General features: G+C 72.6%; 103 protein-coding genes, 2 pseudogenes and 2 riboswitches (2 of these 107 cut by a window edge). Of the genes and pseudogenes, 69 read left to right on the top strand and 36 right to left on the bottom strand.

Annotated elements, in window-relative coordinates; all coding sequences use genetic code 11:
- The 4 genes in view from pelF to ACFY7H_RS09910 are tightly spaced (at most 48 nt apart) and all read left to right on the top strand, a layout consistent with a single transcriptional unit that may run on beyond the window.
- Positions 1–1326, top strand: the 3' portion of a protein-coding gene (gene pelF, locus ACFY7H_RS09925; RefSeq protein ID WP_388935691.1) for a GT4 family glycosyltransferase PelF. The gene continues 231 nt to the left of window position 1, outside the view; the window shows 1326 of its 1557 coding nt (coding positions 232–1557); its start codon lies off the left edge, out of view; its stop codon occupies positions 1324–1326.
- The gene (locus ACFY7H_RS09920; protein ID WP_388935688.1) at positions 1323–2906 is read left to right on the top strand and encodes a hypothetical protein; all 1584 of its coding nucleotides are present in this window, start codon (positions 1323–1325) and stop codon (positions 2904–2906) included. The genes pelF and ACFY7H_RS09920 overlap by 4 nt, the downstream gene beginning before the upstream one ends.
- A 48-nt stretch (positions 2907–2954) precedes the next feature.
- Positions 2955–3608 (top strand): spherulation-specific family 4 protein, encoded by a 654-nt coding sequence (locus ACFY7H_RS09915; RefSeq protein ID WP_388935684.1) that lies wholly within the window; start codon positions 2955–2957, stop codon positions 3606–3608.
- Positions 3605–4426: an endo alpha-1,4 polygalactosaminidase gene (locus tag ACFY7H_RS09910; protein ID WP_388935681.1), complete on the top strand. Its 822-nt coding sequence runs from the start codon at positions 3605–3607 to the stop codon at positions 4424–4426. The genes ACFY7H_RS09915 and ACFY7H_RS09910 overlap by 4 nt, the downstream gene beginning before the upstream one ends.
- Positions 4427–4556: 130 nt before the next feature.
- Here ACFY7H_RS09910 and ACFY7H_RS09905 read toward each other — a convergent pair whose 3' ends face one another.
- The 4 genes from ACFY7H_RS09905 to ACFY7H_RS09890 all read right to left on the bottom strand — a co-directional run bounded on the left by ACFY7H_RS09905 (position 4557) and on the right by ACFY7H_RS09890 (position 10249).
- Positions 4557–5732, bottom strand: coding sequence for a sensor histidine kinase (locus ACFY7H_RS09905; RefSeq protein WP_388936223.1), 1176 nt, complete (start codon positions 5730–5732; stop codon positions 4557–4559).
- Between the two features lie 210 nt (positions 5733–5942).
- Entirely contained in the window at positions 5943–7826 is a 1884-nt protein-coding gene (locus ACFY7H_RS09900; RefSeq protein WP_388935678.1) for a phosphatidylglycerol lysyltransferase domain-containing protein, read from the bottom strand.
- Positions 7827–7911: 85 nt separating this feature from the next.
- Positions 7912–8979, bottom strand: coding sequence for a nicotinate-nucleotide--dimethylbenzimidazole phosphoribosyltransferase (cobT, locus tag ACFY7H_RS09895; protein WP_388935675.1), 1068 nt, complete (start codon positions 8977–8979; stop codon positions 7912–7914).
- A gap of 55 nt (positions 8980–9034) precedes the next feature.
- The gene (locus ACFY7H_RS09890) at positions 9035–10249 is read right to left on the bottom strand and encodes a bifunctional adenosylcobinamide kinase/adenosylcobinamide-phosphate guanylyltransferase (RefSeq protein WP_388935672.1); all 1215 of its coding nucleotides are present in this window, start codon (positions 10247–10249) and stop codon (positions 9035–9037) included.
- 103 nt (positions 10250–10352) lie between these two features.
- Here ACFY7H_RS09890 and ACFY7H_RS09885 point away from each other — a divergent pair, with 103 nt between their 5' ends.
- On the top strand, positions 10353–10562 hold the full coding sequence (locus ACFY7H_RS09885; protein WP_388935669.1) for a hypothetical protein: 210 nt from the start codon (positions 10353–10355) through the stop codon (positions 10560–10562).
- A gap of 296 nt (positions 10563–10858) precedes the next feature.
- On the opposite strand, the gene ACFY7H_RS09880 is transcribed toward ACFY7H_RS09885, so the two are convergent.
- Both ACFY7H_RS09880 and ACFY7H_RS09875 read right to left on the bottom strand, forming a co-directional pair.
- Positions 10859–11617, bottom strand: coding sequence for a class I SAM-dependent methyltransferase (locus ACFY7H_RS09880; RefSeq protein WP_388936220.1), 759 nt, complete (start codon positions 11615–11617; stop codon positions 10859–10861).
- 62 nt (positions 11618–11679) lie between these two features.
- On the bottom strand, positions 11680–12288 hold the full coding sequence (locus ACFY7H_RS09875; RefSeq protein ID WP_388935665.1) for a DUF3043 domain-containing protein: 609 nt from the start codon (positions 12286–12288) through the stop codon (positions 11680–11682).
- Between the two features lie 267 nt (positions 12289–12555).
- On the opposite strand from ACFY7H_RS09875, the gene ACFY7H_RS09870 reads away from it, so the two are divergent.
- Positions 12556–13350 carry a PspA/IM30 family protein gene (locus ACFY7H_RS09870; RefSeq protein ID WP_388935662.1) on the top strand — a complete coding sequence of 265 codons (795 nt, stop codon included), beginning with the start codon at positions 12556–12558 and terminating at the stop codon, positions 13348–13350.
- Between the two features lie 14 nt (positions 13351–13364).
- Positions 13365–13643 (top strand): hypothetical protein, encoded by a 279-nt coding sequence (locus ACFY7H_RS09865; protein ID WP_388935659.1) that lies wholly within the window; start codon positions 13365–13367, stop codon positions 13641–13643.
- Between the two features lie 63 nt (positions 13644–13706).
- Here ACFY7H_RS09865 and ACFY7H_RS09860 read toward each other — a convergent pair whose 3' ends face one another.
- Positions 13707–14483: a hypothetical protein gene (locus ACFY7H_RS09860; protein WP_388935656.1), complete on the bottom strand. Its 777-nt coding sequence runs from the start codon at positions 14481–14483 to the stop codon at positions 13707–13709.
- 70 nt (positions 14484–14553) lie between these two features.
- Between ACFY7H_RS09860 and cobS the strand changes: the two genes are divergently transcribed.
- Both cobS and ACFY7H_RS09850 read left to right on the top strand, forming a co-directional pair.
- Entirely contained in the window at positions 14554–15375 is an 822-nt protein-coding gene (cobS, locus tag ACFY7H_RS09855; protein ID WP_388935654.1) for an adenosylcobinamide-GDP ribazoletransferase, read from the top strand.
- A gap of 59 nt (positions 15376–15434) precedes the next feature.
- The gene (locus tag ACFY7H_RS09850; protein ID WP_388935650.1) at positions 15435–16148 is read left to right on the top strand and encodes a response regulator; all 714 of its coding nucleotides are present in this window, start codon (positions 15435–15437) and stop codon (positions 16146–16148) included.
- A gap of 343 nt (positions 16149–16491) precedes the next feature.
- Here ACFY7H_RS09850 and nadA read toward each other — a convergent pair whose 3' ends face one another.
- A complete protein-coding gene (gene nadA, locus ACFY7H_RS09845) occupies positions 16492–17670 on the bottom strand; it encodes a quinolinate synthase NadA (protein WP_388935647.1) in 1179 nt (392 codons plus the stop codon).
- 340 nt (positions 17671–18010) lie between these two features.
- Here nadA and ACFY7H_RS09840 point away from each other — a divergent pair, with 340 nt between their 5' ends.
- Entirely contained in the window at positions 18011–18367 is a 357-nt protein-coding gene (locus tag ACFY7H_RS09840; RefSeq protein WP_030029080.1) for an iron-sulfur cluster assembly accessory protein, read from the top strand.
- Between the two features lie 99 nt (positions 18368–18466).
- On the opposite strand, the gene ACFY7H_RS09835 is transcribed toward ACFY7H_RS09840, so the two are convergent.
- Positions 18467–19909, bottom strand: a complete 1443-nt coding sequence (locus tag ACFY7H_RS09835) for a hypothetical protein (RefSeq protein ID WP_388935643.1) — start codon at positions 19907–19909, stop codon at positions 18467–18469.
- Positions 19910–19988: 79 nt separating this feature from the next.
- Positions 19989–20204: a hypothetical protein gene (locus ACFY7H_RS09830; protein WP_388935640.1), complete on the bottom strand. Its 216-nt coding sequence runs from the start codon at positions 20202–20204 to the stop codon at positions 19989–19991.
- A 131-nt stretch (positions 20205–20335) separates the two neighbouring features.
- On the opposite strand from ACFY7H_RS09830, the gene ACFY7H_RS09825 reads away from it, so the two are divergent.
- Positions 20336–21313: a carbohydrate kinase family protein gene (locus ACFY7H_RS09825; RefSeq protein ID WP_388935637.1), complete on the top strand. Its 978-nt coding sequence runs from the start codon at positions 20336–20338 to the stop codon at positions 21311–21313.
- Positions 21314–22433: 1120 nt separating this feature from the next.
- On the opposite strand, the gene ACFY7H_RS09820 is transcribed toward ACFY7H_RS09825, so the two are convergent.
- On the bottom strand, positions 22434–23813 hold the full coding sequence (locus ACFY7H_RS09820) for a cysteine desulfurase/sulfurtransferase TusA family protein (RefSeq protein ID WP_388935634.1): 1380 nt from the start codon (positions 23811–23813) through the stop codon (positions 22434–22436).
- A 306-nt stretch (positions 23814–24119) separates the two neighbouring features.
- Between ACFY7H_RS09820 and coxB the strand changes: the two genes are divergently transcribed.
- The 4 genes from coxB to ACFY7H_RS09800 all read left to right on the top strand — a co-directional run bounded on the left by coxB (position 24120) and on the right by ACFY7H_RS09800 (position 28604).
- Positions 24120–25094: a cytochrome c oxidase subunit II gene (gene coxB / locus ACFY7H_RS09815; protein ID WP_388935631.1), complete on the top strand. Its 975-nt coding sequence runs from the start codon at positions 24120–24122 to the stop codon at positions 25092–25094.
- Positions 25091–26827 carry a cytochrome c oxidase subunit I gene (gene ctaD, locus ACFY7H_RS09810; RefSeq protein ID WP_388935627.1) on the top strand — a complete coding sequence of 579 codons (1737 nt, stop codon included), beginning with the start codon at positions 25091–25093 and terminating at the stop codon, positions 26825–26827. The genes coxB and ctaD overlap by 4 nt, the downstream gene beginning before the upstream one ends.
- A complete protein-coding gene (locus tag ACFY7H_RS09805) occupies positions 26824–27222 on the top strand; it encodes a cytochrome c oxidase subunit 4 (protein ID WP_249765692.1) in 399 nt (132 codons plus the stop codon). Before ctaD ends, ACFY7H_RS09805 begins: the two co-directional genes overlap by 4 nt.
- A gap of 134 nt (positions 27223–27356) precedes the next feature.
- The gene (locus ACFY7H_RS09800) at positions 27357–28604 is read left to right on the top strand and encodes an Ig-like domain-containing protein (protein WP_388935623.1); all 1248 of its coding nucleotides are present in this window, start codon (positions 27357–27359) and stop codon (positions 28602–28604) included.
- A gap of 86 nt (positions 28605–28690) precedes the next feature.
- Here the strand turns inward: ACFY7H_RS09800 and ACFY7H_RS09795 are convergent, their stop codons facing one another.
- On the bottom strand, positions 28691–29092 hold the full coding sequence (locus tag ACFY7H_RS09795) for a hypothetical protein (protein ID WP_388935620.1): 402 nt from the start codon (positions 29090–29092) through the stop codon (positions 28691–28693).
- A gap of 186 nt (positions 29093–29278) precedes the next feature.
- Here ACFY7H_RS09795 and ACFY7H_RS09790 point away from each other — a divergent pair, with 186 nt between their 5' ends.
- The 6 genes from ACFY7H_RS09790 (at position 29279) to ACFY7H_RS09765 (ending at position 36581) form a co-directional block, all read left to right on the top strand.
- The gene (locus ACFY7H_RS09790) at positions 29279–29899 is read left to right on the top strand and encodes a heme-copper oxidase subunit III (protein WP_007263684.1); all 621 of its coding nucleotides are present in this window, start codon (positions 29279–29281) and stop codon (positions 29897–29899) included.
- Between the two features lie 74 nt (positions 29900–29973).
- Complete coding sequence (locus tag ACFY7H_RS09785; RefSeq protein WP_388935616.1) at positions 29974–30783, top strand: c-type cytochrome; 810 nt, start codon at positions 29974–29976, stop codon at positions 30781–30783.
- Entirely contained in the window at positions 30780–31838 is a 1059-nt protein-coding gene (locus tag ACFY7H_RS09780; protein ID WP_388935614.1) for a Rieske 2Fe-2S domain-containing protein, read from the top strand. Before ACFY7H_RS09785 ends, ACFY7H_RS09780 begins: the two co-directional genes overlap by 4 nt.
- Complete coding sequence (locus ACFY7H_RS09775) at positions 31835–33460, top strand: cytochrome bc complex cytochrome b subunit (RefSeq protein WP_388935611.1); 1626 nt, start codon at positions 31835–31837, stop codon at positions 33458–33460. Before ACFY7H_RS09780 ends, ACFY7H_RS09775 begins: the two co-directional genes overlap by 4 nt.
- A gap of 178 nt (positions 33461–33638) precedes the next feature.
- Positions 33639–34703, top strand: a complete 1065-nt coding sequence (gene trpD / locus ACFY7H_RS09770; protein WP_388935609.1) for an anthranilate phosphoribosyltransferase — start codon at positions 33639–33641, stop codon at positions 34701–34703.
- Between the two features lie 142 nt (positions 34704–34845).
- A riboswitch (SAM riboswitch) is annotated at positions 34846–34962 on the top strand.
- Positions 34963–35180: 218 nt separating this feature from the next.
- Positions 35181–36581 carry an aminotransferase class V-fold PLP-dependent enzyme gene (locus ACFY7H_RS09765; RefSeq protein ID WP_388935606.1) on the top strand — a complete coding sequence of 467 codons (1401 nt, stop codon included), beginning with the start codon at positions 35181–35183 and terminating at the stop codon, positions 36579–36581.
- Between the two features lie 79 nt (positions 36582–36660).
- Here ACFY7H_RS09765 and ACFY7H_RS09760 read toward each other — a convergent pair whose 3' ends face one another.
- Both ACFY7H_RS09760 and ACFY7H_RS09755 read right to left on the bottom strand, forming a co-directional pair.
- Positions 36661–36942 carry an Lrp/AsnC ligand binding domain-containing protein gene (locus ACFY7H_RS09760; protein WP_344153804.1) on the bottom strand — a complete coding sequence of 94 codons (282 nt, stop codon included), beginning with the start codon at positions 36940–36942 and terminating at the stop codon, positions 36661–36663.
- Positions 36939–37673, bottom strand: coding sequence for a rhomboid family intramembrane serine protease (locus ACFY7H_RS09755; RefSeq protein ID WP_388935601.1), 735 nt, complete (start codon positions 37671–37673; stop codon positions 36939–36941). Before ACFY7H_RS09755 ends, ACFY7H_RS09760 begins: the two co-directional genes overlap by 4 nt.
- Positions 37674–37786: 113 nt before the next feature.
- On the opposite strand from ACFY7H_RS09755, the gene ACFY7H_RS09750 reads away from it, so the two are divergent.
- From ACFY7H_RS09750 to ACFY7H_RS09720, 7 genes are all read left to right on the top strand, one after another.
- Positions 37787–38026 carry a hypothetical protein gene (locus ACFY7H_RS09750; protein ID WP_007263676.1) on the top strand — a complete coding sequence of 80 codons (240 nt, stop codon included), beginning with the start codon at positions 37787–37789 and terminating at the stop codon, positions 38024–38026.
- Positions 38027–38065: 39 nt separating this feature from the next.
- Positions 38066–39430, top strand: a complete 1365-nt coding sequence (locus ACFY7H_RS09745) for an NYN domain-containing protein (RefSeq protein WP_388936215.1) — start codon at positions 38066–38068, stop codon at positions 39428–39430.
- Positions 39431–39688: 258 nt separating this feature from the next.
- A complete protein-coding gene (locus ACFY7H_RS09740; RefSeq protein WP_388936213.1) occupies positions 39689–40720 on the top strand; it encodes an NlpC/P60 family protein in 1032 nt (343 codons plus the stop codon).
- Between the two features lie 236 nt (positions 40721–40956).
- A complete protein-coding gene (locus ACFY7H_RS09735; RefSeq protein WP_388935597.1) occupies positions 40957–42009 on the top strand; it encodes an NlpC/P60 family protein in 1053 nt (350 codons plus the stop codon).
- 25 nt (positions 42010–42034) lie between these two features.
- On the top strand, positions 42035–43156 hold the full coding sequence (locus tag ACFY7H_RS09730; protein ID WP_388935594.1) for a hypothetical protein: 1122 nt from the start codon (positions 42035–42037) through the stop codon (positions 43154–43156).
- A gap of 21 nt (positions 43157–43177) precedes the next feature.
- Positions 43178–44320, top strand: coding sequence for a glycosyltransferase family 4 protein (locus ACFY7H_RS09725; RefSeq protein ID WP_388935591.1), 1143 nt, complete (start codon positions 43178–43180; stop codon positions 44318–44320).
- Between the two features lie 239 nt (positions 44321–44559).
- Positions 44560–46167, top strand: coding sequence for a GMC oxidoreductase (locus tag ACFY7H_RS09720; RefSeq protein WP_388935588.1), 1608 nt, complete (start codon positions 44560–44562; stop codon positions 46165–46167).
- Between the two features lie 13 nt (positions 46168–46180).
- Here the strand turns inward: ACFY7H_RS09720 and ACFY7H_RS09715 are convergent, their stop codons facing one another.
- Complete coding sequence (locus ACFY7H_RS09715) at positions 46181–47977, bottom strand: AMP-dependent synthetase/ligase (protein ID WP_388935585.1); 1797 nt, start codon at positions 47975–47977, stop codon at positions 46181–46183.
- 254 nt (positions 47978–48231) lie between these two features.
- Here ACFY7H_RS09715 and ACFY7H_RS09710 point away from each other — a divergent pair, with 254 nt between their 5' ends.
- From ACFY7H_RS09710 to ACFY7H_RS09685, 6 genes are all read left to right on the top strand, one after another.
- Positions 48232–49014 carry a metallophosphoesterase gene (locus ACFY7H_RS09710; RefSeq protein WP_388935582.1) on the top strand — a complete coding sequence of 261 codons (783 nt, stop codon included), beginning with the start codon at positions 48232–48234 and terminating at the stop codon, positions 49012–49014.
- Between the two features lie 107 nt (positions 49015–49121).
- Positions 49122–49562, top strand: coding sequence for an SRPBCC family protein (locus ACFY7H_RS09705; protein ID WP_388935579.1), 441 nt, complete (start codon positions 49122–49124; stop codon positions 49560–49562).
- A gap of 335 nt (positions 49563–49897) precedes the next feature.
- Positions 49898–51055, top strand: coding sequence for an ArsA family ATPase (locus ACFY7H_RS09700; protein ID WP_388935576.1), 1158 nt, complete (start codon positions 49898–49900; stop codon positions 51053–51055).
- A 67-nt stretch (positions 51056–51122) separates the two neighbouring features.
- Complete coding sequence (locus ACFY7H_RS09695) at positions 51123–51581, top strand: DUF5304 domain-containing protein (RefSeq protein WP_388935574.1); 459 nt, start codon at positions 51123–51125, stop codon at positions 51579–51581.
- A gap of 61 nt (positions 51582–51642) precedes the next feature.
- Positions 51643–52584: an ROK family glucokinase gene (locus ACFY7H_RS09690; RefSeq protein WP_388935570.1), complete on the top strand. Its 942-nt coding sequence runs from the start codon at positions 51643–51645 to the stop codon at positions 52582–52584.
- Positions 52585–52662: 78 nt separating this feature from the next.
- The gene (locus ACFY7H_RS09685) at positions 52663–53439 is read left to right on the top strand and encodes an endonuclease/exonuclease/phosphatase family protein (protein ID WP_388935566.1); all 777 of its coding nucleotides are present in this window, start codon (positions 52663–52665) and stop codon (positions 53437–53439) included.
- 133 nt (positions 53440–53572) lie between these two features.
- Here ACFY7H_RS09685 and ACFY7H_RS09680 read toward each other — a convergent pair whose 3' ends face one another.
- Together ACFY7H_RS09680 and ACFY7H_RS09675 are read right to left on the bottom strand one after the other, a co-directional pair.
- A complete protein-coding gene (locus ACFY7H_RS09680) occupies positions 53573–54154 on the bottom strand; it encodes a hypothetical protein (RefSeq protein WP_388935563.1) in 582 nt (193 codons plus the stop codon).
- Positions 54147–54926, bottom strand: a complete 780-nt coding sequence (locus tag ACFY7H_RS09675; protein WP_388935560.1) for an alpha/beta hydrolase — start codon at positions 54924–54926, stop codon at positions 54147–54149. The genes ACFY7H_RS09680 and ACFY7H_RS09675 overlap by 8 nt, the downstream gene beginning before the upstream one ends.
- Before the next feature lie 160 nt (positions 54927–55086).
- Here ACFY7H_RS09675 and ACFY7H_RS09670 point away from each other — a divergent pair, with 160 nt between their 5' ends.
- The 5 genes from ACFY7H_RS09670 to ACFY7H_RS09650 all read left to right on the top strand — a co-directional run bounded on the left by ACFY7H_RS09670 (position 55087) and on the right by ACFY7H_RS09650 (position 60083).
- Complete coding sequence (locus tag ACFY7H_RS09670) at positions 55087–55854, top strand: lysophospholipid acyltransferase family protein (protein WP_388936210.1); 768 nt, start codon at positions 55087–55089, stop codon at positions 55852–55854.
- A 57-nt stretch (positions 55855–55911) separates the two neighbouring features.
- Positions 55912–57123, top strand: a complete 1212-nt coding sequence (gene macS / locus ACFY7H_RS09665; RefSeq protein ID WP_388935557.1) for a MacS family sensor histidine kinase — start codon at positions 55912–55914, stop codon at positions 57121–57123.
- Positions 57124–57158: 35 nt separating this feature from the next.
- A complete protein-coding gene (locus ACFY7H_RS09660; protein WP_388936207.1) occupies positions 57159–57803 on the top strand; it encodes a response regulator in 645 nt (214 codons plus the stop codon).
- Positions 57804–57958: 155 nt separating this feature from the next.
- Complete coding sequence (locus ACFY7H_RS09655) at positions 57959–58990, top strand: 6-phosphofructokinase (protein ID WP_388936203.1); 1032 nt, start codon at positions 57959–57961, stop codon at positions 58988–58990.
- Between the two features lie 82 nt (positions 58991–59072).
- Positions 59073–60083, top strand: a complete 1011-nt coding sequence (locus ACFY7H_RS09650) for a 2-hydroxyacid dehydrogenase (protein WP_388936201.1) — start codon at positions 59073–59075, stop codon at positions 60081–60083.
- Here the strand turns inward: ACFY7H_RS09650 and ACFY7H_RS09645 are convergent.
- Positions 60032–62032 (bottom strand): anthranilate synthase family protein, encoded by a 2001-nt coding sequence (locus ACFY7H_RS09645; protein WP_388935555.1) that lies wholly within the window; start codon positions 62030–62032, stop codon positions 60032–60034. The two genes, ACFY7H_RS09650 and ACFY7H_RS09645, sit on opposite strands and share 52 nt — an antisense overlap.
- A 321-nt stretch (positions 62033–62353) precedes the next feature.
- On the opposite strand from ACFY7H_RS09645, the gene ACFY7H_RS09640 reads away from it, so the two are divergent.
- Both ACFY7H_RS09640 and ACFY7H_RS09635 read left to right on the top strand, forming a co-directional pair.
- Positions 62354–63718 (top strand): class II 3-deoxy-7-phosphoheptulonate synthase, encoded by a 1365-nt coding sequence (locus ACFY7H_RS09640; protein ID WP_388935552.1) that lies wholly within the window; start codon positions 62354–62356, stop codon positions 63716–63718.
- A gap of 160 nt (positions 63719–63878) precedes the next feature.
- The gene (locus ACFY7H_RS09635; RefSeq protein WP_388935550.1) at positions 63879–64145 is read left to right on the top strand and encodes a bacterioferritin-associated ferredoxin; all 267 of its coding nucleotides are present in this window, start codon (positions 63879–63881) and stop codon (positions 64143–64145) included.
- A 25-nt stretch (positions 64146–64170) separates the two neighbouring features.
- Here the strand turns inward: ACFY7H_RS09635 and bfr are convergent, their stop codons facing one another.
- Positions 64171–64647, bottom strand: coding sequence for a bacterioferritin (gene bfr, locus ACFY7H_RS09630; protein ID WP_388935547.1), 477 nt, complete (start codon positions 64645–64647; stop codon positions 64171–64173).
- Between the two features lie 171 nt (positions 64648–64818).
- Between bfr and ACFY7H_RS09625 the strand changes: the two genes are divergently transcribed.
- Positions 64819–65451, top strand: coding sequence for a sulfite oxidase-like oxidoreductase (locus tag ACFY7H_RS09625; RefSeq protein WP_388935544.1), 633 nt, complete (start codon positions 64819–64821; stop codon positions 65449–65451).
- Positions 65452–65494: 43 nt separating this feature from the next.
- On the opposite strand, the gene ACFY7H_RS09620 is transcribed toward ACFY7H_RS09625, so the two are convergent.
- The 4 genes from ACFY7H_RS09620 to ACFY7H_RS09605 form a co-directional block, all read right to left on the bottom strand.
- A complete protein-coding gene (locus tag ACFY7H_RS09620) occupies positions 65495–66055 on the bottom strand; it encodes a DUF4396 domain-containing protein (RefSeq protein ID WP_388935541.1) in 561 nt (186 codons plus the stop codon).
- A gap of 101 nt (positions 66056–66156) precedes the next feature.
- Positions 66157–67014, bottom strand: a complete 858-nt coding sequence (locus tag ACFY7H_RS09615) for a deoxyribonuclease IV (RefSeq protein ID WP_388935538.1) — start codon at positions 67012–67014, stop codon at positions 66157–66159.
- Between the two features lie 10 nt (positions 67015–67024).
- Positions 67025–68932, bottom strand: a complete 1908-nt coding sequence (gene pknB, locus ACFY7H_RS09610) for a Stk1 family PASTA domain-containing Ser/Thr kinase (RefSeq protein WP_388935535.1) — start codon at positions 68930–68932, stop codon at positions 67025–67027.
- 652 nt (positions 68933–69584) lie between these two features.
- Positions 69585–69839, bottom strand: a complete 255-nt coding sequence (locus tag ACFY7H_RS09605; protein WP_388935532.1) for a hypothetical protein — start codon at positions 69837–69839, stop codon at positions 69585–69587.
- Between the two features lie 245 nt (positions 69840–70084).
- Here ACFY7H_RS09605 and ACFY7H_RS09600 point away from each other — a divergent pair, with 245 nt between their 5' ends.
- The 3 genes and pseudogenes from ACFY7H_RS09600 to ACFY7H_RS09590 all read left to right on the top strand — a co-directional run.
- Positions 70085–71332 (top strand): Twin-arginine translocation pathway signal, encoded by a 1248-nt coding sequence (locus ACFY7H_RS09600; RefSeq protein WP_388935530.1) that lies wholly within the window; start codon positions 70085–70087, stop codon positions 71330–71332.
- 1 nt (position 71333) lies between these two features.
- Positions 71334–71648 carry a 4a-hydroxytetrahydrobiopterin dehydratase gene (locus tag ACFY7H_RS09595; protein ID WP_388935528.1) on the top strand — a complete coding sequence of 105 codons (315 nt, stop codon included), beginning with the start codon at positions 71334–71336 and terminating at the stop codon, positions 71646–71648.
- A gap of 56 nt (positions 71649–71704) precedes the next feature.
- Positions 71705–72124: pseudogene (locus ACFY7H_RS09590) on the top strand (XRE family transcriptional regulator); the annotation flags it as partial.
- 570 nt (positions 72125–72694) lie between these two features.
- Here ACFY7H_RS09590 and ACFY7H_RS09585 read toward each other — a convergent pair.
- The 3 genes from ACFY7H_RS09585 to thiO all read right to left on the bottom strand — a co-directional run bounded on the left by ACFY7H_RS09585 (position 72695) and on the right by thiO (position 74873).
- Entirely contained in the window at positions 72695–73489 is a 795-nt protein-coding gene (locus ACFY7H_RS09585) for a thiazole synthase (protein WP_388935525.1), read from the bottom strand.
- A 5-nt stretch (positions 73490–73494) separates the two neighbouring features.
- Entirely contained in the window at positions 73495–73695 is a 201-nt protein-coding gene (thiS, locus tag ACFY7H_RS09580; RefSeq protein WP_388935523.1) for a sulfur carrier protein ThiS, read from the bottom strand.
- Entirely contained in the window at positions 73692–74873 is a 1182-nt protein-coding gene (gene thiO / locus ACFY7H_RS09575; protein ID WP_388935520.1) for a glycine oxidase ThiO, read from the bottom strand. The genes thiS and thiO overlap by 4 nt, the downstream gene beginning before the upstream one ends.
- Positions 74871–74983, bottom strand: a riboswitch (TPP riboswitch). (Overlaps the previous gene by 3 nt.)
- Before the next feature lie 114 nt (positions 74984–75097).
- Here thiO and ACFY7H_RS09570 point away from each other — a divergent pair.
- The 5 genes from ACFY7H_RS09570 (at position 75098) to ACFY7H_RS09550 (ending at position 79433) form a co-directional block, all read left to right on the top strand.
- Complete coding sequence (locus tag ACFY7H_RS09570) at positions 75098–76318, top strand: NAD(P)/FAD-dependent oxidoreductase (RefSeq protein ID WP_388935517.1); 1221 nt, start codon at positions 75098–75100, stop codon at positions 76316–76318.
- 112 nt (positions 76319–76430) lie between these two features.
- Positions 76431–76796, top strand: coding sequence for an Rv2175c family DNA-binding protein (locus tag ACFY7H_RS09565; protein ID WP_267035306.1), 366 nt, complete (start codon positions 76431–76433; stop codon positions 76794–76796).
- Between the two features lie 69 nt (positions 76797–76865).
- Positions 76866–77504 (top strand): thiamine phosphate synthase, encoded by a 639-nt coding sequence (gene thiE / locus ACFY7H_RS09560; RefSeq protein WP_388935513.1) that lies wholly within the window; start codon positions 76866–76868, stop codon positions 77502–77504.
- Positions 77505–77583: 79 nt separating this feature from the next.
- Positions 77584–78498 (top strand): methylenetetrahydrofolate reductase [NAD(P)H], encoded by a 915-nt coding sequence (gene metF / locus ACFY7H_RS09555; RefSeq protein WP_388935510.1) that lies wholly within the window; start codon positions 77584–77586, stop codon positions 78496–78498.
- Between the two features lie 50 nt (positions 78499–78548).
- Positions 78549–79433, top strand: coding sequence for a hypothetical protein (locus tag ACFY7H_RS09550; protein WP_388935507.1), 885 nt, complete (start codon positions 78549–78551; stop codon positions 79431–79433).
- A gap of 40 nt (positions 79434–79473) precedes the next feature.
- On the opposite strand, the gene ACFY7H_RS09545 is transcribed toward ACFY7H_RS09550, so the two are convergent.
- The 5 genes from ACFY7H_RS09545 to ACFY7H_RS09525 form a co-directional block, all read right to left on the bottom strand.
- Positions 79474–80907 (bottom strand): phytoene desaturase family protein, encoded by a 1434-nt coding sequence (locus ACFY7H_RS09545; RefSeq protein WP_388935504.1) that lies wholly within the window; start codon positions 80905–80907, stop codon positions 79474–79476.
- A gap of 31 nt (positions 80908–80938) precedes the next feature.
- Entirely contained in the window at positions 80939–81565 is a 627-nt protein-coding gene (locus tag ACFY7H_RS09540) for a DUF4126 domain-containing protein (RefSeq protein ID WP_388935502.1), read from the bottom strand.
- Between the two features lie 101 nt (positions 81566–81666).
- Positions 81667–82068 (bottom strand): DUF3040 domain-containing protein, encoded by a 402-nt coding sequence (locus ACFY7H_RS09535; protein WP_388935499.1) that lies wholly within the window; start codon positions 82066–82068, stop codon positions 81667–81669.
- A gap of 308 nt (positions 82069–82376) precedes the next feature.
- Positions 82377–83135, bottom strand: a complete 759-nt coding sequence (locus ACFY7H_RS09530) for a methyltransferase (RefSeq protein ID WP_388935496.1) — start codon at positions 83133–83135, stop codon at positions 82377–82379.
- 74 nt (positions 83136–83209) lie between these two features.
- Positions 83210–83692, bottom strand: coding sequence for an SAV_6107 family HEPN domain-containing protein (locus tag ACFY7H_RS09525; RefSeq protein ID WP_388935493.1), 483 nt, complete (start codon positions 83690–83692; stop codon positions 83210–83212).
- Between the two features lie 283 nt (positions 83693–83975).
- Here ACFY7H_RS09525 and ACFY7H_RS09520 point away from each other — a divergent pair, with 283 nt between their 5' ends.
- From ACFY7H_RS09520 to ACFY7H_RS09510, 3 genes are read left to right on the top strand one after another with little or no spacing between them, the layout of a single operon-like run.
- The gene (locus tag ACFY7H_RS09520; RefSeq protein ID WP_388935490.1) at positions 83976–85055 is read left to right on the top strand and encodes an ATP-binding cassette domain-containing protein; all 1080 of its coding nucleotides are present in this window, start codon (positions 83976–83978) and stop codon (positions 85053–85055) included.
- Complete coding sequence (locus ACFY7H_RS09515) at positions 85027–87120, top strand: YhgE/Pip family protein (protein WP_388935486.1); 2094 nt, start codon at positions 85027–85029, stop codon at positions 87118–87120. The genes ACFY7H_RS09520 and ACFY7H_RS09515 overlap by 29 nt, the downstream gene beginning before the upstream one ends.
- A gap of 28 nt (positions 87121–87148) precedes the next feature.
- A complete protein-coding gene (locus ACFY7H_RS09510; protein WP_388935483.1) occupies positions 87149–87775 on the top strand; it encodes a TetR/AcrR family transcriptional regulator in 627 nt (208 codons plus the stop codon).
- Between the two features lie 275 nt (positions 87776–88050).
- Here ACFY7H_RS09510 and ACFY7H_RS09505 read toward each other — a convergent pair whose 3' ends face one another.
- The 4 genes and pseudogenes from ACFY7H_RS09505 to ACFY7H_RS09490 all read right to left on the bottom strand — a co-directional run.
- Positions 88051–90537, bottom strand: coding sequence for a transglutaminaseTgpA domain-containing protein (locus ACFY7H_RS09505; RefSeq protein ID WP_388935479.1), 2487 nt, complete (start codon positions 90535–90537; stop codon positions 88051–88053).
- Positions 90534–91901 carry a DUF58 domain-containing protein gene (locus tag ACFY7H_RS09500; RefSeq protein ID WP_388935476.1) on the bottom strand — a complete coding sequence of 456 codons (1368 nt, stop codon included), beginning with the start codon at positions 91899–91901 and terminating at the stop codon, positions 90534–90536. Before ACFY7H_RS09500 ends, ACFY7H_RS09505 begins: the two co-directional genes overlap by 4 nt.
- Positions 91901–92911, bottom strand: a complete 1011-nt coding sequence (locus ACFY7H_RS09495; protein ID WP_388935473.1) for an AAA family ATPase — start codon at positions 92909–92911, stop codon at positions 91901–91903. Before ACFY7H_RS09495 ends, ACFY7H_RS09500 begins: the two co-directional genes overlap by 1 nt.
- Positions 92912–93048: 137 nt before the next feature.
- Positions 93049–93384, bottom strand: a pseudogene (locus ACFY7H_RS09490) (carbonic anhydrase); the annotation flags it as partial.
- A gap of 294 nt (positions 93385–93678) precedes the next feature.
- Here ACFY7H_RS09490 and rsmH point away from each other — a divergent pair.
- The 16 genes from rsmH to ACFY7H_RS09410 all read left to right on the top strand — a co-directional run bounded on the left by rsmH (position 93679) and on the right by ACFY7H_RS09410 (position 111778).
- The gene (gene rsmH, locus ACFY7H_RS09485) at positions 93679–94608 is read left to right on the top strand and encodes a 16S rRNA (cytosine(1402)-N(4))-methyltransferase RsmH (protein WP_388936198.1); all 930 of its coding nucleotides are present in this window, start codon (positions 93679–93681) and stop codon (positions 94606–94608) included.
- Positions 94605–95114 (top strand): hypothetical protein, encoded by a 510-nt coding sequence (locus ACFY7H_RS09480; protein WP_388935470.1) that lies wholly within the window; start codon positions 94605–94607, stop codon positions 95112–95114. The genes rsmH and ACFY7H_RS09480 overlap by 4 nt, the downstream gene beginning before the upstream one ends.
- A gap of 240 nt (positions 95115–95354) precedes the next feature.
- Complete coding sequence (locus ACFY7H_RS09475) at positions 95355–97346, top strand: peptidoglycan D,D-transpeptidase FtsI family protein (protein ID WP_388935468.1); 1992 nt, start codon at positions 95355–95357, stop codon at positions 97344–97346.
- A 37-nt stretch (positions 97347–97383) separates the two neighbouring features.
- On the top strand, positions 97384–99078 hold the full coding sequence (locus ACFY7H_RS09470; RefSeq protein WP_388935465.1) for a UDP-N-acetylmuramoyl-L-alanyl-D-glutamate--2,6-diaminopimelate ligase: 1695 nt from the start codon (positions 97384–97386) through the stop codon (positions 99076–99078).
- Positions 99075–100499 carry a UDP-N-acetylmuramoyl-tripeptide--D-alanyl-D-alanine ligase gene (murF, locus tag ACFY7H_RS09465; protein ID WP_388935462.1) on the top strand — a complete coding sequence of 475 codons (1425 nt, stop codon included), beginning with the start codon at positions 99075–99077 and terminating at the stop codon, positions 100497–100499. The genes ACFY7H_RS09470 and murF overlap by 4 nt, the downstream gene beginning before the upstream one ends.
- Positions 100496–101566 carry a phospho-N-acetylmuramoyl-pentapeptide-transferase gene (gene mraY, locus ACFY7H_RS09460; protein ID WP_388935460.1) on the top strand — a complete coding sequence of 357 codons (1071 nt, stop codon included), beginning with the start codon at positions 100496–100498 and terminating at the stop codon, positions 101564–101566. Before murF ends, mraY begins: the two co-directional genes overlap by 4 nt.
- Complete coding sequence (gene murD / locus ACFY7H_RS09455) at positions 101548–102993, top strand: UDP-N-acetylmuramoyl-L-alanine--D-glutamate ligase (RefSeq protein WP_388935457.1); 1446 nt, start codon at positions 101548–101550, stop codon at positions 102991–102993. Before mraY ends, murD begins: the two co-directional genes overlap by 19 nt.
- Before the next feature lie 69 nt (positions 102994–103062).
- Positions 103063–104424: a putative lipid II flippase FtsW gene (gene ftsW, locus ACFY7H_RS09450; RefSeq protein WP_388935453.1), complete on the top strand. Its 1362-nt coding sequence runs from the start codon at positions 103063–103065 to the stop codon at positions 104422–104424.
- Between the two features lie 6 nt (positions 104425–104430).
- On the top strand, positions 104431–105522 hold the full coding sequence (gene murG, locus ACFY7H_RS09445; RefSeq protein WP_388935451.1) for an undecaprenyldiphospho-muramoylpentapeptide beta-N-acetylglucosaminyltransferase: 1092 nt from the start codon (positions 104431–104433) through the stop codon (positions 105520–105522).
- Between the two features lie 23 nt (positions 105523–105545).
- A complete protein-coding gene (locus ACFY7H_RS09440; RefSeq protein WP_388935448.1) occupies positions 105546–106421 on the top strand; it encodes a cell division protein FtsQ/DivIB in 876 nt (291 codons plus the stop codon).
- Positions 106422–106701: 280 nt separating this feature from the next.
- Positions 106702–107904: a cell division protein FtsZ gene (ftsZ, locus tag ACFY7H_RS09435; protein ID WP_388935446.1), complete on the top strand. Its 1203-nt coding sequence runs from the start codon at positions 106702–106704 to the stop codon at positions 107902–107904.
- Complete coding sequence (gene pgeF, locus ACFY7H_RS09430) at positions 107901–108632, top strand: peptidoglycan editing factor PgeF (RefSeq protein ID WP_388935443.1); 732 nt, start codon at positions 107901–107903, stop codon at positions 108630–108632. Before ftsZ ends, pgeF begins: the two co-directional genes overlap by 4 nt.
- Positions 108633–108635: 3 nt before the next feature.
- The gene (locus tag ACFY7H_RS09425) at positions 108636–109355 is read left to right on the top strand and encodes a YggS family pyridoxal phosphate-dependent enzyme (RefSeq protein WP_388935440.1); all 720 of its coding nucleotides are present in this window, start codon (positions 108636–108638) and stop codon (positions 109353–109355) included.
- Positions 109356–109524: 169 nt separating this feature from the next.
- The gene (locus ACFY7H_RS09420; protein ID WP_388935436.1) at positions 109525–110142 is read left to right on the top strand and encodes a cell division protein SepF; all 618 of its coding nucleotides are present in this window, start codon (positions 109525–109527) and stop codon (positions 110140–110142) included.
- A 60-nt stretch (positions 110143–110202) separates the two neighbouring features.
- Positions 110203–110499: a YggT family protein gene (locus ACFY7H_RS09415; RefSeq protein WP_030155988.1), complete on the top strand. Its 297-nt coding sequence runs from the start codon at positions 110203–110205 to the stop codon at positions 110497–110499.
- 82 nt (positions 110500–110581) lie between these two features.
- The gene (locus ACFY7H_RS09410; RefSeq protein ID WP_388935432.1) at positions 110582–111778 is read left to right on the top strand and encodes a DivIVA domain-containing protein; all 1197 of its coding nucleotides are present in this window, start codon (positions 110582–110584) and stop codon (positions 111776–111778) included.
- Between the two features lie 179 nt (positions 111779–111957).
- Here ACFY7H_RS09410 and ileS read toward each other — a convergent pair whose 3' ends face one another.
- Positions 111958–112286: the 3' end of an isoleucine--tRNA ligase gene (ileS, locus tag ACFY7H_RS09405; RefSeq protein ID WP_388935429.1), read on the bottom strand. It continues 2818 nt past the right edge of the window; 329 of the gene's 3147 nt are visible here — the last part of the coding sequence; its start codon lies off the right edge, out of view; the stop codon is at positions 111958–111960.

Here is a 112286-nt window from a genome sequence, read left to right as displayed (position 1 = left end):
TCGGCCCTGCGGGGCAGGGCCCGCCGCCGCTTCACCGAAACCTACGAGAACCTCCTGCTCTCCCTGCTCGACCCTCCCCCAGCCACCGCCGGGGGTACCCCCGGGCACGGCGGCTTCTCCGAGGCCCTGGGCGAACTCGCCCGCCTCGCCCGCGCCGGCCAACTCGCCCCGGCCCTGCGCTCCGAATCGGTACTGCGCCTGCTGATGACCCTGTGGACCCGCCCCGGCCTGGTCACCGCCGCCGCCGGACCCACCATCCACGACGCGCTCACCGCCACCGACCTGCTGGAACACGCCCTGCGCCCGCTGTCGGTGCGGATCCCGCCCGACTCCGTCGCCCACGCCGTCAGCAGCGGCCTCGCCACCCTCCCCGCCCTCGCCGCCAAACGCCTGGACGGAGTCCCCTTCCTCCTCACCGAGCACGGCATCTACCTGCGCGAGCGCTACCTCGGCTACCGCAGCGCCGCCCAGCGCTGGCCCGTCAAGGCCCTGATGCTGGGCTTCTACCGCGAGCTGAACTCCGAGGGCTACCGGCAGGCCGACCTGATCACCCCGTGCAACCAGTACAACCGCCGCTGGGAGGAACGCGGAGGCGCCGACTCCGAGCGCATCCGCACCGTCTACAACGGCGTCGACCCGCACGCCTTCCCCGAGGCCGGCCCCGAACCGGAGGTGCCCACCCTCAGCTGGTGCGGCCGCATCGACCCGATCAAGGACCTCGAAACCCTGATCCGCGCCTACGCGTTCATGCGCGAGGAACTGCCCGCCCTGCGCCTGCGCCTCTTCGGCCCGGTCCCGGCCGGCTGCGAGGACTACCGGCTGCGCCTGGAGAAACTCGCCGCCGAACTCGGCGTCGGCGACGGCATCACGTACGAGGGCCGCATCGACCAGGTCGCCAAGGCCTACGCGGCCGGCTCCGTCGTCATGCTCTCCAGCATCAGCGAGGGCTTCCCCTTCAGCATCATCGAGGCCATGTCCTGCGGCCGCACCACCGTCTCCACCGACGTCGGAGGCGTCCGCGAGGCCGTCGGCGACACCGGACTGGTCGTCCCGCCCCGCGAGCCCGAGACGATGGCCCGCGCCACCCTCGCCCTGCTCCGAGACGACGAACGCCGCGCCGAACTGGGCCGGATGTCCCGCAAGAGGGTCGTCGAGAAGTTCACCCTCCACCAGTCCGTGGACGGCTTCCGGCACATCTACCGCGAGCTCGCGGGCCAGCCCGTGCCGCCCGTCCGCGCGGGCGACGACTGGACCCAGCGGCTCGCCGACCCCTGGTGCAACGACCCCTGGAACAAGGAGCTGGCAGCCGACGGGAGCACCTGGTGAGCGGATCCCTCTGGCTCAAGCCGCCCGGACCGGAAGGCTCCTGGGTCCACGTCGGCCGCCCGGCCCCCGCCGGCCGCACCGACACCCTGCCCGACCTGCCCCGGCCCCGCCCCGGCGGGCCCGGGCTGCCGGCCGCCGACCCCATGGACGAACTCGCCCGGCGCATCGACGCGTTCGTCGCCGCCGCCGTCCACCCCGACGAGATCGCCGCCATCCTCGAATCCGACGGGATGACCGACGAGTACATCCGGCTCACCTACGGCCGCCAGGACTCCTTCGCCCTCGCCGAGGAGCTCTACGCCCGCGTCCCCCGCTCCTTCCCCGAGCCCGACCGGCTCCGCGACCCCTGGAAGGTCCCCCTCACCGCCTGCCTGCTGCGCGGGCTGATCTTCGCCCTGCCCGGCCTCGCCTACGTCCTCGGCGCACCCCTGCTGGAAGGCCCGCCCGACCGGCTCGGTCTGCCCGCCGGCACCCTGACCCTGCTCGCCGGAGCCCTCATCGGCTGGGTCTGGGACCAGAGCCTGTCCCACCGCGCCTACTCCTGGCTCGGCCTCGGCGACCGCGCCGCCGCCGGCCGGACCCTCCTCGTCGGAGCCCCCGCCGGGGCGCTGCTCGGCACCGCCGCCGCCTTCGCCGTCCCCGGCGGGCCGCCGTTCTCGTACGCCTTCGCCGCCGGGCAGGCCGCGTACGTCGGCGCCGCCACCGTGCTGCTGGTGCTGGGCCGCGAGCGGGTCCTGCTGGCGGCGCTCGCCCCCATGGCCGCCGGGGCGGTCCTCGCGCTCTCCACCGGCCTGCCCGTACCAGTGCGCGTCACCCTGCTCGCGGTGTCCCTGCTGGCCGCGTGCACCCTCGCCCTGCGGGAACTGCCGCTGGCCCGGGGCGTACGGGCCGGCGTGCGCAGGATCCACCGCTGGGCGGAGCGCCGCCCGGGCGAACGCGGCCCCGTGCGCTGGCGGATGCTGCGCGGCGCCGAGGAGGACCACGCCCGCCGGGGGCCCCGCATCGGGGACTCGGTGCCCTACGGGGTCTTCGGCCTCGGCACCGGCCTGCTCGTGCTGTACGCCGCGCTGGGGGAGGTGCTCAGCGGAGGCCCCGCCGAGGCGGTCGCCGCCCCCTCCGCGGTGGCCCTCACCCTCAGCATGGGCCCCGCCGAATGGCTGCTCCACCGCTTCCGCAGCGGCAGCCTCGCCGGGCTGCGGGCGGCCCGCTCGCCCCGGGCGTTCCGGCGCCGCATGCTCCTCACCCTGGCCCGGTGCCTCGCCCTGTACCTGGCGGTGCTGCTCGCCCTGGGCGTCACCGGAACCCTGCTGTGGCCGCACGCCCCCGGCCTGACCGGGCTCCGCGTCGCCACCCTGCTGCTGCTCGGCGCCGTGATGTGGACCGGGCTGCTCCTGCAGTCGTTCGGCGCGGTCCGGCCCGCCGCCGTGGTCTGCGCCGGGGCGGCCTTCGCCCAGAGCCTGGCCCTGCTCGCGGGGACGGGACAGCCCCGCCTGGTCCAGGTCGTGGTCGCGGGCACCGCCGCGGCGGTCCTGGCCGTGCTGGTCTGCCTGCTCCTCGGCCGGGCGACGGCACACCGCTGAGCCCCGTCCATCCGCCCCGCCCGCCCGTACGAGAAGACGAAGGACCCCATGCTGCTGGTGCCGCTCTACGAGCACCCCGCCGACCGGCCCGAGGACTGGGAGCGGCTCATCCGCTCCGCCGGGCAGCTGCACTCGGTGGTGCTCAACCCCGACAGCGGGCCCGGCGAGGCCCCCGACGAACGGTTCGCCGCCGTGTCCGCCCGGCTCCGGGACGCCGGCGTGCCCGTCCTCGGCTACACCGACACCGACTACGGGAGGCGCCCGCACGCGGCCGTCGTCCGGGACCTGCTGCGCCACCGCGACTGGTACGGGGCCGACGGTGTCTTCCTCGACCAGGCCGCCTCGGACCCGGAATCGCTGCCGCACTACGGGCGGCTCGCCGTCGCGGCGAGGGCGGCGGGGGCCCGTACGCTCGTCCTGAACCACGGCGTCCACCCGCACCCCGGGTACGCCCGGCTCGCCGACCTGCTCGTCACCTTCGAGGGCCCCTGGGACGCCTACCGCGACCCGGCCGCGACCCCGCCGTCGTGGACCGCCGACCACCCCGCCCAGCGGTTCTGCCACCTCGTGTACGCGGTCCCGCCGGACGCGCCCGCCGCGCAGCTCGCGGCCGAGCGCCACGCGGGGGTGCACTGCGCGGTCCCCGGCACCGGAGCGCACCCGTGGGGCACCCTCCCGTACGCCCTGGAGGCCGCCGGATGAAGCGCTTCGGCACCGCCCTGGCCGCGGCCTGCACGGCCGGGCTGCTGCTGCTCACCGCCTGCACCGCCGAACCGGACGACGACCAGGGCCCCGGCCCCTGGCCCTCCCAGGCGCCCGGCGAGCGCTGGCAGCCCCGCCCCGGCACGCCCTGGCAGTGGCAGCTCAGCGGCGAGCTGGACACGTCGGTGGACGTGCCGGTGTACGACGTCGACGGGTTCAACACCACCAAGGAGCAGGTGGCGGCCCTGAAGGCCGAAGGCCGCCGCACCATCTGCTACATCTCCGCCGGGGCCTGGGAGGACTTCCGCCCGGACAAGGACGACTTCCCGGAATCCATGCTCGGCAAGGGCAACGGCTGGAAGGGCGAGCGCTGGCTCGACATCCGCCGCACCGCCGACCTGGAACCGCTGATGGCCAAGCGCTTCGACATGTGCCGCGACAAGGGCTTCGACGCCGTGGAACCCGACAACATGGACGCCTACCGCAACGACTCCGGCTTCCCCGTCACCGCCGGGGACCAACTGGAGTTCAACCGCCTCATCGCGCGGCTCGCCCACGACCGGGGCCTGGCGGTCGGCCTCAAGAACGACCTCGACCAGATCCCGGAGCTCGTCGGCGTCTACGACTTCGCGGTCAACGAACAGTGCGCCCAGTACGACGAGTGCGAGGAACTGACCCCCTTCATCGAAGCGGGCAAGGCCGTCTTCCACGCGGAGTACGAACTCCCCACCTCCCGCTTCTGCAAACAGTCCCGCCGCCTGAAGCTCAGCTCCGTACAGAAGAAGTACGAACTGGGCCCATGGCGCAAGTCGTGCTAGCGGTGGCGGCCGGGTCACGCCACCTCCCGCTCGCGGGGCGGGGGCGGCGGGGGCGGGGCGCTGACGGCCCTGAGACCGTCCAAGGGGGTACGGACAGTCGACCCGCGCCGTATCCCAGGCATCCACCCCCTCACACCGGCAGGGTCGCGTGGACGCGGAAGCCGCCGCCGTAGCGGGGGCCCGCGTCGCAGGAGCCGCCCAGGGCGCCGGCGCGTTCACGCATGCCGAGCAGGCCGTGGCCGCCGCCCGGGTCGCTCTGCCGAGGCGCCGAGTCCGCCGAGTCGCCCCCGTCGTCCAATACCGTCACCTCCACCGAGTTCCCGACCTGCACCACGCTGACCTCGGCCCGTGCGCCCGGGCCCGCGTGTTTGCGTACGTTGGTCAGCGCCTCCTGGATCACCCGGTACGCCGCCAGGTCCGCCGCCGCCGGCAGTGGCGCGGTGCCGGTCCCGAGCTGGACGGTCGCCGTCACCGGCAGCCCCGCGTGCCGGAAGGTGTCCAGCAGTTCGTCCAGTACGGCCAGCCCCGGCGCGGGTTCCGTCGGCGCCTCCGGGTCGCCGGACTGCCGCAGCAGCCCCACGGTGGCGCGGAGCTCGTTCAGCGCCGAGCGGCTGGCGTCCCGTACGTGGGCCAAGGCTTCCTTCGCCTGGTCGGGCCGCTTGTCCATGACGTGCGCGGCCACCCCCGCCTGGACGTTGACCAGGGCGATGTGGTGGGCCACCACGTCGTGCAGGTCCCGGGCGATCCGCAGCCGTTCCTCGGCGACCCGCCGCCGGGCCTCCTCCTCGCGGGTCCGCTCGGCCCGTTCGGCCCGCTCCCGGATGGCGTCGACGAAGGCCCGCCTGCTGCGCACCGCGTCCCCGGCGGCCGCGGCCATCCCGGTCCAGGCGAAGATCCCGATGTTCTCCTGCGCGTACCAGGGCATCGGCCCGGCCAGCATCGCCACCGCGGTGAGGCCGGTCATCGTCAGCAGCCCGATCCGCCAGGTGGTGGGCCGGTCGGTGAGCGCGGCGACCGTGTACAGGGCGATCACCGCGCTCATGGCGACGGGTGCCCGGGGGTCGCCGCTGGCCAGCTCCAGCAGCGACAGTCCGCAGGTGACGGCCAGTACCGTACGCGGCCGCCGGCGCCGCAGCACGAGGGCGGCCGCGCCGAGGAGCATCAGCAGCAGGGAGAACGGCTCGGGCGTGCGGGTGCCGAAGGTGGGCCCGTGCGGCCCGTGCGGGTCGGCGAAGGAGCCGACGACCATGGAGACCAGCGCCCCGAAGGCGAGCAGGCCGTCGGTGGCGAGCGGATACGCCCGCATCCACTGCCGGGTGGGGGCGAGGGGCCCGAGGTCTGTCGTCACCCGGACACGGTACGGGTTTGTGCCAGAGCCGCGCGGGTCCAGGGGGAGTGGGCGACGAGGGCGGCGACGGCGGTCAGGAGGTGTTCTGCACCATCCGGAAGACGGAGGTCCGCGGCAGGGGCCCCCACTCGCGGCGGGCGAACCGCCGGACCTCCGTCTTCCGCGACGTCAACGAATCGTCTCCAGGTGTTTGCGGTGCAGCCACTTGGGCAGACCGGGTGCCTCCAGGAAGCCCTCGGCCCGGCCCGCCGCGATACCGATCCGCAGGAGGTCCGAACTCTTCTCGAAGAGCATGAACCTCGGCTCCCAGATCGGGCGGTACTTCGCGTTGGCCCGGTAGAGGGACTCGATCTGCCACCAGCGGGAGAAGAAGCTCAGCAGCGAGCGCCACATGCGCAGCACCGGACCCGCGCCGAGCCGGGACCCCCGCTCGAAGACGGAACGGAACATCGCGAAGTTGAGCGAGACCTGTGCGACGCCGATCTCCTTCGAGCGTTCCAGCAGCTCGATGACCATGAACTCCATCAGGCCGTTCTCGGAGTCCCGGTCACGGCGCATCAGGTCCAGGGACAGGCCCTTGGGGCCCCACGGCACGAAGGACAGCACGGCGCGCAGGTCGCCGTTGCCGTCGGTGCACTCCAGCATCACGCACTGGCCGTCGTCCGGGTCGCCCAGCCGGCCGAGCGCCATGGAGAAGCCGCGTTCGGTCGCGCCGTCGCGCCAGTCGTCGGCCCGCTCCAGGAGCACGGCCATCTCATCGGCCGGGATGTCGGCGTGGCGGCGGATGCGGACGGTGTAGCCGGCCCGCTTGACCCGGTTGTAGGCCTGGCGGACGGTGCGCATGGCACGGCCCTCCAGCGTGAACTCGTCGGTCTCCACGATGGCCTCGTCGCCCAGTTCCAGGGCGTCCAGGCCGTGCCGGGCGTAGATCTGCCCGGCTTCCTCGCTGGCGCCCATCACGGCCGGCACCCAGCCGTGCTCGCGGGCCTCGGCCAGCCACGGCTCGATCGCGCCGGGCCAGGCCTCGGGGTCGCCGATGGGGTCGCCGGAGGCCAGCGAGACCCCGCCGACGACGCGGTAGGTGACGGCGGCTTTGCCGGTCGGGGACCAGATCACGGACTTCTCGCGGCGCAGGGCGAAGTAGCCGAGCGAGTCACGGTCGCCCTGCTTGGCGAGCAGTGCCCGCAGCCGCTCCTCGTCCTCGGGGGTGAGGGGGTCGACGGCGCGCCGCGAGCGGAAGGCCGCGAACAGCACGGCGAGCAGCAGCAGCATCGACATCACGTTGATGAAGACGTCCACCCAGGCGGGCGTGGTGATCGCGCGGTAGGCCTTGTCGTCGGGCGCCAGCGTGATCAGCCGCATCACGCCGTACCGCCAGCGCGCGAGGAAGGTGGCGTCGGCCCGTTCGGCGTCGGTGTTGGTGGCGCCGACCAGCAGGGCGGCGATCAGCGAGGTGACCAGCAGGCCGACGGCGGCCACGGCGGTGGCGAGCTTCGGGTTGGAGCGGTCGCCCTTCGCGTAGAACTCGTGGCGGCCCAGCAGCAGGGCGACGACGAAGGCCGCGGTGAGGGCGAGCGACACCCAGTTCTGCGCGTGCTGGCGGAACTCCGGGTAGCACATGTTCAGTTCGCCGCCCGTGCAGGGCGCGAAGGCGGCGACCGCGAAGGCCAGCAGCAGCATCCCGCTGACCACCAGGTTCAGGATCCACGCGGCCCGCTTGCGGCGGCCCATGGTGACCGCGAGCAGCAGGGAGAACAGGCCGGAGGCGAAGCCGGCCGTCAGCAGGTACGGGGTGTAGAAATCGGCGGTGTTGTGCCGGCGCAGGTCCTGGCCGAGCGAGAGCCACACCGCGCTGAGGAAGTTCACGAAGGTGACGGCCCGCAGGTACCAGACCGCGAAGGCGGCACCGCGCCGCGACCCGGGAGTGCCCCTGCGGCTCTCCGGCTTCGCGGCCGTTTCCCCTCCTTGCTCCTTCTTGTTGTTGGAACCCTTGCCGGAAGCCTGAAGCGGGCTCCGGTCGGTTTCTGCGCTGGTCAAGCGGACCTCTCCCATGAAAAGCGATGATATGGGGCGTCACCGGTCCGCAGTGCAGTGCGAGCACCGCGGACTGGTCAGGCCGCCCGTAGTGCCCGGTGTCTCAATCCGTCGGCTGTTCCGCAGCGGCCCTCTCCGGGAGTTCCGCCGCGAGCGCGGCGGCCGCCTGGACAAGGGGGAGCGCCAGCAGCGCCCCGGTTCCTTCCCCTACTGTGACGCCGTGGTCGAGCACCGGGTTGAGTGCCATCCGGTCCAGGGCCTTCGCCTGGCCCGGCTCCCCGCTGGACTGTCCCGCCAGCCACCAGTCGGGGGCGCGGAAGGCGGCCCGCTGGGCCACCAGCCCGCAGGCCGCCGAGACGACCCCGTCGAGGATGACCGGCGTACGCCGCACCGCGCTCTGGAGCAGGAAGCCGGTGATCGCGGCGACGTCCGCGCCGCCCACCGCGGCCAGCAGCGCCAGCTGGTCGCCGAGCACCGGGCGGGCCCGGCGCAGGGAGTCGCGGATGGCGGCGCACTTGCGCATCCAGGCCAGGTCGTCGATCGGCAGGCCGCCGCGGCCGGTGACCACGGACGCGTCCGTCCCGCACAGCGCGGCCACCAGGGTGGCCGCCACCGTCGTCCCGCCCACGCTCAGGTCGCCGAGGACGACGAGGTCCGTACCGGAGTCGGCCTCCTCGTCGGCGATCTGGATGCCGAGGCGCAGCGCGTCCTCGGCCTCCTCGGCCGTCAGCGCGTCCTCGACGTCGATGCGGCCGCTGCCGCGCCGTACGCGGTGCCGTACCACGTCCTCGGGCAGCAGCCCGGGGTCGCAGTCCAGCCCCGCGTCCACGACACGCACGCCCGCGCCGAACCGGCCGGCCAGCACGGACACCGGGCTGGTGCCGTCGAGGACCGCGCGCACCAGCTCGTGGGCGCTGCCCGCGGGCCGGGCGGAGACGCCCCGGGCGGCGATCCCGTGGTCGGCGGCGAACAGGACGACGCGCGGCCGCTCGATCGGCCTGACCGGTACCCGGCCCTGCGCGGCGGCCAGCCATTCCGCGAGCTCGTCGAGCCGGCCCAGGGCACCGGGCGGCACGGCCAGCCGCTCACGGCGCTCCTCGGCGTCACGCCGGACGCCCCCGTCGGGGCGTTCGATCAGATCGGAGAAGTCGTCGAGATTCAGCGTGGTCATCTGCCAGAGATTACAGCGGTCCAGACCCTCCCTCGGGGGGTGTACCGGCTCCTCTTCACCCCGGTTGTTCCTTGAGGACGAGCGCCTGCCCCGCGACCACCAGCAGGACGTGTTCGCACTCGCCCGCCACCGCGCTGTTGAGGCGGCCCAGCTCGTCGCGGAACCGCCGCCCCGACGCGGTCGCCGGGACCACTCCGGCCCCCACCTCGTTGCTCACCAGCACCACCGGCCGGCGGCTCGCGCGGAGGGCCGCCACGAGCTCGTCGGCCCGCGCGCGCAGCCGCTTGCGGCCCTCGGCGGCCCACACCGCGTCGTCCCACGCCCCGGCCCGGTCCATGGCGTCGGTGAGCCACAGCGCGAGGCAGTCGATCAGCAGGGGCGGGCCGGCCTGCTCCAGCAGCGGTACCAGTTCGCAGGTCTCCACCGTCCGCCAGGTGGCCGGGCGCCGTTCCCGGTGCAGGCCGACCCGCTGGGCCCACTCGGCGTCGCCGTCGCGGGTGCCGCCGGTGGCGACGTAGAGCACCTCGGGAAAGGCGGCCAGCCGCCGTTCCGCCTCGAGGGACTTGCCGGAGCGGGCCCCGCCCAGCACCAGGGTGCGGCGCGGCACGTCCGGTACCGCGCGGTACTCCCCGGCCACCACCGTGGTGCCGTCCGGCACGGCACGGGCCCCGGCCGCCGCGCACCGGCGCTCCAGCTCGGGGCCGGGCGGGGTGTCGTGGTCCAGGTGCACGGCGATCACGTCGGTGGCCGGGCCCACGGCGCCGTTCGCGCGCAGCCGGGCCAGGGCCTCCGGCCGGCCGAGCACGTCCGCGAGGACCACGTCGTACGGGCGGCGCGCGGCTCGCGCGTCGGTGCCGGCCGGGGCCCCGCCCGGCGGGAGGTACAGCAGCCGGCCGCCGTCGGGGCCCGTGACCTCGTACCCGGTGCCCGGCGCGTCCATCGGCACCGCCCGCACCCGGTGCCCGCTGATCACCGCGAGCTCCCGTCCGTCCGGGACCCGCCCGGCGGCGGGCAGCCCGGGCGGCAGCTCGACGGCCGGCCCGTCGTGCGGGTGCGTCAGCAGCACCTGCCGTACGCCGGCCAGCGAATGCCCCGCGCGGGCGCCGGCCAGCACCGCCCCGGGGACCAGGTCGAGCAGGAGCGCCCCGTCCACGAGGACGGAGGTCGCGCCGCGGGCCCGGGTGCCCACGGAGACCGCGCAGGCGGCGCAGGGACAGCCGGGGCGGGGCAGTCCTTCAGGGGTACCGGTGCCGAGCAGAGTGAGTTCCACACAGAGATCCTCCCGCGTCGCCGGTAGTGGTGCGCGCCCGGCTACTCTGCGGGCACACTCAAGGCGAGAAGCGTGAGATCGCGGACGAGCAACGGAGGCGGACATGGCGTGGACGTGGCGGTTCGAGGCGGCCGACGGCAGCGAGGTGGCCCCGGCGGTGGAGCCGGAGGAGTTCACCACGCAGGGGGACGCGGAGTCCTGGATCGGGGAGGTCTGGAAGGAGCTCCTGGACGGCGGGGCGGAACGGGTGACCCTGTTCGAGGACGGTACTGAGATCTACCCGATGAGCCTGCGGGCGGCCACCGAGGCCTGAGCTCCGGCCCGGCCCGCCTCGAAGAACGCCGGAACCCCGGTGAGGCCCGGGGTTCCGGCGTGCTCCTGGCGAAGGTACGGGCGCGCCGACGCGGGCGGCAGGGCTCAGGCCGTCTCTTCCGGATCTTTCTCCCCCAGCTACCGCTGGGAGGTGCCCCCAGACCCGCGTCGCCCGGCACCGCACCTCGCCGCGTTGTCGCGGCACCCGAGGACGTCCAGTAATCGGGAGCCGCTCCGCCTTGCGATGCACGGCGCCGGACGACGCGGGCTTGACCGGCAAGATCCGGAAGAGACGGCCTAGCCCCGGACCCCGCACAGGTGCAGCAGCGCGGCGACCGCGCGGTACGGGTCGGTGCGGCCGGCCCGCTCCTCGGCGGCCAGCAGGCGTTCCAGTTCCTCGTCCGGCGGGAGGTCCGTGGCGGCCTCGGTGCCGTCGGTGAAGACGCGCACCCCGTACCAGGTGTGCAGCGGCGCACCGATCCCCGACAGCGTGGCCGTGAGGTCGGCCAGCCGGTCGGCCCGTACCCGCAGGCCCAGCCGGTTCGTGTAGTCGACGGTGTCGAAGGCGGCCAGCGCCCCCGGCCAGTCGCCCGACAGTCCGGGCCGCAGCGCGAGCGCGTCGCCGTTGCGCACCAGCAGGGACAGCAGGCCGCCGGGGGCCAGCATCCGGGCCAGTCCGGCGAGCATCGGGTCGGGTTCCGACACGTACATCAGCACCCCGTGGCACAGCACCACGTCGAAGCTGCCCGGCTCGAAGTGCGCGCCGGTCTCCCGGCCGTCGCCCTCCACCAGCTCGACCCGGTCGCGGATCCCGGCGGGTTCCGCGGCCAGCGCCGCGTGCGCGACGGCCAGCATGGCGGCGTCCTGCTCCAGGCCGGTGACGCGGTGTCCCGCCCGGGCCAGGCGCAGCGCCTGGGTGCCCTGGCCCATGCCGACGTCGAGGACCCGCAGCCGCTGCCCCACCGGGAAGCGGTGCGTGATCTGTTCCTCGACCTGCCGGCCGACGAGTTCCTGGCGGACGGCGTTGCGCAGTCCGCCCAGGCCCTCCAGCCACAGCCGGGCTCCTTCGGAGAAGCCCTCCCCCGACGATGCCCCCGGTGCTCCGGGCGCCGCTCCGGTCAGGGCCGCTCTCCGCGCTTGACCTGCGGCTTGGGCAGGCGCAGGCGACGCATCTGGAGGGTGCGCATCAGGCCGTAGGCGACGGCGCCGCGGCGCGGCTCGTCCGGGAAGCGCTCGCCCAGCGCCTTGCGCAGCCGGAGCCACAGGCCGATGGAGTCGAGGACGATCAGGACGATCACGCCGAGCCACAGCATCAGCGCGATGTTCTGGATGGACGGGACCCGGATCATGCTCAGGACGAGGATGATCACGGCCAGCGGCAGGAACATCTCGGCGACCGAGAAACGGGAGTCCACGAAGTCGCGGACGAACCGGCGCACCGGCCCCTTGTCACGGACGGGCAGGTAGCGCTCGTCGCCGTTGGCCAGCGCCTCGCGCTGCCTGACCATCTCTTCCCGGCGGCGTTCGCGGGCTCGCTTGGCGTCCTCCTTGCGGTTGCCGGTCGAGGCCACCACGGCCTTGCGCTGCGACTGGGCCACAGCACGCTTCGGCGTAGGGCGGCCCTTCGGGGCCTGCGGGTCACGGGGCTGCGAAGGTCCGGCGCTCACCTTGTCGGTGGCGGAGGCCTTCTCTTCCTTGGAGGAGCGGCTACCAAACACAAAACCCAAGCGTACGTGGTCGGGGCCATCGTCCCCACCCCGTCGGGGAACGATCCGGCAACGGCGGGCGTCTACCGAGTGCGCACCTCTTGCGGTCCCGGGTGCCGGATCTCGGGGATCACCTACTCCTCACGCCTGACACGGCGGTGGGGGTACTCGTCCTGGAGGAGGAGCGCATCCGTACTCGAACAGTGCGGTAATGGAGACAGGGCCCGTACTGTGGGTCTTGTCGGTGACCTGGAGCACAGTCCGTCTAGAAGGGGGCGCGCGAAGCCCATGAGCGGTGTCATGAAGCGTATGGGGATGATCTTCCGCGCGAAGGCGAACAAGGCCCTGGACCGGGCCGAGGACCCGCGCGAGACCCTCGACTACTCGTACCAGAAGCAGCTGGAGCTGCTCCAGAAGGTGCGCCGCGGCGTCGCCGACGTGGCGACCTCCCGCAAGCGGCTGGAACTGCAGCTGAACCAGCTCCAGAGCCAGTCCGCCAAGCTGGAGGACCAGGGCCGCAAGGCCCTCGCCCTGGGCCGCGAGGACCTGGCCCGCGAGGCCCTGTCCCGCCGCGCCTCCCTCCAGCAGCAGGTCAGCGACCTGGAGGTGCAGCACCAGACCCTCCAGGGCGAGGAGGAGAAGCTGACGCTGGCCTCGCAGCGCCTCCAGGCCAAGGTGGACGCCTTCCGTACGAAGAAGGAGACCATCAAGGCCACCTACACGGCTGCCCAGGCGCAGACCCGCATCGCGGAGTCCTTCTCCGGCATCTCGGAGGAGATGAGCGACGTCGGTCTGGCCATCCAGCGGGCCGAGGACAAGACCGCGCAGCTCCAGGCCCGCGCCGGCGCGATCGACGAGCTGCTGGCCTCCGGCGCCCTGGACGACCAGAGCGGCCTCGGCTCCAAGGACGACATCCAGGCCGAGCTGGACCGCCTCTCCGGCGGGAGCGACGTCGAGCTGGAGCTCCAGCGGATGAAGGCCGAGCTGGCCGGCGGCCCGTCCGCCCAGCAGCAGGCCATCGAGGGCGGCGCCCCGGGCACCGCGCAGCCGCAGCAGGGCCAGCACCGGTTCGACAAGCAGTAGGACAGGGGCCCGTCATGATTGTCCGCATCATGGGGGAGGGCCAGGTCAGCCTGGCCGACAGTCACCTCGCCGAGCTGAACAAGCTGGACGACGAGCTCCTCAAGGAGATGGAGGGCGGCGACGAGGAGGGCTTCCGGCGCACGCTGGGCGCGCTGCTCGACGCCGTCCGGCACCTCGGCAGCCCGCTGCCCGACGAGGCGCTGGAGCCCTCCGAGCTGATCCTGCCGGCACCCGACGCCACGCTCGACGAGGTGCGGCAGATGCTCAGCGACGACGGTCTCATCCCGGGCTGAGCCGCCCCCGGACGCACCGGCACCGCGCGGGGCCCTTCCCCGTACGGGGGCGGGCCCCGCGCGTCACCGCCGTTCCGGGGGGCGAGGGTCGGCGGGGTGCTTCTCCGGGTCGGAGAGCCCGCTGATGAAGTTCTCGAACTTGCGCCGGGGCCGCGCCCAGCGCCGGTCGTGGTGGTAGGCCCGCAGCTCCGCCCTGGCCCGCGCCCGCGGGCGCTTCGCGTAGAAGCGCTTGGCGTACGGGGAACCGGGCCGGGCCAGGCGCGCCGCTCCGATCAGCGCCACGAAGGGGATGACCAGCCCGAATATTGCGGTGCGCGGCTTCCCCTTCCACAGGGCGATCAGGGCGAGGAAGAAGTTGGTGGCGGTGTTCATGACGACGAGCCCGCGGCTGTGCCGTTCCTCCGGCGACAGTTCGTTGACCCCGAAGGGCAGGAAGCCGCCCAGCACCAGCGCCACCACCGCGGCCGTCAGCACCACGATCTCCACGCTCTTGCGGCCCTGTTCGCTCCAGTAGACGTCGTCCAGGTGCAGGATCAGCGCGAACTCGTCCAGCACCAGGCCCGCCCCCAGCCCGAAGAGCACCGCCGACAGGCCCGCCCCGAAGCTGTGCCCGCCGCTGCCGACCGCGCCGAAACCGCCGATGATCACCAGCACCACGCCGGGCACCACGTGGTGGACGTGCAGCCCGCCCGGAGTGATGTTCTTGAAGGGTCCCCGGCCGGCCCGGATCAGCCTCGTGATCACCCGGGTGACCAGGAACGACAGCACGAAGGACAGCAGGGCCAGCAGCAGCGGGAGCTTGCCCGGCTCGATGATGTTGCGTTCCCACCAGTGACCCACGACACCAGCTCCCGGTATGGCACGTAATGAGTAATTTACCGGCCACCGTATGCGGGTAGCGTTCGCGCCGATGACAGACTCGACCGATGATCCACTGCCCCCGCCGCCGCAGGAACGCGCCTCCCTGCCCGACGGGCTCCGCTTCGCCCTCGGCACGCTGACCGTCCTGCCCGCGCGCGTCACCCGCTGGGACCGGCCCGCCGCCCGCACCGGCATGGCCTGCGCCCCGCTCGCCGGCCTCGCCGTCGGCCTGCTCGCCGCCGTGCCCGGCACGCTCCTGCTGCTCCTCGGCGGCGGCCCGCTGCTCGCCGCGGCCGTCACCGTCGCCGTACCGGCGGCGCTGACCCGGGGGCTCCACCTGGACGGCCTGGCCGACACGGCCGACGGGCTGGGCAGTGCCAAGCCCGCCGAGGACGCCCTGCGGATCATGAAGCAGTCCGACATCGGCCCCTTCGGGGTCATCTCCCTGCTCGTCGTCTTCCTGGTCCAGGTGGCCGCCCTGGCCAACGCGTACGCCGACAGCTGGATCCGGGGTGCGCTGGCCGCCGTACTCGCCGCCGTCGCCGCCCGCCTCGCGATGACCCTCGCCTCCCGCGGGGGAGTCCCCGCCGCGCGCCCCGAGGGGCTCGGCGCGGCGGTCGCCGGCGTGGTCCCGCACCGGACGGCCGCCGGGGTGGCCGCCGCCGTGGTGGTGGCCGCCGCCCTCGCCGCCCTCCCGGCGGGCCCGCCGGCCGCCGCCCAGCACGCGGCGGCCGTCCTCGCGGCCCTGCTCGCCGCCGAACTCCTGCTGCGCCGTTGCGTCAGCCGCTTCGGCGGGGTCACCGGGGACGTCTTCGGCGCCCTGTGCGAAGTCGCCGCGACCACCGCCCTGGTGGCCCTCGCCCTCGGCTGACCCCTCCTGCGGCCCACCTCGCCGGCCGGGCGGCCGCGGCCGGCGCCTACCCTGACGCCATGACAGACCCCGCCGACGCCGGCCCCGCCCGCATCCGAGTCCTGCTCGCCGACGACCAGGCACTGCTGCGGAGCGCGTTCAGGGTGCTCGTCGACTCCGAGCCGGACATGGAGGTCGTCGGGGAGGCCTCGGACGGAGCTCAGGCCTACGCCCTCGCCCGGGAGCACCGGGCCGACGTGGTCCTCATGGACATTCGGATGCCCGGCACCGACGGGCTCGCCGCCACCCGAATGATCAGCGCCGACCCGGAGCTGTCGGACGTCCGCGTGGTCATGCTGACCACCTTCGAGGTGGACGAGTACGTGGCCGCGGCCCTGCGCGCCGGAGCCTCCGGCTTCCTCGGCAAGGGCGCCGAGCCCGAGGAACTCCTCAACGCCATCCGGGTCGCCGCCGCGGGTGAGGCGCTGCTCTCCCCGGCCGCCACCAGAGGGCTCATCGCCAGTTTCCTCGCCCAGGGCGGTCACTCCGACGCCCCCGCCGCCGGATCCGCCCACGCGGAACGGCTCGCCGCGCTGACCGGACGCGAGCGCGAGGTCCTCGTACTGGTCGCCGGCGGTCTGTCCAACGACGGCATCGCCGCCCGGCTGGAGGTCAGCCCGCTGACGGTGAAGACCCACGTCAACCGGGCCATGGCCAAGCTCGGGGCGCGCGACCGGGCGCAATTGGTGGTCATCGCGTACGAATCGGGACTGGTCCGGCCGCGCGCCGACTGACCCCCGGCCGACGGCGGCAGGGCGGCCCACGCGGACGCGGTATGCCGCACGTAAGGACGGCACCTGGGAGCGAAGCGGCGGCGTCCCCCGGTGCGAAAGGCTGAGGCCCCTCGCGAACGACACAGCAGAGAGATCCCATCCATGTCCTGGCTGTCCCGCTTCAGCCTGGCCCAGAGAGCGCTGGTCGGCCTCGTGTCGATCGTGGCCCTCCTCTTCGGCGCCGGCCTCGGGAGTCCGGGAGGGTGCCGGCCGGGCGGGATGCTCCGGACGGCGCTGCCCGGACACACGAAGGGGGCGCCCCGGCAGGGGCGCCCCCTTCGTGATTCGCTCCGCGGGGCCACCGCTACGGCAGCGCCAGCATCCGCTCCAGCGCGAGCTTCGCGAAGCTCTCCGTCTCCTTGTCCACCTGGATCTGGTTGACCAGGTTGCCCTCGGCCAGGGACTCCAGGGTCCACACCAGGTGCGGCAGGTCGATGCGGTTCATCGTCGAGCAGAAGCAGACCGTCTTGTCCAGGAAGACGACCTCCTTGCCCTCCGGGGCGAAACGGTTCGCCAGACGGCGGACCAGGTTCAGCTCGGTGCCGATGGCCCACTTGGAGCCGGCCGGGGCCGCCTCCAGCTTCTTGATGATGTACTCCGTCGAACCGACGTAGTCGGCGGCCGCGACGACCTCGTGCTTGCACTCGGGGTGGACCAGGACGTTCACGCCCGGGATGCGCTCGCGCACGTCGTTCACCGAGTCCACCGAGAACCGGCCGTGGACCGAGCAGTGGCCGCGCCACAGGATCATCTTGGCGTCGCGCAGCTGCTCGGCGGTCAGGCCGCCGTTCGGCTTGTGCGGGTTGTAGAGCACGCAGTCGTCCAGCGACATGCCCATGTCGCGGACCGCGGTGTTGCGGCCCAGGTGCTGGTCCGGGAGGAAGAGCACCTTCTCGCCCTGCTCGAAGGCCCACTCCAGGGCCTTCTTCGCGTTGGACGAGGTGCAGATCGTGCCGCCGTGCTTGCCGGTGAAGGCCTTGATGTCGGCGGAGGAGTTCATGTACGAGACGGGGACCGTCGTGCCGGCGATACCGGCCTCGGTCAGCACGTCCCAGCACTCCGCGACCTGCTCGGCGGTGGCCATGTCGGCCATCGAGCAGCCGGCCGCGAGGTCCGGCAGGACGACCTTCTGGTCGTCCGAGGTCAGGATGTCCGCGGACTCGGCCATGAAGTGCACGCCGCAGAAGACGATGTACTCGGCCTCCGGCTTGGCGGCCGCGTCCTTGGCCAGCTTGAAGGAGTCGCCGGTGACGTCGGCGAACTCGATGACCTCGTCGCGCTGGTAGTGGTGGCCGAGGATGAAGACCTTGTCGCCCAGCTTCTCCTTGGCGGCGCGGGCCCGGGCCACCAGGTCCGGGTCGGACGGCGAGGGGAGGTCGCCGGGGCACTCCACTCCCCGCTCGCTCTTGGGGTCGGCCTCACGGCCGAGCAGCAGCAGGGCAAGGGGCGTCGGCTGGACGTCCAAAGGCTGGGCGGTGGTCACGACACGCACCCTTTCTGTTCTGCGACAAGGATTTCTGGGACTGCGGGGGGCTTGGTACGCCACTTCTCGTCTATTTGACGCTATCTATCATAACTGCTTCACGTCACTTTGACGATGCCGATAGTGTCGATGTGACGCATTCGCCCCTTGCCGGGGCCCGCCTCTCCACCGGTCCTCGTCGCGGGGTCCACCGGCCCGCGGAGGTGTGCGAGCATGAATTGAGAAAACGAGGCGCCGGGCCCGGAATGAAACCGCGGTCCCGCTGGTTGCCACCGACGGCAAGAGTCCGACGTTTCCCCACCCACCGGCGGGGAGCCGCCCACTTCGGGAGTGAATGCAGATGTCCGTACAGGACGACAAGACCACTGTGAGCGACGGCATCCTCCTGTCCGACGCCGCCGCCGAGAAGGTCCGCACCCTGCTGGAGCAGGAGGGCCGCGATGACCTCGCGCTCCGCGTCGCCGTCCAGCCCGGCGGCTGCTCCGGCCTGCGCTACCAGCTCTTCTTCGACGAGCGCTCCCTCGACGGCGACGTCGTCAAGGACTTCGACGGCGTCAAGGTCGTCACCGACCGCATGAGCGCCCCGTACCTGGGCGGCGCCTCCATCGACTTCGTCGACACCATCGAGAAGCAGGGCTTCACGATCGACAACCCGAACGCCACCGGCTCCTGCGCCTGCGGCGACTCGTTCAGCTAAGCCGTACGGCGAGCCCGTGCGGCTCCCCTCCACGGCGAAGGGCCTGGGCCCGGTCGGAGACGACCGGGCCCAGGCCCTTCGTGTTTCCCGCGCCCGCGCCTACTGGCGGGGGAGCGGCTTGCCCGAGGTGGCGTCGACCACCTTGCGGTCGCCGAGCGGCTGCTGGAGCGTCGCCGTCAGGGTCATCTCCTGCGCGAGCATGATGCAGGCCTGGCCCGGCTTGTGCGGGGTGTCCGTGATCTTCACGATGACCGAAGCCGCCTCCTCCCGCGCCTCCAGGGTGTAGGTGCTGCACACCCCGCCCCAGAAGTTCACGGTCAGCGTCCGGTCGGCCTGGGCGTACGAGAACCCGGGCACGGTGTGCGGCTTCGGAGGCACCGGGGTGCCGGCGTCGCCCGCCGCGGCCGGCTGGACCACCGTGCGGCCCGGCTTGCCCTGCGAGCCCGCCACCTCGAACAGCCAGGCCGGTACGAGGCCCCGCCCGCCGTCCACCGTCCCCGCGACCAGCCCCAGTACGGCCCCCCGCACGCTCTCGGTCCGCGGCGGCTTCATCGGGCGCGGCTCCGGGTTGCAGGGCAGGGTGTCCGTCGCGCCCGTCGGAGTGTCCGGGGTCAGCGGCACCGTGGTCGCGCAGCCGCTGGGACCCGGGCCGGTGCCGTCGCCGCCGCCCTTGGCCGCCGCGTTGAGGCGCTCCAGGGCCTCGGCGGCCCCGACCACCGGCTGCTCGGCCGCGCGCACCGGGGCCTTCAGCTCCCCGCTGCCCGCCACCACCGCGCCGTCGGCCCCGACGCTGATCCTGCTGGACCAGCCCTGGGTCGGGAGGCCGCCCACCACCGGGTCGGCGATCACCACGCGGACCGAACCCTGGATGAGCCGGGCGTCCACCTTGGCGTCGGACTGCCCGGCGGCCGCGAGCACCGGCGCCGCGGCGGCCTTCGCGGCCTGCTCGGAGACCGGCTTCGCGCCACCGGTGCCCTCCTGGGGGAGGGTGGCCGGGCCGCAGGTGTCCTTGCCGCGGACGCAGTCGTCGCCGGCGCTGCCGGGCTCGCCCAGGCCGCCGCCCTGATAGCGGGCGAAGGACCAGGTGCCCGGGGCCTTGCGGGCCACCGTGAGCCGGGGCCCGGAACCGTCGGCCGTCTCACCGGCCTGCCAGGAGTCGCCCGCCGGCCGGGGCGCGCCGGAGAGGCCGAGGGACTTCGCGAGCCGGGCCACCTCGTCGGAGGTGACCTCCCCGGACGCGGCGAAGGAGGGCGCGGTACCCGGCCCGTCGGGCAACTTCACGTCGGCCCGGTACGTCACCGGCCCGCCGGACGGGTCCGGCTCCCCGGGGGCGATGCCGGGTCCCGGCGGGGACCCGGCCGCGCGCGGCGCGACGGCCGCGCTGTCGCTCGTACGGCCGCCGCCGGAGGCGTCGCCGTGGGCCGTCGACGCCCAGTACGCCGTACCACCGCCGGCCAGCAGGACGGCGGCCGCGATCGAGCCGATGGCCCAGGCGGGCCGCCGTCGTGTGGCGTGTGATGTGTCGGGTTGTTCGCTGGTCACCGCATCGCTCCTTAGCGTGTCCCGCCGTACGTGATGCGGGTGGGACGCGGCGGCCGCGAAACCGGTTCCCTCGGATCCGCTAGTCGCCGTAGGCGGCGGTGGAGGCGATCAGCCGGGCCGAGGAGGGCGGGACGGCCACCCCGTGGATCTGCGAGGGCGCCACACGGACCGGCCGGGGCTCCCGTTCCACGGCCCAGTGCGGGGCCATCCGGACACAGTCGCCGAGCAGCCGTGCGAAGCCGGGCTGCGCCTCGGAGGCGTGGTCCGTGTACCCGAAGCCATCGGTATAGGTCATGGGGGCACCGTAAGGTCGCCATCATGGGCGAAGGAAGTCCTACTACGGGGTAGTTTCGGCGGGTCGGCCCGGGGGCGCGGACCGGGTAGTTTTGATTGTCACCCGCCGTCCTCCGCAGGAGCATCCACGCCGTGCGCATCGCAGTCACCGGCTCCATCGCCACCGACCACCTCATGACCTTCCCGGGCCGCTTCGCCGACCAGTTCGTCGCCGACCAGCTCCACACGGTCTCCCTCTCCTTCCTCGTGGACAACCTCGACGTCCGGCGGGGCGGCGTCGGCCCGAACATCTGCTTCGGCATGGGCCAGCTCGGCAGCCGCCCGATCCTCGTCGGCGCGGCCGGCTCCGACTTCGACGAGTACCGCGCGTGGCTGGACCGGCACGGCGTCGACACCGAGTCCGTCCGCATCTCCGAGGTGCTGCACACCGCGCGCTTCGTCTGCACCACGGACGTCGACCACAACCAGATCGGCTCCTTCTACACGGGCGCCATGAGCGAGGCCCGCCAGATCGAGCTCAAGGCCGTCGCCGACCGCGTGGGCGGGCTCGACCTCGTCCTCATCGGCGCCGACGACCCCGAGGCGATGCTCCGCCACACGGAGGAGTGCCGCACGCGCGGGATCCCCTTCGCGGCGGACTTCTCGCAGCAGATCGCCCGCATGGACGGCGAGAACATCCGCACCCTGATGGAGGGCGCGACGTACCTCTTCTCGAACGAGTACGAGAAGGGCCTCATCGAGTCGAAGTCGGGCTGGACCGACGAGGAGATCCTCTCCAAGGTCGGAACCCGCGTCACCACCCTCGGCGCGCAGGGGGTGCGCATCGAGCGGGTCGGGCAGGAACCGATCCTGGTCGGCTGCCCGGAGGAGACGGCGAAGGTCGACCCGACCGGCGTCGGCGACGCGTTCCGCGCGGGCTTCCTGACGGGGCTCGGCTGGGGCGTCGGCCTGGAGCGGTCCGCGCAGATCGGCTGCATGCTGGCCACCCTGGTGATCGAGACCCTGGGCACCCAGGAGTACACGCTGGCACGCGCCCACTTCATGGAGCGCTTCACGAAGGCGTACGGCGAAGAGGCCGCCGCCGAGGTCCGGGCGCACCTGCCTGCCTGACGCGCCGCCGCCGCGCGCGGCTCGGTGCCGGGGGGCTCCTCCCCGGCTTCGCGCCGCCGCGCCGGACCCGTCCGCCGACGGCGGTCGCGGGGGCGCCGCTGCGCGAGGCGTGGTCCCGACCCGCCCCTCGCCCGTTCCCCGGGCCTCCGCCCCGGACCCTGCCGGAGTCCGACCCGGGCCTGCGCCCCGGTCCCGACCGGGGGCTCGGCCCCGGTCGGGAGGTGTGCCCCGGCCCCGGGCTGCGCCCAAACCGTCGGGCGGTGCCCAAACCCTCGGGCTGCCCCGGATCGCCGGGGTCTGCCCGGGCCCCCAGGGCCGCACCCCCCGCGCATCGCTGCCGGCGGCCGGGTCCCGGTCGGGGCGCTGTTGGGTGCGGGGGCGCCGCCGCGCGGGAAGTGGTCCCCTACCCGCCCTTCGCCCGTTCCCCGGGGCTCCGCCCCGGCCCCCGCCGGCCTCTGCCCCCGGGCTCCGCCCGGACCCCTGGGGCGTACCCGGACCTCGGGGCTGTGCCCCGGACCCTCGGCTCCGCCCCAGTCCCGGGCGCTGCGCTCGGACCTGCGGCTCCGCCCCGGACTCCCGCCGGGCCCCGCCCCCTGCAGGCTGCGCCCGCCCCCTCGGGCTGTGCCCGACCCCGGGGTGTGCCCGACCCCGGGCTGTGTCCGACCCGGGCTGCGCCCGCCCCCTCGGGCTGTGTCCGACCCGGGCTGCGCCCGCCCCCTCGGGCTGTGCCCGACCCGGGCTGCGCCCGCCCCCTCGGGCTGTGCCCGACCCGGGCTGGCCTGACCCGGGCTGTGCCCGACCCCGGGGTGTGCCCGACCCCGGGGTGTGCCCGACCCCGGGGTGTGCCCGCCCCCGGGGTGTGCCCGCCCCCGGGCTGTGCCCGCCCCCGGGCTGTGCCCGACCCGGGCTGTGCCCGACCCGGGCTGTGCCCGACCCGGGCTGTGCCCGCCCCCGGGCTGTGCCCGCCCCCGGGGTGCGCCCGACCCCGGGCCGCGTCCCCCCGCGCGTCGCGCACCGGTGGGTGCCGCCGGCGGCCGGGCCCGGGCAAGGGGCGCCGGGGTTGTGAGTCACCCGGGTGTGAGGGGGGGCAAGCGGTATGCCGCCCCGCTCCGGCGAGGGGTCAGGCCTCGCGGCGGATCCGGTACGCGGCGGCCGGTCCGCGGGGGGTTTCGCCCAGGTACGTGTGGCCGCGCATCGCGCACCACGCCGGGATGTCCAGGCGGGCCACCTCGTCGTCCGAGACGACCGTGACGGTGCCGCCGACCGGGACCGTGGTGATGGCCCGGGCCAGCTCGATCACCGGCTGCGGGCAGCGCAGCCCCAGCGCGTCGACCTCCACGGCGTCGGCCACCGGCGCCACCGGGGCCGGTTCCGAGACTCCGAGCCTCTCCCGTACACCCGCCACCGCGCCCGGCAGCACCTCCAGGAAGCCGTTGACCTCCTCGGCGGTGGTGCCCGGAGGCAGGGAGACCCGTACGTTCCCCTCCGACAGCACCCCCATCGCCCGCAGCACGTGACTGGGGGTCAGCGTGGAGCTGGTGCAGGACGAGCCGGAGGAGACGGAGTAGCCGGCGCGGTCCAGCTCGTGCAGGAGGGTCTCGCCGTCGACGTACAGGCAGGAGAAGGTGACCAGGTGGGGCAGGCGCCGGTCGGCGTCACCGACCACCTCCACGTCCGGCACCAGCCGGACCACCCGCCGCCGCAGCCGGTCCACCAGGACCCGCAGCCGCGCGGCCTCCGCGTCCGCCTCCGCCCGCACCGCGCGCAGTGAGGCCGCGGCCGCGACGACGGCGGGCAGGTTGGCGAAGCCGGGGGAGCGGCCGGACTCCCTCTCGTCGGCGGGGCCTTGGGGGGAGAAGCGGACCCCCTTGCGCACCGCGAGCAGTCCCACCCCGGGCGGGCCGCCCCACTTGTGGGCGCTGGCCGCGAGGACGGACCACGCCCCCTCCACCCGGCCCCAGCCCAGCGACTGGGCGGCGTCCACCAGCAGCGGCACCCCGGCGGCCCCGCACACCTCGGCCACCTCGGCCACCGGCTGGACCGTGCCCACCTCGTGGTTGGCCGACTGGAGACACGCCAGAGCCGTGGTCGAGCCCAGCACGGACGCGTATCCATCGGGCGACACCGCGCCGAGCCGGTCCACGGGAACCTCCGTCACCGTGCCCCCGGCCGCCGCGTTCGCGTCCGCCGCATGGAGTACGGAACTGTGTTCCACCGCCGACACGACCAGATGGCCGCCGACGCGCCGGCGCCCCGCGAGCACCCCCGCCATGCCCGTGTGAACCGCGTGCGTTCCCGAAGGAGTGAATACGAGCTCGTCGGCGCGGCACCCCACCGCCTCGGCCGCGGCCTCGCGCGCCGCGTCCAGCAGCAGCCTGGCCCGCCTGCCCTCCCGGTACAGCCGGGCGGGGTCGGCCCAGCCCTCGTCCAGGGCGGCGTGCAGGGCCTGCCGGGCCACGGGGTGGAGGGGGGCGGCGGACGCGGTGTCGAAGTACGGCATCCGGCCACGGTAGAGGGTGGCCGCCGGCCGGGCCGGAGCACGCCCCGCGGGCACCCGCTTCAGGGACCGTCAGATGGCGTCCCCGGCCCGCCCTTCGGGACCGGAAGGCCGGTCCCCCGTACGGCGGATCCATCCCTTCGGGGGCAGTAGCGGCGCGTTGGGCACCCTCCCCGCGCGACCCCAAATAGCGTCCAGTAGGGTTTGGTCCGCATAAACATCCAAACCCCTGCCTGCGTCAGGGCCGGCGACCGACCCGAACACGGCCGCGGCCGGCCGCGCGGGCCGAGACTCTCGGGAAGGCGCTACGTGAGTCCCTACGGCTCCGACCGCTCGCCGCGGCGCCCGATGCGGCGGAAGCTGCTGCAGGCGCTGACTGCGGGCGTGGTCCTGGCGACCGCCACTGGTTGCTCGTACACCTGGAAAGACTTCCCCCGCCTCGGAATGCCCACCCCGGTCACGGAGGAGGCGCCTCGCATCCTTTCCCTGTGGCAGGGATCCTGGGCGGCCGCTCTCATCACGGGCATCCTGGTGTGGGGCCTGATCATGTGGAGCGTCATCTTCCACCGGCGTAGCCGGACGAAGATCGAGGTCCCCCCGCAGACCCGGTACAACATGCCGATCGAGGCGCTGTACACCGTGGTCCCGCTCATCATCGTCTCGGTGCTCTTCTACTTCACCGCGCGTGATGAGTCGAAGCTGCTCGCCCTCTCCTCCAAGCCGGCGCACACGATCAACGTGATCGGCTTCCAGTGGAGCTGGGGCTTCAACTACGTGGAGAATGTCGACGGCGATGCCGCGACCCCGAAGGCGGGCGAGACCCCGAAGGAGCTCGCCTCCCTCCCGGACCGCTACATCAAGTCCTTCCCCGCGGGCGCCGAGGGCGTCTACGAGAAGGGCGTCCCCGGCGACCGCAACGCGGACACCAACAACCCGGGGCCGACCCTCTACCTGCCCAAGGGTGAGAAGGTCCGCTTCATCCTGTCGTCGAACGACGTCATCCACTCCTTCTGGGTGGTGCCCTTCCTGTTCAAGCAGGACGTCATCCCCGGTCACACCAACGTCTTCGAGGTCACCCCGACCCAGGAAGGCACCTTCATGGGCAAGTGTGCCGAGCTCTGCGGTGTCGACCACTCGCGCATGCTCTTCAACGTGAAGGTCGTCTCCCCCGCGGAGTACAAGGCGCACCTGAAGGAGCTGGCGGAGAAGGGGCAGACCGGCTTCCTGCCGGCCGGCATCAAGCAGACTGACCCCGCCCGGAATGCGGAGACGAACAAACTGTGAGCATCCTCAACGAATCCCAGGGTGCCGCGTCAGCTGACTCGTACGAGAACGAGCTGCCGGTGCGGCGCAAGCAGCCGGGCAACGTGGTCGTGAAGTGGCTCACCACCACCGACCACAAGACCATCGGCACGATGTACCTGGTCACGTCGTTCGTGTTCTTCCTGATCGGCGGTCTCCTGGCGCTCTTCATGCGCGCCGAGCTGGCTCGTCCGGGCACGCAGATCATGTCGAACGAGCAGTTCAACCAGGCGTTCACCATGCATGGCACGATCATGCTGCTCATGTTCGCGACCCCGCTGTTCGCCGGCTTCGCCAACTGGATCATGCCGCTGCAGATCGGCGCGCCCGACGTGGCGTTCCCGCGGCTGAACATGTTCGCGTACTGGCTGTACCTCTTCGGCTCGACGATCGCGGTGGCCGGCTTCGTCACCCCGCAGGGCGCCGCCGACTTCGGCTGGTTCGCCTACACCCCGCTGTCGGACGCCGTCCGTTCGCCGGGCATCGGCGCCGACATGTGGATCATGGGTCTGGCCTTCTCCGGCTTCGGCACGATCCTCGGCTCGGTCAACTTCATCACCACGATCATCTGCATGCGCGCTCCGGGCATGACGATGTTCCGCATGCCGATCTTCACCTGGAACGTGCTGCTGACCGGTGTCCTGGTCCTGCTGGCCTTCCCGGTCCTCGCCGCCGCGCTCTTCGCGCTGGAGGCCGACCGGAAGTTCGGTGCGCACGTCTTCGACCCGGCCAACGGCGGGGCCCTGCTGTGGCAGCACCTCTTCTGGTTCTTCGGACACCCAGAGGTGTACATCATCGCGCTGCCGTTCTTCGGCATCGTCTCGGAGATCATCCCGGTCTTCTCGCGCAAGCCGATGTTCGGGTACATCGGTCTGATCGCCGCGACGATCGCGATCGCCGGCCTCTCGGTGACGGTGTGGGCCCACCACATGTACGTCACCGGCGGCGTGCTGCTGCCGTTCTTCTCCTTCATGACCTTCCTGATCGCGGTACCGACCGGTGTGAAGTTCTTCAACTGGATCGGCACCATGTGGAAGGGCTCGCTGTCCTTCGAGACCCCGATGCTCTGGACGATCGGCTTCCTGGTCACCTTCACCTTCGGTGGTCTGACCGGCGTCATCCTGGCCTCGCCCCCGATGGACTTCCACGTCTCCGACTCGTATTTCGTCGTCGCGCACTTCCACTACGTCGTCTTCGGCACCGTGGTGTTCGCGATGTTCGCCGGCTTCCACTTCTGGTGGCCGAAGTTCACGGGCAAGATGCTGGACGAGCGCCTCGGCAAGATCACTTTCTGGACGCTGTTCATCGGCTTCCACGGCACGTTCCTGGTCCAGCACTGGCTGGGCGCCGAGGGCATGCCGCGTCGTTACGCGGACTACCTCGCGGCCGACGGCTTCACGGCGCTGAACACGATCTCCACGATCAGCTCGTTCGTGCTCGGCCTGTCCTTCCTGCCGTTCATGTACAACGTCTGGAAGACGGCCAAGTACGGCAAGAAGATCGAGGTCGACGACCCGTGGGGCTACGGCCGTTCGCTCGAATGGGCGACGTCCTGCCCGCCGCCGCGGCACAACTTCCTCACGCTGCCGCGCATCCGCAGTGAATCGCCGGCGTTCGACCTGCACCACCCGGAGATCGCGGCCCTCGACCACCTCGAGGACCACGTCGCCGGCGGGACCAAGGCCCTCACCGGGGACAAGGAGGCCGGCAAGTGAAGATCCAGGGCAAGATGTTCCTCTGGCTCTCCGTCTTCATCCTGATCATGACCGTCGTGTACGGCGTCTGGTCGAAGGAGCCGGTCGGAACCACCGCTCTCGCGCTGGCCTTCGGCCTGAGCGCCATGATCGGCTACTACCTGGCCTTCACGGCCAAGCGCGTGGACGAGATGGCCCAGGACAACCTGGAGGCCGACGTCGCCGACGAGGCGGGCGAGCTGGGGTTCTTCTCCCCGCACAGCTGGCAGCCGCTGTCGCTGGCCATCGGTGGCGCGCTCGCGTTCATGGGCGTCGTCTTCGGCTGGTGGCTCATGTACTTCTCGGCCCCGATCATCCTGATCGGCCTGTGGGGCTGGGTGTACGAGTACTACCGCGGTGAGAACCAGAACCAGTAGCACCGGCAGCACGCAGTACGCCGCGGCCCGCCGCGGCGCCTGAGGGGCCCGGACACCTTTTCGGAGGAGTCCGGGCCCCTCGTTTGCAGTCACCCGGCGCGCTGGATTTGTCATATCTTCATAGCGTTGGGCGCATGAACCACTCACCGCGTCTTTGGACGGCACTCAGCTGCTCCCTGCTGGTCGCGTCCCTCGGGGCCGGCGCCACCGCATGCGGGTCCGGCGACACCAACCCGCTGTCCGCCCGCCCGTACGACGCGGGCGACCAGGTCGTCTTCAACCAGGCCCCCGGCGGACGCCCCGCCGACCCCGACAAGCCGCTCGAGGTCACCGCCAAGGGAGCCGAGGCGCGGATCACCGACGTGATGGCCGTCGACACGCACGGCCGCCGCCTGGCGGGCGAACTCTCCGCCAAGGGCGACCGCTGGCACAGCACCGTCCCGATGGCGGCGGGCGTGCGCTACACGGTCACCGTGAGCACGGAGGACCAGCGGGGGGCCCCGGGGCAGCGCACGACGACGTTCGAGACCACTCCGGCCAAGAAGGTCCTCAAGGTCGAATTCGGCCCCGAGGAGGGCAAGTACGGCGTCGGCCAGCCCCTCACGGCCGAACTCAACGAGCCCGTCAAGGACAAGGCCGCCCGCGCCGTCGTCGAACGGGCCCTGGTCGTCGACGCGCCGCCCGGGGTCGAGGGCGCCTGGCACTGGGTGGACGACAAGAACCTGCACTACCGCCCGAAGGACTACTGGCCCGCCCACAGCACCGTCTCCGTACGGAGCAACCTGGAGGGCATCAGGGTCTCCGACGAGCTCCACGGAGCCGCGTCCCAGCCGCTGAAGCTGGAGATCGGCGACCGGGTCGAGGTCACCACCGACGCCGCCTCGCACTACCTCACGTTCGAGCGCAACGGAGAAGTGATCAACACCATCCCGGTGACCACCGGCAAGCCCGGCTTCTCCACCCGCAACGGGGTCAAGGTGGTGCTCGGCAAGCAGTACTACGTACGGATGCGCGGCGACACCGTCGGCATCGGCGGCAGCGAGTACTACAACCTGCCCGTGTACTACGCCACCCGGGTGACGTGGAGCGGTGAATACGTGCACGCCGCGCCGTGGTCGATCGGCTCCCACGGCTACGAGAACGTCAGCCACGGCTGCACCGGCATGAGCACCGGCAACGCCGCCTGGTTCTACGAGAACATCACCGAGGGCGACATCGTCAGGGTGATCAACAGCATCGGCGACGACATGGACACCTTCGGCAACGGCTTCGGCGACTGGAACATGGAGTGGAAGGAGTGGCGCGAGGGCAGCGCACTCCTCAAGGGCACCCAGGAAGGCCGCAGCCCCGTCGACCAGGCGCGGCTGCGCCCCACCGTCTGAGAGGCCCGCAGAAGGGCGTACAGGCCCGCGGGCGGCCCGCCGGGCCGGCCGCGGGCCCGCGTCACGCCCCGGGTGTCCCTCGCGCCTCAGGCGTCCAGTGACAACCGGGGCCGCAGCAGACCCGCGAGAGTGTCGGGGAAGTCGACCGGGTCCACCGGAAGGGTGACCGCCGCGTCCGCCCGGCTCCAGGTGGCCAGCCAGGCGTCCTGGGGGCGTCCCATCAGCAGCAGTACCGGGGGACACCGGAAGATCTCGTCCTTGATCTGCCGGCACACACCCATGCCCCCGGCCGGAACCGCCTCGCCGTCCAGTACGCACAGATCGATGCCGCCGGCATCCAGCTCCTTGAGGACCGCTGGAAGCGTGGCGCACTCCAGGAACTCCACCGGCGGCAGGTCCGGGGCGGGCCTGCGCCCGGCGGCCAGCCGCACCTGCTCCCGGGTACCCGCGTCGTCGCTGTAGACCAGAACCCGCGCAGTCGCCCGCATTTCGTCCTCCACGTGGCCGTGAATCACGCTGATGATGCGCGGGATGCTACTCCGTCCGACCGGTTGTCAACATCGGTTCCGCGAGCCTCGCGACCGGTCTTCTGATGGGCCGTTCGGGCCTTGCACACCCCCCTGACACTCCGAACGGCACCCCCCGGGGTGAGGGCGGGATAAGCGACCGACATAATGTCGGTCGTGGCGACAGCAACGACAGTAGATACCGGGCACGCGCACCCGACGGTCAACCGGCCGAACCTCGTCAGCGTCGGAACCATCATCTGGTTGAGTTCCGAGCTGATGTTCTTCGCGGCCCTCTTCGCGATGTACTTCACCCTGCGATCCGTGACGGGTGCCGAGTACTGGACAGAGCAGGCCGAGGCCTTGAATCTGCCCTTCTCGGCAACGAACACCACGATCCTGGTGCTCTCCTCGCTCACCTGCCAGCTCGGCGTATTCGCCGCCGAGCGCGGTGACGTGAAGAAGCTCCGGACGTGGTTCATCATCACGTTCGTCATGGGTGCGATCTTCATTGGCGGCCAGGTGTTCGAGTACACCGAGCTGGTCAAGCACGAGGGCATGTCCCTCTCGTCCGGTCCGTACGGCACGGTCTTCTACCTGACCACCGGCTTCCACGGTCTGCACGTGACGGGCGGTCTCATCGCCTTCCTGCTGGTCCTCGGCCGGACGTACGCGGCCAAGAGGTTCACCCACGAACAGGCCACGTCGGCCATCGTCGTGTCCTACTACTGGCACTTCGTCGATGTCGTCTGGATCGGCCTCTTCGCGACGATCTACCTGATCAAGTAGCGAACACGTCGCCGGCTCGCCCGGCACTCCATCCAGAAACACCGACGCAGAAGATCCTGACACCGGGGTAATCCGTGAAAAAGCTCTCCGCACGACGACGCCATCCGCTGGCGGCGGTCGTCGTTCTACTCTTCGCGCTGGCGGTCACTGGGGGGCTGTACGCCGCCTTCGCGCCCGCGGGCAAGGCGCAGGCCGATGAAACCGCCCAGTCCCTCGCCATCGAGGAGGGCAAGAAGCTCTACGCCGTGGGTTGCGCAAGCTGCCACGGAACCGGCGGTCAGGGTTCCTCTGACGGCCCGAGCCTGGTCGGCGTCGGCTCCGCGGCCGTCGACTTCCAGGTGAGCACGGGCCGCATGCCCGCCCAGCAGCCCGGCGCCCAGGTGCCGAAGAAGCCGAACATCTACACCCAGGCCCAGATCGACCAGCTCGCGGCGTATGTCGCGTCCCTCGGCGCCGGTCCGATCACGCCGACCGAGAAGCAGTACGACCCGGCCGGGGCCGACATCGCCGCTGGTGGTGAGCTGTTCCGCAACAACTGCGCGCAGTGCCACAACTTCACCGGCGAGGGCGGCGCACTGACGAACGGCAAGTACGCCCCCAACCTTGAGGACGTCTCGCCGAAGCACATCTACGAGGCCATGCTGACCGGCCCGCAGAACATGCCCTCCTTCCCCGACAGCACCATGCCGGAGAAGCAGAAGAAGGACATCATCGCGTACCTCGAGAACGTCAACGGCGAGAAGTCCACCAGCCCCGGTGGCCTCAAGCTCGGCGGCCTCGGTCCCGTCTCCGAGGGTCTGTTCGGCTGGATCTTCGGCCTGGGTGCGCTGATCGCTGTTGCCGTCTGGGTCGCGGCCCACACCGCTAAGGCCAAGAAGTCATGAGTAGCCAAGACATTCCCGAAGACAAGCACCTGCCGAGTGAGCAGGGCGACGCGCACCACGGTGCCGTAGCGGTCGCGGACGACCCGTTCGCGGACCCGGGCCTCCCGGTCCACAAGCCGCGCATCCAGGACATCGACGAGCGGGCCGCCAAGCGGTCCGAGCGTACGGTCGCGATGCTGTTCACCCTGTCGATGCTGGCCACGATCGGCTTCATCGCCGCGTTCGTGTCCATCCCGGTGGAGAAGATCGTTTACATCTTCCCCGTCGGGAAGGTCAGCGCGCTGAACTTCGCGCTCGGCCTGACGCTGGGCGCGGCCCTGTTCTGCATCGGCGCCGGCGCGGTCCACTGGGCCCGCACGCTGATGTCCGACGTCGAGGTCGCCGACGAGCGCCACGAGGTCGCCGCCTCCCCGGAGGTCAAGGCGAAGGTCATGCAGGACTTCGCCGCCGGTGCGAACGAGTCCGGCATCGCCCGCCGCCCGCTGATCCGCAACACGATGCTCGGCGCGCTGGCCCTGCTGCCGCTCTCCGCCGTCGTGATCCTGCGCGACCTGGGCCCCCTGCCCGAGGACAAGCTGCGCAAGACCCTGTGGTCCAAGGGCAAGCTGCTCATCAACCAGAACACGATGGAGCCGCTGCGTCCCGAGGACGTCCTGGTCGGTTCGCTGACCTTCGCCATGCCGGAAGGCCTGGAGGAGGACCAGCACGACTTCCAGGTCCAGATCGCCAAGGCCGCCCTGATGATCGTCCGCATCAAGCCGGAGGACATCAAGGACAAGCAGGAGCTGGAGTGGTCCCACGACGGAATCGTGGCCTTCTCCAAGATCTGCACCCACGTCGGCTGCCCGATCAGCCTGTACGAGCAGCAGACGCACCACGTGCTGTGCCCGTGCCACCAGTCCACCTTCGACCTCTCCGACGGCGCCCGTGTCATCTTCGGCCCGGCCGGTCACGCCCTCCCGCAGCTGCGGATCGGTGTGAATAGCGAAGGCTTCCTCGAGGCGCACGGCGACTTCGAAGAGCCCGTCGGTCCTGCATTCTGGGAGCGCGGATGAGTACCTCTGCCAACAACGAACGCACCGCGTCGCGCGGCGAGCGCGTAGCCGACTGGGCGGACGGCCGCCTGGGCATCTACGGCCTCGCCAAGGCGAACATGCGCAAGATCTTCCCGGACCACTGGTCCTTCATGCTGGGTGAGATCTGCCTCTACAGCTTCATCATCATCATCCTCACGGGTGTGTACCTGACGCTGTTCTTCCATCCGAGCATGAACGAGGTCGTCTACCACGGCTCGTACGTGCCGATGCAGGGCGTCCTGATGTCCGAGGCCTTCGCCTCGACCCTGGACATCAGCTTCGACGTCCGCGGTGGTCTGCTGATCCGCCAGATCCACCACTGGGCGGCGCTGATCTTCGTCGCGGCCATGGTCGTGCACATGATGCGCGTCTTCTTCACCGGCGCGTTCCGCAAGCCGCGTGAGGTCAACTGGATCTTCGGCTTCCTGCTGCTGGTCCTCGGCATGTTCACCGGCTTCACCGGTTACTCGCTGCCGGACGACCTGCTCTCGGGTACCGGTGTCCGCTTCATGCAGGGCGCCATCCTGTCCGTCCCGGTCGTCGGCACCTACCTGTCGATGTTCCTCTTCGGCGGGGAGTTCCCGGGCGGCGACTTCGTCGCGCGCTTCTACTCGGTGCACATCCTGCTGCTGCCCGGCATCATGATGGGCCTGCTGGTCGCGCACCTGATCCTGGTGTTCTTCCACAAGCACACCCAGTTCGCCGGCCCCGGCAAGACGAACAACAACGTCGTCGGCATGCCGCTGCTGCCGGTCTACATGGCCAAGGCCGGAGGCTTCTTCTTCCTGGTCTTCGGTGTCATCGCGGCCATCGCGGCGATCGCCTCGATCAACCCGATCTGGGCGCTCGGCCCGTACCGCCCGGACCACGTGTCCACCGGTGCGCAGCCCGACTGGTACATGGGCATGCCGGAAGGCCTCATCCGTGCCATGCCGGGCTGGGAGATCAACCTGTGGGGCCACACGCTCGTCCTGGGCGTGTTCATCCCGCTGATCCTCTTCCCGCTGGTCCTCGGCGCCATCGCCGTCTGGCCGTTCATCGAGTCCTGGGTCACCGGCGACAAGCGCGAGCACCACATCCTGGACCGCCCGCGCAACGTCCCGACCCGTACGGCCTTCGGTGTCGCCTGGATCGCGGAGTACATCGTGCTCCTCATCGGCGGCGGCAACGACATGTTCGCCCAGTACTTCCACCTGTCGATCAACTCGATCACGTGGTTCGTCCGGATCGGCTTCTTCGTCGTCCCGGTCCTGGCGTTCATCGTCACCAAGCGGATCTGCCTCGGCCTCCAGCGCCGGGACCACGACAAGGTGCTGCACGGTCGCGAGACCGGCATCATCAAGCGTCTGCCGCACGGTGAGTTCGTCGAGGTCCACGAGCCGCTGTCCCAGGACAAGCTGCACACGCTCACCGCGCACGAGCAGTACGCGCCGATCGAGATCGGCCCGACGGTCGACGAGAACGGCGTCGAGCGCAAGGTGACGCGCGGCGAGAAGCTGCGGGCGAAGCTCAGCAAGGGCTTCTACGCGGAGAACAACCAGATTCCGAAGCCCACGGTGGAGGAGTACAAGGAGATCCAGGCCGGACACGGCCACCACTGATCTCCGGCACGACCCGCTCGGGGGATCGGTTCCGGCCGATCCCGGTGTTGCCACAGCGAGAGCCCCGTCCAGCGATTGGACGGGGCTCTTCGCTGTCATCCGGGCTGGATAGGCTGAGATCCTTCCCATTCGGCGTGGGCGCCGACACCGGGCGGCCCACGAGCAGCAGGAGCGGACCATGAACGTTGTGACCCCGGCAGGCGGCGACAGCGTGGCGGCCCGCGGCTGGCCGGGTGTCCTCGACGCCCTGCTCGGCGGCCGTGACCTCGGCGCGGACGACACCGCCTGGGCGATGGACCGGATCATGCGGGGCGAGGCCACCGACGCGCAGATCGCCGGTTTCGCGGTCGCGCTGCGGGCCAAGGGGGAGACCGTCGAGGAGATCGGGGGCATGGTGCGGGCCATGTACGCCCACGCCAACCTGATCGAGGTGCCGGGCCGGACGGTGGACATCGTCGGCACCGGCGGCGACGGGGCCAAGACGGTGAACATCTCGACGATGTCCTCCATCGTGGTGGCCGGTACCGGCGCGAAGGTGGTCAAGCACGGCAACCGGGCCGCGTCCTCGGCGAGCGGCTCCTCGGACGTGCTGGAGAAGCTCGGCGTCAACCTCAACCTGACCCCCGCACGGGTGGCGGAGGTCGCGGAGCAGGCCGGCATCACCTTCTGCTTCGCGGTGACGTTCCACCCGGCGCTGCGCTACGCGGCGGCCGCCCGCCGCGACCTCGGCATCCGCACCACCTTCAACTTCCTCGGCCCGCTCACCAACCCGGCCAAGGTCCGCGCGCAGGCCACCGGCGTCGCCGACGCGCGGGTGGCTCCCATCGTGGCCGGGGTGCTCGCCGAGCGCGGCTCGTCCGCCCTGGTGTTCCGCGGCGACGACGGCCTCGACGAGCTGACCACCACCGCCACCTCCCGCGTGTGGTGGGTCCGTGAGGGAACGGTGACCGAGCTGCCCTTCGACCCGCGCGACGTCGGCATCCCGCTGGTGGACGTGGTGCGGCTGCGGGGCGAGGACGCCTCGTACAACGCGGACGTCGCCCGCCGCCTGCTGGCGGGGGAGACGGGCCCGGTCCGCGACGCCGTCCTGCTGAACGCGGCGGCGGCCCTGGTCGCCCTCGACCCCGGCACGGGCTCCCTGGAGGAGCAGATCGCGGGCGGTATCGCCCGTGCGGCGCAGGCCATCGACTCGGGCGCGGCGCGTGCGGCGCTGGAGCGGTGGGTGGCGGCCAGCAACGCGTAGCGCGGCCGTTGGCGCCGCCCGCGGCCGTTTCCGCCGCCCACGGCGGGAGACGGCGCGGGAAGACGTACGGAGGGGTGACCCCGGTCCACGATGCGGACCGGGGTCTTGCGCGTGCGGGCCCGTGTGGCAGGATGCTCCCCAAGGTCACGAGTGACAGCGTTCAGGCCCCGGCTTGCTGTCCGGCAACCCTCCTTCCGTGGCGGGGTGCCCCGGGTGATGACCAGGCCGTAGGCAGCGAGGTCTACGGCAAGCGCGGATCCCTCGATACCAGGGGTCCTGGTCTCTCGAGGAGCGTTTTCCGTGAGCAAGCGAATGCGATAGGGCGACTCCGCCCCTTCTTCAACCCCCGGACCGGGTCCCTTCCGTGTACCCCCGTCAGGTCCGGGGCTCCCCGTACCCCTCAGGTCGGCCGCCGAGCCGTACCCGCGTACGGGCACACCCGAAGCCATTCAGCCCTGCCTGCCGGGAGATACCGCCATGTCCGCATCCGCATCCGCATCCCTGAGCGCCGCCACCGCCACCGCCACCGCCGCCGCCGACGGCCCCGCCTGTCGCGGGCCGCTGCCGGTGCTCGGCCGGGACGTCACCGTCCCCCTCGTCACCGGCGGCGAGGTCACCTACGCCGCCCTCGATTACGCGGCCAGCGCCCCGGCGCTGCAGCGGGTGTGGGACGACGTCGCCGCGTACGCCCCGTACTACGGCAGCGTGCACCGGGGCGCCGGCTACCTCTCCCAGCTGTCCACCGACCTCTTCGAGCAGAGCCGGGCCACGGTCGCCGAGTTCCTCGACTGCCGCCCCGGTGACCAGGTGGTCTTCACCCGGTCCACCACCGACTCCCTCAACCTGCTCGCCGCCGCGCTGCCCGCCGACTGCCGGGTCTTCGTCTTCGAGACCGAGCACCACGCCTCGCTGCTGCCCTGGGGCGACGCCCGGGTCACCTGCCTCGACGCCCCGCGCACGCCCGGCGAGGCCGTCGCCACCCTGGAGCGGGCCCTGGCCGGGCGCGACCCTTACGGCCCGGCCCTGGTCTGCGTCACCGGCGCGTCCAACGTGACCGGCGAGCTGTGGCCCGTACGGGAACTCGCCGCCGCCGCGCACGCCCACGGCGCGCGGATCGTGCTCGACGCCGCCCAGCTGGCCCCCCACCACCCCGTCTCCGTACGGGAGCTGGACGTGGACTGGGTCGCCTTCTCCGGGCACAAGCTGTACGCGCCCTTCGGCTCGGGCGTGCTCGCGGGCCGCGCCGACTGGCTCCAGCAGGCCGAGCCGTACCTCGCGGGCGGCGGCGCCTCCCGTACGGTGGCCCGCCGCGAGGACGGCGGCGTCGACGTCGAGTGGCACACCACCGCCGCGCGGCACGAGGCCGGCTCCCCGAACGTCATCGGCGTCTACGCCATCGCCTCCGCCTGCCGCGCGCTGCGGGAGGCCGGCTTCGAGAACCTGGTCGCCCGGGAGGACCACCTCATCGCCAAGGTCCGCGAGGGCCTCGCGGAGGTCCCGGCCGTGCGGGTGCTGTCCCTGTTCGGGGACGACGCCCCGCGGGTCGGCGTCATCTCGTTCGTGGTCGACGGCTGGAACAGCTCGCACTTCGCGGCCGCGCTGTCCGCCGAGTACGGGATCGGTGTGCGCGACGGCCTCTTCTGCGCCCACCCGCTGGTACGGACCCTGCTGGGCGGCGAGCCGCAGGCCCAGGGGGAGTGCGGGGCGCCGGAGGCGGCGCCGGGGGAGCGGTCGCTGAACGCCATCCGGGTCAGCTTCGGGGCCGGCACCCCGGACGAGCACGTGGAGCGTTTCGTGAAGGCCGTGCGGGAGCTCGTCGAGGAGGGCGCGAAGTGGCGGTACCGCACGGAGCAGGGCCGCTGCGTCCCGGCGGTGTAGTACCGCGAGCGGGCCGCCGCCCCGCGCGGCGGCCTCCCCGCACCGCACCGGACCGGACCGGACCGGACCGGAGCAGAGGCTAGGCGTCCAGGCCGATGGCGAAGGCGGCTTCGAGGTCGTGCTGGGAGTACGTGCGGAACGCCACGTGGGTGTCGGTGGCCTCGACGCCCGGGATCTTGCTGATGCGGCCCGGGATGACGTCCGCGAGGTTCTCGTGACGGGCCACGCGGACCAGGGCGATCAGGTCGTACGTGCCGGTGACGGAGTAGACCTCGCTGACGCTGTCCAGCTGCGCGATCGACTCGGCGATCTCGGGGATGCGGTCCACGCTGGTCTTGATGAGCACGATCGCGGTGATCACGGTTGGCTGTCTCCCTCGACGGCAGTCACTGGTCTCCTCACTCTAGTCGCACGGCGATACCGCCCCCACGCGTAGAGGAAGCCGACCGAGAAGCCCACGACGTGGGCCAGATAGGCCACTCCCGGGCCGCTCCCGGCGCGCTGCGCCGCCAGCCACTGGAGGCCGAACCAGAACAGCAGCACGATCCACGCCGGGAAGCGCAGCGGCAGGAAGAGCAGGAAGGGGAACAGGCTCGTCACCCGGGCCCGCGGGAAGAGGCGGAGGAAGGCCCCCAGCACCGCCGAGATCGCCCCGGACGCCCCCACCAGGGTCTGGTCCGAGGACGCGTTGGCCGCCGCGTAGGCCGCCAGCGCGAGGTATCCGGTACAGACGTAGAAGGCGAGGAACGGGATCCGGCCCATCCGTTCCTCCGTCATCACGCCGAAGACGTAGAGGAACAGCATGTTCCCGAGCAGGTGCAGCCAGCTGCCGTGGACGAAGAGCGCCGTCAGCGGGGTCAGCAGCGGGCGCGCCGCTCCCGAGAAGAGCTCGTCCGGGACTACGCCCCAGCGCCGGAAGTACGCCGTCCCCCTCTCCATCAGCAGCTCGCCCGTCCCGTAGGCCGGGTTCAGGCCAGAAGCCGGTCCGAGGAAGAACACCGTGCAGCAGGCCGCGATCAGCGCGTACGTGATCACGGGGCCCCGGGCGGCCTCGCACAGGGTCCGCCACTTTACGATCATGCGATAGAGCATGACGCAGCCGGACCCGCCTGAGGGTGGTGCCAGGCCGTAGGGTTACGTGCTGCGGTCCGGCGACCGCGGCGCGAGGCTTTAATTGAATGAGCTACGAAGGAGAGAGCGGCCTGATGACGGTTCCCCTGCCGACCGACACCACCCGGTGGCGCTGCACCTTGTGCGGCAACCTCACGCGGTTCGATGTCACCCGATCGTCGAAGGTCGTGGAGTACGTCCACCTCGATCTCGCCGGGGAGCCCAAGGTCGAGGAGCGCGAGGTGGTCAGTGAGACCATCGAGTCGGTCCGCTGCCGCTGGTGCAACGCGGTGGACCAGATCGAGCTCGTGGACAGGCCGGGCACCGACTCCTGACGGAGCCGGGCCCACAGTAGATCACGGTAGGGGTGACGGATTGTGGAGCCAGCAAGCGGCGCGAGGCCGGCCGACGCGGCCGGTGACGCCGCGGAGGTCCTCGACCGCCCGCTGCCGGAAGGCGTGCGGCGCCGGGTCGTCACGATCGTCTCGGACGCCTTCGGCGCCCTGACGGTCGCGGACCTTCCGGCGCAGCTGCGCCAGTACGCCCGGTTCACCCCGACCCGGCGTGCCAAGTTCGCGGGCAACGCCATGGCCGTCGCCGTGGAGACCGACGGGGTCTTCCGCAGCCGGATCGCGGAGAAGCTGCGCGAGGCGCAGCCGGAGCTGGCCGGAGCCCTGGAGTCCGGGGCCCCGCCCGCCGCCGCGGACCCGCTGGACGTGGCGGCCGCCGCGTACGTGCTGCGTCCGGCCGGCTGGGTCAAGCTGGTGGCCTCCGCGGGCGAGGAGGCGCAGCGCGCCGACGCCGAGCGGGTCGGCGACGAGACCCGGCGGGAGCTGGAGCGGCTGCGCGAGGAGCTGGCCCACCTGAAGGAGGCCCAGCGCTCCGGGGGCGAGCAGGTACGGGCCGAGCTGGAGGCCGCCCGCAAGGAAGCGGAATCGCTTCAGCGCAAGCTGCGCAGCGCCTTGAGCGACGTCAAACGGGGCGAGGCCGCGCTGCGCAAGCTGAACGGCGAGATCGACGCGATCCGGGGTGAGGCGGCCGCGCAGGTGGCCGCCGCCGAGAGCGAGTCCCGGCGCCTCAAGTCCCGTCTGGCGGAGGTGGAGTCCTCCCTGGAGACCTCGCGCCGCGCCACCCGTGAGGGGCGCAGCATCGAGGACATGCGGCTGCGGCTGCTCCTGGACACGGTCCTGGACGCGGCGGCGGGGCTGCGGCGGGAGCTGGCGCTGCCGCCCGTCTCCACGCGGCCGGCCGACACCGTCGACGCGGTGGAGCCGGGCCGGATGACCCCGAAGGACATCGCCGCGCGCGCCCTGTCGGAGACCGATCCGGCCCTGCTGGACCAGCTGTTGGCGCTTCCTCAGGCGCATCTGGTGGTCGACGGCTACAACGTGACGAAGACCGGCTATCCGACGATGCCGCTGGAGAAGCAGCGGCTGCGGCTGCTGGGCGGGCTGTCCATGCTGGCCGCCCAGACGGGCGCCGAGATGACGTGCGTCTTCGACGGCGCGGAGCTGGCGGCGCCGGTGCTGCTCGCACCCCCGCGCGGGGTGCGCGTGCTGTTCTCCAAGGCCGGTGTCACCGCTGACGAGTTGATCCGCCAGCTGGTGCGGGCCGAGCCGCCCGGCCGTCCGGTGGTGGTGGTCTCCACCGACCGCGAGGTCGCCGACGGGGTGGCCAAGGCGGGCGCCCGGCCGGTGACGTCCGCATTGCTGCTCAAGCGGCTTTCGCGCGTTTCGTGACGCCTGGGGCCCATGCCGGGTCCGGCGACAGAAGCGGAAGACGGACCGTCAGCCCCTCGGTACGCAGTGTGGGCCCCGGGTAAAGGAAGCGGAACGGGCGCGGGTTTTTTCCGCTGGGGGTTTGAAGTGATCAAGGCCCGTCACTAGGGTCTGCTCAAACCTTCGTGCGGTAGGTCACTCGTCCGAGTGCGGGCGGAGGTGCTGCCGAGCGTGCCCGCGCCCGTCTTCGGCGGCCCGAGGAAGAAGGAGCTCGCCCCCGTGGCGTCCCACCGTCGACCCAAGCAGCCCACCCGCACGCGCGTGACCGTGCTCACCGCCACCGCCGCCGCGGCGGTCGCCCTCTCCTCGCAGTCCGCCGTGGCCGCCCCCGACAAGCCCGGCAAGGACGAGGTCGCGTCGAAGGCCGACGCGCTCTACGAGGAGGCCGAGCAGGCCACCGAGAAGTTCAACGGGGCCCGCGAGCACCAGGAGAAGCTGGAGAAGGAGATCGCGCAGCTCCAGGACGCCGTCGCCCGCGACCAGGGCGAACTCAACGACCTGCGCAACACGCTCGGTTCGCTGGCCGCGGCACAGTACCGCGGCGGGGTGGTCGACCCGTCCGTCGCGCTCCTGCTCTCCGGCGATCCGGAGACCTACCTCGACAAGGCCGCCACGCTCCAGCAGTTGAGCGGGAAGCAGCTCGGAGCGATAGCCAGGATCCAGGCCAAGCAGCGCGCCCTCGCGCAGCAGCGCCAGGAGGCCACCGGCAAGCTCGCCGACCTCGACGCCACCCGCAAGGAGCTCGCCGAGAAGAAGAAGACCGCCCAGGACAAACTCGCCGAGGCCCAGGCCCTCCTCAACACGCTGACCGCGCAGGAGCGCGCCCGGCTCAAGGACGAGGAGGCGCGGCAGAGCAAGGCCGGGCGGGCCGCCGCAGAGAAGGCCGCCCCCGCCACGAGCGCCTCGGGCCGCGCCGGAGCCGCCCTGGCCGCCGCGAAGACCAAGGTGGGCAGCGCGTACATCATGGGCGCCACCGGCCCCAGCGCCTACGACTGCTCGGGGTTGACGCAGTGGGCCTACGCCCAGGCCGGCGTCGGCATCAGCCGCACCACCTACACCCAGGCCAATGACGGAACGCGCATCGGCCGCGGTCAGCTCCAGCCCGGTGACCTCGTCTTCTTCTACGACGACCTGCACCACGTCGGCCTGTACGCCGGCAACAACATGACCCTGCACGCCTCCAACCCGCGCGGCGGGGTCAAGTACGAGTCCATGGACAACATGCCGTTCCAGTTCGGCGTCCGGGTCTGATCCCGCCCGGCGGACCGCCCCGCGCACCGCCCATCCGGGCGAATTGCGCTGACCCCATCCCGCCCCGCGCCCCGCCCATGACCTGCGTCTGAGGCGGCACCCCGCCCCGCGGCCGCCGCCGCGGCCGTTGGCCCGTGCGTGGCCGCGCGGCTACTGTCTGCCAGCGCGGAACCCGGCACACGTCCGTCCACGGGGGGCGGACCCGGGCCCCGCGCAGCGGAAGGGAGCGGTTCCACGTGGCGTCCCATCGCCGGCCCGGGCTCAGCGGCCTCGACCGGAACACCAAGGTCACCGCCTTCACCGCCGCCGCGGCCAGCGCCGCCGTGGCCATGACGGGCGCACCCGCGCTCGCCTCCCCGGGGCTCCCGCACGAACCCTCCGGCGGCACCCGTGCCCAGGTCGACCGGCTCTTCGAAGAGGCCGAACAGGCCACCGAGCGGTACAACGAGGCCGGCGAGAAGGCCGACGCCCTGCGCGCCGAGATCAGCCGGGCCCAGGACGCCGTCGCCCGAGGCCAGGACCGCATCAACACCATGCGCGGGGTCCTCGGCGCCTTCGCCGGCGCCCAGTACCGCTCCGGCGGGCTCGACCCGACCGTCGAACTGATGCTGTCCGACGACCCCGGCGCCTACCTCGACAAAGCCGCCGTCCTCGACCGGCTCAGCGGCCGCCGGGCCGAGCAGCTCGGCGAACTCCGCGAGGAGCAGCGGCGGATCGCGCAGCAGCGCCAGGAAGCCGCCCGCAAACTCGCCGAACTGGAGTCCCTGCGCACCGAAGTGGCCACCCAGAAGCGCGCGGTCACGGCCAAGCTCGCCGCCGCGCGCCGGCTGCTGAACGCCATGCCCTCCGAGGAGCGGGCCGACTTCGAGCGGGCCTCCCGCTCCGGGGGCCGCGACGGCGTCGACGGCCCGCCGGGACCGCCCTTCGGCGGCGGCCGGGTCTCGGGCCGCGCCATGACCGCCGTGATGGCCGCCCGGGCGGCCGTCGGCCGGCCGTACGTGTGGGGCTCCACCGGCCCCTCCGGCTTCGACTGCTCCGGTCTGATGGTGTGGTCGTACCGCCAGGCCGGGGTCTCCCTGCCGCGCACCTCGCAGGCGCAGCGGTACGCGGGCCGGCAGGTACCGCTCTCGCAGGCACAGCCCGGGGACCTGGTGACGTACCGCTCCGACGCCAGCCACGTCGGCATGTACGTCGGCAACGGCCAGGTGGTGCACGCCCCCTACCCGGGCGCGCGGGTGCGCTACGACCCCGTCGGGATGATGCCGGTGTCCTCGGTGACCCGGCCCTGAGCCGGGCCGTGCGTACGATCGGCGGATGATCCCGGTCCGCCGCCGCACCGCCGTACGCCTCCTCGCGCTCGCGCTGTGCCCGCTCCCGGCGGCCGGCTGCGCGGACCCGGCGCCGTCCGAACCCGCCGACGGGGCCGTGCGGCGGGCCGTCGCCGGCTGGTCGGCGGCCCCGCCCGCACGGCTCGCCGGTATCCCCCTGGAGGGCTGGTCCTACGAGGTCACCTCGGTCCGGCGGGACGGCGTACGGGCCTTCGCGCGCGCCGAGCTGCGCTACCGGCTCGCCGGCTACGACGGCGCCCCCGCCGGTTCGGCCCGCGAGGTGGAGCTGACCCGGGACGGCACCGCCTGGCGGATCACCGCCGACCGGCCCGCCCCCGGAGCGGTGGCGCAGCTGTGGGACCACGGCGCGGTGACCGCCGTACGCGGCGCGCACTGCCTGGTTCTCGGCGCCGGCCCGAGCCGGCGGGCGCTGTCCGCCCTCGCGGCCGAGGCCGACCGGGCGGTCCCGGCGGTGAACGCCGCCTGGCCGGGGCCGTGGGCGCGGCGGGTGGTGGTCCTGGCCCCCGGCACGCTGGAGGCGATGGCCGCGCTGCTGGGGCGGCCGGCCGGCACCTACCGGGGCCTGGGGGCCGTCACCACCGGCAGCACCGGGGACGGCCCGGCCCCAGCCGACCGGGTCGTGGTCAACCCGGAGGGGTACGAGGGGCTTTCCGAGGCCGGGCGGCGGATCGTCCTCACCCACGAGGTCACCCACGTCGCGACCCGCGCCGCGACCTCGGCGCGGACCCCGCAGTGGCTGTCCGAGGGCTTCGCGGACTGGGCCGCGTACCGGGGCACCCCCACCGCCCCGGCGGACGGCGCACCCGAGCTGGCGCGCGCCGTGCGGCGGGGCGAACTGCCGGCCGCGCTCCCGGCCGACGGGGACTTCGCCTTCGGCGGCGACCCGCAGGCGGCGGCCCGGGCGTACGGGGGCGCCTGGCTGGCCTGCCGGCTCATCGCCGACCGGTGGGGCGGGGCGGCGCTGGTACGCCTCTACGAGCTGGCGGGGCGCGGACCGCTGCCGGCCGCGCTGGCGGAAGCCCTGGGGGTGGACCTGCCCGGGCTGACGGCCGCCTGGCAGGAGGCACTGCGGCAGGAGCTCCGGTAGTCGTCCGGTACGTTGGCGGGGATGCACAAGACGCTGATCGTGACCAACGACTTCCCGCCGCGCCCGGGCGGCATCCAGGCCTTCCTGCACAACATGGCGCTGCGGCTGGATCCCGAGCGGGTCGTCGTCTACGCGTCCACCTGGAAGCACGGCGAGGAGGGCCGCGAGGCCACCGCCGCCTTCGACGCGGAACAGCCCTTCCAGGTGGTGCGCGACCGGACGACGATGCTGCTGCCGACCCCCCGCGTGACCCGCCGGGCGGTGTCCCTGCTGCGCGAACACGGCTGCGAGTCGGTGTGGTTCGGAGCCGCGGCACCGCTCGGGCTGATGGGCCCGGCCCTGCGGCGCGCGGGCGCGCGGCGGATCGTCGCCACCACCCACGGGCACGAGGCCGGCTGGGCGCAGCTGCCGGCCGCGCGGCAGCTACTGCGGCGGATCGGGGAGGGCACGGACACCCTGACCTACCTCGGGGAGTACACGCGTTCGCGGATCGCCTCGGCGGTGACGCGGCGGGCGGCGGCCCGGATGGTGCAGCTCCCCCCGGGGGTGGACGAGAAGGTCTTCCACCCCGGGTCGGGCGGCGCCCGGGTCAGGGCCGGGCTGGGCCTGTCGGACCGCCCGGTCGTCGTGTGCGTCTCGCGGCTGGTCCCGCGCAAGGGGCAGGACACCCTGATCGAGGCGATGCCGCGGATCCTGGCGGCGGTGCCGGACGCGGTGCTGCTGATCGTGGGCGGCGGACCGTACGAGGCGGACCTGCGCGCGCTGGCCGCCGCGAGGGGGGTCGCGGACTCGGTGGTCTTCACCGGCGCCGTCCCCTGGTCCGAGCTGCCGGCCCACTACGGAGCGGGCGACGTCTTCGCGATGCCGTGCCGGACCCGGCGGGGCGGGCTGGACGTGGAGGGGCTCGGCATCGTGTACCTGGAGGCCTCGGCGACGGGCCTGCCGGTGGTCGCGGGCGACTCGGGCGGGGCGCCGGACGCGGTGCTGGACGGGGAGACCGGCTGGGTGGTCCGGGGCGGCGCCCCCGAGGACGCCGCGGACCGCATCGTGACCCTGCTCCAGGACCCGGAACTCCGCGCCCGCATGGGAGCGGCCGGCCGGGCCTGGGTCGAGTCCCGCTGGCGCTGGGACCACCTGGCGGAAGACCTCCGGGCCCTCCTCTGACCCGCACGCCCCGCGCGCACGGCCCGGCCCGGTTCCGTGGCCGCACTCCGGCGCGCGGGGAAGGGGCCGCGCCCAAAGGGGGGCATTGTCGCTCAGGCGGGGCCGTCCGCGGGCGGAGTCCCGCGAATCCGGCGCCCGGGGGCTGCGTCTCGTTACGGTCCACACATGTCTGACTGTTACTCACATGCGTGGCAGTGCGCGTTATGGCCGATCGGGCGGAATCCGCTCATGATGCGGCCATGACCCGCCATCTGACGCGCCGTCAACTGGGTCTGGCCGCCCTGCGCACCGCCGCCGCCCTCGGCATCACCCGGATCGGGATCGGCGCCGCCCGTGCGGCGGAACCCCCCGCCGCCCAGTACGCCCCCGCCGTCGTCGTCGGCTCCGGCTACGGATCCGCCGTCGCCGCGCTGCGCCTCGGGCAGGCCGGCGTCCGGACCGTCGTCCTCGAAATGGGACGGCTGTGGGACACCCCCGGACCCGACGGCAAGGTCTTCCCCTCCACCTCCGCGCCCGACCACCGCTCGATGTGGTTCCGCCGCCGCACCGAGGCCCCGCTCGCCCAGTTCCTCTGGCTCGACGTGGTCAACCGCGACATCAGCCCCTACCCCGGCGTCCTCGACCGCGTGCACCACGGGGACATGTCCGTCTACGTGGGCCGCGGCGTGGGCGGCGGCTCTCTCGTCAACGGCGGTATGGCCCCCACCCCCAGACGCTCCTACTTCACCGAGGTGTTCCCCGGTGTGGACGCCGACGAGATGTACGGCACCTACTACCCCCGCGCCCGCGCCATGCTCGGCGTCAACGACATCGACCCCGCCTGGTTCGAGTCCACGCAGTGGTACCGCTTCGCCCGGACCTCCCGGAAGCACGCCCGCAACACCGGGCTGAGGACCACCTTCGTGCCCAACGTCTACGACTTCGCGTACATGAAGCGCGAGGCCGCCGGCACCGTCCCCCGCTCCGCCCTCGCCGGGGAGGTCATCTACGGCAACAACCACGGCAAGAAGAGCGTCGACAAGACCTACCTCGCCGCCGCCATCGGCACCGGCAACGTCACCATCGAGACCATGCGGCGCGTGGTCGCCGTACGCCAGGACCCGGCCGGCGGCTACGTCCTGACCGTGCACACCAGCGACCTGGGCGGCCGGGTCACCCAGGTCCGCGAGCTCGGCTGTGCGCGGCTCTTCCTCGGGGCCGGCAGCCTCGGCACCACCGAGATCCTGCTGCGCGCCCGCGAGACCGGCGCGCTGCCCGCGCTCAGCGACAAGGTCGGGCTGGGCTGGGGCCCCAACGGCAACGTCATGACGGCCCGCGCCAACCACCTGTGGGACACGGTCGGCCGCAACCAGGCCACCATGCCAGCCCTGGGCATCGACGACTGGGACAACCCGGCCAACCCCGTCTTCGCGGAGATCGCCCCGCTCCCCATGGGCATCGAGCACTGGATCTCGATGTACCTGGCCATCACCAAGAATCCGGAGCGCGGCCGCTTCACCTACGACGCAGCGAGCGACTCGGCGCGGCTGCACTGGACCCGGGACCAGAACGCCCCGGCGGTCGCGGCGGCCAAGAACCTCTTCGACCGCATCAACCGCCGCAACGCCACCGTCTACCGCTACGACCTCTTCGGCGAGAACAAGGCCTTCGCCGACGACTTCACCTACCACCCGCTCGGCGGCTGCGTCCTCGGCGAGGCCACCGACGCCTACGGGCGGGTGAAGGGGTACCGGGGGCTGTACGTGCTCGACGGCTCGCTCGTCCCCGGCTCGCTCGGCGTGAACCCGTTCGTGACGATCACGGCCCTCGCCGAGCGGAACATGGACCGGATCCTCGCCCAAGGCTAGGCCCTGTCGTCGATCAGCCCCGGTAGAGCGCCTCGATCTCGTCCGCGAAGTCCTTCACCACCACGTTGCGCTTCAGCTTCAGCGACGGCGTGATGTGACCGGACTCCTCGGTGAACTGGGAGCCCAGGATGCGGAACTTCCGCACCGATTCGGCCTTGGACACCGCCGCGTTGCCGTCGTCGACGGCCTTCTGGACGGCGGCGATCAGCTCCGCGTCCTCGCGCAGCTCCGCCGCCGTCACCCCGGCCGGCTTGCCGTTCTCCGCGGCCCACCGGCCGAGGAACTCCTCGTCGATCGTGACCAGCGCCGCCACGAACGGCCGCCCGTCGCCGACCACCATGCACTCCGCGACCAGCGCGTGCGCCCGGATCCGGTCCTCGATCACCGCGGGGGCGACGTTCTTGCCGCCCGCCGTGACGATGAGTTCCTTCTTGCGGCCGGTGATCCGGAGGTAGCCGTCCTCGTCGAGCGTGCCGACGTCGCCGGTGTGGAACCAGCCGTCCGTCATCGCCTCGGCGGTGGCCGCCTCGTTCTTCCAGTACTCCTTGAAGACGTGCTCGCCGTGCACCAGCACCTCGCCGTCGTCCGCGATGCGCAGCACCGAACCGGGCAGCGGCTGGCCGACCGTACCGATCTTCTGCTTGTCCCACGGGAGGAAGGCGGTGGCCGCGCAGGTCTCCGTCAGGCCGTAGCCCTCCAGGACCGTGAAGCCGATGCCGCGGAAGAAGTGGCCGAGCCGCTCGCCGAGCGGCGCTCCGCCGGAGATGGCGTACTCGCCGCGGCCGCCGAGGACCGTGTGCAGCTTGGAGTAGACGAGCTTGGAGAACAGCTTGTGCTTGAGCTTGAGGCCGAAGGACGGGCCCGAGGGGGTGTCCAGCGCGCGGCTGTACGCGATGGCCGTGTCGGCGGCCGCGTCGAAGATCTTGCCCTTGCCGTCGGCCTGCGCCTTGGCGCGCGCCGAGTTGTAGACCTTCTCGAAGACGCGCGGCACGCCGAGGATCAGCGTGGGGCGGAAGGACTGCAGCTCGTCGGTGAGGTTCTTGATGTCCGGTACGCAGCCCAGCCGGATCGGCGCCAGCACCGCCGCCACCTCCACCAGGCGGCCGAAGACGTGCGCGGCCGGGAGGAAGAGCAGCACGGAGCACTCGCCGGTGCGGAAGAGCGGCTTCAGCCGCTCCACGACGTTGCCGCACTCGGCGAAGAAGTTCCGGTGGGTCAGCACGCAGCCCTTGGGGCGGCCGGTGGTGCCCGAGGTGTAGACGATCGTGGCGGGGTCGTCGGCGACCGCGAGGGCGCTGCGCGCGTCCACCTCGGCGTCGGTGATCTTCGCGCCGGCGGCCTTCAGGACGCCCTGGGCGTCCTCCTCGATCTCCCAGACCTGGCGCAGCTCGGGCAGCCGGTCGCGCAGGGAGGCCACGTTGGCGCTGTGCCCCGGGCTCTCCACGATGGCCGCGACGGCGCCGGAGTCGCCGAGGATCCACTGGATCTGCTCGGGCGAGCTGGTCTCGTACACGGGGACGGTGACGCCGCCCGCGGTCCAGATCGCGAAGTCGAACAGCACCCACTCGTAGCGGGTGCGGGAGATCAGGGCGACCCGGTCGCCGGGCTCGATGCCCGCCGCCATCAGGCCCTTCGCGGTGGCCCGTACCTCGGCGAGGAACTCCGTCGCCGTCACGTCCTGCCACCGGCCGTCGACCTTGCGGGCGATGACGGCGGTGTCGGGATGCTGGGCGGCGTTGCGGCGGATGAGATCCGTCAGGTTCCCGTCCGACGGGACCTCGTACAGGGCCGGAAGGCTGAACTCGCGCAAGACTGCTGCTCCTCTGGGCGCCATCGCCACCGTGTGGACCGACCGGACGTTACCCACCGGTAGTGGGTTCCCGATAGAGGGAACCGGCCAGATGTTCCGTGCGTCACATTCTGTACATCGCGATGCGCCGCAAGACCCGCCAATACGCTGCCGACAGTAGTCGACCGTGTTCGCGACTAGGAAGTAACCGCAGGTCCGGCCGCCTGCGACCGTCGCTCTACCCGCGCGCGCCGGGCCCCCCTAGGGTGGGCGGCATGGGTGGCGGGAAGAGTCGTACGAGGGTCCACGTCGTCAGCGACGTACACGGCAACACCGAGGCGCTGGCGCGGGCCGGAGACGGCGCCGACGCGCTCGTCTGCCTGGGCGACCTGGTGCTCTTCCTCGACTACGCCGACCACTCGCGCGGCATCTTCCCCGACCTGTTCGGCGTCGACAACGCCCACCGCATCGTCGAACTGCGCACGGCGCGGCGCTTCGCGGAAGCGCGCGAATTCGGCCGCCGGCTGTGGGACGGGCTCGACAGGGAACGGCTGATCGAGGAAGCCGTGCGCCGCCAGTACGCGCAGATGTTCGCGGCCTTCCCCAGCCCGACCTACGCCACGTACGGCAACGTCGACATGCCCGGCCTGTGGCGCGAGTACGCCGGACCCGGCACCACCGTCCTCGACGGGGAGCGTGTGGAGATCGGCGGCCGCGTCTTCGGCTTCGTCGGCGGCGGCCTGCCGTCGCCGATGCGCACCCCGTACGAGGTCGACGAGGAGGAGTACGCGGCCAAGGTGGAGGCCCTGGGCGAGGTCGACGTGCTCTGCTCGCACATCCCGCCGGAGGTCCCCGAGCTCTGCTACGACACCGTCGCGCGCCGCTTCGAGCGGGGGAGCGAGGCCCTGCTCGCCGCGATCCGCCGGACCCGGCCCCGGTACGCGCTCTTCGGGCACGTGCACCAGCCGCTGGCGCGGCGGGCCCGGATCGGCGCCACCGAGTGCGTGAACGTCGGGCACTTCGCCGCGACCGGAAGGCCGTGGGCCCTGGAGTGGTGACCTCCACACGCACGGTAGCCTGCACGCGGCGGCCGCGGGCCGCACACTTCCCCGAAATTCCCCCAGCTACCGCTGGGAGGTGCCCCCAACCCGGAGGAGCCACCGCGATGGCGGAACACACCAGCTCAAGCATCACGATCGACGCCTCCCCCGCCGCCGTGATGGCCGTGATCGCCGACTTCGCCCGCTACCCCGAGTGGACCGGCGAGGTGAAGGAGGCCGAGGTCCTCGCCACCGACGCCGAGGGCCGCGCCGAAAGGGTCCGCCTCCTGCTGGACGCCGGCGCGATCAAGGACGACCACACGCTGGCGTACACCTGGAAGGGCGCGGACGAGGTCAGCTGGACGCTGGACAAGTCCCAGATGCTGCGGCAGCTGGACGGCTCGTACCGGCTGGCCCCGCTGGACGGCGGCCGCACGGAGGTCACCTACCAGCTGACGGTGGACGTCAAGATCCCGATGCTGGGCATGATCAAGCGCAAGGCGGAGAAGGTCATCATCGACCGCGCGCTGGCGGGGCTGAAGAAGCGCGTCGAAGCCCAGTCCTGACGGGCACGCCTTCCTGACGGGCCGCCCGCGCGTCGCGGGCGAGGGCGGACTGCCCCGGTGTCGCGCCGCTGTGCCGGACCGCGGCCGTCGGGGCCGCCGGCGGGCTCGGGCCGGGGCCGGGGGTGCCCGCCCGCGGTGTGGTGTGCCGCCGCGCGGTACGTGGCCCCCTCCTGACGCGCCGCCCGCGCCGCCGCGCCGGGTGGGCGCGGGGCGCTCTGGGGGCCGCCCCGGGCGACGGCGACCACCGCACCCCCGCCCCCCGCCACCCGCGGGCGCGGAGAGCGGCGCGCCGGGAACCGGCGGCCGCGCCGGAAGGCAGAACGAAAGGCACAGCCATGCAGACCCTCCTCGTCACCGGCCCCGGCGGGGCCGGCCGGAGCACCGTCGCCGCCGCCACCGCCCTCGCCGCCGCGCGGGACGGGCAGCGGGCGCTGCTGCTGTGCGGGACCGACGCCCCCCTCGCGGAGGGGAGCCCCGATCCCCGGCTGCGGATCGCCCGGATCGACTCCGGCGCGGAGTTCCGCACCGAGCTCGCCGCGCTCCAGGAACGCGGCGCCGCCCTCCTCGGCATGCTCGGCGGCCGCCCCCTCGGCGCCGAGGAACTGACCGAGCTGCCCGGCGCCGAACAGTTCGCCCTGCTCCGCGCCCTGCGCCGGGCCGCCGCCGCGCCCGGCACCGACCTCGTCGTCGTGGACATGCCCCCGTTGCACCAGGCCGTGGCCGCCCTCGCCCTCCCCGCCCAGCTGCGCCGCTACCTCGCCCGGCTGCTGCCCGCCGAGCGCCAGGCGGCCCGCGCCCTGCGCCCCGTACTGGCCCAGCTCGCCGGGGTCCCGATGCCGGCCCAGTGGCTGTACGAGACCGCCGCGCGCTGGGACGAGGAGCTGGCCGCCGTCCAGGCCGTCGTCGAGGCCGCCGGCACCCGGGTCCGCCTGGTCGCCGAGCCCGGCCCCGCGGCCGGCACCGCCCTGCGCGTGGGAATGCTCGGGCTGGCCCTGCACGAGCTGCGCGTCGAGGCCCTGGTGGCCAACCGGCTCGTGCCGCCGGGCCCCGCCGCCGCCGACCCCTGGGCGGCGGGGATCGCCGCCCAGCAGCGGGCGTTCCTCACCGAGTGGGGCCAGAACCTGCCCGTCCACGAGCTGGCCCACCTCGGCCGGGACCCCCGGGGCACCGGCGACCTGGAGGTGCTCGGCGCCGCCCGGGGAATCGCCCCCGGCCCCGCCGGCCCCGCGCCCGGCCCCGGCTGGAGCGTCGAGGACCGGCTCGCCGACGACGGGGTGCTCGTCTGGGCGATCCCGCTGCCCGGCGCCCGCAAGAGCGAGCTCGACCTGGTCAGGCGCGGGGACGAGCTGCTCGTCGCGGTGGGCCCGCACCGCAGGATCGTTCCGCTGCCCTCGGCCCTGCGCCGCTGCACCGTCTCCGGCGCCGCCCTCGCCGACGACGCCCTCCGCGTCCGCTTCACTCCGGACCCGCGGCTGTGGCCGAAGGCGCGCTGATACCCGTACCGCCGTTCGGGTAACGTCGAAGGCAGACCTACCGCAGCTGCCGCCAGGAGAGTCCGCCATGAGCGAGGCCACCGACCACCCCACCGACGACGCCTGGGCGCGGGCCTGCGCGGAGGACCTCGCCGCCGAGAAGCGACGCCGCAGCTCACAGCCGGGCGGCGGCACGGGCACGGGAACGGCCGCCGAGGAGCTGTTCAAGCTCTTCGAGGCCGTCGCCGACAAGGTGTCCTCCCTGAACAACCCCCTCGTCGGCGCCGCCGCCCAGGACGCCGTACGCCAGCTCGTCAACCAGGCCAAGACGGCCGCCAAGCCCGTGATCGAGCGCAACCCGGAGGTGTTCGGCCACCTCGCGGCGGCCGGATCCGAGCTCCTCGCCGCCTACCGTTCGGCCGTCGAGGGCCACGAGCGGCGCTGGACCCGCGACGAGCCCGCAGAGCCGCCCACCCCCCGCAAGCCCTCCGGCGGGGACGAGGAGGGCCCCGGAGCGGGCCCGGCCGAGCGGATCGATCTCGACTGATCCTCCGCCCGCCTCGGGTACGGTTGGCCGTGGCGGGGTTTGACCGGAAACCGAGGGACTAATGGGACTCACCATCGGCGTCGACATCGGCGGCACGAAGATCGCGGCCGGCGTGGTCGACGAAGAGGGCACCATCCTTGAGACGTACAAGGTGCCCACCCCGCCGACCGCGGACGGCGTGACGGAGGCGATCTGCGCCGCCGTCTCCGAGGTCAGCAGCAGCCACACCATCGACGCCGTCGGCATCGGCGCCGCCGGATACGTGGACGACAAGCGCGCCACGGTGCTCTTCGCGCCGAACATCAACTGGCGGCACGAACCCCTCAAGGACAAGGTCGAGCAGCGCATCGGCCTGCCGGTCGTCGTCGAGAACGACGCGAACTGCGCCGCCTGGGGCGAGTACCGCTTCGGCGCCGGCCAGGGCCACGAGGACGTCATCTGCATCACCCTCGGCACGGGCCTCGGCGGCGGCATCATCATCGGCAACAAGCTGCGCCGCGGCCGCTTCGGCGTCGCCGCCGAATTCGGGCACATCCGGGTCGTCCCCGACGGCCTGCTGTGCGGCTGCGGCAGCCAGGGCTGCTGGGAGCAGTACGCCTCCGGGCGCGCCCTCGTCCGGTACGCGAAGCAGCGCGCCAACGCCACCCCCGAGAACGCGGCGATCCTCCTAGGCCTGGGCGACGGCACCGCCGACGGCATCGAGGGCAAGCACATCAGCGAGGCCGCCCGGGCCGGTGACCTGGTGGCCATCGACGCCTTCCGCGAGCTGGCCCGCTGGGCCGGCGCGGGCCTCGCCGACCTGGCCTCCCTCTTCGACCCGTCGGCGTTCATCGTCGGCGGCGGCGTCTCCGACGAGGGCGACCTCGTCCTCGACCCGATCCGCAAGTCCTTCAAGCGCTGGCTGGTCGGCGGCGCCTGGCGGCCGCACGCGCAGGTGCTGGCCGCGCAGCTCGGCGGCAAGGCCGGCCTGGTGGGCGCGGCGGACCTGGCCCGCCAGGGCTGACGCCCCGCGCCCTGCCCCGCCATGACTGCCCGCCGCGCCCCCTGGGGGAGCGGCGGGCAGCTGCGTATGTTGCCTTCCATGCCGCACACGCCGTACATCCCGCGCACGCCGCGCACGCTGCCGAAGTCCGTGACCGAGCCCGACGGTTCAGCCGTGATCCGGGCGCTCAGCTACAACATCCGCTCGCTGCGCGACGACGAGGAGGCCCTGGCCCGGGTCGTCCGGGCCTGCGCCCCGGACCTCGTGTTCATCCAGGAGGCGCCGAGGTTCTTCCGCTGGCGCAAGCACGCGGCCAGACTGGCCGCCAAGACCGACCTCGTGGTGCTCGGCGGGGGCGCCACGGCGGCGGGACCGTTGCTGCTGTGCTCGCTGCGTGCCTTCGTGGAGCGCACCGAGGACGTCCTGCTCCCGCGCACCCCCGGCCTGCACCGGCGGGGCTTCGCGACGGCCGTGGTCCGCTTCGGGGCGGCCAGGGTGGGGGTGGTCAGCGCGCACCTGTCCCTGGATCCGGCGGAACGGCGCGCCCAGGCCGACCTGCTCCTGGAGCGGCTCGCGGGGCTGGGGACGCCGCACACGATCGCGGCGGCCGACGTGAACGAGGCGGCGGGCGGCTCCGCCTTCGGCCGCCTGTCGGAGGCCCTGCAGGACTGCTGGACGGTGTCCCCGTGGGGCGGCGGCGACACCTTCCCGTCATCGGCGCCGGACCGGCGGATCGACGCGGTGTTCGCGTCGCGGGACGTGGAGGTACTGGCCTGCGGCGTCCCGGAGGGACTCCCGGGCGTGACGGCCCCCGACCTCCACGCGGCCACCGACCACCTCCCGGTCCTGGCGACGCTCCGGCTCCCGGCGGGGTAGTGAGGGGGCGGGCGGCGTCGCGGGGGCCGGAACCCCCTGGGGCGGTCTCAGAGCAGCCTGACGGGAACCCCCGAAGCCAGCCCTGAGGCGGCCCAGCGGTAGCCCGCCCCCGCAGCCCCCGCCCCCGCCGCCCCTACACCACCGCGCCCCGGCCCGGGTCGTCGTCATCGTCCTCGTCGCCCTGCGACATGCGCGCGATCAGGGTGGCGAAGCCGCCCAGGAAGCCGCCGATGCCCAGGGTCGTCAGCCACCAGGTCATGTCCCACTGGAGCAGTACCGCCAGCAGCAGCAGCACCGGGCCGCCGACCACCGCCAGCCACGCGAACTTCGCCGTCGTGTCCGCCGGCGGCAGCTCCGGTTCCGGGGGGACGAAGTGGCCTTCGTCCGCGGGCTCGGCCGGGGTGTGGTCGCGCGGGCCCGGCGCCGGCAGGGGTACGCCCACGCCCGGGGCGAAGGTCACCGAGCCGCCCAGCTCCGGCTTCGGCCCGGTCTCCGGCTTCCGCCCGGCTTCCGGATCCGGATCCGGTTCCGTGTCGGACAGCGCGGGCTCGGGCTTCACGTCTTCCTCCGGCAGCATCAGGTTCTCGATCGGCCGGAACGGCCTCGACCCGGGCGGGTCCGGTGGTTCCTGACCGTACCCGGCGACGATCGCGGCCCACGCCGCTTCCTCGTCCAGCGGGGGCACGCCCCCGGACGACTCCTCGTGCTCAGCCACCGCTGGCCGCCCCCTCCCTGCCGACACTCTTCGCGAGCCGCCCGATGAACGCGTAACTGTCCGCGAAGATCCGCTCCGCGTCATGGTCCAACGTCGCCACGTGGTAGCTCTGTTCCAGCAGGGTCTCGGTGACGTCGGTCGACGACACCCGCGCCAGGATCCGCGCCGAGTCCACCGGCGGGACCACGTGGTCCTGGGGGCTGTGCAGCAGCAGTACGGGCTGCGTCACCTGCGGCAGCTCGGTGTCCACCAGCTGGAAGAACTTCCGCAGGGAGTGCGCGGCCCGGGTCGGCACCCGCTCGTAGCCGACCTCCACGGAGCCGGGCTTCGCGATGTCGCTGGCGATCCCCGCCGTCGACCGGACGAAGTGCTTGGCCACCGGAAGGGCGAAGGCCAGCGGGTCGTGCACCTTGTTGGCGGGGTTGACGAGGACGATGCCGCTGATCGCGTCCCCGTGCCGGGCCGCCAGCCGCAGCGTCAGCGCGCCGCCCATCGAGAGCCCGAAGACGAAGACCTGCTCGCACCGGTCCAGCAGCTCGCGCAGCGCCCGGTCGACCTCCGCGTACCAGTCCTGCCAGCCGGTGAGCTGCATGTCCTGCCACCGCGTCCCGTGCCCGGGCAGCAGCGGCAGCGAGACGGTCAGCCCGCGCTCGGCCAGGTACTCGGCCCACGGTCGGAGCGACTGAGGCGAACCGGTGAAGCCGTGACAGAGAAGCACGCCCACTTCTCCGCCCTCGTGACGGAACGGCTCTGCTCCAGGGAGGACGGGCACCAGGGTCTCCTTCGAAGGGTGGGGGGTGCGTTGCGCTGTGTGACTTCACCGTACGCGACCGGGGTGACACCGACCAGGGCCGTCGGGCGCTCCGCGCGGAGCCAGGCGATAAGGTCTGTTCGACAGACACAGGAAGGCTTTCGAGTTGATCTACGGCGCAATGAAGTTCTCCATCGGGGGTTCCCTGAAGCTCGCCTTCAGGCCGTGGGTGGAGGGCCTCGAGAACATCCCCGCCGAGGGGCCGGCGATCCTCGCGAGCAACCACCTGTCCTTCTCCGACTCCTTCTTCCTGCCGGCCGTGCTGGACCGGAAGGTGACCTTCATCGCGAAGGCGGAGTACTTCACCTCCCCCGGGGTCAAGGGCAAACTGACGGCCGCCTTCTTCAAGGGCGTCGGCCAGCTCCCGGTGGACCGCTCCGGCGCGCGCGGCGCGGGCGAGGCCGCGATCAAGAGCGGCATCGAGGTCATCGAGCGCGGGGAGCTCTTCGGTATCTACCCCGAGGGGACGCGTTCACCCGACGGCCGCCTCTACCGCGGCAAGCCCGGCGGGCTGGCCCGGGTGGCGCTGGCCACCGGCGCCCCGGTGATCCCGGTCGCGATGATCGACACCGAGAAGATCCAGCCCCCCGGCAAGGTGGTCCCGAAGCTGATGCGCCCGGGCATCCGGATCGGCAAGCCGCTGGACTTCAGCCGCTACCAGGGCATGGACGGGGACCGCTTCATCCTGCGCTCGGTGACCGACGAGGTCATGTACGAGATCATGAAGCTCTCCGGCCAGGAGTACGTGGACATCTACGCGACGGCCGCCAAGCGGCAGATCGCGGACGCCGAGAAGGCCGCCAAGGCGGCCGAGAAGGCGGAGAAGGCGGAGCTCGCCGAGAAGGCCGAGAAGGCCGAGAGGTCCAAGGGAGAGACGGGCGCGCCGTAGCGCGCGCGGCGGGCCGGCCGGAAGGCCGCGCCCGCGGGAACGGGGCGGGTGGGGGAGATGGCGAGGCGCGAGCGCGTCGTACGGATGTCGGTCGAGCAGCCGCTGTGGCGGGCCCTGTCGGTGTACCGGCTGCTCACCATGGTCTACGCGGTCCTGCTGTTCGCGGCCGCCTACCGGAAGTTCGACCAGCCCTGGACCGCGGTGGGCTACCTCGCCTGCCTCGCCGTCTGGACGCTGGCCACCCACCGCCGGGTGGCGAACGCGGCCAGCTGCACCAGGGGCTTCCTCGTCGCCGATCTCTCCGTCGCGCTGGTGGGCATCCTGCTGACCCCGCTCGCCGACACCCACGAGCGGATCATGGAGGGCGGCCCCACCCTCCCCAGCATCTGGACCGCCGGCTCGGTCCTGGCCTTCGCCCTCAAGGGCGGCTGGCGCTGGGCCGGCTTCGCCTCGACCTTCGTGGCCGCCGCCAACCTCGTCATCCACGGCGGCGACCCCACCCGGGACGCCCTGCACAACGTCCTGCTGGTCTGGGTCGCCTCCATCGCCATCGGCTACGTCGTCGAGGTCGCCCGGGCCAGTGAGGCCACCCTCGCCCGCGCCCTGGAGATCGAGGCCGCGACCCGCGAGCGCGAGCGCCTCGCCCGCGACATCCACGACGGGGTCCTCCAGGTCCTCGCGATGGTCCAGCGGCGCGGCACCGAGCTGGGCGGCGAAGCCGCCGAACTGGGCCGGATGGCGGGGGAGCAAGAGGTGGCGCTGCGCACCCTGGTCTCCAGCGGGCTGGTCCAGCCGTCCCGGGTCTCGCGCGACGGGTCGCTCGGCGCGCTGGTGGACACGTACGAGGTGGAGGAGCCCGGCGCGGAGGAGGCGGAGCTGGACCTGCGCTCCTTGCTGGCCCCGCACGCCGGCTCCCGGGTGAGCTTCGCCGAGCCGGGGACCCCGGTGCCGCTGCCGGCGCCCGCCGCGCGGGAGCTGGCGGCGGCGGTCGGCGCGGCCCTCGACAACGTGCGCAAGCACGCCGGGGAAGGGGCCAGCGCCTGGATCCTCGTCGAGGACTGGGGCGACGAGGTGATCGTGACCGTACGGGACGACGGCCCGGGCATCCCGGCCGGCCGGCTCGACCAAGCGGAGGGCGAGGGGCGCATGGGCGTGGCCCTGTCCATCCGCGGACGCCTGCGCGACCTCGGCGGCAGCGCCGAGCTGGTGTCCGTCCCCGGACAGGGCACCGAAGTGGAACTGAAAGTACCGAGGGGGAGAACCCAGTGAACGACGACCGCAGCGAGCTCCAGGACATCAAGGTGATGGTCGTCGACGACCATCCGATGTGGCGGGACGCGGTGGCCCGCGACCTGGCCGCGGCGGGCTTCGACGTCGTCGCCACGGCCGGCGACGGGCCGGAGGCGGTACGCCGCGCCCGTGCGGTGTCGCCGATGGTGCTGGTCCTGGACCTCAACCTGCCGGGCATGCCCGGGGTGCAGGTCTGCAAGGAGCTGGTCGGTGTCGATCCCGCGCTGCGCGTGCTGGTCCTGTCGGCCAGCGGTGAGCACGCCGACGTCCTGGAGGCCGTGAAGTCGGGGGCGACCGGCTACCTGCTGAAGTCGGCCGGCGCCCAGGAGCTGATCGACGCGGTCCGCCGCACGGCGGCCGGTGACCCGGTGTTCACCCCGGGCCTGGCCGGTCTCGTCCTCGGCGAGTACCGGCGCCTGGCCAGCGACCCGGCGCCGGCCGCCCCGGACGAGCCGAAGGCCCCGCAGCTGACCGACCGGGAGACCGAGGTGCTGCGGCTGGTGGCCAAGGGGCTCTCGTACAAGCAGATCGCGGAGCGGCTGGTCATCTCCCACCGCACGGTCCAGAACCACGTGCAGAACACCCTGGGCAAGCTCCAGCTGCACAACCGGGTGGAGCTCGTCCGGTACGCGATAGAGCGCGGCCTCGACGACGCGTAACCCGTTCGTACGTCGTACTTGCTTCCACTCCAGCTCCCCGTACGAGTGAACGGTGGGGGAGCAACCCCCTTTGACCGCAGCGGAATTGACCCATCCGGGCCCTTGCTGTGACGCACGTCACCATTAGCGTGACCGTCATGGCGAAGGGAGATTCCATGAAGGTCGGAGTGCTCACCGGCGGCGGAGACTGCCCCGGACTCAACGCGGTGATCAGGAGCGTCGTCCGCAAGGGCACGCAGGAGTACGGATACGGGTTCGTCGGCTTCAAGGACGGCTGGCGGGGGCCGGTCGAGGGGGACACCGTCCCCCTGGACATTCCCGCCGTCCGGGGCATCCTGCCCCGGGGCGGCACCATCCTCGGCTCCTCGCGCACCAACCCGTTCAAGACGGAAAACGGCGTCCGCGCCATCAAGGAGAACCTCGCCAAATTCGAGGTCGACGCGCTCGTCGCGATCGGCGGCGAGGACACCCTGGGCGTGGCCGCCCGGCTCTACGAGGAGTACGGCGTCCCCTGCGTGGGCGTACCGAAGACCATCGACAACGACCTCTCGGCCACCGACTACACCTTCGGCTTCGACACCGCCGTCGGCATCGCCACCGAGGCCATCGACCGGCTGCACACCACGGCCGAGTCCCACATGAGGGTCCTGGTCGTCGAGGTCATGGGGCGGCACGCCGGGTGGATCGCCCTGCACTCGGGGCTGGCGGGCGGCGCCAACGTCATCCTCATCCCCGAGCAGCGCTTCGACGTGGACCAGGTCTGCGCCTGGGTGACCTCCCGCTTCAGCGCGAGCTACGCGCCGATCGTCGTGGTCGCGGAGGGGGCCATGCCCAAGGACGGGGACCTGGTCCTCAAGGACTCCGTCTCCCGGGACTCCTTCGGGCACGTCCGGCTGTCGGGCGTCGGCGAGTGGCTGGCCAAGGAGATCGAGGCGCGCACCGGCAAGGAGGCCCGTACGACGGTCCTCGGGCACATCCAGCGCGGCGGCACCCCGAGCGCCTTCGACCGGTGGCTGGCCACCCGCTTCGGACTGCACGCGATCGACGCGGTGCGCGACGGGGACTTCGGCAAGATGGTCGCGCTGAAGGGGACGGACATCGTGCGGGTGCCGATCGCGGAGGCCACCGCGAAACTGAAGACGGTCGACCCCGCCCTGTACGCGGAGGTCGGGGTCTTCTTCGGCTGAGCGGGCGCGGGCCGAGCGGGCGCGGGCCACGGGCCGGCCGTATCGTGACGGACGACCCGTGGCCGACCTGTGGGGAGCGAGCGTGGAGATCCTGGCCTTCGGAGTGACCGCCGACGAGGAGCCGCTGCTGGCACGCGCCTTCCGGGACCACTCCGAGGGCCCGCACGAGGTCCGCTGCCTCGACGTCTTTCTCAGCGAGGACACCGCCCCCATCGCCGCCGGGTACGAAATCGTCTCCTCCAGCGTCAACGGCGATCTGAGCGGCCGGGTCCTGCGCATCCTGGCCGCCGGGGGCACCCGGATGGTCGCGCAGCGCTCCACCGGCTTCAACAACGTCGACCTCGACGAGGCCCGGCGGCTGGGGCTGACCGTCAGCAGGGTCGCCTCCTACTCGCCGTACTCGGTGGCCGAGTTCGCCTGGGCCCTGGCCATGGCGGTGAACCGGCGGATCGTCCGCGCCTCCCACCGCACCCGGGACTTCGACTTCCGGCTGAACGGGCTGATGGGCCGCGACATGCACGGCCGCACGGCGGGCGTCCTCGGCACCGGCAGGATCGGCGAGGCCTTCACCCGGATCGCCCACGGCTTCGGGATGAACCTGCTGGGCTGGGACCTGGTGCCGAACCCGGCCTGCGTGGAGCTGGGCATGAGGTACGTGGACAAGGGCGAGCTGTTCGCGGAAGCCGACCTGATCAGCCTGCACGTGCCGCTGCTGGACTCCACGCACCACATCGTCGACGCGGCCGCCCTGAAGGCGATGCGGGACGACGCGGTGCTGGTGAACTCCAGCCGGGGCGGGCTGATCGACACGGAGGCCCTGGTCACGGAGCTGCGGGCGGGCCGCTTCACGGGGGTGGGCCTGGACGTGTACGAGGCGGAGGCCGGCCTCTTCTTCACGGACAGGTCCCTGGAGGCCGTCGCGGACGACACCCTGGCCAGGCTGGTCACCTTCCCGAACGTGGTGGTGACCAGCCACCAGGCGTACTACACGCAGGACGCGGTCGGACAGATCATCGCGACGACCGTCCGGAACGTGGCGGACTACATGGCGGGCCGCCGCTCCGAGAACACCTTGGTCCCGGACGCCGCCTGAACCCCGCCCGTCCCGGGCCGCACCGGCCGGGCGGCCCCCGTCACCAGGCGGACCAGGCCGGACAGCAGCTCCGCGCCGCGCAGGGTGAGGACGGATTCCGGGTGGAACTGGACGCCCGCGAAGCCGCGGTCCGCGCAGCGCAGGGCGTGGACCTCGCCGGTGAGCGGGTCCCGGGAGACCTCCACCCCGTGCGCGGCGAGCTCCGCTTCCGCTCCGGCGTCGCACGCGGCGGTGTACGTGTTGTAGAAGCCCACCGTCTCCGGCTTGCCGAAGAGGTCGACCGTCATCTGGGAGCCCTGCGCCGGCTCGGCCTTCCGCACCAGCGGCAGTCCCAGCTCCGCCGCGATCAGCTCGTGCCCGAGGCACACCCCCAGCAGCCCGCCGGGGTGGGAGGTGAGCAGGTCCCGCGCCAGCGCGCCCAGCATCCGCATCTTCGGGTCGGTGCCGTCCGCCGGGTTCCCCGGGCCGGGGCCGAGGACGACCGGGCCGTCCCAGGCCAGGGCGAGGGCCCGCAGCCCGGGATCGTCGTAGCGGCGTACGGTCACCTCCAGCCCGGACGCCCGCGGGCCGCCCGTTCTCAGGACGTGGGCCAGCATCGCGGTGAAGGTGTCCTCCGCGTCTACCACCAGGGCGTGCCCGCCCGCGGCGGCGGGCCGCTCCTGCATGCGGAGCCAGAACGGCGCCAGGTCCGCCCGCCGCGAGGCCAGGGCCGCCCGCACCCGGGGGTCACCGGCCAGTCCGGCCGCCCCGGCGCGGGAGGCGGGCCGGGGTGCGGCCGGCCCTACGCCCAGCGCCGCCAGCACCCCGGCGGCCTTGGCGTGGGTCTCGGCCACCTCGCCCAGCGGGTCGGAGTGCCGGACCAGGGTGGCCCCGACCGGTACCCGCAGCACCCCGTCCGGGGTGATGTCGGCGGTGCGGATCAGGATGGGGGAGTCCAGGGTCTGGCCGCCGGCCGCGTCCAGGCCGAGCAGCGCCAGCGCGCCCGCGTAGTAGCCGCGGCCGCCGCTCTCGTACCGCTCGATCACCCGGCAGGCGTTCTGCACGGGCGAGCCCGTCACCGTCGCCGCGAACATGGTCTCCCGCAGGACCTCCCGGACGTCCAGCGAGGAGCGTCCGCGCAGCTCGTACTCGGTGTGCGCGAGGTGGGACATCTCCTTGAGGCGCGGACCGACGACGGCTCCGCCCATGTCGCCGACCGTGCACATCATCTTCAGTTCCTCGTCGACGACCATCGACAGCTCCTCGGTCTCCTTGCGGTCGGCGAGGAAGGCGAGGAGGGACTCGGCGGTGGGGCCCGACTCCGGGTAGCGGTAGGTGCCGCTGATCGGGTTCATCACGACCGTGCCCCCGGACATCCGTACGTGCGCCTCGGGGCTGGCCCCGACCAGGGTGCGGTCCGGAGTGTGGACGACGTACGTCCAGTAAGCGCCCCGCTCGCCCTCCAGCAGCCGCCGGAACAGCGCGAGCGCGTCGGCCCGGCCGAAGCCGTCGACGCGGCCCTCGTAGGTGCGCCGGATCACGAAGTTCGCGCCCTCGCCGCGGCCGATCTCCTCGCGGATCACCCGCTCGACGGTGGCCGCGTACTCCTCGTCGGGGACGTCGAAGCCGCCGCCCTTCACCCGTACGGGGTGGCCGGGGAGCGCGGCCAGCGCGCTGGCGAGCGGGACCTCGTACGCCTCCTTGGCGGCCAGCACGGCCAGCGGCGTGCCGTCGTCGCGTACGTCGAACCCGCGCTCGCGGATCTGCCGGAACGGCACGAGCGCGAGGGTGGGCAGCTCGCGTACGGGCAGGTCGGCGAGGCGGGCGGCCTCGTGGACCGGGCCGAGGAGCACCTCGATGGTGTCGTGGCGGCGGCCCGGGGTGCGCCGGCGCAGCAGCGCGAAGGGCGGGGCCGCGTCGTCGAGGAGCCGGCGGAGGTCGAGATCGGGCCGGGGTGCGGAGTGGGTCATGGGGCGTCCTTCCGGTGGGCTGTGGAGGGAAGGACGGCCGTGTCCGCACACGGAAAAGGCCGCCCTCCGGGGGCGGCCTGCGTTTCGCTCGTGTCAGTGGGTACGCGAGAGGGGCGGGCCGCCGGGAGCGGGCCACCACCAGTTCAGGCTGGCATGCGCGTACATGGGAGGCACCCTAGCCCACCGGGCGGCCGTCCCGCGGCATCCGGTCTTTTCCGGCATATGAACCTTGCATTCCGCTCTTCTCCGGCTCCACGGCCTTCGAACGACACCGTCTCACCAGGTGGGCGTCCGGCCGGACACGGCGAACGACGCCGTAATGTGTACGAGGTGACCGTGAACGCTGAAAACCACGCCCTCGCCGCCAAGGCGACCTGGCGAGACCTTCCCGCGGCGCAGCAGCCTTCGTACCCCGATGCCGAGGCCCTGCGCGCTGTCGTCGCGGACCTCGAGTCGTATCCTCCGCTCGTTTTCGCGGGTGAGTGCGACCAGCTGCGCGCCCGCCTGGGAGCCGTCGCCAAGGGCGAGGCGTTCCTGCTTCAGGGCGGCGACTGTGCCGAGGCCTTCGACGCCGTCTCCGCCGACCACATCCGCGCCAAGCTGAAGACCCTGCTCCAGATGAGCGCCGTCCTGACGTATGCGGCCTCCGTGCCCGTCGTGAAGGTCGGCCGCATCGCGGGCCAGTACTCCAAGCCGCGTTCGAAGGACACCGAGACCCGCGACGGCGTCACCCTGCCGACCTACCGCGGCGACTCCGTCAACGGCTTCGCCTTCACCGAAGAGGCCCGCGTCCCGGACCCGGAGCGGCTCAAGCGCATGTACCACGCGTCGGCGTCGACGCTGAACCTGGTGCGCGCCTTCACCACCGGCGGTTACGCCGACCTGCGCCAGGTGCACGCCTGGAACCAGGACTTCGTGAAGTCCTCCCCCTCCGGGCAGCGCTACGAGCAGCTCGCGCGGGAGATCGACAACGCCCTGAACTTCATGAAGGCCTGTGGCACCGACCCGGCCGAGTTCAAGGCGGTGGAGTTCTACTCCTCGCACGAGGCGCTGCTGCTGGACTACGAGGGCGCGCTGACCCGCACGGACTCGCGTACGGGCAAGCTGTACGACACCTCCGGCCACATGGTGTGGATCGGTGAGCGCACCCGCCAGCTGGACCACGCCCACATCGAGTTCTGCTCGCAGATCGCCAACCCGATCGGCATCAAGCTCGGCCCGACCACCTCGGTCGACGAGGCGCTGACGTACATCGACCGCCTGGACCCGGAGCGCGAGCCGGGCCGGCTGACCTTCGTCGTCCGCATGGGCGCCGACAAGGTCCGCGACAAGCTCCCCGAGCTCGTCGAGAAGGTCACCGCGTCCGGTGCGACCGTCGCCTGGGTCACCGACCCCATGCACGGCAACACCTTCGAGGCGGCCTCCGGCCACAAGACGCGCCGTTTCGACGACGTGCTCGACGAGGTCAAGGGCTTCTTCGAGGTCCACAAGGCCCTGGGCACCCACCCGGGCGGCATCCACGTCGAGCTCACCGGTGACGACGTCACCGAGTGCGTGGGCGGCGGCGACGAGATCTTCGTCGACGACCTGCACCAGCGCTACGAGACGGCCTGCGACCCGCGGCTCAACCGGAGCCAGTCGCTGGACCTGGCCTTCCTGGTGGCCGAGATGTACCGCGACCAGTAACGCGATCAGTAAGTAGCTTCCTCCGAGGACGGGGCGCGGATCCATGTGATCCGCGCCCCATCCTCGTACCCGGGTCTTTTAGGTCACCCTAACTTTGGGTACGGTTAGGTAAGCCTCACCGAATAGGAGATGGCCTGCCGAACCGTTCCGCACCTGGGAGGTGAACCGCGTGTACGTCTGCTCTTGCTTCGGGATCACCGACAAGCAGGTGAAGGAACACGCGGCTGCCGGGGCCTGCACCCCCCGCCAGATCGCCTCGGCCACCAAGGCCGGCACCGACTGCGGCTCCTGCGTGCGCACCATCCAGGGCATCCTCGGCCGCGGGGCCTGCCCCCGCCGGGAGCTGCTGGAGAAGGGCAACGCCACGGCCGTCCTGGCCGCCGACCCCGGACCGGCGCCCGCGCCGGAGCTGGCCGAAGCCGCCTGAGGCCTTCCGGGCCGTCCCGGGGACGTCAGCTCGGCTGCTCGATGAGCTGGGCGATGTACAGCGCCTCGCCCAGGGACTCGATAAGTTCCAGCTGGGTGTCGAGGTAGTCGATGTGGTGCTCCTCGTCCGCCAGGATCTCCTCGAAGAGGCGGGCGGACGTGATGTCGCCCTTCCCGCGCATGACCTCGATGCCGCGCTTGAGGCGGTCGATCGCCTCGACCTCCACCTGCCGGTCCGCCTGGAACATCTCCGTGATCGTCTGTCCGACGCGCACGTGGAAGAGGCGCTGGTAGTTCGGCAGGCCGTCGAGCATCAGGATGCGCTCGGTGATCTTGTCCGCGTGCTTCATCTCATCGATGGACTCTTCACGCGTGTACTTGGCGAGCTTCGTCCATCCCTTGTTGTCCTGGATGCGGTAATGCAGCCAGTACTGGTTGATGGCCGTGAGCTCGCCGGTCAGCTGCTCGTTGAGGAATTCGAGGACCTCGGGGTCGCCCTGCATCGCAGAGGCTCCTTCCAAGCAATGTCAGCTAGTGACTGGGCAGTGCGCGCATCCTTGCACTGCCGTCCTGAGGCGTCCAGTAAGTGCCTCCTTAGTGGGAGTTGCCTGGACTTGCCTGAATCGGGTCGTACCTGGTCGTGACCACACCGCCACGTCTGTCACCATGGAGGCATGGGTCAGCCGGAAAGCCGGGAATCTCCGGGAGCAGAGCAGCTGGAGCTGCCTCCGGGGCAGCGGTTGCAGCGGGGTTGGCCCGTCACCCACTACGGTCCCGTGCCCAAGTTCAAGCCGGATCGCTGGGAGTTCCGCGTCTTCGGCGCGACCGCCGACGGTGAGAAGCACTGCTGGAAGCACGAGGAGTTCGCGGCCCTGCCGTTCGAATCGGTCGTGGCCGACCTGCACTGCGTCACCAAGTTCAGCATGCCGGGCGCCGAATGGGGCGGTGTGCTGGCGCGGACCGTACTGGCCCTGGCCCCGCCGGCCCCACAGGTCACGCACGTGATGGTGTGGGCCGAGTACGGCTTCAGCTCCAACATGAGACTGGCCGACTTCGCCTCCGACCGGACCGTCTTCGCCACCCACATGGGCGGTGAACTGCTGACGGCCGAGCACGGTTTCCCGCTGCGGCTCGTGGTCCCGCACCTGTACGCCTGGAAGGGCCCCAAGTGGGTCCGGGGCGTGGAGTACATGACCGCCGACCGCCGGGGTTTCTGGGAGGAGCGCGGGTACCACAACATCGGCGACCCCTGGCGCGAGCAGCGCTACTCGTACCAGGAGGAACCGGGCGACGGTCCGGAGCTGTAGCCGGCTGTAGCTGTAGCTGTAGCTGTAGCTGTAGTCGGGCGGGTCAGTGGTGGTACCGGTGGACCACCGCGTGGCCCTTCCCGCGGCCGATCATCCACTTGTTGACCGGGGTGGTCAGGACGAAGGCGATGACGAGCGAGAGCCCCAGCACCGTCCAGAAGAACGGGTCCGAGAGGTGGGCGTCCATGGCGCCCGGCCACAGTGCGATCACCCCGTTGTCGGTCAGCTCCATGACGGCGATCGACAGGGTGTCCGCGGCCAGCGCCACCCGGATGGCCGTACGCAGGTCCACGCCGGCGGCGAGGATCCCGCGCAGGGTGAGCGCGTAGCCGAAGAAGAAGGCGAGGACGATCGCCAGGGCCATGGTGGGGACGTTCCCCCAGCCCAGTCCGGTGCCGATGACCATGCCGAGCACCTCGCCGATGGCGCATCCGGTCAGGCAGTGCAGGGTAGCCCGGGCCGCCATGCCCCAGCCGGCCCCACCGCCGTCGGTGTGACCCTGGTGCGCGGGGTGGCCCTCGTGCTCCGGGCCGTGGTGCTGGTGGTGCTCGTGGCCCTGGTGTTCGTGCTGGTGATCGTGGTTCTCGTGGTGTGCGTGCTCCATGACAACCCCCTGAAGGCTTGAGGAAAACGCTGGTGACGGTCCCGTCGATATGACAGAACCGTATACCCCTAGGGGGTATTCCTCAACAGATCTTCAGCGTGTCAGTGCAGGTCGCGGAGCTCCTTCAGCAGCGCCACGTCGGCCGCGTGCCCCTCTTTGCCGCCCGGCGTCTCGATGATCAGCGGTACGCCGTCCGTCTCCGGGTGCGAGAACAGCTCGGCGAAGGAGTCCCGGCCGATGTGGCCCTGGCCGATGTTGGCGTGCCGGTCCTTGTGGGCGCCGACGCCCTCCTTGGAGTCGTTGGCGTGGATCAGCTTCAGCCGGCCCCCGCCCACCGTCTCCACCAGCAGGTCCAGCGTCTGCTTCGTGCCGCCGGGCTCCGCCAGGTCGTGCCCGGCCGCGAAGATGTGGCAGGTGTCCAGGCAGATGCCGAGCTTCGGGTGGTGGTCGAGGGCGTCGAAGTACGGGCCGAAGTCCCAGGTGCGCGAGCACAGGGAGGAGCCCTGCCCCGCCGTGGACTCCAGCAGCAGGAAGGGGTCGTCCTCGTGCGTCAGCTCGTCCAGCAGCGGCAGCATGTGCTCCCTGACCTGCGCGTACGCGGCCTCGCGCGGCCGGCCCCCGGTCGCCGAGCCGGTGTGCACGACCACACCGAGCGCGCCGATCTCCCGGGCCCGGCGCAGCGAGTGCCGCAGGGAATCCACCGACTTCTCGACGGTCGCCGCGGTGTGGGAGCCGAAGTTGATCAGGTACGGGGCGTGCACGTACGCCGGGACCGACTCCTCGGCGCACTGGACGCGGAACAGCTCGTCCTGCGCCGGGTTCCCGGTCGGGGTGGCCCAGCCGCGGGGATTGGCGACGAAGACCTGGACGGCCTCGGCGCCCATCTCCCGGGCGTACGTGAGGCCGACCGAAGCCAGCCCGCCGGCGACGGGGACGTGCCCGCCCACGGGATTGCGCATCACTGACGGCTCAGAGCCCCTTGGTCTTGACGGTGATCGTGCTGCCCTCGGGGGCGCTCTGGCCGGCGGGCACCGACTGGGTGTCCACCGTGCTGCTGAAGGACAGGAAGGGGCGCTCCACCTTCACCTTGAAGCCCAGGGCCTCCAGGGTCTTGCGGGCGACGTCCACGTCCTGGCCGGTGACGCTCGGGACCTGGACCTGGCGGGGGCCCTTGGACAGGGTCAGGGTGACCGTGTCGCCCGCGGCGGCCTGGGTGCCGGCTGCGGCCGACTGGTTGGCCACCGTACCGGCGGGGGAGGGGGAGTTGACCTGGTCGGCGGCCGTCTCCACCTTCAGGCCGAGCGCCTCCAGCGCGGCCCTGGCCTGGTCGACGGGCTTGCCGGTGACGCTCGGGACCGGCACGGGGCGGCCCTTGCTGACCAGCAGCGCGACCGCGGTGTCGGGGGCCCGCTTCTGGCCGCCCGCCGGGTCGGTGCTGATCACCGAGCCCTGGGCGACGTCCTGGCTGAAGGCCTGGGTGACGATGCCGGGTGCCAGCCCCGCCTTCGTCAGCTCCTCCTTGGCCGCCTCCAGCGGCCTGCCCTTGAGGTCGGGCACGCTGACCACCTCGGGGCCCCGCGAGACGACGATGACGACCGCGTCGTTGCCGCGGATCTGCTTGCCGCCGCCGGGACTCGTCTCCATGACCGTGCCCCGGTCGAAGGCCTCGCTGAACTTCCGGTCGACCTTCTTGACGCCCAGGCCGGCCGCGGAAAGCTCCGCCCGGGCCTGCGCCTCCGTCTTGCCGAGGAGGTTCGGGACCTTGGTGAACTGGCCGGAGTTGATGTACCAGACGCCGCCGCCGATGCCGAGGGCGAGCAGGATCCCGGCGACGACGAGGAAGATCCCGCGCCGGGGCGCCCGCCGGGGCGGGGCGGCCGGAGCCCGCTCCGGAGCCGGCGGGCGCTCCAGGCGGGAGGTGTGGTGCACCGGCCGGCTCTGCTCCACCGGCCGCGGGATCACGCTGGTGCGGTCCTCGGCGGCGGACCGCTCCTGCGCCCGCGCCTGCGGCGGTACGGCGTCCAGCTCGGCCTCGCTGAGCCGCGCCCGGGCCTCCCGGGCGAGGCCGAGCAGGGCGGCGGCGTCGTACGGGCGCAGCTCGGGGCCGCGGGCGGCGGCGTGCGCGACCAGCTCGTCGAGCGCGGCGGGCAGGCCGGGGACGGCGGCGGACGGGGCCGGGACGTCCTCGTTGAGGTGCTGGTAGAGGACCTGGGCGGCGGTGCCGCCGGTGTGCGGCTTGGAGCCGGTGAGCATCTCGTACAGGACGACACCGCAGGCGTAGACGTCGACGCGGGTGTCGGTGACCCCGTCCTCGATCTGCTCGGGCGCGAGGTAGGAGACGGTGCCGAGGATCGAGCCGGTGGTGTTGGTGGCCGAGTCCACGGAGCGGACCAGGCCGAAGTCGGCGACCTTGACGCTGCCGTCGTCGCCGATCAGCACGTTCTCGGGCTTCATGTCCCGGTGGACGAACCCGGCCCGGTGGGCGGTGCCGAGGGCGGCGAGGACCGGTTCCAGGATGTCGAGCGCGGCCCGCGGCTGGAGCGCGCCGCGCTCGCGCAGGACGTCGCGCAGGGTGCAGCCGGAGACGTACTCCATGGCCAGGTAGGTGTACGGCCCGTCCGTGCCCTGGTCGAAGACGGCGACGACGTTGGGGTGGGCGAGGCGCGCCACGGACTTCGCCTCGCGGATGAAGCGGTCGACGAAAACGGCGTCGGCGGCGAGGTCCGGGTGCATGATCTTGAGCGCGAGGACCCGGTCGAGGCGGGTGTCGACGGCCCGGTAGACCGTTGCCATGCCACCGGCCGCGATGCGGGCGTCTACGCGGTAGCGGCCGTCGAGCACGCGCCCGACGATGGGGTCATCCAGGGTCGTATCCACCCGGCGATTCTACGAGCCGGTGAGTTTGCGCCGTCCCGGGTGTCCACGCTTGCAGCGCAGCCGTGACATCTGGTGGTGGGGCGGGGGTGTACGGGGCCTGCGGCGCGGGCCTGCCGTCTCCCCCGCGAGGGGTGGGGGCGGGGTCGGCGGCTGCCCACCCGCCTCCCCGTCTGCCGGCCGGCGGGTGGGGGAGCGGGTCCCCTGGGCGGTGTCGGGGCTGGTTTGGGGGTTTCCCGTCAGTCCCATCGTCCTTCCGGTTCGTGCCGGCCCGTCAAGGGCGCTCACTTCGTTCGCGTCACTGCGTGATCGCCTCCGGCGACCCTTGACAGCCCGTCCCGCCCCGGAAAGACAAGGACTGCCGGGAACCCCCCAAAAGAACGGCACGGGGCAGGAATGGGAGGGGCGGGTGTCTCAGTGATCGGGCGAGGCGCCGGGGGCCGGCCCGCCGGGCATCCGGGCCCGCATGGTCGTGTTTCCGAGCCGGGGCCCGGCAACCTGCACCACATGTTGACCGGATGCCCCTGCGGAGTCCCCAGACGCAGCAGATCGCTACGCGCTCCTCATTTCTCGGCGTCCGGCGGCCGCCTTGGGCTGATACCTGCACCACATGTTGATCAGAGCGGCGCGGAAAGCGGACAGGCGCGTGAGATCGCTACGTGCTCCTCGGGACTCGGCGGGTGGCGGCCGTCGTGGGCTGGTCGTGGGCGGGTTCGACGTTGGTCACGGCGGTGGTGAACTCGCGGCCGGAGGCGCCTCGGATGTAGGCGAGCTCCATCCAGCGCTCGATGCCGGTGTCGGAGACGTTCTCGTTGATCACCGCCATCAGCACCCCCTCGGTACCGGATGCGATGTCGCGGACACGGCGGCGGAGGAGGCGGTGGGGAACGTATTCGTACTGCTCATTCATCGTCCTGCTCCGCTTCCTCGGCTGCGCTGCGCAGGAACCTCTCCCACCCCCCTGCCGCGCGGGCGATGAGCCCGGGGCTGGGGTGACAGCATCCCTGCGACTTGGGTTGGTCTTCTACGCTGTTCGTCGTCATGCGGAGATGATGAGCGGGCAGGCGCAAAGGCAGACAGGCCGCCGTGTGGCCATCGGTGGCCATGTGGCGGCCACAGGAGCGGATGGGTGCAATGACGCCGCAAGCTGGGCCCATGAGCCAACGCAATGACGCACTGCGGGCGGCGAGACTGCGCGCCGGCTGGCGCTCCATGGATCAGGCGGCGAAGAACCTGTCCGAGCATGGGCGGCAGCTTCTAGACGACCGGCACTTCGAGGTGTCGCCGCGCACTTGGCGGCGATGGGAAGGCGAGCGGCCGGGTTGGCCTCCGGAGGAGACCGCGATCGTGCTGCACGATGCGCTGGGCCGATGGCCCGAGGATCTGGGATTCACCGTGCCCGCTGGATGGATTCGGCCCGAGGCCCGTCAAGAGGAAGACGTGAACAGAAGACAGTTCGTCTCGGTCACTGCCGCCGCCCTCGTTCCCGGGCCGATGTCGCGCCAGCACGTGGACCCGGCGCTCATCGACTACTTCGAGCAGCAGCTTGAAGGGCATTACCGAGCCGACATGTATCTCGGCCCTCACGACCTGATCGGGACCGTCAGCGCGCAGTACCAGTTGATCGACAAGTTGATCCGTTCCGCGAAGGGTGAGGTGCGCCAAGGCCTTCTGCGGGTGGGGACCGCCTACGCCGCGCTCGTCGGCTGGCTGTACCAGGACGCGGGCGATCTCGGTGCCGCTGCCTTCTGGCGCGGTATCACGCAGGAGATGGCGGTCCGTTCCCGTGACCCTCAGCTCATCGGTTACAGCCTCGTCAACCAGGCGCATGTACGGACGGACCTGAGCGACGGGTACGGCGTGATCGACCTCTGCGAGGCCGCCCTGGACGTGGCAGACGGGCTCCTGCCCAAGGTCCGCGTGATGGCCATGCAGCAACAGGCCCACGGCGCCAGCCTGACCGGTGACCGGACCACAGTGGATCGACTCATCGACACCGCCGACGGGCTGCTGTCCGGCGTTGCCGACGACCTCCCTTGGGGCAACGCCTGCCGTAGAACGCCGGGCTACCTGGAGGTCCAGCGCGCCACCTGCTACGGGCGACTCGGCCTCGGCAAGGAAGCGGACGCACTCTGGGCACAGGTCCTCAATAGCGTGCCCACAAGCGCAAGGCGGGACCGTGGTGTCTACCTCGCCCGGCACGCCACCTCCGCCGCGACCGCCCGGGAACCCGATCACGCGGTGGAGATCGCCCGCGAAGCCGTCAGCATCGCCGTCGAAACCCGGTCCGCACGCATGGTCCGTGAACTACTCGCCCTGGAGCGGGCCATGCGCCCGTGGCACGATGCACCCGTAGGCCGGGACCTCACCGAGATCCTGGCGCCGGTTGGCATGGGGAGCTGACATGGGTGTACCGATGGTCCTGACCGACGAGCAGATCACCGAAAAGCTGGCCGGCCTGCCGGGCTGGGAACGCAAGGGCGACGAGATCACGCGCACCTACGCGATCCGATACCACGCCGCCGTGGCGGCCATCGTCACCATCGCCGACCGGTCTAGGCGCATTCAGCACCACGCAGACCTCGATCTGCGGATCGACCACCTGCGGGCAACCATCACCACCCACGACGCCGGATACCGCCTCACCGCAGCGGACTTCGACCTCGCCCACCGCATCGACGCGATCGTCGCCGCCCACCAGTCCCTCCCCTTGGACTGATCCGGACGGTCGTCGGACAAAAAAGATGGGAGGCCACTGTGGCCGCAGACGGGGGTGAGGAGACGTTCTCGGGGGTGTGGCTCAGCCGCTACGAGTTCTTCTCTTCGAGCCGGGACGCTTCGTACGAGGGCAAGCACTACGTAGTGATCGTTCAGCACGGGAACCGGCTGACCGTCCAGAGCCTGCCCGGGGCGAGCAGCAACCCGGACAGCCCGCTCACACTGGATCTCACCGTCGACCGCAATGTGGTCACGGGCACCTGGGTCGAGCAGACCGCCGCAGACGGCTACTACAACGGGGCCCGCTACCACGGGGCCATCCAACTCCTGGTCGAGCCGACCGGACGCCGCATGACCGGCAAGTGGGTCGGCTTCGGCAAGGACTTCGACGTCAATACCGGTCCCTGGGAACTGCGGCTGGTGGACCGGACCACGACCAAGGCAACACTGGAGAGGTACAGCCGGCCTCCGGAATGATCCGACCGGGCGTGCCTGACACCGCTTCCCGCGCTGCTCCGGTCGCCATTTGGTGCCGGTATCAGCCCAAGACGGCCGTCGGCCGCCGAGATCAGAGCAGCGCGTAGCGATCTGGCGCGCCTGTCCGCTTCCCTCGTTGTCCTCATCCACCTCTGGTGCGGGTATCGGCCCCGGACGGTCGTCGGACGCCATGCCGAGAGGAGCGCGTAGCGATCTGACGCGCCTGGAGGCTCCGCAGGTCGTTCTGGTCAACCTCTCGTGCGGGTAGCCGCGCCCGGGTTCGGAAGCATGGATCGCAGGGTTCGGATGCCCGGCGGGCCGGCCCCCGGCCCGTCGTCTCATCGCTGAGGGACCCGCCCCTCCCCTTCTCCTGCCCCGTGACCGTTCTTTGGGGGGTTCCCGGCAGTCCTTGTCTTTCCGGGGCGGGACGGGCTGTCAAGGGTCGCCGGAGGCGATCACGCAGTGACGCGAACGAAGTGAGCGCCCTTGACGGGCCGGCACGACACGGAAGGACGATGGGACTGACGGGAACCCCCCAAACCGGCTCTGATCCGGCCAAAGGGGCTACTGCTAGAACGCCGGGCGCTCCGGGTCCAGGGCCGCGCGGCCCTCCGTCGGGGACGAGGCCTCCGCGAAGCGGCGTTGGGGGATGCGGCCCGCGCGGTGGGCCAGGCGGCCCGCCGAGACGGCGTCGCGCATCGCCGCCGCCATCAGGACCGGCCGCTGCGCACGCGTCACCGCCGAGGCGAGCATCACCCCCGCGCAGCCCAGCTCCATCGCCAGGGCCGCGTCGGAGGCCGTTCCCGCGCCCGCGTCGAGGATCACCGGGACCCCGGCGCGCTCGACGATCAGCTCGAAGTTGTGCGGGTTGCGGATGCCCATGCCCGAGCCGATCGGGGAGCCCAGCGGCATGATCGCCGCGCAGCCCACGTCCTCCAGCTTCCGCGCGAGGACCGGGTCGTCGTTGGTGTACGGGAGGACCGTGAAGCCCTCGTCGACCAGGACCTCGGCGGCGTCCAGCAGCTCGACGCCGTCGGGCAGCAGGGTGCGCTCGTCCGCGACGACCTCCAGCTTGATCCAGTCCGTGCCCAGTGCCTCCCGCGCCAGCCGGGCCGTGAGCACGGCCTCGCCGGCGGTGAAGCAGCCCGCGGTGTTGGGCAGGACGGCGATGCCCAGCCGGTTCAGCACGGAGAGCACCGAGCCCTGCACGGTGGGGTCGAGGCGGCGCATGGCCACGGTGGTCAGCTCGGTGCCGGAGGCGACCAGGGCGCGTTCCAGGACGTCCAGGCTCGGGGCCCCGCCCGTGCCCATGATCAGCCGGGAGGAGAAGGTCCGGCCGCCCAGGGTGAAGACGTCGTCAGCCATGGTGGTCAGCCTCCCTGGACCGCGGTGAGGATCTCGATCCGGTCGCCCTCGTCCACCCGCGTCGCCCGCCACTGCCCGCGCGGGACGACGGTCTCGTTGAGCGCGGCGGCCACGCCCGAGGGGGCCGTGGTGAGGGTGGCGACCACCGCGTCGAGGGTGGTGCCGGCCGCGACCTCGCGCGGCTCGCCGTTGACGGAGATGGTCATACGAGGGACTCCTGACGCGTGGAGGAGAAGCGGCGCGGGCTGAAGGGTCGGGCGACCTCCGGCACGGAGCCGGTGGTCAGCAGTTCCTCCATCACGTCGCCGGTCAGCGGGGTCAGCAGCACCCCGTTGCGGTAGTGCCCGGTGGCCAGGTGCAGGCCGGGCAGGTCGGTCGGGCCGAGCAGCGGCGCATTGTCGGGGGAGCCGGGGCGCAGCCCCGCCCGGGTCTCGACCAGCGGGAGCTCTGTGATGCCGGGTACCAGCTCGTGGGCGTCGCGCAGCAGCTCGTACACCCCGCCCGCGGTCACCGTGGTGTCCCAGCCGAGTTCCTCGCTGGTGGCGCCGACGACGAGTTCGCCGTTCTCGCGCGGCACAAGGTAGACGTGGCTGCCGCGTACGACGGCCCGTACCGTCCGGGACAGGAACGGGGCGCACGCGGGCGGTACGGCCAGCCGCAGCACCTGCCCCTTCACCGGCCGTACGGGCGGGCGCGCCTCGGCCGGTACGCCGGCCAGCCGGCCGCTGAGCGAGCCCGCGGCGAGCACCACCTGGCCGGCGCGCAGCTCCGTACCGTCGTCGAGCAGTGCTCCGGCGGCCCGGTCGGCGGTGACGAGCAGCCGTTCCGCGCGGGCCCGGTGGATGGCGACGCCGGCCCGCCCGCAGGCGGCCAGCAGGGCGGCGGCGAGCCGGCGGGGGTCGACCTGGTGGTCCCCGTCGACGCGCAGCCCGCCGCGTACGCCGGGGGCGAGCATCGGTTCCAGACGGCGGCACTCGCGGCCGGTGAGCCACTCCGACTCCAGGCCGCAGCGGCGCTGGAGGGCGTGCAGCTCCCGCAGGTGGAGCCGGTCGTCGGCGTCGAGGGCGACGGCGAGGGTGCCGCAGGCCCGGTAGCCGAGGTCCATGCCGCCGCTGGCTTCGGTGAGCTCGGCGGCGAACTGCGGGTAGCGGGCGGCGGAGGCGAGGTTGAGCCCGAGCAGGGTCTCCTCGCCGTAGTGCAGCTCGGTGACGGCGGCCAGCATGCCGGCGGCGACCCGGGCGGCGCCGCCGCCGGGGTCCGGGTCGGCCAGCGCGGTGCGCAGCCCGCGCCGGGCCGCCCGCCAGGCCGTGACCAGGCCGATGATGCCGCCCCCGATGACGAGGACGTCGGATCCCCCGGCGGATCCCTTCCGAGATGAGTGCATGGGCGTCCAGCCCCTCCCTTCGCCGGCATGACCCGGATCAGGTTCGTACGGTCGGAGGCCGGCCAGCCTCCCTCTCAGCCCGGTGCGCCCGGACTCCCGCGATAGGTACGGTGGCCAGACTAAACCCCGCGGCCGGAGCCGGGTAAGGCTGCCTCCCCGGCGTCCGCCCGCCGGTCCCCCTCCCCCTGTTCCTGATGGGCCGTCAGTTCACTAGGCTGGGCCGCGTGAGTGAGCAGACGGAACAGACGAACCCCGGCGTCGTGATCGTGGGTGCCGGAATGGCCGGCGTGCAGACCGCCGTGGCCCTGCGCGAACAGGGTTACGAGGGCCCCGTGACCCTGCTGGGCGCCGAACCCCACCAGCCCTACGACCGCCCCCCGCTCTCCAAGGCGGTGCTCCTCGGCAAGGCCGAGGACTCCGCGTTCGAGGTCGACTTCGAGGACCTGCGCATCGGCCTGCGCCTCGGCACCGAGGTCACCGGGCTGCGGCCGGAGGCCCGCGAGGTCGACACCGAGGCCGGCCCGGTCCCGTACGAGGTCCTCGTGCTGGCCTGCGGCGCCCGCCCGCTGACCCTGCCCGGCACCGAGGGCGTCCCCGGCGTCCACCTGCTGCGCACCCTCGACGACGCCGCCCGGCTGCGCCCGGTGCTGGCCGCCGCCCCCGCGACCGTGGTGGTCGGGGCGGGCTGGATCGGCGCCGAGTTCGCCACCGCGGCCCGCGAGGCCGGCTGCGCCGTCACCGTGGTCGAGGCCGCCGGCCGGGTGCTGGCGGGAGCCCTGCCCGCCGAGGTCGCCGAGCCGATGGGCCGCTGGTACGCCGAGGCCGGTGCCGGCCTGATCACCGGCGCGAAGGTCGCGGGGATCGAGGAGGGCCGGGTCCTGCTGGCCGACGGCCGCGAGCTGCCCGCCGGGGCGGTGGTCGTCGGCATCGGAGCCCGGCCCGCCACCGACTGGCTCGCAGGCACCGGGATCGAGCTCGGCCCCGACGGATCCGTCACCGCGGACGCGTACCTGCGCACCTCCGTCCCCGGCGTGTACGCCGTCGGCGACTGCTCCTCCTTCCCGTCGGCCCGCTACGGGCGGCGGCTGCTGGTCCACCACTGGGACAACGCCCTCCAGGGCCCCCGGGCCGTCGCGGCGAACATCCTCGCGGCGGAACCCGTCCAGGCCTATGACCCCGTGCCGTACTTCTGGTCCGAGCAGTTCGGCCGCTTCGTCCAGTACGCCGGCCATCACGGCGACGCCGACACCCTGCTGTGGCGCGGTGACCCGGCCGGCCCCGCCTGGTCCGTGTGCTGGCTGCGCGGGGGCGCGCTGGTGGCCGTCCTGGCCGTGGGCCGCCCCCGGGACCTGGCGCAGGGCCGCAAGCTGATCGAGACCGCCGCGCCCGTGGACCCGTCCAAGGTCGCGGACCCTGCCGTTCCGCTGAAATCGGCCCTGCTCTGACGGCTCCCGGGCCCTGCCGGGCCGCCTGCCGGGCCCCGATCCGGCGGCCGCCCGGCCCCGGACGGACGGGGCCAGGTACCGGCGGCCCGTCCGAAGTGGCAGGCTTGTCCCCGTGACCGAGATTGACGCAAAGATCGATGCCCTCGTCCCCTCCTGGCTGTACCTCCCCGACATCGCGGAGATGCTCGACATCGAGGTGACCCGGGTCCGCCAGATGGTCAAGGAAGGGCAGCTGATCGCCGTACGCCGGGGCGAGAACCGTGCCCTGCAGGTTCCGGCGCAGTTCATCGACGGCGACAAGGTCGTCAAGGGCCTCGTCGGGCTGCTGACCGTACTGCGGGACGACCGCTTCTCCGACGAGGAGATGCTGGAGTGGCTCTTCACCGAGGATCCGACCCTGCCGGGCACCCCCGTGCAGGCGCTGCGCGAGAATCGCGGCACGGAGGTCAAGCGCCGCGCCCAGGCGCTCGCCCTCTGACCGGCTGATCCACCGGTGTGCGGGCCGACCCCGTCGGCCCGCACACCCCACCACCACGGGGGGAATCCCATGCAGCAGCTGTCCGACGCCCGGCTCTACCTGTGCACGGACGCGCGCAAGCGGCAGGGTGACCTCCCCGAGTTCCTCGACGCGGTCCTGGCCGGCGGCGTCGACATCGTCCAGCTCCGCGACAAGGGCATGGAGGCGGGCGAGGAGCTCGAACACCTCCAGGTCTTCGCCGAGGCCGCCCGCCGCCACGGCAAGCTCCTCGCCGTCAACGACCGCGCCGACGTCGCGCACGCCATCGGCTCCGACGTCCTGCACCTCGGCCAGGGCGACATCCCCGTCCCCGCCGCCCGCGCCGTCCTCGGCGGCCGGGTCCTGATCGGCCGCTCCTGCCACGCCGAGTCCGAGGTGGACGCCGCCGTCGCCGAGCCCGGCGTGGACTACTTCTGCACCGGCCCCTGCTGGCCCACCCCCACCAAGCCCGGCCGCCACGCCCCCGGACTCGACCTCGTCCGGTACGCGGCCTCCCTCGCCCAGGACCGCCCCTGGTTCGCGATCGGCGGCATCGACGCCGGCAACCTGGACGAGGTCCTGGACGCCGGCGCCACCCGCGTCGTGGTCGTCCGGGCCCTCACCGAGGCCTCCGACCCCGGCGCCGCGGCCGCCGAACTCGCCAAGAGGGTTCGCGCCCGCCTCGGGTGACGCTGGAGCGGCGTCCAAAAAGCTGTCCAGGTCGTGGACAGCGCTTCGGCGTCCGCCGGGCCCCGTCTAACCTGCCCGTATGGCCCTTGGTACCGCTTCCACCTGGTCGGACCGTGCACACACGGTCCGCGACCTCATCGCGTCCGGAGCCTCGTACTCCTTCGAGTTCTGGGCTCCCAAGACCGAGAAGGGCGAGCGCAACCTCTGGAACGCGCTCCGCAGGATCGAGGCGGTCTCCCCGAGCTTCGTCTCCGTCACGTACGGGGCCGGCGGCTCCACCCGTGGCGGCACCGTCCGAGCCACCCAGCAGATCGCCTCCGACACCACCCTGACGCCCGTCGCGCACCTGACGGCGGTGGACCACTCCGTCGCCGAGCTGCGCCACGTCATCGGCCAGTTCGCCGACGCCGGCATCCGCAACATGCTCGCCCTGCGCGGCGACCCGCCCGGCGACCCCATGGGCCCCTGGGTCAGGCACCCGGAGGGCGTGGACTACGCGGCCGACCTGGTGCGCCTGCTCAAGGAGTCCGGCGACTTCTGCGTCGGCGTCGCCGCCTTCCCCGAGATGCACCCGCGCTCCGAGGACTGGGACACGGACATCCGGCACTTCGTGGACAAGTGCCGCGCCGGCGCGGACTACGCCATCACCCAGATGTTCTTCGATCCGGAGAATTATCTGCGGCTGCGCGACAGCGTCGCCAAGGCGGGCTGCGAGACCCCGATCATCCCCGAGGTCATGCCCGTTGTCGGTATCAAGCAGCTCGACCGGCTGCCGCAGCTGAGCACCGCCGTCTTCCCCGACGCCGTGAAAGAGCGCATGCTCGCCGTCAAGGACGACCCGGCCGCTGTACGCTCCATTGGCATCGAGTTCGCCACGGAGTTCTGCGCGCGGCTGCTGTCCGAGGGTGTCCCGGGACTGCACTTCATCACGCTGAACAATTCCACGGCGACTCTCGAGATCTACGAGAACCTGGGCCTGCACCAGCGGGCCTGACCGGCCGTCTCCCCTTCCCGCGCGGGCGGCCGTACCGAGAGGGGCCTTGCATGGGAATGACGGTCCTCTACATCGCGTTCGGCATCGTCGCGTTGTGGCTGCTTGCCGAGGTCCTGATGCAGTACAAGGCCCGGCTGCGCTGGCGCCTGCTGGCCTTCACCGGCTTCGCCGGAGTGGTGGCCGGAGTGGTACTGCCGTCGGTGCTCGTGATCGCCGCCGGCGCGACCGCCTTCGCCGTCGGCCAGACCCTGGTCACGCTCTCCTTCCGGAAGGGCTTCGTGGCCGGCTGGGCGCTGCGCCGGGGCGGGCGGCCCGCACCGGACGCGGCTTCGGGCAGACGCCGCCGCTCCGGGAGCGGACCGCGCCCGGAGCCGGCACTGGAGGTCACCGGGCTGGAGTACGCCGACCAGGGCCGGGGACCGGGCGAGGACCCGGGCTCCGAGGACGCGGTGTTCACCCCGCAGCCGGTGCCCGAGGAGACCGGCTCGTACGGGATACAGAGCTTCGTCCCCCAGCAGCCGCAGCAGGCCCAGCAGCCCGGCGCCGAGACCCCCTTCGCCTCGCCGTTCACCACGGCCGAGCAGGACGCCCACCAGTACGCGGCCTACTACGACCAGCAGCAGGGCCAGGGCGGCTACGACTACCCCGGCACCTACCCCCAGGGCGAGCAGCAGGTCTACGCCGCCTACTCGGACCCGTACATCGGCACCGGCGGCGAGGTCTCCCCGGCCCCGCCCTACGACGGCGCGGCCTACCCGCCCTACGGCGACCCCGCCCAGCAGCAGTACTCCATGGACACCCCGCCCGGCGGGGTGTGGGTCCCGCAGCAGCGCGCCACCGACGCCGCGCCGCAGCCCTACCCGGAGCAGGACCCGCAGCAGGAGTACCCGTACCCGTACCCCGGCAACGGGGAGTACGGCCAGTACCGCCACTGACGGGCACTCGGCCCCGGCCCCGGCCCCGGCGGGCCGGGGCTCACTGCGAGCCGCGGAACCCGGCCCCCTCCACGATCAGCCCGGCCACCAGGGCCCCCGTCATCCCGGCGTGCGCGAGCCCGCCGCCGGGGTGCGCCCAGCCGCCCGCGAGGTACAGCCCGGGCAGCGCCGTCGTGTTGGCCGGGTACAGCAGCCGGCCCCCGTCCCCCGGCAGCGCGGGCGGCGGCACCGAGCCGCCGAGGGCACCCGTGGCGGCCTCCACGTCCCGCGGGGTGCGCACCTCCTGCCACAGCAGCCGCTCGCGCAGCCCGGGGACGGCCCGGGCGGCGAGGTCCAGCAGCTCCTCCGGGTCCGGGACGGGCGCCCCGCCCGCGGGCCCGCACACGGCGCTCACGGTGACCGCCTCGTGGTCCGGGTCCGGCCGGGTGGCGGGGTCGTCCGGGCGCAGCACCGTGACCAGCCGGACGCCGGCGGGGTCCGGGGAGTGCACCAGGGTGCGGTGGACGGCGTCCGCCGGGCGGGCGCCCCGCAGCGCCAGCAGCAGGGTCAGCCGGCCGGGAACCTCCGTGCCCCGGGCCGGTACGCCGCCGGGCGGGCGGGGCACCGAGGCGCTCGGCAGCTGCCTCGGGTCGATGCCGCAGACGACGTGGTCGGCGGCGGCCTCGGTGCCGTCGGCCAGCCCCACCCCGGCCGCCCGGCCGTCCCGGCTCAGCACCGAGCGGACGGCGGCGCCGAAGACGAACTCCACCTTCCGCTCCCGGCAGCGCTCGTAGACGGCGGTGGCCAGCTCGCGCATGCCGCCCCGGACGTACCAGCTGCCGAAGGTCTGCTCCATATAGGGCAGCGCGGCCGCCGCGGCGGGCGTCGCGTCCGGGTCCAGCCCGTACGCCAGGACCCGGCCCGCCAGCAGCTCGCCGAGCCGGCCGCCCAGCTCGCGCCGGGCCACCTCGGCCAGCGTCGGCGGGCGGCGGCGCAGCAGACCGCTGCCGCGCAGCGCCGGGTACGGGTCGCGGCCGAGTACCTGCCAGTCGGGGCGCAGGGGCTCCTCCAGCAGCGGGCGGCGGGTGGCGTCCCAGGTGTCGCGGGCCCGCCCCAGCAGGGCGTTCCAGCGCTCGCCCGCGCCCGCGCCGAAGGCCGCGTCGAGGGCGGCGGCGACCCCGCCCCGGGAGGTGCCGGGGAGGGTGACGGCGATGCCGTCCAGCACGTGCCGGACGGCGGGGTCCAGCTGTACCGTGCCGACGCGGTCCTCCAGGGGCCGCTTGCCGGTCTTCACGAACAGGTCGCGGTAGACGGCGGGCAGGTGCAGCAGCCCGGGTCCGGTGTCGAAGGCGAAGCCGTCGCGTTCGTACCGGCCGACGGAGCCCCCGTAGGTGGACCCGCGCTCGTACACCGTCACCTGGTGCCCCGCCACGGCCAGCCGGGCCGCCGTCGCCATCGCGCCCATGCCGGCGCCGATCACCGCAATTCTCGCCATACCGCTGAGCCTATCGAGCCAGGCCCGCAGGTCAGCCGGGTGGTGCTCCGCCCACGGCCCGGGTGGTTGCGGCCAGCCGCTTCTCCTCGCGGCGCTGGGCCCGCCGCCGTCGGAAGCGGCGGATCCGGCTCCAGAGGTAGACCAACAGGACCAGGCCGATGAGCAGCAGGACGGCGGCGATGACGGCGGCCGCCCGGGGGTTGAACATCGCGAAGGTGACGACGCCGCCCACGCCCAGGTCCTCGGCGGTGCTCAGCACGATGTTGCTGAACGGTTCGGGCGAGGTGTTGACCGCCATCCGGGTGCCGGCCTTGACGAAATGGCTGGCCAGCGCCGTGGAACCGCCGACGGCACCCGCGGCGAGGTCGGAGAGCGAGCCGCTCTGCCCGGCCAGGAGGGCGCCGACGACCGCTCCTGAGACGGGCCGGATCACGGTGTGGACGGTGTCCCACAGGGAGTCCACGTACGGGATCTTGTCGGCCACGGACTCGCACAGGAACAGCACGCCCGCGACGACGAGGACGTCGGTGCGCTGGAGCGAGGCGGGGACCTCGTCGGACAGTCCGGTCGCGCCGAAGACGCCGAGCAGGAGGATCACGGCGTAGGCGTTGATCCCGCTGGCCCAGCCGCTGGTGAAGACCAGGGGGAGCACACTCATCTGATCAGCATGCCGCAGAGCGGCCGATCAGGGCGGGGGAAACGGCGAGGGGACGGCCGCGCTCTCGCGGACGTCCCCTCACCGGCGGAGTCTGTGCGGGGCTACTGCCCCTGCTCGTCACGGCGGCGCTGCCACCGTTCCTCGATACGGGTCATCATCGACCGACGCTGCCGGTTGCGGCCGTGGGCCGAACCGCCGGCACTTCCGGAGACGGGCTGTTCGCCAGGCTTGGGGGCCTTGCGCCAACCGGTGACCACGAGGACCGTACAGGCCAGCATGACGAGGAATCCCACCACGCTGATCCAGAGCACTTCCTGCCAGATCACACCAGTCATGAGGAGCGCGATACCCACCACAATGCCTACGACTGCCTGGTAGACCCGTCGCCGGGTGTACGTGCGCAGTCCACTGCCCTCAAGCGCTGTCGCGAACTTGGGGTCTTCGGCGTACAGCGCTCGCTCCATCTGCTCGAGCATGCGCTGCTCGTGCTCCGAGAGCGGCACGGGAGTCCTCCTCATCCGTCGGTCGCGGGGGGTAGCGACCAGGGGTCCCCTTCAGGATAGGCGGGGAATCGCCCCCGTGATACCCGCCCTCTACGCCACATTCTGCAAACCACCGTGCCGGGCAAGTCCTGAGTGCCGGACCCGGTGCCGAACGGGTGCTTCGAACGTACCGACGCCAAGGCGGGCGGCCATTGAGGCGCTTATTCCCCAATGGGCGGTCCGTCATGCCGACCGGTGCACCCGATCATACGTGTCGGCGCGCCGGTTGGGAGGGGATCCGCCGGAGCCCGGTCGAGCAAGCCCGCAGATCAGGCGGGCTTCTCGCCCAGGACGTGCAGCTGCGTGGCCACCGCGTGGAAGGCGGGCAGCTCGGCGGCGGCCTCCTCCAGCCGCAGCAGCGCCTCGACCGCGCCGGGCTCGGTGTCCACCAACACCCCGGGGACCAGGTCGGCGAAGATCCGCACGCCGTGGACCGCGCCGACCGCCAGGCCGGCGTCGCCGGCCAGCGCGCTCAGCTGTTCGGCGGTGAAGCGGCGCGGCACCGGGTCGCCGGAGCCCCAGCGCCCGGCCGGGTCGGTGAGGGCGGTGCGGGCCTCGGTGAAGTGCCCGGCCAGCGCCCGCGCCAGCACGGCTCCGCCGACGCCGGCGCCGAGCAGGCTGAGGATGCCGCCGGGGCGCAGGGCGGCGACGGCGTTGGCCACGCCCTCGGCGGGGTCGTCCACGTACTCCAGCACGCCGTGGCAGAGCACCACGTCGTACGCGTCGCGCTCGACGACGTCCAGCAGGCCCTGGGCGTCGCCCTGGACCCCGCGCACGAGATCGGCGACACCGGCCTCGGAGACCCGGCGCTCCAGCCCGAACAGCGCGTTCGGGCTGGGGTCGACCACGGTCACCCGGTGGCCCAGCCGGGCCACCGGCACGGCGAACTTGCCCGTGCCGCCGCCGGTGTCCAGCACCTCGAGCGCTTCCCGCCCGGTCGCCTTCACCCGGCGGTCGAGGGCCTCCTTGAGGACCTCCCACACCACGGCGGTGCGGAGGGAAGCACGGGGGCGGGAAGTGTCCGACACGGCTGATGACTCCTCGGCGCGTAAGGGGTGGGGAGGTGCTTGCCCCACCCTATTGCCTCAGCCGACCGCGCAGCTCATCCGGCGTTCGGACGCTCCGGACGAGGCTGCGGCAGCGCCTGCGCCACGGGCTGCAGCGCGAGCATCCGCTCCACCAGCCGCAGGAACATCCCCGCCTCCCGTACGAGGTCGTCCGCGTCCCGGCTGCTCGCCGCGTCCCGTATCCCGGCCTCGGCCCGGGCCCGCCGGGCCGCACCCGACGCGAACAGCGCGCTCCACTCGGTCAGCTCCGGCGCTATCTCCGGCAGCACCTCCCACGCGCTGCGGATCCGCGGCCTCCGCCGGCGTCCGGCCGGCTCGGGCCGCCCGCGCGCGGCGAGCACGGCCGCGGCGGCGCGCAGCGCCGCCAGGTGTGCGGTGGCGTACCGCTCGTTGGGCCGGGGCAGCAGGGCCGCCTCGGCCAGGCCGTCGCGGGCCTTGGCGAGCAGTTCGAGGGCGGCCGGCGGTGCGGACGCCCTGCGCGGGACGGGGTGGACAGGGGACGGGGACGGTGTGGCCATGACGAACCTCCTGTCGTTGCGTGGTGCTCGGCGGTGCGGCTGTTTTCCGTTCGTGGGTCCATCGTGACGGGGGCCACTGACAATCGCGTTGACCTGCGCATTCACCGTGAAACCCGGACGGGACGGGCATGGGTGGCCCCGGCGCGGGCACGCGGGTGAGGGAGGGCCAGGACCTGTGACGGGCCGCCGGGTTCCCGCCAAAAAGCGCCGCCCGCCGGGCACGCGGGCCTGACGCCTGCTAACTTTTGAACTGACCAGTCAGTTCAAAAGGAGGGGGAGCGGCGTGAACAGCCCGCACGGCGCCGCCGTCAAGGCCGAGGGCTTCGGACTCAAGGGCCCGCGCGGCTGGGTGTTCCGGGGGGTGGGGATCGAAGCGGCCCCCGGATCGCTCATCGCGCTCGAAGGACCCTCCGGCAGCGGCCGGACCTGCCTGCTCCTCGCCCTCACCGGACGGATGAAGGCCACCGAGGGCCACGCCGAGATCGGCCGCCACCGGCTGCCGAAGAAGATGGCCGCGGTCCGCCGGATCACCGCCCTCGGCCCCGTCCCCGGGGTCAACGACCTCGACCAGGCCCTCACCGTCGCCGAGCAGCTGCGCGAGGGAGCCATGCTCCAGCGGCGCTACGACGCCCCCCTGCGCTCCCTGCTGCGCCCGCGCGGCGACCGCCGCGCCGCCGCCCGGGCCCGGATCGACGAGGCCCTGGCCGCCGTCGGGCTGGACCTCTCCGCCCTGCCGAAGGGCGAGCGGACCTCCGTACGCGACCTGGAGCGCCTGGAGGCCGTACGGCTGTCCCTGGCCATCGCCCTGCTGGGCGGCCCCCGGCTGCTGGCCCTGGACGACCTCGACATCAAGCTCTCGGACGCCGAACGCGCGCAGGCCTGGGCCCTGCTGCGCTCGGTCGCCGACCGCGGGACCACCGTCCTCGCGGTGTGCAGCGAGGCCCCCGAGGGCGTGACGGTGCTGCGCACGGGCGCGGAGCCGGACACGGCGGAGCCCGTGGGCCCGCCACCGCGGGCGGGCGGGGGCACCGGGAAGGCCGCGCCCGGTCCCGCGGGGGCGGCCGTGGGGCACGCCGACGGTCCGAAGATCACCTGGGGCCTGCCCGCCGGCACGACCCCGGGCAACGACACGGACCCCGACGGGGACGGCGACGCCCAGGCCGAGGAGACCGGCATCGGCACCGGGGCCGGCACCGAGGGCGAGAAGCCCGGCACCGAGGCCGAGAAGCCCGGCACCGAGGCCGAGAAGCCCGGCACCGAGCCCGACGCCGAAGAGCCCGGCACCGAGCCCGCCGCCGGCACCGACACCGACGAAGACACGAAGGGGGCGGACGATGCGCTCGCCGAAACTGGCCGCGCTTGAGCTGAAGCGGTTCGGGCGGGGGAAGCTGCCCCGGGCCGCCCTCGTCGCGCTGCTCCTGCTGCCCCTGCTCTACGGGGCCCTGTACCTCTGGTCCTTCTGGGACCCGTACAAGCGCCTCGACAGGGTGCCCGTCGCCCTCGTCAACGCCGACCAGGGCACCACCGTGGACGGCAAGCGCCTCGACGCCGGCGGTGAGATCACCCGCAAACTGCGCGAGAGCAAGACCTTCGACTGGCGCGAGGTCAGCGCCGCCGAAGCGGCCAAGGGCCTGGAGAACGGGAAGTACTACCTCTCCCTGACCATGCCCGCCGACTTCAGCAGGAACATCGCCTCCAGCGGCGGCGACGACCCCACCACCGGGGCCCTCCAGGTCCGCACGAACGACGCCAACAACTACATCGTCGGCTCGATCTCGCGCACCGTCTTCTCCGAGGTCCGCTCGGCGGCGTCCACCAACGCCTCCCGCGGTTTCCTCGACAAGATCTTCATCTCCTTCTCCGACCTGCACGACAAGACCGCCGAGGCCGCCGACGGCGCCGCCCAGCTCAAGGACGGCGCGGGCAAGGCCCAGCAGGGCGCGAAGGAACTCGCCGACGGCCTCGACACGGCCAAGGAGAAGTCCGGCGAGCTCACCGGCGGCCTGAAGAAGCTCAACGAGGCGGCCGGCAAGCTGGAGACCGGCTCCCGGCAGGTCGCGGACGGCACCCAGAAGGTCGCCGACGTGGTCAACGGCGCGGCCGACAAGGCCCGCCCCTTCGTCAAGGACCCCAAGAACCTGGCGGACACCGCCAAGCTCGTCGCCGACAGCGCCAAGGTCGTCAACAACCACCTCGCCAAGGCCGTCGAGAAGGCCCCGGCCGCCGCCGCCCGGACCAAGGCGGTCGCCACCGGCCTGGACTCGTACTACACCAAGGTGTGCGCGACCCCCGGCGCCGCGCCCCTCGCGGCCTCCTGCCCCGAGCTGAAGCAGATCAAGGACAACGCGGCCGAGGCCGCCCTGCTCGCCGGCGACGCGAGCACCGTCCTCGGGAACTCCAGCGGCGACATCACCAAGCTCCGCACACAGCTGACCGACCTGGAGAACAAGGCCCGCGAACTCGCCACCAAGGCCCCCGGCCTCGCGGGCGACCTCGACGCCGCCGTCACCAAGGCCAACGCCCTCAACGACGGCGCCCACAAGGTCGCCGCCGGCATGGTCGAGCTGCACAAGGGCATCGGCACCGCCGCGGGCGGCTCCGGCAAGCTGGGCGAAGGCGTCGGCAAGCTCGGCGACGGCGCCCACACCCTGGGCGGCGGCATGTTCAAGCTCGTCGACGGCAGCGGCCGGCTCGCCGACGGCCTGCACGAGGGCGTCGACAAGATCCCGGACTACGACCAGCGGCAGCGCGACGCCCGTACGGAGGTCATGGCCGACCCGGTCCAGCTCGCCAACCAGGCCCTGCACAAGGCGCCCAACTACGGCACCGGCTTCGCCCCGTACTTCATCCCGCTGTCCCTGTGGGTCGGCGCGATGGTCGCCTACATGCTGATCGCGCCCATGAACAAGCGGGCACTGGCCGCCGGCGCCTCGCCCTGGCGGATCGCCGTCGCGGGCTGGCTGCCCGTGGCCGGCCTCGGCGCCGCGCAGGTGGGCGCGCTGATGTCCGTACTGCACTGGGCCCCGGGCCTCGGGCTGAAGATGGCCCACCCGGCCCTGACCATCGGCTTCCTGGTCCTGGTCACCGCCTGCTTCGCGGCGATCATCCAGTGGCTGAACGCCAAGTTCGGCGCGGCCGGCCGCATCCTGGTCCTCGCCGTCCTGATGCTCCAGCTCACCTCGGCCGGCGGCACGTACCCCATCCAGACCAGCCCGGACTTCTTCAACGACGTCCACCCGTACCTGCCGATGTCCTACGTCGTCGAGGGCCTGCGCCGCCTCATCACCGGCGGCGACCTCACCCCGGTGTGGCAGGGCTGCGCGGTCCTGGTGGCCTTCACGGCCGGGGCACTGGCCCTCACCGCGCTCGCCGCCCGCGGCAAGCAGGTGTGGACGATGGACCGACTGCACCCCGAACTGAGCCTGTAAGGGGCTGTGACCTGTGAGAATCAGCGCCATGGAAAGCAGTAGCACCACCGCGGGCGGCGCCCGGCGGCAGGCCACGCGGCAGAAGCTGTACGAGGCGGCCGTCACGCTCATCGCCGAACAGGGCTTCTCCGCGACCACGGTGGACGAGATCGCCGAACGGGCCGGCGTGGCCAAGGGCACCGTCTACTACAACTTCGCGAGCAAGACCGAGCTGTTCGAGGAGCTGCTGCGGCACGGGGTGGGTCTGCTGACCGCCTCGCTGCGGGCGGCGGCGGACGGGACCGAGGCGCGCGGCGGCAGCCGGATCGAGGCCCTCGACGCGATGATCCGCGCCGGCCTGGTCTTCATCGACCGCTATCCGGCCTTCACCCAGCTGTACGTCGCCGAACTCTGGCGCACCAACCGCGCCTGGCAGTCCACCCTGATGGTGGTGCGGGGCGAAGCCGTCGCGGTCGTCGAGTCGGTACTGCGGGAGGGCGTGGAACGCGGGGAGCTCAGCGCCGAGATCGACGTGCCGCTGACCGCGGCCGCACTGGTCGGGATGGTGCTGGTGGCCGCGCTGGACTGGCAGGCCTTCCAGAGCGAGCGCTCCCTGGACGACGTCCACTCGGCGCTGTCGCTGCTGCTCCGGGGACGGGTCAGCGGAAGCCGCTGACCCCCGGTCGGCGGTGCCGCCCGGGGGCCGGACCGGCGTAGAACTGAGTATCCGTACCTAGGCGAACAGATGAGTATGCGTACGGATGGGCTCCCACCTGCGCAGACAGCAGACTGGAGCCACGGACGGGGCCTCGGCCCGCACCGCGGACACGGGGCCGCGGAGCGGACCGGGTCCCTGGCCGTGAGCGGTACGGCGAACGCCGGTGCGTTCGGACTCGGGGGGAACGAGTCCGAACGCACCGGCGTCCGTCATTTCCTGCCGCGGGCTCCCGCTCAGCCGCGGCCCCGCAGCGGGATCAGCAAGCGGATCCGGGCCGTGAGGGCCGCCGTCCGCGCGGACAGCGCCGCCGCCCGGGCCGAGGCGGCGGCGGTCACGCGCGCCGCCGACCGGGGGAGCAGCAGCGCGCGCAGCCGGGCCCGGCGCCCGAGGGCGGCCAGCAGGGCCGTGCGGGCCAGGCGGACGTCGTCGGCCAGCCGCGGGTACGGGACGTCCGCGCCGGGCGGGGCGTACAGCGTCCGCTCCACCGCGTCCGCGACCCGGTGCACCGCCCGCGCGGGCTCCCCGTCGAGCCGGCCCAGGACCACGACCCGGCTCGCGGCCTGACGCGGCGACAGCGCCCCGTCGGGCGGGATGCCCACGTCCCAGGCCGAGTCGCCCAGCTCCCGCCAGGCGGCCAGCACCCCGGGGGAGGACCCCGGCGGGACGGCCGGGGCCCCGGGGGACGACGGCCCGCGCGCGGTCCCCCGCGGGGAGGCCAGCCGCCGCTCGCGGACACGCCGGCGCCACAGCAGCGGCAGCAGCGGCAGCCCGAGGACCACCAGCGCGCCGGCGGTCCAGCCGAGGACCGCGCCGACCGGTACACCGCTGGACCCGGTGCCGGTGTCCTGCGGGGCGGCCGGTACGCCGCACTCGCCGAGCTTCTTCAGCTCCGGCGGGCACGCCTCGGCCTGCGAGGGCATGGGCGCCGGCGCCGACGCGGACGCCGAGGGCAGCGCGGACGGCGCGGACGGCTGCGGCGCCGGGGCCTCGGTGCGGCTGTAGTCCGGCAGCGAGATGCCGGCCCGGGGCGTCGGCTCGAAGCGGGTCCACCCCACGCCCTCGAAGTACAGCTCGGGCCACGCGTGCGCGTCCCGCATCGAGACGTTCACGCTGCCGTCGGCCTGCTTCTCGCCCGGGGTGAAACCGACCGCCACCCGCGCCGGGATGCCCAGGGAGCGGGACATCGCCGCCATCGAGAAGGCGAAGTGGACGCAGAAGCCCTCCTTGTCCGCCAGGAAGCGGGCGATGGCCTGCGAGCCCGTCCCCGAGGACACCTTGGTGTCGTAGCGGAAGCCGCCGTTCACCGCGAAGAAGTCCTGGAGCCGCACGGCCCGCGTGTAGTCGTCCCGCGCGCCCTGGGTGACCCGCCGGGCCGTCTCCGCCACCACCGGCGGCAGGTTGTCCGGGAGCCTCGTGTACTCCTCCCGCACCGCCGGGTTCGGGGCGGGCGCGGCCTGGAGCTGCGCCGCCGTGGGCCGCAGCAGCAGGCTCCGTACGGTGTACTGCGCGCCCTGCACGTTCTGGAAGCGGTCCTTGGCCAGCTGGTCGCCGACCAGGGTCCGGCCGGCCGGCTCGTACCGCCACTTGCCGGCGATGTCGATCTGCGTCGCCGGGTACGGCATCGGCAGGTAGCGCTGGGCGTACGTCTGCGCCGCCGAGACGGAGGTGCGTACCTCGGACGCGCTCTCGCGCACCCGGTCGCTCAGCCCCGACGGGGTCGGCAGCCGCTCCGGCACGTCCGTCAGCGGGCGCCCGGAGGCCTCCCACTTGACGCCGTTGAACTCGTCCAGCGCCAGGATCCGCAGGTACTGCTCGCCGAGCTGCGGGCTGTCCGTGCGGTACCTCAGCACGACCCGGTTGTCCTGCGCGTTCAGGCTGCTCTGCAGCGAGACCAGCGGGTTCACCGCCGAGATCGTGCCGCCGCCCCGGCCCGCCGCGCCCGAGTCGTCGCCCGGGGCGCCCAGCAGCCCGCCGCCGAGGGAGGGCAGTACGGCCGGCACCGCCACGGCCACGCCGAGCGCGACCACGCCGATCCGGCGCCCGGTGCGCACGGGCGCCACGGCCCGGCCGCCGCCCGCGCCGCCCCCGTACCCGGAGGCCGCCGAGACGCGCGTGCCCGGGGCGCCGCCGAAGACCCGGCCCCACTGGGCCAGCCGGTCGCGCCCCTCCGACAGCAGCAGCATCAGGTAGCCCGCCCCGGCCAGCAGGAAGGCGAACCAGGATCCGCCCTGGCCCGTCGCCAGCCCGGCCGCGACCGAGTACAGCGCCAGCAGCGGCAGCCCGGCGGCCGCGGAGGTCCGCAGCGTCACGGCGAGCACGTCCACCAGCAGCCCGATCAGCAGCACCCCGGCGAGCAGCAGCAGCCGGATGCCGTCGGTGAGGGGGGCCGGTATGGCGAACTCGCTCACGTCCCGCACGCCCTGCTGGAACAGGGCCCCGAAGTCGGTGACCAGGAAGGACAGCGGCCCGCCCCCGGTGGTTCCGGCCTTCCCCGCGAAGAGGAAGGCGAGCACCAGCAGCGACACCAGCAGCTGCGCCGCCACGGTCAGCGACCGCGCCAGCGGCACCCGCCGGGCGCCGGCCCCCACCGCGGACTGCACCCCGAGCAGCGCCGCCGCCTGGAGCAGCCAGCCCGTGGACTCCACCAGCGGCGCCAGCGACCAGGAGGTCAGCAGCGTCGCCAGCATTGCGAAGAGCGTCACCCGCGTGCGCCCGCTCATGCCCGGCCTCCGGAGTTCTCGGGGCCGAGGGGAGCGTTCCCGGCCTGCCGCCACAGTTCGGCGAAGGCGGCGCCGGGCGGGACGGCCAGCGCCGTCCAGCCCGCGTCCCGCAGCCTGCGCAGCCGCTCCTCCGCCCGAGAGGGCGCTCCGGTCCAGGCCGCGGAATCCAGTACGAACGCCACCGCGCCCGCGCTGCGCTGCCGCATCCGGGCCGCCATCTCGGTCTGTTCGCCGTCGAGGTCGCCGAAGAAGGCGATGAGCAGGCCGTCGCCGCCGGAGGAGGCGGGGCCGGCTCCGCCGGTGCGGACCGCGTCGTAGGCGCGGCCCAGCCCGCTCCCGTCGGAGTGCCCGACGACCGCGAGGGTGTCCATCAGCAGCCCCGCCGCCTCGGCGGATTCCGGGCCGCCCGAGGAGAAGCCGCCACCGCCCCCGCCGCCCTCGCCGGGCACGCGGTCGCCGGTGTCGGTGATCAGCCGCACCGCGAACCCCTGCTCCAGGACGTGCAGCAGGGTGGAGGCGGCGGCCGACACCGCCCACTCGAAGGCGGAGTCGGGGCCCGCGCCGGCGTACGCCGTGTCGCGGGTGTCCAGCAGGACGGTGGCCCTGCTGCGCTGGGGCTGTTCCTCGCGGCGCACCATCAGCTCGCCGTAGCGGGCGGTGGAGCGCCAGTGGACCCGGCGCAGGTCGTCGCCGCGCCGGTAGGTGCGCGGGATCACGTCGTCGTCCCCGGCCAGCGCGAGCGAGCGGCGGCTGCCGTCGCCGTAGCCGCCCGCCTCGCCGGTCATCCGGACCGGGGGCAGGGGCTGGGTGCGCGGGACGACGGTGAGGGTGTCGTACGCGGTGAAGGAGCGGGTCAGCTCGACCAGCCCGAAGGGGTCGGTCAGGCGCAGCTGGAGGGGGCCGAGGGGGTAGCGGCCGCGCAGGTCGGAACGGACCCGGTACGACACCTCGCGGCGCCCGCCGGACTCCACCCGGTCCAGTACGAAGCGGGGCCGCGGCCCCAGCACGTACGGCACCCGGTCCTGGAGCATCAGCAGTCCCGTGGGCACCCGGGAGACGTTCTCCAGCCGGAGCTGGACGCGGGCCTCCCCGCCGGCGGGCACCCGCGGCGGGGTCAGGCGCCGGCTCGCGGTGACCCGGTGGCGGGTGCGGTGCAGGGCGAGGACGCAGATCAGGGGCAGGGCGACGAGCAGCAGCCCGACCCGCAGGAGCTGGCCCTGGCCCAGGACGTACGCGCAGACGGCGGCGGCGGTCCCGGCGGCCAGGAACGAGCGGCCCCGGGTGGTCAGCCCCGCGAACGAGGCGCGCAGCCCCCCGGCTTCCCTCACCTGCCCGCCGGCGCCGTGCGGGGCACCGGCGCTCATCAGAAGCCCCGCAGGCCCGCGCCGGGCGGCATCTCGCCGCGCGCGTGCGCGGCGGGGACGGGGGTGCGCTGGAGGATGTCGTGGACGACCTGCTCGGCGGTGCGCCGGTTCAGCTGGGCCTGCGCGGTGGGCAGCAGCCGGTGCGCGAGGACGGGCGCGGCCAGCTGCTGCACGTCGTCGGGCAGGACGTAGTCCCGGCCGGACAGGGCGGCGGAGGCCTTGACGGCGCGCAGCAGGTGCAGGGTGGCGCGGGGCGAGGCGCCCAGCCGCAGCTCCGGGTGGCTGCGGGTCGCGGAGACCAGGTCGACCACGTAGCGGCGTACGGGCGCGGCGACGTACACCTCGCGGACGGCTTCGATCAGCTTGACCACGTCGTGGGCGTGCGCGACGGCGGTGAGGTCGTCGAGCGGGGAGAGCCCGCCGTGCACGTCGAGCATCTGGAGCTCGGCCTCGGGGCTGGGGTAGCCGACGGAGACGCGTGCCATGAAGCGGTCGCGCTGGGCCTCGGGGAGGGGGTAGGTGCCCTCCATCTCGACCGGGTTCTGGGTGGCGACAACCATGAACGGGCTGGGCAGGGCGTAGGTGGTGCCGTCGATGGTGACCTGGCGCTCCTCCATCGACTCCAGCAGCGCGGACTGGGTCTTGGGGGAGGCGCGGTTGATCTCGTCGCCGATGACGATCTGCGCGAAGATGGCGCCGGGCTTGAACTCGAACTCGCGGCGCTGCTGGTCGTAGATGCTGACGCCGGTGATGTCCGAGGGCAGCAGGTCCGGCGTGAACTGGATGCGCTGGACCGAGCAGTCGATGGACTTGGCGAGCGTCTTGGCCAGCATCGTCTTGCCGACGCCGGGGACGTCCTCGATCAGGAGGTGTCCTTCGGCCAGCAGCACGGTCAGCGCGATCCGTACGACCTCGGGCTTGCCCTCGATCACGCTCTCGACCGACCGGCGGACCCGCTCGGCCGTGCTGGTCAGATCAGCGAGGCTCGCTCGGTCGTCGTACGTGGTCACCTGGTTCTCCTCGGCCCTTTCCCGGGGCCGACGCTGTTGGCGCATGAACCGGCCCACCCCGAAACACGGACGCCGCCCCGGACGGGTTCCGGGCGGTGTCTTCCCGCATTCTTGACGGCGTCCGACGGGTCTGTCACTCAGGTGGCCGGATCGATCTCCCGCAGGAGACCGGTGTGCACGTCGAAGACGAAGCCTCGCACATCGTCTTCGTCGAGCAGGAAGGGGTTGGTCCGGACCCGCTGCACGGACTGGCGGACGTCCCGCTCGACGTCGCGGAAGGCCTCCACGGCCCGGGCGGGGCGCTGGCCGACCTCGTCCTCCAGCTCGTGCCGGAAGTCCTCGGTCAGGCTTTCGAGGCCGCGGCCGGTGTCGTGGACGAGGATGACCGAGCGGGTGCCCGGCATCCACCGGCTGATGGTGAGCGAGCGGATGGTGTCGTCGGTGACGACCCCTCCGGCGTTGGTGTGAGGGTGGACGAAGAAGGTCAACGAGCCCTGTTGTGAGCTAACCCACAAGGGTGAGGCGGGGGCGGCCGTCCGGGTGGTTCGCGGCTTTTGGGTCTTGTCCGGGGGAAGGGCGCACCGGGCACGGGGCGGTTCGTTGACCGCGGCGACCGTTGCACTAAAGTGACGCGAACCGGCCGGAGCCCGGCCCCCACCGGCCGCCCGGCCCCCCTGGTAACACTCCGCGTGCGCGGCGCGGCGTATGCCTGCCGCGCCGTTATCTGAGAGGGCGCTTTGACTAGCGAGTCCCGACATGTCCCGGTGATGCTCCAGCGGTGCCTGGACCTGTTGGCCCCGGCGCTGGAGAGGCCGGGGGCCGTCGTCGTCGACTGCACCCTCGGCCTCGGCGGCCACAGCGAGGCCCTGTTGACCCGGTTCCCCGAGGTGCGCCTGATCGGCCTCGACCGCGACAGGGAGGCCCTGCGGCTGTCCGGGGAGCGGCTCGCGCCCTTCGGCGACCGGGCCACCCTCGTCCACGCGATCTACGCCGACCTCGCCGAGGTGCTCGACGACCTGGGACTCCCGGCCGTCCAGGGCATCCTCTTCGACCTCGGCGTCTCCTCCATGCAGCTCGACGAGGCCGACCGCGGGTTCGCGTACGCGCAGGACGCCCCGCTGGACATGCGCATGGACCAGACGACCGGCATCAGCGCGGCCGAGGTCCTCAACACCTACGCCCCCGGCGAGCTGGTGCGGATCCTGCGCCAGTACGGCGAGGAGAAGCAGGCCAAGCGGATCGTGTCGGCGATCGTGCGGGAGCGGGAGAAGGAGCCCTTCTCCCACAGCGCCCGCCTCGTGGAGCTGATCCGTGACGCCCTGCCGCAGGCGGCCAAGCGCACCGGCGGCAACCCCGCCAAGCGGACCTTCCAGGCCCTGCGGATCGAGGTCAACGGCGAGCTCTCCGGGCTGGAGCGGGCCATCCCGGCGGCGGTCGACCGGATCGCGGTCGGCGGCCGGATCGCGGTGCTCTCGTACCACTCCCTGGAAGACCGCCTCGTGAAGCAGGTCTTCGCCGCCGGCGCCGCCTCCACGGCCCCGCCGGGGCTGCCGGTCGTCCCGGAGAAATACCAGCCGAAGCTGAAACTGCTGACGCGCGGTGCCGAGCTGCCGACCGAGGAGGAGATCGCCGAGAACCGGCGGGCCGCCCCGGCCCGGTTCCGGGGAGTCGAGCGCATCCGCGAGGCGCGGCTGTGACCAAGGCCCGCGCGGGCGCCCGGCCGCGGCAGCAGGGCGGCGGGGCGGCGCGGATGCCGTTCGTCCTGCTGGTGGTGGCGCTGCTCGCGGGCGGACTGATCAGCCTCCTGCTGCTGAACTCGGCGCTGAACGAGGGCTCCTTCCAGCTGAGCCGGCTGAAGAAGGAGACCACCGCGCTGACGGACGAGCAGCAGGCGCTCCAGCGGGACGTGGACGGCTACTCGGCGCCGGACGCCCTCCAGCGGCGGGCCCGCGAACTGGGGCTGGTGCCCGGCGGCAGCCCCGTCTTCCTCCGCCCCGACGGCAGTGTCGCGGGCAGCCCGGTGCCGGCCGAGGCCCCGGCCCCGCCGCCCGCGGCCACGCCCACGCCGGCGGCCGCGCCCCCGAGCCCGGCGCCGTCCGCCCCCGGGGCGTCCGTACCGCCCTCCGGGCCCCCCGCGCCCGCCACGGGCCCGCCCGCGCCCCCGCAACCCCAGCCACAGCCGAGCCAGACCCCTGGAAGGTGACGTCGTGACGCGGACCCCCGTGGGGCATCTCACCGCCCCGCCCTTCCCCTGTTCCGCGGACCCCGCCCGGCCCCGCGCCACGAGCGCGGACGCGGCCGGGACGGTCCGGCCCCGCCGCACGGCGGAGCCCCGCGGGCCGCTCCCGCCGGCGTCCGGAGCGCACGGTCCGCGGCGCGGCCCCGGGGCGGCAGGCCCCCACCGGTGCGGCGGGCGCCGCACCGCACGGCGGAGGAGCCACCGGTGAGCCCCGCGGAGCCACCCCGGCGGCGGGTGACCGGGCCGCCGCGGCCGCGCCCCGGCGACCGGGCCCGGGCGACCGCCCGGCCCGCCGCGCGGCGCACCCCGCACACCATCCGCCTCGGCAACCCCAAACCCCGGCTGCGCCTGGTCGGCGTCGGCCTCACCCTGGTCATGCTCGCCTTCGTGGTGCGGCTCCTCCAGGTGCAGGCCGTCGACGCCTCCTCGTACTCCGCCAAGGCCAGCGAGAACCGCTTCCTCAGCCACACCCTGGCCGCCGAGCGCGGGGAGATCACCGATCGCAAGGGCGTGGCCCTGGCCACCAGCGTCGACGCGTACGACATCACCGCCGACCCCAAGATGTTCACCCCGCAGGAGAGCAAGGCCCCCGACGCCCCCCAGCAGGCCGCGGCGCTCCTCGCGCCCATCCTCGGAGCCGACGCCGAAGAGCTCGCCAAGCGCCTCCAGACCAAGAACAGCCGCTACGTGGTCCTGGCGCGCCGCCAGACCCCCCAGGTCTGGAACCAGATCAAGGACCTCAAGAAGCTCTTCGCCGACAAGGCGGCCGCCGACAAGAAGAAGAACGGCCCCGGCGCCAACGTCATCGCCGGCGTCTTCAACGAGGTCAGCAGCAAGCGCGTGTACCCGGGCGGGGACCTCGCCGCCGGGATACTGGGTTACGTCAACGCCGACGGCAAGGGCGGCGGAGGCCTGGAATCCGCCCTCGACAAGAAGCTCTCCGGCAAGGACGGCGAACTGACCTACGCCCAGTCCGGCGGCCGCCGCGTCCCCACCGCGGGATCCAGCGAGAAGCCCGCCGTACCCGGCGACGACATCGAGCTGACCATCGACCGCGACATTCAGTGGGCCGCGCAGAGCGCCATCGCCGAGCAGGTCGAGAAGTCCGGCGCCGACCGCGGCTACGTCATCGTCCAGGACACCCGCACCGGCGAGGTACTGGCCATGGCCAACGCCCCCGGCTTCGACCCCAACGACCTGAGCCGGGCCAGCTCCGCCGCCATGGGCAACGCCGCGCTCCAGGACGTGTACGAGCCCGGCTCCACCGCCAAGGTGATGTCGATGGCCGCCGTCCTGGAGGAGAAGAAGGCACGCCCAGACACCCACGTCGAGGTCCCCAACCGGCTCCACCGCGGCGACCGGCTCTTCAAGGACGACGTCGACCACCCGACCTGGTACCTGACCCTCAACGGGGTCCTCGCCAAGTCCTCCAACATCGGCACCATCCTGGCCACCGGCCAGCTCGGCGCCACGCAGGCCGAGGCCAACCGGGTCCTGTACTCGTACCTGGACAAGTTCGGCATCGGACGCCCCACCGGCCTGAACTACCCCGGCGAATCCCGGGGGATCCTCGCCAGGCCCGAGGCCTGGTCCACCTCCCAGCAGTACACGATCCCCTTCGGCCAGGGCCTGTCCGTCAACGCCATGCAGGCGGCCTCCGTGTACTCCACCATCGCCAACGGCGGGGTGCGCATCACCCCGACCCTGGTACGCGGCACCAAGGGCCCCGACGGCCGCTTCACCCCGGCCCCCGCCCCCGAGCGGACCACCGTGATCAGCGCCGAGACGGCCCGGACCCTCGCCGAGATGCTGGAGTCCGTGGTCGACGACCAGGAGGGCACCGGCACCAAGGCGAAGATCCCCGGCTACCGCGTCGGCGGGAAGACCGGCACGTCCAACCGGGTGGATCCGGCCACCGGCCGCTACAAGGGCTACACGGCCTCCTTCGCCGGCTTCGCCCCCGCCGACGCCCCCCGCGTCACCGTCTACTGCGCCATCCAGAACCCCACCAAGGGCAGCTACTTCGGCGGCCAGATCTGCGGCCCGATCTACAAGACGGTCATGGAGTTCGCCCTCAAGACCCTCCAGGTCGCACCCACCGGAACGGCCCCCGCCGGCCTGCCCGTGACCTACGAGGCGGGCCCGCCGTCCGCCGCCCCCGGCAGCGCCCCGACCGCCCCGCGGCCCGGGCAGTGAACCGACCGTCCAGCCACCAGAGCGCGAGGCACGACCAGTGACAACGATCACCCCGCAACCGGGGAACCAGACGGCCGCCGGCGCGCAAGCGGGGCCCTCGCTTCGCGAGCGGCCCGCCGCGCCCGGTACGCTCACCGCCGTGCCTCACGCTGATCAGCCCAGAACCGCCCAGAAAGACGCCCCGGCAGCGCCGCCGGGAGCGCCCCGGCCCGTGACCGCCCGCCCGACCCCGCTGGGCGAGCTGGCCACCCTGCTGGGTCTGCCCGAGTCCGGCGCCGCTCAGATCACCGGCATCACGCACGACTCCCGTGCGGTACGCCCCGGAGACCTGTACGCGGCCCTGCCCGGCGCCCGGCTGCACGGTGCGGACTTCGCCGCCCAGGCGGCCGCCCTCGGCGCCGCCGCCGTGCTGACCGACCCGGAGGGCGCCGAACGCGCCGCCGCGACCGGGCTGCCGGTCCTGGCCGTCGCCGACGTGCGCTCCCGGATGGGCGAGGTCGCCGCCGAGATCTACGGACGGCCCGGCGAGGCCCTGCTCCAGCTCGGCATCACCGGCACCTCCGGCAAGACCACCACCGCGTACCTCGTCGAAGGCGGGCTGCGCGCGGCGGGACGTACCACCGGACTCGTCGGCACCGTCGAGATGCGCATCGGCGACGAGCGCATCAAGTCCGAGCGGACCACCCCCGAGGCCACCGACCTCCAGGCACTGTTCGCCGTCATGCGCGAACGCGGCGTCGACGCCGTGGCGATGGAGGTCTCCAGCCACGCCCTGGTCCTGGGCCGGGTCGACGGCTGCGTCTTCGACGTCGCCGTCTTCAACAACCTCAGCCCGGAACACATGGAGTTCCACACGGGCATGGAGGACTACTTCCAGGCCAAGGCCCAGCTCTTCACCGAACGCCGGGCCCGCGTCGGCGTGGTCAACATCGACGACGAGTACGGCCGCCGCCTCGCCAAGGAGGCGCCGATCCCGGTCGTCACCTTCTCCGCCACCGGCGACCCGGCCGCCGACTGGCGCGCCGAGGACGTGGTCAGCGGCCACATGGACTCCACCCTGACCCTGCTCGGGCCGGCGGGACAGCGCGTACGGGCCAAGGCCCCGCTGCCCGGCCCGTTCAACGTCGCCAACACCGTCGCCGCGGTCGTCACGCTCGCCACCGCCGGCCTCGACCCCCAGACCGCCGCCGACGGCGTCGCCGCGGTCCCGGGCGTCCCCGGCCGCCTGGAGCGGGTCGACGCGGGACAGCCGTACCTGGCCGTCGTCGACTACGCCCACAAGACGGACGCCGTCGAGTCGGTGCTGCGCGCCCTGCGCGAGGTCACCACCGGCAAGCTGCACATCGTCCTCGGCTGCGGCGGCGACCGCGACACCACCAAGCGCGGCCCGATGGGCGCCGCGGCGGCCCGGTACGCCGACACCGCGGTCCTGACCTCCGACAACCCGCGCTCCGAGGACCCCCTGAGGATCCTCGCCGCGATGTTCGAGGGCGCCGTCTCCGTGCCCGCCGAGGAGCGCGGCGCGGTCCTCGTCGACGCCGACCGCGCCGCGGCCATCGCCGCGGCCGTCGCGCGCGCCGAGGCCGGCGACACCGTCCTCGTCGCCGGCAAGGGCCACGAGCAGGGCCAGGACACCGCGGGCGTCGTACGCCCCTTCGACGACCGCGCCGTGCTCCGCGCGGCCATCGAGAACCAGCAGCTCAGCGCCCGACAGGCCGAGGTGGACCAGTGATCGCCCTTTCCCTCGCCGAGATCGCCGACATCACCGGCGGGCGGCCCCACGACATACCGGATCCGGCGGTGCGGATCGGCGGACCCGTCGTCATCGACTCCCGCCAGGTAGAGCCCGGCAGCCTCTTCGCCGCCTTCGCGGGCGAGCACGTCGACGGCCACGACTACGCCGAGCGCGCCGTCGCCGCCGGGGCCGCCGCGGTCCTCGCGACCCGGCCCGTCGGCGTACCGGCGATCGTGGTGCCCGACGTGGAGAAGGCGCTCGGCGCCCTCGCCCGCGCCGTCGTCGAACGTCTCGGCACCGACGTGGTCGCCCTGACCGGCTCCGCCGGCAAGACCTCCACCAAGGACCTCATCGCCCAGGTGCTCCAGCACCACGCGCCCACCGTGTGGACGCCCGGCTCCCTCAACAACGAGATCGGCCTGCCGCTCACGGCCCTGAAGGCCACCGGGGAAACCCGCCACCTGGTCCTGGAGATGGGCGCCCGCGGCATCGGCCACATCGCCTACCTCACCGGACTGACCCCGCCGCGCATCGGCCTCGTCCTGAACGTCGGCACCGCCCACATCGGCGAGTTCGGCGGCCGCGAGGCCATCGCGCAGGCCAAGGGGGAACTGGTCGAGGCCCTGCCGTCCGAGGCCGAGGGCGGCGTCGCCGTACTCAACGCCGACGACCTGCTGGTACGCGCCATGTCGGCCCGCACGAAGGCCCGTACGGTCCTCTTCGGCGAGGCCGAGGACGCCGACGTACGCGCCACCGACGTGCGGATGACGCCCGCGGGGCAGCCCTCCTTCACACTCCACACACCCACCGGGTGCAGCGATGTGACCTTGCGGCTGTACGGTGAGCACCACGTGTCGAACGCGCTCGCCGCGGCCGCCGTCGCCCATGTCCTGGGCATGCCGGTCGAGGAGATCGCCACAGCGCTCTCCGGAGCGGGCACGCTGTCCCGGTGGCGGATGGAGGTCACCGAGCGCGAGGACGGCGTGACGATCGTCAACGACGCCTACAACGCGAACCCGGAGTCCATGCGGGCCGCCCTGCGCGCACTCGTCGCGATGGGCGAGTCCGGCAAGGCGAACGGGGGACGTACGTGGGCGGTGCTCGGCCCCATGGCCGAGCTCGGCGACGCATCGCTGGCCGAGCACGACGCGGTGGGACGGCTTGCCGTCCGGCTCAACGTGAGCAGGCTCGTGGCAGTCGGGGGCAGGGAAGCGTCCTGGCTGCAACTGGGCGCATATAACGAGGGTTCGTGGGGTGAGGAGTCGGTGCTCGTGTCCGACGCGCAGGCGGCGGTCGACCTGTTGCGCAGTGAACTGCGCCCGGGGGACGTCGTGCTGGTGAAGGCTTCCAGGTCGGTCGGCCTGGAGCGGGTCGCGCTGGCGTTGCTGGAGCGCGAGGGCGGGGTCGCCGACCGATGAGGCAGATCCTGTTCGCCGGTGTCATCGGCATGTTCCTCACCGTGATCGGCACCCCGCTGCTGATCAAGCTGCTGGCCCGCAAGGGCTACGGCCAGTTCATCCGCGACGACGGCCCGCGCGGCCACGCCGGGAAGAAGGGCACGCCCACCATGGGCGGCATCTCCTTCATCCTGGCCACGCTCATCGCGTACGCCCTGACGAAGGTCATCACCGGCGAGGAGCCGAGCTTCTCGGGCCTGCTGGTGCTGTTCCTGATGGCGGGTATGGGCCTGGTCGGTTACCTCGACGACTACATCAAGATCGTCAAGCGGCGTTCGCTCGGCCTGCGGGCCAAGGCCAAGATGGCCGGCCAGCTGATCGTCGGCGTCGCCTTCGCGGTGCTCGCGCTCCAGTTCAAGGACTCGCGCGGGCTCACCCCGGCCTCGATGAAGCTCTCCTTCGTCACGGACTTCGGCTGGTCCATCGGACCCGTCCTGTTCGTGGTCTGGGCCCTGTTCATGATCCTGGCCATGTCCAACGGCGTGAACCTGACCGACGGTCTTGACGGCCTCGCCACCGGCGCCGCCGTGATGGTCTTCGGCGCCTACACCTTCATCGGCGTCTGGCAGTTCCAGGAGTCCTGCGCGAACGCGATGACCCTGACCAATCCGAACGCCTGCTTCGAGGTGCGAGACCCGCTGGACCTCGCGGTCGTGGCCTCCGCCCTGATGGGTGCCTGCTTCGGCTTCCTGTGGTGGAACACCTCGCCCGCCAAGATCTTCATGGGCGACACCGGTTCGCTCGCGCTCGGCGGCGCCCTCGCGGGCCTGGCCATCTGCTCCCGCACGGAGTTCCTGATGGCGCTCCTCGGCGGCCTCTTCGTGCTCATCACGATGTCGGTCGTCATCCAGGTCGGCTCCTTCAAGCTGACCGGGAAGCGCGTCTTCCGGATGGCCCCGCTCCAGCACCACTTCGAACTCAAGGGCTGGTCCGAAGTCCTCGTCGTGGTCCGCTTCTGGATCATCCAGGGCATGTGCGTGATCGTCGGCCTCGGTCTCTTCTACGCGGGATGGGCAGCAGACAAGTGACCTCCTGGCAGGACAGGAACATCACCGTCGCCGGTCTCGGCGTGAGCGGCATCAGTGCCGCCCGCGCCCTGGCCGGCCTCGGCGCGTCCGTCACCGTCGTCGACGGCGGCGACAGCGAGGGCCACCGGGCCCGGGCCGCGGAGCTGGAAGCGCGGGCCAAGGGCGTCTCCGTGCGCCTCGGTGACGCCGAGACCCTCCCCGAGGGCACCGACCTGGTCGTCACCTCGCCCGGCTGGAAGCCCGACAGCCCGCTCTTCCTGGCGGCGGCCAAGGCCGGCGTGGACGTCGTCGGCGACGTCGAGATCGCCTGGCAGCTGCGTGGTGAGAACGCGGCGCCCTGGCTCGCGATCACCGGCACCAACGGCAAGACCACCACCACCCAGATGCTGGCGTCGATCCTGAGGGCGGCCGGTCTGAAGACCGCCGCCGTCGGCAACATCGGCACCCCCATCATCGACGTGGTGACCGGCGACGAGCACTACGACGTGCTCGCCGTCGAACTCTCCAGCTACCAGCTGCACTGGGCGCCCTCCGTACGCGCCCACTCGGCGGCCGTGCTCAACCTGGCCCCGGACCACCTCGACTGGCACGGCTCCATGGAGGCGTACGCCGCCGACAAGGGCCGCATCTACGAGGGCAACACCATCGCCTGCGTCTACAACGTCGCCGACCCGGCCACCGAGAGGCTGGTCGAGGAGGCCGACGTCGAGGAGGGCTGCCGGGCCATCGGCTTCACCCTCGGCGCCCCCGGCCCCTCCATGCTCGGTGTGGTCGACGGGATCCTCGTGGACCGGGCGTTCGTACAGAACCGGCAGAAGAACGCCCAGGAGCTGGCGCACGTCGAAGACGTGAACCCGCCCGCCCCGCACAACATCGCCAACGCCCTCGCCGCCGCCGCCCTCGCCCGCGCCTTCGGCGTCGAGCCGCGCGCGGTCCGCGACGGGCTGCGCGACTTCCGCCCCGACGCGCACCGCGTCGCGTACGTGGACGAGGTCGACGGGGTCCGGTACGTCGACGACTCCAAAGCGACCAACACCCACGCGGCGGAAGCCTCCCTCGCCGCCTTCGAACCGGTCGTCTGGATCGCCGGGGGCCTCGCCAAGGGCGCGACCTTCGACGAGCTGGTCCGGAAGTCCGCGAAACGGCTGCGCGCCGTCGTACTCATGGGCGCCGACCGGGCGCTGATCGCCGAGGCGCTGGCGCGACACGCCCCCGAGGTCCCGGTGACCGACCTCGAACGGACCGACACTGGGGCGATGCTCGCAGCGGTCCGGGAAGCGGCCCGGCTCGCGGAGCCCGGAGACACGGTCCTGCTGGCGCCCGCGTGCGCCTCGATGGACATGTTCGCGAACTACAACACGCGTGGGGACGCGTTCGCCGACGCGGTACGCGAACTGGCCTCCGGGAGTGCCGCGGACAAGGTCTAGGCCGAGGCGCCGGGACAGGTTCCCTCCGGCCGGCTGCTCGCCCCGTACGAGTGGAGGGGAAGATCACAGATGCCGGCCAAGCAGATGCTGCCGGGGCGGCGGCCCGCCGCCGTCAAGGCGCAGGGCCGCAAACGCCCGGCGGGCGGTGCCAAGCGCCCCGCCGGGCGCGGGCCGCTGGCGGGGCTGCGGCGTACGCAGCGGCAGTTGAGCAAGGCCTGGGACCGCCCGCTCACCGCGTATTACCTGATTTTCGGCAGCTCGTTGCTCATCACCGTGCTCGGGCTGGTGATGGTCTACTCGGCCTCCATGATCAAGGCGCTCCAGCTGGGCCTGGGGGACGCCTACTTCTTCAAGAAGCAGTTCCTGGCCGCCCTGATCGGCGGCGCACTGCTCTTCGCCGCCTCCCGCATGCCGGTCAAACTCCACCGCGCGCTGTCCTATCCGGTGCTCGCCGGCACCCTGTTCCTGATGGTCCTGGTCCAGGTCCCCGGGATAGGGGTCTCGATCAACGGCAACCAGAACTGGATCTCCCTGGGCGGCCCGTTCATGCTCCAGCCCAGCGAGTTCGGCAAGCTCGCGCTGATCCTGTGGGGCGCCGACCTGCTGGCCCGCAAGGGCGACAAGGGGCTGCTGAGCCAGTGGAAGCACCTGCTGGTGCCGCTCGTCCCGGTGGCCTTCCTGCTGCTCGGGCTGATCATGCTCGGCGGGGACATGGGCACCGCGATGATCCTCGGCGCCGTCCTGTTCGGCCTGCTGTGGCTCGCCGGGGCGCCGACGCGGCTGTTCGTGGGCGTACTCGCCTTCGCGGGTGTGATCGTCGCACTGCTCATCAAGACCAGTCCGCACCGCATGGACCGGCTCTCCTGCCTCGGGGCGACGGAACCGGGCAAGAACGACCTCTGCTGGCAAGCCGTACACGGGATCTACGCCCTGGCCTCCGGCGGATGGTTCGGTTCCGGTCTCGGGGCGAGTGTGGAAAAATGGGGGCAACTGCCCGAGGCCCACACCGACTTCATCTTTGCCATCACCGGTGAGGAACTGGGCCTGGCAGGGACGCTGTCGGTCCTCGCCCTGTTCGCGGCTCTAGGCTATGCGGGTATCCGCGTGGCCGGACGCACGGAGGACTCCTTCGTACGGTATGCCGCGGGAGGCGTGACCACCTGGATCACGGCCCAGGCCGTGATCAACATCGGTGCGGTGCTCGGCCTGCTGCCGATCGCCGGGGTCCCGCTCCCGCTGTTCTCCTACGGAGGGTCGGCCCTGCTGCCGACCATGTTCGCGGTCGGACTGCTCATCGCGTTCGCGCGGGAGGAACCGGCGGCGCGGGCGGCGCTCGCGATGCGACAGCCCAGAGCGGGCTGGAAGCGGAGCGGGCCGATATGGAAGTCGATGAGACGGCGCGTCAAGAGGCGTCCGTCCGGAGAGCGGTGAATTTCGGTGCATGTCGTACTCGCCGGTGGGGGGACCGCCGGCCACATCGAGCCGGCGCTGGCCCTCGCGGACGCACTGCGCAGGCAGGACCCGACCGTGGGCATCACCGCCCTCGGCACGGAACGGGGCCTGGAGACCCGTCTGGTGCCGGAGCGCGGCTACGAGCTGGGGCTGATCCCCGCCGTGCCGCTGCCCCGCAGGCCCACCCCGGAGCTGATCACCGTTCCCGGGCGGCTGCGCGGCACCATCAAGGCCGCCGAGGAGATCCTCACGCGCACCAAGGCCGACGTGGTCGTCGGCTTCGGCGGTTACGTGGCCCTGCCCGGCTACCTCGCGGCCAAGCGCCTCGGGGTGCCCATCATCGTCCACGAGGCCAACGCCCGCCCCGGACTGGCCAACAAGATCGGCTCCCGCTACGCGCACGCCGTCGCGGTCTCCACGCCCGACAGCAAGCTGCGCGGCGCCCGCTACGTGGGCATCCCGCTGCGCCGCTCGATCTCCACCCTCGACCGGGCCGCCGTGCGCCCCGAGGCACGGGCCGCCTTCGGCCTGGACCCGAACCTGCCGACGCTGCTGGTCTCCGGAGGCTCCCAGGGCGCCCGCCGCCTCAACGAGACGATCCAGCAAGTCGCGTCGACCCTCCAGCGCTCCGGGATCCAGATCCTGCACGCGGTCGGCCCGAAGAACGAAATGCCGCGTGTCGACAACATGCCCGGGATGCCGCCGTATGTGCCGGTACCGTACGTGGACCGGATGGACCTCGCGTACGCCGCCGCCGACATGATGCTGTGCCGCGCGGGTGCGATGACCGTCGCCGAGCTCTCCGCCGTCGGACTGCCGGCCGCCTACGTACCGCTGCCCATTGGCAACGGCGAACAGCGGCTCAATGCCCAGCCGGTGGTCAAGGCCGGCGGCGGCCTGCTCGTGGACGACGCGGAACTGACGCCCGAGTGGGTGCTCGGCCAGGTCCTCCCGGTGCTGTCCGATCCGCACCGCCTGTACGAGATGTCCCGCGCCGCCGCCGAGTTCGGCCGCCGGGACGCCGACGACCTGCTCGTCGGCCTGGTCTACGAGGCGATCGCGGCCGCACGCGGGTAACCGCTGACCCAGGAGGCGCAGGAGTGGCCGGAGCGACGACGGCAGAGCGCGGCCCTTCCGGCCGGGGCGGCAAGGGAGACAAGGGCGCCAAGGGGCCCAAGGGAGCCAAGGGGGCGGAAGCACCCAAAGCGCCCAAGCGCCCCAAGTCGCCGAAGCCGCCGAGGAGATCCGGCCCCCAGAGGCCCGGCCGCGCACTGCCGCGCCGGGTCCGCCTGCTGGCCTCCCTCGCCGCCGCGGTGCTCCTCGCCGCCGGCGTCGTCTGGGCGCTCTACGGCTCCTCCTGGCTCCGCGTCGAGCGGGTCACGGTCTCCGGTACCGAGGTGCTCACCCCCGAGCAGGTCCTCGCCGCGGCGGCCGTGCCCGTCGGCGCACCCCTGGTGAGCGTGGACACCGACGAGATCGCGGGCCGGGTGCGCGGCCGGCTGCCCCGCGTCGATTCGGTCGACGTGGTGCGGTCGTGGCCGCACGGGATCGCGCTGAAAGTGACGGAACGCAAACCGGTCCTGCTCATCAAGAAGGACGGGCAGTTCGTCGAAGTGGACGCTTCCGGTGTGCGATTCGACACGGTCCGGCAAGCACCCGCGCACGTTCCGGTCCTCGAATTGGCAGCGCGGGACTCGCCGAGCGCCCGCCGTTTCGACGCCGAACGGCTGCTGAGGGAGGCGGTCGGCATCGCCGGGAGCCTCCCCCGGCCCATCGCCGAGGAGACGTTGCAGGTCACGGTCCGGTCGTACGATTCGGTCGTACTGCGACTCACGAAGGGCCGTACGGTCGTCTGGGGGAGCGGCGAACTGGGTGAGGCGAAGGGCAAGGCGCTGACGGCTCTGCTGAAAGCCTCGCCCAAGGCCGACCACTTCGACGTGAGCGTCCCCACGGCGCCTGCGGTGTCCGGGAGTTGACGTCGGGTCGAACACCGACGCACCCTGGTTGGCCACCGATACGGGTGATCACATAGGGTGAAAAGAAAAACGGGAGGTTCGGCGTGTTCGTTGAACACGCGCTACTTGTCGACTTAGTGTCCTGTTCGGAAGAGTCCAGGGAACAGACACACCCCTAACCCTAAACTTAAGGGTGAGGGTTCGGGTCGGCGCGTACGGACCGTCCCACATTTCGGCATCAGTCGTCGCTACGCAGGCCCGCGAGGCGGCGACACGTAACTCGAGGCGAGAGGCCTTCGACGTGGCAGCACCGCAGAACTACCTCGCAGTCATCAAGGTCATCGGTGTCGGCGGCGGTGGTGTCAATGCCATCAACCGAATGATCGAGGTCGGTCTCAAGGGCGTCGAGTTCATCGCCATCAACACCGACGCCCAGGCGCTGTTGATGAGCGACGCCGACGTCAAGCTCGACGTCGGCCGCGAACTCACCCGGGGCCTCGGCGCCGGAGCCAACCCGGCCGTCGGCCGCAAGGCGGCAGAGGACCACCGCGAGGAGATCGAGGAGGTCCTCAAGGGGGCCGACATGGTCTTCGTCACCGCCGGCGAGGGCGGCGGCACCGGCACCGGCGGCGCACCCGTCGTCGCCAACATCGCGCGCTCGCTCGGCGCCCTGACGATCGGTGTGGTCACCCGCCCGTTCACCTTCGAGGGCCGGCGCCGCGCGAACCAGGCGGAGGACGGCATCGCCGAGCTCCGCGAAGAGGTCGACACCCTCATCGTCATCCCCAACGACCGGCTGCTGTCCATCTCGGACCGCCAGGTCAGCGTGCTCGACGCCTTCAAGTCGGCCGACCAGGTCCTGCTCTCCGGCGTCCAGGGCATCACCGACCTCATCACCACCCCCGGTCTGATCAACCTCGACTTCGCCGACGTCAAGTCCGTGATGTCCGAGGCGGGCTCGGCCCTGATGGGCATCGGCTCCGCCCGCGGCGACGACCGCGCCGTGGCCGCCGCCGAGATGGCCATCTCCTCGCCGCTGCTGGAGGCGTCCATCGACGGCGCCCGCGGCGTGCTGCTCTCCATCTCCGGCGGCTCCGACCTCGGTCTGTTCGAGATCAACGAGGCCGCGCAGCTGGTGAGCGAGGCCGCCCACCCCGAGGCGAACATCATCTTCGGAGCCGTCATCGACGACGCGCTCGGCGACGAGGTGCGCGTCACCGTCATCGCGGCCGGCTTCGACGGCGGACAGCCCCCGGCCCGCCGGGACAACGTCATCGGCGCCGCGTCCACCAAGCGCGAGGAGCCGGCTCCCGCGCCGGTCCGCGCCCCCGAGCCGGTCCGCCCGGCCTTCGGCGGACTCGGCACGGTCACCCCCCGCGAGGAGCCCCCGGCCCCGGTGGAGATCCCGGTCGAGCCCGTGGCCCCCGCGCCGCAGGTCCCGACGGCCCGGCCCTACCAGGACAGCCCGGCCGAAGAGCTGGACGTACCGGACTTCTTGAAGTGACATCGGGGCAGCACAGCGAGAACGGCGCCCACTTCGCCTTCACCGACCGGTGGGGCGGGGTGAGCGCCGTTCCGTACGAGGAGCTCAATCTCGGCGGCGCGGTCGGAGACGACCCGGCCGCCGTTCGCGCGAACCGGGCGATCGCGGCCGAGGGCCTGGGCATCCGGCCGGACCGGGTGGTCTGGATGAACCAGGTGCACGGGCGGGACGTGGCCGTGGTCGACGGACCTTGGGCCGAGGGGGAGCCGATCCCGGAGGTCGACGCGGTGGTGACCGCCCGTCGGGGGCTCGCCCTCGCGGTGCTCACCGCCGACTGCACGCCCGTACTGCTGGCCGACCCCGTCGCCGGGATCGCCGGCGCCGCCCACGCCGGGCGGCCGGGGCTGGTCGCGGGGGTGGTGCCCGCCGCCGTCGAGGCGATGGTCGCCCTCGGCGCCGACCCCGCGCGCATGGTCGCCCGTACCGGACCGGCCGTCTGCGGCCGCTGCTACGAGGTGCCCGCCGAGATGCGCGAGCAGGTCGCCGCGGTGGTTCCGGCCGCGTGGGCCGAGACGAGCTGGGGGACGCCGGCCGTCGACGTGGTCGCCGGAGTGCACGCGCAGCTGGCCGGGGCGGGGGTGGCGCACGCGCACCGTTCGCCGGTCTGCACACTGGAGTCGCGGGACCACTTCTCGTACCGCCGCGACCGGGTGACCGGTCGGCTTGCCGGATATGTCTGGTTGGACTGACGAATGACGGATCGTAAGGCCGAGCTCGCCGCGAACCTCGCGCGAGTGGAGGAGCGCATCGCGGCCGCCTGCGCGGCGGCCGGACGCGAGCGGGAGGAGGTGACCCTCATCGTGGTCACCAAGACCTACCCGGCGAGCGACGTACGACTGCTGGCGGACCTGGGTGTCCGTCATGTTGCGGAAAATCGTGACCAGGACGCCGCCCCCAAGGCGGCCGCCTGCGCGGATCTGCCGCTGACCTGGCACTTCGTGGGCCAGTTGCAGACGAACAAAGTCCGTTCCGTGGCGGAATACGCGCATGTGGTGCAGTCGGTCGACCGGCCGAAGCTCATCACCGCGCTGTCGGCGGCCGCGGAGGGCCGGGGGCGCGAGCTCGGCTGCCTCGTGCAGATCGCCCTCGACGCCGAGTCGGGCGAGCGGGGTGCCCGGGGCGGAGCCGCACCGGACCTGATGGCCGAGTTGGCGGACCTCGTCGCGGGTGCGCCGGGACTGCGGATCGACGGGCTCATGACGGTCGCCCCCCTGGCGGGCCCCTACGCGGGGCGCGAACGGGCGGCCTTCGAGCGGATGATGGAATTGTCATCAAGCCTGCGCGCGGCCCATCCGGCTGCCACGATGGTGTCGGCCGGGATGAGCGCCGACCTGGAGCAGGCCGTGCTGGCGGGTGCGACACATGTACGCGTCGGCACTGCGGTACTCGGCGCGAGACCCCGGCTCGGGTAACGTCGCGAAGAAAGTCGGACCACAGCAGAAAATATGGTCATTTCCGCAGATGAGCGGACAGACCACGTGGATCGCGGGCAGTTGGTGACTTTGGTGACACAGCTACTTTGCTGACGGACACTCGACACCTGCGACAGGGCGATCCACCACAGAGCGGAGGACTCGGAGAATGGCCGGCGCGATGCGCAAGATGGCGGTCTACCTCGGCCTCGTGGAGGACGACCGGTACGACAACCCGGGGTACGACCCCGACGACGAGTTCGAGCCCGAACCGGAACCGGAGCGGGCCCGGGATCGAGAGCGTAGGCAGCAGCCGGTGCACCAAACGCCCGTAACGGACGAACCGGTACGAGCCGTACAGCCGCCCGCTCCGCGCGAGCCCCTCCCAATTCCGTCAGAAAACGGACGTCCCGCGCGAATTGCCCCCGTGGCATCCATCACACCTGACCGCACCAACCTGGAGAAGAACGCCCCCGTGATCATGCCCAAGGTCGTCTCCGAGCGGGAGCCGTACCGCATCACGACGCTGCACCCCCGGACCTACAACGAGGCCCGTACCATCGGGGAACACTTCCGTGAGGGCACCCCGGTGATCATGAATCTCACGGAGATGGACGACACCGACGCGAAGCGTCTCGTGGACTTCGCCGCCGGTCTCGTCTTCGGTCTGCACGGCAGCATTGAACGCGTGACACAGAAGGTGTTCCTGCTGTCTCCTGCTAACGTCGATGTCACGGCGGAGGACAAGGCCCGCATCGCGGAGGGCGGGTTCTTCAACCAAAGCTAGACCGATCCGTCAGAAACGGGACCGGGAACAGAGCGGAAGCAGGGGAGAGGGAAGCACGGGATGGGCGTCGCACTACAGGTGGTCTACATCGCGCTGATGTGCTTCCTCATCGTGTTGATCTTCCGACTGGTCATGGACTACGTGTTCCAGTTCGCACGTTCATGGACACCCGGCAAGGCGATGGTGGTCGTTCTGGAGGCCACCTACACTGTCACCGATCCACCGCTCAAGCTTCTTCGGCGCTTCATCCCGCCGTTGCGTCTCGGGGGCGTGGCACTCGACCTGTCCTTCTTCGTTCTGATGATCATCGTTTACATCCTCATCAGTTTCGTGAGCACCGCTGCGAGAAGCGTGTGAACGATGAGCTCCCCCGCAGGCGCGGGGACAGTCCCGATACGGTCCTGCCGACTGCCGACGACTACGTAGAGGTGAAGAAGACATGCCGCTGACTCCCGAGGACGTGCGGAACAAGCAGTTCACGACCGTCCGCCTGCGAGAAGGCTATGACGAGGACGAGGTCGACGCCTTCCTCGACGAGGTCGAGTCCGAGCTGACCCGTCTGCTGCGCGAGAACGAGGACCTGCGCGCCAAGCTGGCCGCCGCCACGCGTGCCGCCGCGCAGAACCAGCAGCAGCAGAACATGCGCAAGCCGGAGCCCCAGGACCAGCGCGGCCCGGGTGCCCCCGTGCCGGCGGCCATATCCGGCCCGCCGCAGCAGCAGCAGCCGCAGATGGGCCCGCCGCAGCTCCCGGCCGGTCCCGGCGGACACGGACCGCAGGGCCAGGGCCCGATGGGCGGCCCCATGCAGCAGCAGTCCATGGGTGGACAGCACCCGATGGCGCCGCAGCAGCAGATGGGCCAGCAGCAGCAGATGCAGCAGCAGATGCAGCAGCAGTCCATGGGCGGCCAGAACCAGCTCGGCCAGCCGATGGGCCAGCAGATGCAGCCGATGGGGCAGCAGATGCAGCCCATGGGCCAGCAGATGCAGCCGATGGGACAGCCGCAGCTCCCGCAGCAGGGCCCCGGTGGCGACAGCGCCGCCCGCGTCCTGTCGCTCGCGCAGCAGACCGCCGACCAGGCGATCGCGGAGGCCCGCTCCGAGGCCAACAAGATCGTCGGCGAGGCGCGCAGCCGCGCCGAGGGCCTGGAGCGGGACGCCCGTGCCAAGGCCGACGCGCTGGAGCGGGACGCGCAGGAGAAGCACCGCGTCGCGATGGGCTCCCTGGAGTCCGCCCGCGCCACGCTGGAGCGCAAGGTCGAGGACCTGCGGGGCTTCGAGCGTGAGTACCGTACGCGTCTGAAGTCCTACCTGGAGTCGCAGCTGCGCCAGCTGGAGACCCAGGCCGACGACTCCCTCGCGCCGCCGCGCACCCCGGCCGGTCCGGCCCTGCCGCCGTCGCCGTCGCCTTCGATGGCTCCGGCCGGTGCCATGGGGATGGGTGGCCCGTCCCCGATGGGCGGCCCGTCGCCGATGGGTGGTCCCTCGCCGATGGCCGGCGGTCCGTCCTACGGCGGGCAGCAGCAGATGTCCCCGGCGATGACGCAGCCGATGGCTCCGGTGAGGCCGGCCGCGCCGCAGCCGATGCAGGCGCCGTCTCCCATGCGGGGCTTCCTGATCGACGAGGACGACAACTAGGCGCCGCCGCGTCCGTCGGCAGTCGTTTCACGGGCCGGGCCCGGTTCCCCTTCGGGGGCGCCGGGCCCGGCCCGTTTCGCATGTCTCCTCCTCAACGCGCCGGGCTGCCGGGGGCGGAGACGGCTGTGGCCCGGCCCCCCGTGGTGGGGGGCCGGGCCACAGCCGCTTGCCGGGAGGCGTTACGCCTTGCGGAGGCGGAACGTCAGCGACAAGGACTCGTCCGTGAACGGGTCGCCGTACGAGGCGTCGGCCTCGCCGGACGCGAAGTCCGTCGCCAGGACCTCGTCCGCGATCAGCGCGGCGTGGTCGGTCAGGGCCGTCTCGACCTCCGGGGAGGTGGAGGACCAGCGCAGGGCGATGCGGTCCGCCACGTCGAGGCCGGAGTTCTTGCGGGCCTCCTGGATCAGGCGGATGGCGTCCCGCGCCAGGCCCGCGAGCCGCAGCTCCGGGGTGATCTCCAGGTCGAGGGCGACCGTCGCACCGGAGTCGGAGGCCACCGACCAGCCCT

Source organism: Streptomyces sp. NPDC012794, assembly GCF_042901085.1.
Classification (GTDB): Bacteria; Actinomycetota; Actinomycetes; order Streptomycetales; family Streptomycetaceae; genus Streptomyces.
Note: the sequence above shows the minus strand (reverse complement) of the source record. Positions and strands in the feature narration are given on the sequence as shown.

Bases quoted from the DNA above. Each gene is read 5' to 3' on its own strand.
- ACFY7H_RS09900 (WP_388935678.1), bottom strand. From the start codon at position 7,826: ATGGGAGAGGTCCGCTTGACCAGCGCAGAAACCGACCGGAGCCCGCTT.
- ACFY7H_RS09415 (WP_030155988.1), top strand. From the start codon at position 110,203: ATGGGCGTCGCACTACAGGTGGTCTACATCGCGCTGATGTGCTTCCTC.
- ACFY7H_RS09505 (WP_388935479.1), bottom strand. From the start codon at position 90,537: ATGAGCGGGCGCACGCGGGTGACGCTCTTCGCAATGCTGGCGACGCTG.
- ACFY7H_RS09905 (WP_388936223.1), bottom strand. From the start codon at position 5,732: ATGCGGGCGTATCCGCTCGCCACCGACGGCCTGCTCGCCTTCGGGGCG.
- ACFY7H_RS09620 (WP_388935541.1), bottom strand. From the start codon at position 66,055: ATGGAGCACGCACACCACGAGAACCACGATCACCAGCACGAACACCAG.
- ACFY7H_RS09595 (WP_388935528.1), top strand. From the start codon at position 71,334: ATGGGTGTACCGATGGTCCTGACCGACGAGCAGATCACCGAAAAGCTG.
- ACFY7H_RS09410 (WP_388935432.1), top strand. From the start codon at position 110,582: ATGCCGCTGACTCCCGAGGACGTGCGGAACAAGCAGTTCACGACCGTC.
- ACFY7H_RS09670 (WP_388936210.1), top strand. From the start codon at position 55,087: ATGAAGTTCTCCATCGGGGGTTCCCTGAAGCTCGCCTTCAGGCCGTGG.
- ACFY7H_RS09885 (WP_388935669.1), top strand. From the start codon at position 10,353: ATGGCGTGGACGTGGCGGTTCGAGGCGGCCGACGGCAGCGAGGTGGCC.
- ACFY7H_RS09830 (WP_388935640.1), bottom strand. From the start codon at position 20,204: ATGACCTATACCGATGGCTTCGGGTACACGGACCACGCCTCCGAGGCG.
- ACFY7H_RS09550 (WP_388935507.1), top strand. From the start codon at position 78,549: ATGGGAATGACGGTCCTCTACATCGCGTTCGGCATCGTCGCGTTGTGG.
- ACFY7H_RS09600 (WP_388935530.1), top strand. From the start codon at position 70,085: ATGAGCCAACGCAATGACGCACTGCGGGCGGCGAGACTGCGCGCCGGC.
- ACFY7H_RS09615 (WP_388935538.1), bottom strand. From the start codon at position 67,014: ATGCGCAATCCCGTGGGCGGGCACGTCCCCGTCGCCGGCGGGCTGGCT.
- ACFY7H_RS09865 (WP_388935659.1), top strand. From the start codon at position 13,365: ATGATTGTCCGCATCATGGGGGAGGGCCAGGTCAGCCTGGCCGACAGT.
- ACFY7H_RS09690 (WP_388935570.1), top strand. From the start codon at position 51,643: ATGGGACTCACCATCGGCGTCGACATCGGCGGCACGAAGATCGCGGCC.
- mraY (WP_388935460.1), top strand. From the start codon at position 100,496: ATGAGGCAGATCCTGTTCGCCGGTGTCATCGGCATGTTCCTCACCGTG.
- ACFY7H_RS09705 (WP_388935579.1), top strand. From the start codon at position 49,122: ATGGCGGAACACACCAGCTCAAGCATCACGATCGACGCCTCCCCCGCC.
- ACFY7H_RS09720 (WP_388935588.1), top strand. From the start codon at position 44,560: ATGACCCGCCATCTGACGCGCCGTCAACTGGGTCTGGCCGCCCTGCGC.
- thiO (WP_388935520.1), bottom strand. From the start codon at position 74,873: ATGCACTCATCTCGGAAGGGATCCGCCGGGGGATCCGACGTCCTCGTC.
- ACFY7H_RS09695 (WP_388935574.1), top strand. From the start codon at position 51,123: ATGAGCGAGGCCACCGACCACCCCACCGACGACGCCTGGGCGCGGGCC.
- ACFY7H_RS09545 (WP_388935504.1), bottom strand. From the start codon at position 80,907: ATGGCGAGAATTGCGGTGATCGGCGCCGGCATGGGCGCGATGGCGACG.
- ACFY7H_RS09700 (WP_388935576.1), top strand. From the start codon at position 49,898: ATGCAGACCCTCCTCGTCACCGGCCCCGGCGGGGCCGGCCGGAGCACC.
- ACFY7H_RS09755 (WP_388935601.1), bottom strand. From the start codon at position 37,673: ATGCTCTATCGCATGATCGTAAAGTGGCGGACCCTGTGCGAGGCCGCC.
- ACFY7H_RS09420 (WP_388935436.1), top strand. From the start codon at position 109,525: ATGGCCGGCGCGATGCGCAAGATGGCGGTCTACCTCGGCCTCGTGGAG.
- ACFY7H_RS09790 (WP_007263684.1), top strand. From the start codon at position 29,279: ATGTCGGTCGTGGCGACAGCAACGACAGTAGATACCGGGCACGCGCAC.
- ftsW (WP_388935453.1), top strand. From the start codon at position 103,063: ATGCCGGCCAAGCAGATGCTGCCGGGGCGGCGGCCCGCCGCCGTCAAG.
- ACFY7H_RS09625 (WP_388935544.1), top strand. From the start codon at position 64,819: ATGGGTCAGCCGGAAAGCCGGGAATCTCCGGGAGCAGAGCAGCTGGAG.
- cobS (WP_388935654.1), top strand. From the start codon at position 14,554: ATGACAGACTCGACCGATGATCCACTGCCCCCGCCGCCGCAGGAACGC.
- ACFY7H_RS09500 (WP_388935476.1), bottom strand. From the start codon at position 91,901: ATGAGCGCCGGTGCCCCGCACGGCGCCGGCGGGCAGGTGAGGGAAGCC.
- ACFY7H_RS09910 (WP_388935681.1), top strand. From the start codon at position 3,605: ATGAAGCGCTTCGGCACCGCCCTGGCCGCGGCCTGCACGGCCGGGCTG.
- ACFY7H_RS09585 (WP_388935525.1), bottom strand. From the start codon at position 73,489: ATGGCTGACGACGTCTTCACCCTGGGCGGCCGGACCTTCTCCTCCCGG.
- ACFY7H_RS09655 (WP_388936203.1), top strand. From the start codon at position 57,959: ATGAAGGTCGGAGTGCTCACCGGCGGCGGAGACTGCCCCGGACTCAAC.
- macS (WP_388935557.1), top strand. From the start codon at position 55,912: ATGGCGAGGCGCGAGCGCGTCGTACGGATGTCGGTCGAGCAGCCGCTG.
- metF (WP_388935510.1), top strand. From the start codon at position 77,584: ATGGCCCTTGGTACCGCTTCCACCTGGTCGGACCGTGCACACACGGTC.
- ACFY7H_RS09870 (WP_388935662.1), top strand. From the start codon at position 12,556: ATGAGCGGTGTCATGAAGCGTATGGGGATGATCTTCCGCGCGAAGGCG.
- ACFY7H_RS09775 (WP_388935611.1), top strand. From the start codon at position 31,835: ATGAGTACCTCTGCCAACAACGAACGCACCGCGTCGCGCGGCGAGCGC.
- ACFY7H_RS09800 (WP_388935623.1), top strand. From the start codon at position 27,357: ATGAACCACTCACCGCGTCTTTGGACGGCACTCAGCTGCTCCCTGCTG.
- ACFY7H_RS09780 (WP_388935614.1), top strand. From the start codon at position 30,780: ATGAGTAGCCAAGACATTCCCGAAGACAAGCACCTGCCGAGTGAGCAG.
- ACFY7H_RS09710 (WP_388935582.1), top strand. From the start codon at position 48,232: ATGGGTGGCGGGAAGAGTCGTACGAGGGTCCACGTCGTCAGCGACGTA.
- ACFY7H_RS09915 (WP_388935684.1), top strand. From the start codon at position 2,955: ATGCTGCTGGTGCCGCTCTACGAGCACCCCGCCGACCGGCCCGAGGAC.
- thiS (WP_388935523.1), bottom strand. From the start codon at position 73,695: ATGACCATCTCCGTCAACGGCGAGCCGCGCGAGGTCGCGGCCGGCACC.
- ACFY7H_RS09605 (WP_388935532.1), bottom strand. From the start codon at position 69,839: ATGAATGAGCAGTACGAATACGTTCCCCACCGCCTCCTCCGCCGCCGT.
- bfr (WP_388935547.1), bottom strand. From the start codon at position 64,647: ATGCAGGGCGACCCCGAGGTCCTCGAATTCCTCAACGAGCAGCTGACC.
- ACFY7H_RS09515 (WP_388935486.1), top strand. From the start codon at position 85,027: ATGCGCTCGCCGAAACTGGCCGCGCTTGAGCTGAAGCGGTTCGGGCGG.
- ACFY7H_RS09525 (WP_388935493.1), bottom strand. From the start codon at position 83,692: ATGGCCACACCGTCCCCGTCCCCTGTCCACCCCGTCCCGCGCAGGGCG.
- ACFY7H_RS09795 (WP_388935620.1), bottom strand. From the start codon at position 29,092: ATGCGGGCGACTGCGCGGGTTCTGGTCTACAGCGACGACGCGGGTACC.
- ACFY7H_RS09685 (WP_388935566.1), top strand. From the start codon at position 52,663: ATGCCGCACACGCCGTACATCCCGCGCACGCCGCGCACGCTGCCGAAG.
- ACFY7H_RS09765 (WP_388935606.1), top strand. From the start codon at position 35,181: ATGTCCGCATCCGCATCCGCATCCCTGAGCGCCGCCACCGCCACCGCC.
- cobT (WP_388935675.1), bottom strand. From the start codon at position 8,979: ATGACCACGCTGAATCTCGACGACTTCTCCGATCTGATCGAACGCCCC.
- ACFY7H_RS09750 (WP_007263676.1), top strand. From the start codon at position 37,787: ATGACGGTTCCCCTGCCGACCGACACCACCCGGTGGCGCTGCACCTTG.
- ACFY7H_RS09425 (WP_388935440.1), top strand. From the start codon at position 108,636: ATGACGGATCGTAAGGCCGAGCTCGCCGCGAACCTCGCGCGAGTGGAG.
- ACFY7H_RS09840 (WP_030029080.1), top strand. From the start codon at position 18,011: ATGTCCGTACAGGACGACAAGACCACTGTGAGCGACGGCATCCTCCTG.
- ACFY7H_RS09725 (WP_388935591.1), top strand. From the start codon at position 43,178: ATGCACAAGACGCTGATCGTGACCAACGACTTCCCGCCGCGCCCGGGC.
- ACFY7H_RS09510 (WP_388935483.1), top strand. From the start codon at position 87,149: ATGGAAAGCAGTAGCACCACCGCGGGCGGCGCCCGGCGGCAGGCCACG.
- ACFY7H_RS09850 (WP_388935650.1), top strand. From the start codon at position 15,435: ATGACAGACCCCGCCGACGCCGGCCCCGCCCGCATCCGAGTCCTGCTC.
- murD (WP_388935457.1), top strand. From the start codon at position 101,548: ATGGGCAGCAGACAAGTGACCTCCTGGCAGGACAGGAACATCACCGTC.
- ACFY7H_RS09730 (WP_388935594.1), top strand. From the start codon at position 42,035: ATGATCCCGGTCCGCCGCCGCACCGCCGTACGCCTCCTCGCGCTCGCG.
- ACFY7H_RS09540 (WP_388935502.1), bottom strand. From the start codon at position 81,565: ATGAGTGTGCTCCCCCTGGTCTTCACCAGCGGCTGGGCCAGCGGGATC.
- trpD (WP_388935609.1), top strand. From the start codon at position 33,639: ATGAACGTTGTGACCCCGGCAGGCGGCGACAGCGTGGCGGCCCGCGGC.
- ACFY7H_RS09660 (WP_388936207.1), top strand. From the start codon at position 57,159: ATGGTCGTCGACGACCATCCGATGTGGCGGGACGCGGTGGCCCGCGAC.
- rsmH (WP_388936198.1), top strand. From the start codon at position 93,679: ATGCTCCAGCGGTGCCTGGACCTGTTGGCCCCGGCGCTGGAGAGGCCG.
- ACFY7H_RS09820 (WP_388935634.1), bottom strand. From the start codon at position 23,813: ATGCCGTACTTCGACACCGCGTCCGCCGCCCCCCTCCACCCCGTGGCC.
- ACFY7H_RS09645 (WP_388935555.1), bottom strand. From the start codon at position 62,032: ATGACCCACTCCGCACCCCGGCCCGATCTCGACCTCCGCCGGCTCCTC.
- thiE (WP_388935513.1), top strand. From the start codon at position 76,866: ATGCAGCAGCTGTCCGACGCCCGGCTCTACCTGTGCACGGACGCGCGC.